Genomic DNA, 88,963 nt, shown 5'->3' on the forward strand with positions numbered 1-88,963 from the left:
GTCTCCTCCTGCACGGTCGACGGGCGGCGGACGGTCACGGCCGGGGCGCCCCGGCCGGCACCAGGCGGTGCCGGTGCAGCGCCTCGTAGTGCGGGAGTTGGGCGCGGTGGTAGTCGGCGAGCAGCGGGGTGTTCGCCACCGTGTGCGGGTAGCTGCGCTCGGAGCGGACGAAGCCGGTGCTCCGTTCCGCGTCCACGTGCCAGCGCTGCGCCCTGCCCCAGCTGTCGTGCGCACCGGCCCGCCAGCTGAGGTCCTGCGGGCGGTGGTCGAGTCCGGCGCGCTCGCAGTAGGCCCGGACGGTGCCCTCCGGGTCGTCCAGCAGCGCGTCCGAGTCGACCACGGCGGGGACGGACCCGGTCTCCGCGGCGACCGCGTCGAAGAGTTCGCGCAGCCGGCCGAAGCCGATCTCCGGCTCGGTGAGCGCGGGGTTGAGCGCGTAGTGCGAGGCGATCACCTCGTCCGGGCGGCGGATGATGAACGTGTGCCGCACCTCGGTGAGGAACCGGGAGTCCGCCAGGACGCCAGGGTAGTGGAAGTCGGTGGTGTCCTTGAAGAACACCAGGCGTTCGCGGGAGAGCCGCAGGATCGCGGCGATCAGCTCGGCCTCGCTGTGCACGGCCGTGCCGTCGACCTCCGTGCTGCCGAAGTCCGTAAGGTGCGAGAACGGTTCGTGCAGGGTGACCACGCCGGGGCGCTGCATCATCATCCGCAGGAATGCGGTCGACCGGGAGCGGGGTGCGCTCCACAGTGCGATCGCCCCGGTGGTGGTCGGCGGTTCCTCCGCACTCATGGCGCATTCCTTTCCCGGGTGGTTCGGTGCGGCGAGGCTAGCAACGCCCGGGGCCGGCCCGGAACCCCGGAATTGCTGTGGGTGCCACGCCGTTTCGGCCTGTCAGCGCCATGCTTACGACCGCGACCTGCGGAGCCTGTTCCCGCGCGGCGGCGGGCGGTGGAATTCCGTTGACCCGCGGCCGTGGAATTGAACGATTCGGGTACGCCCGCGGAGCGGACCGAAGCATTCCGTTGACCGGGAAATCACTGCCGGGGCGGAGGCCGAACTCCGGTGATTCCGGCTAGCTTTCGATGCAGCAGTGCGGCCGAGTCCACGTGATGAGGGAATGTGACCGACACATCCACACCCCCCGGCACATCAACACCGCAGGCCAGTGAACCGCGCTACCGCGTGGTGGAGCTGGCCGCCCACCGCAACAACCGGGCCGCCACCCGGGTGCACACCACCGGGGCGGGCGGTTTCAACGTCTGGCGCAACTCCTTCCCCGCCGAGCACCTGCCCCCGGGCGGGTCCGAGGTGGAGGTCGGCGGAGTGCCGTTCAGCTTCCCGCCGGTCGGCGAGGGCGACGACAACGTGCGCTGCGACGGCCAGTTCGTCGAGGTGCCGGCCGGCCGCTACGACTGGATCCACCTGCTCGCCGCCGCCGAGCGCCGCACCGAGGACACCGTCGAACTGCACTACGCCGACGGCTCGGTGGACAGCGAGTGGCTGCGCGTCTCGGACTTCTGGTCGGCGCCCGCCTGGTTCGGCGAACTGCCCGCCCTCCGGACGCCCGTCATGCACTACCCGTACCACGTGCAGCCCGGGCTCAGCGCCCACCTGTGGGCGCAGCGCGTCCCGGTGCCGCGGCGCACCGCGCTGGCCGGCCTGCGGCTGCCGCGGAACATCGCGGTGCACCTCTTCGCCGCGACCGTGCAGGAACCGCCGCCCGGCACCGCCGGGTTGCCCGCCACCCACCGGGAGGAGGACGGCCGTGACCACTGACCACCCGCCCCGGGTGCACCACATCACCGGTGCCCCGCCCGAGTTCTGGTACCGCGACCTGGCCAGCTGCCTGCAGGCGACCTTCGGCTCGGTGCTGCTGCGGGCCGGCCACGACCCGCTCGAAGTGCTCGGCACCGCCTGGCAGTTCCTGTACCGCCCGGGCGAGGTCCGCTCCGAGGAGTTCTACTTCCCGAGCCGGTACGAGGGCGACCTCGGCCGCGGCATCGCCCCGCACCACCCGCTGACCTCCGCCTGGCGGACCCCGGACGACCCGGCGGACCCGCTGGCCGGCCTGCGCGCCGCGCTGGACGCCGACCGGCTGGTCATCGCCGCCGTCGACAACCACCACCTGCCGTTCCGGCCCGCCTACCACGACGTCCACGCGGCCCACCTGGTCACGGTGTTCGGCCTGGACGAGCACCGCGGGCTGGTGCACGTCGCCGACGCCACCCCGCCCGCCTTCCGCGGCGCCGTCCCGCTGGACGCCTTCCTGGCGGCCTGGGACTCGGCCAACCCCTCCGACGTGCAGGACGCCTTCTTCAGCGACTCCCGGATCGGCCGGCGCTGGCTGGACGTCCGGGTCGGCGGCCCGTACCCGGAGACGACGCCCGCCCGGCTCGCCGCGGTGCTGCGCGCCGACGCCGAGCTGTTCACCACCGGCAAGGCCGACGGGCCGGACGGCGCCGCGGGCCTCGCCGGCCTCGCCAGGTTCACCGAGGAGCTCGTCGACCGGTCCCGGGCCGGCGACCCGGCGGCGATCCGCGACCTCTACCCGTTCGGCTGGGGCATGCAGGCGCAGGCCTCGCTGCACGGCGAACTGCTCCGCCGCCTCGGCGCCGCCTGGCGGCTGCCCGTCCTGGCCGGGGCGGGCCGCGCCGTGGAGGGCGTCGCGCACGCCTGGACGGGCGTGCGGATGACCGGCGCGCACGGCCGGGACGACCCGGCGGCCGCCACCGGCGGCCTCGCCCGGCACGCCGCCGTGCTGCGCCGCCGCTACGCCGAGGCCGTGGAGGCCGTCCACGAGGCGCTCGACGCGCTGCCGGGCCCCGCCTGAGCGACCCCGCCCGGATGCCGCGTGCCGAGCATCCCGTGCCGAGCATCCCGTTCCGAACACCCCGTTCCGAGCACCACTTTTCGAGCACCGCTTTTCGAGTGCCGCACCCCCACCGCGATCCCCGAGGAGTCCCGCATGAACAGGCTCGCCGTGCTCGGCGGCCCCCCGGCCGTACCGCGCGAGCAGCGCGACGTCGAATGGCCGGTCATCGACGACGAGGACCGCAAGGCCGTGCTGGCCGCCCTGGACGGCGGCCGGCTGGTCTCCAACGCCGACGGCGAGACCCCGGTCAGCGCCCTGGAACGGCGGTGGAGCGAGCGGTTCGGCTTCGCCCACACCATCGCCGTCTCCAACGGCACCGCGGCGCTGTCGCTGGCGCTCTCCGCGCTCGGCGTCGGGCCCGGCGACGAGGTGATCGTGCCGGCGCTGAGCTTCATCGCGACGGGCCTCGCGCCCGTCCACCAGATGGCCGTGCCGGTCTTCGCCGACGTCGACCCGGTGACCTTCAACCTCGACCCGGACGACGTGGAGCGCCGGATCACCCCGCGCACCCGGGCGATCCTGCCCGTCCACCTGCACGGCGCCCCCGCCGACCTGGACCGGCTCGGCGACATCGCCCGCCGGCACGGCCTCGCCCTGGTCGAGGACGCCGCGCAGGCCCCCGGCGCCCTGCACCGCGGCCGGCCGGTCGGCGGGATCGGCGAGTTCGGCGCGTTCAGCCTTCAGGTCACCAAGAACATCCCCACCTGCGGCGAGGGCGGACTGCTGGTCACCGCCGACGACGCGCTCGCCGAAACCGCCCGCAAGGGAAGGCAGTTCGGCGAGGTCATCGAGCCCGGCCGGGACCGCGACTACATCTCCTACCGGCTCGGCTGGAACCACAAGATCAACGGACTGCAGGCCGCCTTCGCCTCCTCCCAGCTCGCCCGCTTCGACGGCTACGAGCAGGCCCGGCAGGAGAACGTCACCCGCTTCCTCGCCCGGCTCGACGGCCTGCCCGGCCTCACCGTGCCGACCGCGCTGCCCGGCACCGTGCACGTCTGGCACATCCTCAGGTTCCGCTTCGACCCCGCCGCGGCCGGCCTCGACGGCATCGCCCCGGGCCGCTTCCGCACCGTGCTGCGCCGGCTGCTGCGCGCCGAGGGCGTCCCCGTCTCGCAGTACCAACTCGTCCCGCTGCCCGAGCAGATGGTCTTCCGCGACCGCGAGGGCTTCGGCAAGGGCTACCCGTGGACGGTGCTCGGCGGCGACGCCCCCGAGCCCGGCGACCACCCCGTCACCCGGGCCGTCATCGAGGACTCGCTGACCATCCAGAAGCGCCACCTCAACCCCGCCTCCGGCCCGCTGCTCCAGCACTACGCGGACGCCTTCGAGAAGGTGTGGGCCAACCTCGACACGGTGGCCCGGCTCGCGGCGGCAGCCCGATGACCGCGCCCGCCGCCGCCCCCGTACTGCGCCGCAGCGCGGAGGAGTTGGCCGACACCGCCCGCCGGGTCCGGGAGCACGTCGTCGACATGTGCGCCGGCCCCGAGGGCGGCCACCTCGGCGGCGCCTTCTCCAGCGCTGAGATCCTCACCGCGCTGTACTTCGCGGTGCTGAACACCGACCCGGCCGACCCCGCCGACCCGGACCGCGACCGGTTCGTGCTCAGCAAGGGCCACGCCGCCGTCGGCCTCTACGCGGTGCTCGCCGAACGGGGCTACCTGCCCACCGCCGAACTCGCCGACTACGGACGCCCCGGCACCCGCCTGATGGGCCACCCCGTCCGGGCCGTTCCCGGGGTCGAGATGCCCACCGGCTCGCTCGGCCACGGCCTCGCCCTGGCCTGCGGATTCGCCCTCGGTCAGCGCCTCGACGGGCGGGCCGCCCGCAGCTTCGTGCTGATGGGCGACGGCGAACTCCAGGAGGGCTCGGTCTGGGAGTCGGCGATCGCCGCCGCCTCGCTGCGGCTGGACAACCTGGTCGCCGTGATCGACCGCAACGGCCTCCAGCTCACCGGCCCCACCGACGGCAAGGCCCCGATGGCGCAGCTCGCCGAGCGGTGGCGCAGCTTCGGCTGGGCCGTCCGCGAGACCGACGGCCACGACCCGGCCGCCCTGGTCGAGCACCTGGGCTCCGCCCCCTGGGAGCCCGGCCGCCCCAGCCTGCTGATCTGTCACACCGTCAAGGGGCGTGGCGTGCCCTTCCTGGAGGGCCGGCCCGCCGCCCACTACGTCACCTTCTCCGCCCGCAACCACGCCCGCGCCCGCGCCGCGCTGCGCGCCGCCGCACGAGCTGCCGCCACCGCCGGGGAAGACACCGTCACCGCAGGGAGGCCGGCATGAGCTGGTCCGCGCTCGCCACCGCCCCGCCCCAGCAGGCCCCGTCCCAGCAGGCCCCGCCACCGGAGGCCCCGTCCCTGCAGGCCCCGTCCGCCGGGCCGACGCCGCCGGAGGCGACCCGGACCGCGTACCGGGACCGCCTGCTGGCCCTGCTGCCCACCGACCCCCGGCTGATCTGCCTCGACACCGACACCGGCCTGTTCGGCCCCGACCAGGTGGCCGCCGCCGGACGGCAGTACCTGGACCTCGGCATCGCCGAGCACAACCTGATGGGCATTGCCGCCGGCCTCGCCGCGAGCGGGCGGACGCCCTTCGTCAACACCATGGCCGCCTTCGCCGCCACCCGGGCGCTGGAGGCCGTGAAGATCGACATCGCCTACCCGGGCCTGCCGGTGCGCATCATGGCCACCCACGGCGGCCTCGCCGCCGGCCACCTCGGACCCACCCACCAGGCCCTGGAGGACCTCGCGGTGATGCGGGCACTGCCCGGCATGACCGTGGTGGTGCCCGCCGACGCCGCGCAGGCCGCCGCCTTCGTCGACCGCAGCCTCGACCTGCCCGGCCCGCTGTACGTCCGGCTCGGCCGCAAGGCCACCCCCGCCCTGCCGGCCGGCACCCCGCCGCCCGTCCTCGGCCGCGCCCAGACGCTGCGCCGCGGCCGGGACGCGGTGCTCGCCGCCTGCGGCCCGTACCCGGTGCAGGCCTGCCTGGCCGCTGCCGCCGAACTCGCCGCCGAGGGCGTCGAGTGCACCGTGCTCAACGTGCACACGCTGCGCCCCTTCGACACCGCCGCGCTGGTCGAGGCCGCCGACCACGGCGGGCTGGTGGTCACCGTGGAGGAGCACTGGCGCAGCGGCGGCCTCGGCGGCGCGGTCGCCGAGGCGCTGGCCGAGGTCGCGCCCGCACGGGTGCTGCGGATCGGCATGCCCGACACCTTCACCGACACCGTCGGCGGCCACGAGCACCTGCTCGCCCACTACGGCATCACCCCCGCCCGGGTCGCCGACACCGTCCGCGGCGCGCTGGGCCTCGGCCCGGCCCCGACCGTCGACTGACGCACCGTCAGACCCGTCAGCCCAGACCTGCTCACGAGAGGAAGCCCGATGCCCGCGACCGATGTCCTCGCCTGTCCCAGCTGTGAGGCCGACGTGGCCTTCGCAGCCCCGCCGGTGCTCGCCGAGATCACCGAATGCGCCGAGTGCCGCACCGAGTTGGAGGTCGTCGCCACCGACCCGGTGCTGCTCGCCCTCGCGCCCGAGGTCGAGGAGGACTGGGGCGAGTGAGCGGGGCCTCCCCGAGGCCCCGGCTCGCCCTGCTGGCCTCCAGGATCGGCTTCGAGGAGAAGCGGATCCTGGAGGCCCTGGCCCGGCACGGCCTCAGCTGCACCCACCTGGACACCCGCTCCCTGCACCGGGAGCCGGACGCCGCCCCCGCGCCGTGGGACGCCGTCCTCAACCGGGAGATCTCCGCCACCCGGGCGCTCTACGCCGCACTCGCCCTCGAAGCCGCCGGGACGAAGGTGCTCAACAGTGCCGCCGCGACCGAGACCTGCGGCGACAAGTGGCGCACCTCGGTGGCGCTGCGCCGGGCCGGCGTGCCCACCCCGCGGACCGCCCTCGCCCTCACCCCGGAGGCCGCCGAGGCCGCCGCCGAGGAGCTGGGCTACCCGGTCGTCCTCAAGCCGCTCACCGGCTCCTGGGGCAGGCGGGTCGCCCTGCTGCGCGACCGGGACACCGCCCGCAGCCTGTTCGAGTACTGCGAGGCGATGCCCTCGCCGGCCGGCCGGCTGGTCTACCTGCAGGCGTACGTCGACAAGCCGGACCGCGACATCCGGGTCGCCGTGATCGGCGGCCGCGCGGTCGCCGCGATCTACCGCCGCTCCGCGGACTGGCGCACCAACGTCGCCCGCGGCGCCACCACCGAACCCTGCCCGCTCACCGACGACCTCGCCAAACTCGCCGTCGCCGCCGCGGACGGCGTCGGCGCCGGCATTGCCGGGGTCGACCTGGTCGAGGACGCCCGAGGAGGCCTGTACGTGATCGAGGTCAACCACCGCGTGGAGTTCGCCGGCCTGCAGGCCGCCGCGGGCGAGCGCGTCGACATCGGCGCCGCGATCGCCGGACACCTGATCGAGGAGGCCGCCCGATGACCCGGGTCGCCGTGCTCGGCGCCGCCGGCTACATCGGCGGCGAACTGCTGCGGCTGCTGGTCGGCCACCCGGAGGTGGAGGTCGCCGCCGCGGTCTCCTCCCGTTTCCCCGGCCGCCGCGTCGACACCGTCCACCCCAACCTGCGCGCCGTCACCGACCTGGTCTTCACCGACCCGGAGGAGGCCGCCCGGCACACGTACGACGCCGTGCTGCTCGCCACCCCGCACCGCAAGACCGCCGAACTCGTCCGGGACTGGTCCGGCCGGGCGAAGACGGTGATCGACCTGTCCGGCGACTTCCGGCTGCGCGACGCCGAGGTCTTCGAGCGGTACTACGGGGCCGAGCACCCGGTGCCCGAACTGCTCGGCAGCTTCACCCCCGGCATCCCCGAGCTGTACCGCGAGGAACTGCGCACCGCGGACCGGATCAGCGTCCCCGGCTGCATGGCCGCCGCCGGGCTGCTGGCGATCGCCCCGCTCGCCGCGCGCGGCCTGCTCACCGGCCGGGTCGAGCTCGACGCCCGGACGGGCTCCAGCGGCTCCGGGGTGACCGCCGGCGAGGCCAACCTGCACGCCGAACGCAGCGGAGCGATGCGGGTGTTCGCCCCCGTCGGCCACCGGCACGAGGCGGAGATCGCCCAACTCACCGGCCTGGAGGTGCGGATGACGGCCACCGGGGTGGAAGCGGTGCGCGGCGTCCAGGTGGTCGCCCGGGTCGAGGCCGCCGAGGGCGTCGACGACCTGGCGATCCGCCGCGCCTACCGGGAGGCCTACCGCGACGAGCCCTTCGTCCGGATCGTCGCCCAGCGCCGCGGCACCTACCGCTACCCGGAGCCCAAGATCCTGCTCGGCTCCAACTTCTGCGACGTCGGCCACGTGTACGACGAGAAGAGCGGGCGGCTGGTGCTGATCGCGGCCCTGGACAACCTGGTCAAGGGCGGCGCCGGCAACGCCGTGCAGTGCCTCAACATCCGCACCGGTCGCCCGGAGGGCCTCGGCCTCTCCTTCCCCGGCCTGCACCCGATCTGACGCCCAGTCATCAAGCGAGCGAAAGGACGCCGATGGCACCCCTCACCGTCGTCAAGTGCGGCGGCAACCGCGAGGTCGACGCCGCGGGCATCTGCGCGGACGTCGCCGCCCTCGTCCGGGCCGGGCGACGGGTCGTGCTCGTGCACGGCGGCTCCGCCGAGATCGACCGGCTCGGCGACCGCCTCGGCGTCCCGCACCGCCGCCTCACCGCCCCCGACGGCGTCTCCGCCCGGCACACCGACACCGCCACCCTGGAGGTCGTCACGCTCGCCCTGGCCGGCGCCGTCAAACCCCGGCTGGTCGCCGGACTGCAGGACCACGGCGTCCCCGCGGTCGGCCTCACCGGCCTGGACGGCGGACTGCTGCGGGCCCGCCGCAAGCGCGCCCACCGGGCCGTGGTCGACGGCCGCACCGTGCTCGTCCGCGACGACCACAGCGGCCGGATCACCGAGGTGCGCACCGGCGTCCTCACCGCCCTGCTCGACGCCGGGTTCGTCCCCGTCGTCTCCCCGCCGGCCGCCGCCGAGGACGGCCGTCCGGTGAACGTCGACGCCGACCGTGCCGCCGCCGCCGTCGCCGGGGCGCTCGGTGCCGACCGGCTGCTGCTGCTCACCGGCGCCCCCGGGGTGCTCGCCGACCCTGGCGACCCGGACTCCCTGCTGGACCGCTGCGAGGTGCCCGCCGAGGGCGCCCCGGGGGAGTTCGCCCGCGGCGGGATGGCGCTCAAACTGGTCGCCGCCCGCGAGGCACTGCTCGCCGGCGTCCGACGGGTCACCGTCGCCGACGGCCGCACCCCCGGCGCGCTCGCCCGCGCCCTGGACGGCGCCGGCACCGAGATCGCACTCACCGCCCACGCGACCCCGGCAGGTGGCGCATGACCCCCGTCGAGGCCGACGCCGCCGTCGAACTGCTGGAGTCCGCGCTCGCCGTCCCCTCGCCCTCCGGCGAGGAGCACCCGCTCGCCCTCCACCTCGCCGCCCGGATGCGCGCGGCCGGGCTCACCGCGAGCATCGACGCCGCCGGGAACGTCATCGGCGAGACCGAGCCGCGGCCCGGCCCGACCGTGATGCTGGTCGGCCACCTCGACACCGTCCCCGGTGAGCTGCCGGTCCGCCGCACCGGCGGGGTGATCACCGGACGCGGCGCCGTCGACGCCAAGGGGCCGCTCGCCGCGATGATCAGCGCCGTCGCCGCGGAGGCCGACTTCCCCGGCCGGCTGGTCGTCGCCGGGGTGGTCGAGGAGGAGACCCCGCGCTCGCGCGGCGCCGTCCACCTCGGCCGCACCCGCCCCGCCCCCGACGCGCTGATCGTCGGCGAACCGGGCGGCTGGCAGGGCGTCGTCCTCGGCTACAAGGGCAAGCTCGACCTGCGCTACCGGGTCACCCGTGCCGCCACCCACCCCAGCAACCCCGAACCCAAGGCCACCGAGGTCGCCGCCGCCTTCTGGCAGCACCTGCTGGACCTGCTCGGCCCCGGCGCCGGCCACGCCTCCTTCGGCACCCCCGGCGCCACCCTGGTCGCCATGCACGGCGACGCCGCCGCCGCGGAACTCGAGATCGGCGTCCGCACCCCCGTCGGCTTCGACATCCCGGCCTTCACCGCCGCCCTGCGCGAACGCGCCGACGGCGGCACCCTCGACGTCCTCAACGCCGTCGGCGCCGTGCTCTCCCCGCGCACCGACCCGGTCGTCCGCGCCCTCACCGCCGGCGTCCGCGCGGCCGGCGGCACCCCCAGGCCCACCCGCAAGACCGGCACCTCCGACATGAACACCCTCGCCGAGGTCTGGGACGTCCCGATGGCCACCTACGGCCCCGGCGACAGCGCCCTCGACCACTCCGACGACGAGCACATCGCCGTCGACGACTACCTGCGCGGCATCGCCGTCCTGCGCACCGCGCTGCGCCACCTCGCGGCCCTGCCGCCGCGGACGGCCGAACCCGCCACCGGGCCCGCAGCGGCCGACACCCGCCCCGACCGACCCGACACCCGCCCCGCCGCCCCCGCGGCCCGCCAGCCGGAAGGCGTCCTGCGATGAGTGAGCTGATCAACCGCCTCGCCAAGCTCCCGGGCGAGCGGCGCGCCGCCTTCCTCGCCCAACTGCGCGGCGCCGGGGCCCGGCCCGAGGCCGAGCTGCGCCCCCGCGAGGACCGCGAGCGCCCGGTGCCGCTCTCCTTCGCCCAGGCCCCGCTCTGGTTCCTCGACCGGCTCGCCCCCGGCCTCGCCACCTACAACGTCACCACCGCCTACCGCCTCGACGGGCCGCTCGACACCGACGCCCTCGCCCGCGCCCTGGCCGGAGTGGTCGACCGCCACGAGGCGCTGCGGACCCGCGTCCGCGAGACGCCCGACGGGCCCGTCCAGGAGATCGCCGGGCACCAGTTCGTCGACCTGGCGCCGCTGCCCGCCGAGGGCACCTCCCCGGACGAACGCGAGGCCCGGGCCGAGCGGTTCGCCGAGGAGTTCGCCCGCCGCCCCTTCGACCTGGAGACCGGACCGCTCTGGCGCGCCGCCCTCCTCCGGTTGGAGCCCGAACGCCACCTGCTCGTCCTCGCCGTGCACCACATCGTCTGCGACGGCTGGTCGCTCGGCGTCGTCGCCCGCGAACTCGCCGCCGGCTACGCGGGCGAGGCCGTCGCACCCCCGCCCGTCCAGTACGCCGACCACACCCTCTGGCAGCGCGCCCGCCTCACCGGCCCCGAACTCGCCCGCCTCACCGGCTTCTGGCGCGAACGGCTCGCCGGACTGCCCACCGTCGACCTGCCCGCCGACCGCCCGCGCCCGCCCGAGGTCCGCTACGAGGGCGCCCACCGCAGCCGGCTGCTGCCCGCCGAACTCGCCCCCCGGGTGCGCGAACTCGCCCGCAGCGAGGGCACCACCCCGTACACCGTGCTGCTCACCGCCTTCCTGCTGCTGCTCCAGCGCTACAGCGGCCAGCACGACCTGGTGGTCGGCTCGCCCACCGCCAACCGGGACCGGGTCGAGATCGAGGAACTGGTCGGCTTCTTCGTCAACACCCTGCCGATCCGCGTCGACCTCGACGGCGAGCCCACCGGCCGCGAGGCCCTCGCCCGGGTGAGCGCCGCCGTCCGGGACTCCTTCGCCCACGGGGAGCTGCCCTTCGAGCAGATCGTGGACGCCGCCCGGCCGCCCCGCGACCCCTCCCGCTCGCCGCTCGTCCAGCTCGCCTTCACCTACCAGAACGCCGACCGGCCGCTGCAGCTGACCGGCCTGACGGTCGACCAGTACGCCGTCGACCCCGGCACCTCGCGCTTCGACATGAGCTGGAACGCCACCGAACGCGCCGACGGCCTCGACCTCTACGTCGAGTACGCCACCGCCCTGTTCGACCCGGCGACCGTCGACCGGATGACCGCCCACTACGGCACCCTGCTCGACGCCCTGCTCACCGACCCCGGCGCCGAGGCCGGCCGGCTGCCGCTGCTCTCCGCCGAGGAGCACGCCGAACTCACCGGCGGCACCTTCGACGGCGCCCGCCCGCCCGTCCCCGCCGGCACCCTCGCCACCGCCTTCGCCGAGCAGGCCGCCCGCACTCCGGAGGCCGTCGCCCTCACCGTCTCCGGCCGCGACACCAGCTACGCCGAACTCGACTACGCTGCAGATGATTTGGCCGAAGTCCTGCGGGCCGCCGGGGCTCGGCCGGGCGAACGCGTCGCGCTGCTGCTGCCCCGCGGCGAGGAGCTCCTCACCGCCGTCCTCGCCGTGCTGCGCACCGGCGCCGCCTACGTGCCGCTGGACGCCGCCAACCCGCCCGCCCGGATCGCCGCCGTCCTCGCCGACGCCACCCCCGTCGCCGTCCTCGCCGCCGACGCGACGGAACACGGTCTGCCGACCGGCTCCCCGGCCCGCCGGATCGTCCACCGCGACGGCCGCTGGCACCCCGAGGGCGGCGCCCTGGTCGCCCTGCCGGAATCCGGCGGCGAGGCCGACCCCGACAGCACCGCGTACGTCATCTACACCTCCGGCACCACCGGCACCCCCAAGGGCGTGCCCATCACCCACCGCAGCGCCGTCGCCTTCGCCGACTCCGTCCGCCGGCTCTTCGAGCTCACCCCGGACGACCGGGTGCTCGGCTTCGCCTCCGCCGCCTTCGACGTCTCCGTCTTCGAGACGTTCGCCGCCTTGCTCACCGGCGCCCGGCTCTGCCTCGCCACCGACGAGGAACGCCTCGACCCCGCCCGGCTGCAAGATCTGATCGAGCGTCAAGCTGTCACCGTGGTCGACCTGCCGCCCAGTGTGATGGCGCTGCTGGAGCCCGAGCGGCTGCCCGCCCTGCGGATCGTCTTCGTTGGCGGCGAGGCCTTCTCGGGCGAGCTCGTCAACCGCTGGAACCCCGGCCGCCGCTTCTTCAACGGCTACGGCCCCACCGAGTGCACCGTCACCATGATCGTCCAGGAGTGCGCCGGCCACTGGACGGCGAGCCCGCCGATCGGCCTGCCGATGGACAACCACGTCGCCCACGTCCTCGACCGCCACCTCCGGCCCGTCCCGTACGGCGTGCCCGGCGAACTCGTCATCGGCGGCGCCGGATTGACCCCCGGCTACCTCAACGCCCCCGACCTCACCGCGCAGAAGATCGTCGCCGACCCGTTCGGCACCGCCCCCGGCGGCCGCCTCTACCGCACCGGCGACCTCGTCCGCCGCGAACCCGGCGGCGCCATCACCTTCCTCGGCCGGATCGACCAGCAGGTCAAACTCCGCGGCCTGCGCATCGAACTCGGCGAGGTCGAAGCCGCGCTGGCCGCCGTCCCCGGCATCGGGCAGGCCGCCGCCGCCGTACGGACGGACCCGCTCGGCGAACGCCACCTGGTCGCCTACACCGCCCCCGCCGACGGCGCCGAACCCGCCGACCCGGCCGCCCTGCGCGCCGCCCTCGCCGAACGCCTCCCCGGCTGGATGCTCCCCGCCCACTACGTCGCCCTGCCCGCCCTGCCGCTCACCACCAGCGGCAAGGTCGACCGGCGCGCCCTGCCCGAACCCGACCCCGCCGCCCGGCCGCGCGGCGGACCGGCCACCGCACCCCGCACCGAGACCGAACGCATCCTCGCCGAGGAGGTGTTCGCCGAAGTCCTCGGCACCGACGGGATCTCCGTGCACGACGGCTTCTTCGACCTCGGCGGCACCAGCCTGCGCAGCACCCGGCTGCTCGCCCGGATCCGCGAACGCTTCGGCGTCGAGGTGCCGCTCGCCGAGTTCTTCCGCGGCCCCACCGTCGAACACCTCGCCGCCCTCGTCGACCGGGCCCGCGCCACCGCACTCGACGACGACGCCCTGATCGGCCTGATCGAGCGGATGTCCGAGGACGAGGCCGCCCGGCTGCTCGCCGGCGGCGGCTCCGCCTCCTGACCCCTTCCGCCAGTCGTCCGATCCCCCCGGAGGAGCACCAGATGGACCACCCGACGGGCCGCCCGCCCACCGCCGACGGGCTCGACGCCTTCCGCCGCGACGTCCGCGAGCGGCTCGCCGGCCCCGCCGTGCGGGCCGCCCTCGACGCCTGGCGCGCCGCCCCGGGACCGGACGCCGACGAGCGGCCGCTCTACCGCGAACTCGGCCGCCAAGGGCTGCTCGCCCCCGACTGGCCCGTCGAGTACGGCGGTCGCGGCCTCGGCCGCGCCGAGGCCGCCGCGCTCTACGAGGAACTCGTCCGGGCCGGCATCCCCGACACCCTGCACGTCAACACCGTCCAGATCGTCGGCCTGTTCCTGCTGATGGCGGGCACCCCCGAACAGAAGGCCGCACACCTGCCCGCCATCGCCGCCGGCGAGCGCTTCGCCAGCGTGCTCTACACCGAGCCCGAGACCGGCTCCGACCTGGCCGCCCTGCGCACCGCCGCCGTCCGGGACACCGTGTCGGAGCCCGCGGACGGCTGGCGGCTGGACGGCACCAAGGTGTTCAGCCTGAAGAGCGACCGCACCCACCTCGGCCTGTGCGCCGCCCGCACCGGCCCGGCCGACGGCCGCTACCACGGCATCAGCCTCTTCCTGGTCGACCTCGCGGCGGAGGGGGTGCACCGCAGCGTGATCCCCGGCCTCGCCGACGAACGGTTCCACCGGGTCGAGCTGCGCGGCGTCCGCGTCGGCGCCGACGCGCTGGTCGGCACCGAACACCGGGGCTGGCCGCTGCTCACCCAGGCGCTTGCCGTCGAACGCACCGGCCTGGACTACGCGTTGAAGGCCGAACGCTGGTACCGGGCCGTCCTGGCGCAGGGCCTCGACCGGCCCGAGGAGATCGCCCGGTACGGCGCCGCCGTCGACGCCGCCGCCCTCTTCGCCGCCCGCCTCACCGCCGGGGTCCTCACCCCCGCGGACGGCGGAGGCCGCACCGCCGAGGTGGACGAACCGCTCTCGGCCGCCGCCAAGTACTACACCAGCGAACTCGCCCAGGAGATCGCCGGCTGGGCCGCCGCCCACGGCCTCTCGACGCCCGGCACCGACCCCGGCCTGGAGGCCGGCTACCGGGAAGCACCCGGACTCACCCTCTCGGCCGGCACCTCCGAGGTGATGCTCCAGGTCGTCGCCGGAGCCGGCGCCCTCGACCCGGGCGACGACCTCCTGCAACAGCAACTCCGGCAAGCCGTAAGGAAACTGCTCGACCGTGCGGTCACCGGGAGGCCCCGGCCCGGAGTCCACGACGCACCCGCCGAGGACGGCCCCGACTGCCCCTCCTGGCAGGCCCTCACCGAACTCGGCGCCCCGCTCTTCGAGGTGCCCGCCGAAGCGGGCGGACTCGACCTCGGCCTCGCCGCCGCCACCGTCGTCGCCGAGGAACTCGGACGGGCCGCCCTCCGCGGCCCCTACCTGGACACCGCCGCCGCCCTCGACCTGCTCGACCCGGACGCCGTCGGCCCCGCCGCGGAGGCCGCCTGCGCCGGAACGCCCCTGCCCGCGCCGACCCTCCCGCCGACCGGCCCCGCCACCGCCCGGCAGCGGATCCGGCAGGCCGCCCACCTGCTCGGCCTGGCCGCCGGCGCCACCGGCGAGGCCATCGGGCTCAGCCACCGCCGCGAACAGTTCGGCCGCCCGCTGGCCCAGTGGCAGGGCGTCGCCCTGCCGCTCGCCCGCCAGCTCGTCCGGATCGAGGCGGGCCGCCTGCTCGTCCGCCGCGCCGCCGCCCTGGCCGACTCCGGCGCCCCCGAGACCCTGCTCACGCCCTCCGCCGCCGAGGCCCTGGCCACCGCCGCGGAAACCGCCCTGGAGGCCGTCCGCACCGCCGTCCACACCGCGGGCGTCCGCGGCCTCACCGACGACACCCCCCTCCACCTCCACTACCGCCTCACCCGCACCGAAGCCGTCCGCCTCGCCACCCCGGCCACCCTCTGGCACCAAGCCGGCCTGACCCGCCTCGCGGAGCGGACCGTGTAACGGGGGCCTCGCCGGGCACCGGTCGTCCCACTCTCCCGGGGGACGCTGCGCCCCGCCGTCCGGAGCACCGGTCGGAGTGTCGAGTCCGCTGGCCCGCCGGGCGACTCGCACGGTGGGGCATGACACGCACTCAGACCGCGCTGCTCTGCGCGGCCACTCTGTTCGCCGCCACGCTGCAGTCCACGGCCGGGGTGGCCGTTGCCGCCGGTCGTGGCGGGCACGGCGGGCGCGCCTGCGTCAGCAGTCCGGAGCCGCTCCGCGGGAAGGCCCGTCAGGTCGACCGGATCGTCCGGCAGGTGAAGGACGAACTCGGCCTGAAGTCGGTCCTGTTCAAGGTTACCGAGGGCGGTAGGGAGATCGTCACCGGCGCCCGGGGGGAGTCGATGACCGGTGTCCCGGCCGAGCCCGGCATGCACTTCCGTGCGGGATCGGTCGGCATCGCCTACATGGGCACCGTACTGATGCAACTCGCCGAGGAGGGGCGGGTCGACCTCGACGAGCCCGTCTCGCGCTGGCTGCCCGACCTGCCGCACGGCGGCGAGATCACCCTGCGGATGCTCGGCAGCTCCACCTCCGGCCTGGTCGACTACGTCCGCGACCCGGGCTTCCTGGCCGCGCTCGACGCCGACCCGTTCCGCCAGTGGACGCCGGAGGAGCTGGTCGGCATCTCCCCGCGCAGCCGCTCTGGTACGAGCCGGGCACCGGCTGGAGCTACTCGCACGCCAACTTCGTCCTGCTGGGGACGGCGCTGGAGCGGATCACCGGCACCCGGCTGGACCGGCTGCTGGAGGAGCGGGTGATGGGACCGCTCGGGCTCCGGAACACCCGCAACAGCTTCACCCCGGAGATCGAGGAGCCCGTCCAGCACGCCTTCACCGCCTCGCGCGGCACCTACGAGGAGTCCACCTTCTGGAACCCCTCGTGGACGACCGCTCCCGGGGCGGTCCTCACCATGCACATCTGCGACCTGGAGCGCTCCGCCCGGGCCGTCGGCAGCGGCGAGCTGCTCTCCCGCCGGGCCTTCCTGGAGCAGCTCGACCCGGGCACGGTCGGCCTCGGCGGCGCGACCGCGACCTGCCCGGCGGACATCTGTCTGCTCAACACCGAGGCCAAGCACTTCGGCATGGGCGTCATCGTGATCGACGACTGGGTGCTGCAGAACCCCTCGTTCTCCGGCTACGCGGCCATCCAGGCCTATCTGCCGCAGCAGGACCTCTCCATCGCCGTGTCCACCACCAGGGGGCCCGGAGCGCCGGACGAGAACACCGCCCAGATCATCGCCGAGCGCATCTCCGAGCTGCTCGCGCCGGAGAACCCACTGGTCTTCGGCTGACGTGGGACCGCTCACCGGCCGGCTCCGCGACAGGAGTCGGCCGACGGCGGTTCAACCGCTCTACCGCCGGGTAACTCGGCTCTGTCGACGCCACGTTGGCATGAATCCGACACTCTCGACCCCCGGGCAGGCCCGATGATCCGGCACCTCCTCCGCACCGCACTGACGCTCGCCCTCCCGGCCGCGCTCCTCGTCGCGCCCGCGGCCTCGGCAGCGCCGGCGTCCGCCGCCGGTTCACCCGTGGGCGCGACGGCCTCCGGCCTCTCCGCCGGATGGACCGCGCCGCTCTCCACCCGGGGCCGCTACATCGTCGACGCCACTGGTGCCCGCTTCAAGCTCCGGGCCGGCAACTGGGACGGCGCCCAGGGCTCCTGGACGGGATCCGGCAGCGCCGCCGACCCGGCCAACCACCACAGCGGCCAGGACTCCCACGGCATCCCGCTCGGCCTCGACCGCGCCCAACTGCCGACCCTGATGGCGGACTTCCACCGACTCGGGCTCAACAGCATCCGGCTGCCCTTCTCCAACGAGATGATCCGCACCACCGTGCCGGTGCCCGACGACGCCGTCGCGGCCAACCCGCAACTGCGCGGCCTCACCCCGCTGCAGGTCTACGACGCCGTGGTGCGGGCGCTCACCGCGGACGGCTTCGCGGTGATCCTCAACAACCACACCAGCACCACCCGTTGGTGCTGCGGCCTGGACGGCAACGAACGCTGGAACAGCAGCCAGTCCACCGCGCAGTGGGAGGACGACTGGGTGTTCATGGCCCGGCGCTACCGCGACAACAAGCGGGTGGTCGGCGCCGACCTCTACAACGAGGTCCGTCGCGACTACCTCGACGACCCCAACTGGGGCCTCGGCGACGCCCACGACTGGTACGCCGCCGCCCAGCACGCCGGGGACCGCATCCTCACCGAGGGCAGCCCGGACCTGCTGATCGTGGTCGAGGGCATCAACTGGACGGGCATCCCCGCCGACGGCCTGCCGCACGGCCGCCCCACCCTCACCCCCGTCCGCACCCTCTCGCACACCCTGGTCGCCTCCCACAAACTGGTCTACTCGGCGCACTTCTACGGCTACACCGGCCCCAACCACAGCGGCGCCACCGGCCTCGGCGAGACCCACGACGCCCGCTACCAGGACCTGAGCCGTGACGAGCTCCACCGGGCCCTCGACCAACAGGCCCTCTACGTCGCCGCCGAGAGCGGGCAGCACTTCACCGCCCCCGTCTGGGTCAGTGAGTTCGGCATCGGCGCGGACGAGGGCGCGGCCGCACCGCGGACCTGGTTCGGGAACTTCACCGACCGCCTGGCCGCCCGCGACACCGACTTCGCCTACTGGCCGCTGGTCGGCTGGAACGACCCGGGCCGAGGCGACAGTTGGGCCCTCCTCCGGTACACCGCCACCGGCGGCCGCTCCGGCGTGCTGGACGGCGCCGACTGGCGCGCCGACGCCTGGAACCGCCTCGCCACCACCCCCGGCCTTACCGGCCAGGTGCCCGCCGCCGACTCCTGGCACATGCTGACCACCGACCACGCGGACGCCGTGCAGTCCCTGCGGGTGCGCGCCGCCGGAGACTGGGACGGCGGCGCCCGCAAGGCCGTCTGCCCCGACGGGGAGCGCCTCGCCGGCGTCGCCCACACCGGCGGCCGCGGCCTGTGCACCGACACCGCGACCGGCGGCGACCTGCGGGCCGCCACCGGTGAGGCCGTCGTCGTCCGCGACGAACGCAACGTTCCGGCGGGCGGCGACTGGGCCTCCGGCTACACCAAGTACCAGTGCGCGCAGGGCCAGTACCTGATCGGCTACAGCCTGCGCGGCTCCCGGGTCTCGGCCGTCCTCTGCGCCACGGCCCGCCGCCCGCTGGGCAGCGGCACCCGCACGGTCTGGTTCGACCGCGGCGACAACCGCCCGTCCGCCGACCCCGGCGGCGAATTCGCCCACGGCGCCTACAAGGGCCAGTGCGCCCCCACCGAGTACGCCGCCGGCCTCGCCTTCACCACCCGCATCGGCTCCTCCGGCACCCCGGACGCGCTGCTCTGCCGCCCGCTCTCCTGAGCGCCACGGGTGCGGCACGGTGGGCGCGGGCCCGGGTGGTGCGGTCGCCCAGCGTGAACACCGGGCTCGACCGCCGTCAGGTGGTCGAGCACCGGCACGCCCCCGCCGGACCGGCACCGCGGATGCCCGGCCGTCAGCTGCGGAAGCCGACGTGGACGTGGTCGTGGTGGGCGTCGTCGGTGAAGAACTGGTTGGGGGTGGTCCCGCCGGAGAGCCGGCGCGGGCCGCCGACGTTGTAGGAGCCGCTCGCCGCCGCGGCCCGCATGAAGCCGTCGACCAGGTCGTGCGGGGTCGCCGGGTCGACCACCTCGTGGCCGTCGATCCGCCAGACGTCGAAGGCCCGCCCCGGCGGATGGTCGCTCGGCCGGGAGGTGCCGAACACGTCGACGGGATGCCCCGAGCGCAGCACGGTCACCGCGTACGAGTACCGCCCGGCCAGCGTCAGCATCGAGGCGAGGACGCTCTCGTGCACGCCGCCCCCGCGGACGTCCGCGACCGCGGCCGGCGGCAACTGGATCCGCGGTTCGGCCAGCACCCGCTGCGCCGCGTCGGAGAGGGCGGCGGCGGGCGGTGCCGGCTCCGACGGGTGCAGGGCCGTGACGTTCCAGCGCGGCTGCGCCCGGACCAGCCGCACGTCGACGGTGGTGCCGCCCGAACCCTCGGTGGTCCACTGCCGGCACGGGACCATCACGCTGGCGGAGTCGGTGAGGTGCCCGCCCCACTGGGCGTTGACGACCTGCAGGACGGCCTGTGGGGCGGTGCCGAGCAGCGGTCCGGCCTGGTCGGCGAGCGAGGGGTCGAGGCCGAGCGCCCGGACCCGTTCGCGGGCGGCGGCCGGGCCCTGTCCGCCGGCGGGCCAGGCGCCGAGCGCCTCGACCAGCTGGGTCGCCCGCAGCTTCACGTCCGGATCGATCTCACCGGGGCCCGGTTGCCACGGGGCGGTGGCCGGGAGCGCCGTGGAGGAGCTCTCGGAGGGGGTCGCGGGCACGGACGGGCCGGCCGGGGAGGCGGAGCCGGTGGCCGTCCGGCTGCCGGTGCAGGCCCCCAGGACCACCCCGGCCAGGCCGAGCAGCACCGCCCGCCGGGGCAGCTGGAACGCCTGCGGCGAGGGCCGGGGGTTCTCGGCACTCACCGCTCCACCGTACGACGGCTGCGCCCGGGCGGCCCGGTCACCGGGTGCGGCGTCCCGGAACCCCGTGACCCGGCACGCACCCCGTGTGATCATGTCGGCATGGCAACCGGTCGGATCATCTTCCTCAACGGCACGTCCAGCTCCGGCAAGTCCAGCATCGCGCAGGAACTCCTGGACGTCCTGGACGACGGCGTCTTCTTCCACCTGGCGGTCGACGGCTTCAACGCCATGCGCACCAAGCGGGAACTCGGCGAGGCCGAACTCGCAGCCGCGCTGCGCCGCACCAGGGAGGGCTTCCACCGCTCGATCGCGGCCATGGCGGGTGCGGGCAACGACGTCGTCGTGGACCACGTGCTGAGCGAGGAGTGGCGGCTGCTCGACTGCCTCGCCGTGCTGCCGCCGGAGGACGTGCTGTTCGTCGGCGTCCACTGCCCGCCGGACGAACTGGCCCGCCGCGAACGGGACCGGGGCGACCGGCCGCCGGGCCTCGCGGTGCACCAGTACGGGCTGGTGCACCGGCACGGCGACTACGACCTGGAGTGCGACACCGCCGCGGCGAGCCCCCGGGCGTGCGCGGAGCGGATCAAGGAGTTCCTGCCACGGCGCCCCACGCCGACGGCGTTCAGCCGGCTCCGCGAGAGGTACCTGACGGACGGTCGGCACGCGCCCCTGAGATGACCGTCCGGGCAGGGAACGACGCGCTACACCTGGACCGGTGCCGCGGGTCGGCTTTCGCGGCCCGGGCGGTCGAGGGCGGTGGCGGTGTACCGGCCGGTGGGGAGGGGCAGGGGGCGGGCGCAGTCGGCGGCGGGCAGGCAGGCGGCCAGGGTGTCCGCGGTGAGGTGCGGGCGGTCGCCGGGTGCCTGCGGGAGGCGGTGGACGGCGTAGCGGAACGGCGGCGGGCCGCCGGGGGTGATGCGCAGGGTGCCGTCCGCCGCGGTCAGGACGGGCGCGGTCGGGGGAGTGCCGCCGGCGAGCCGTGGCAGCAGCGGGGGCAGGGCGGGGCGGTGCCAGTGGTCGGCGGTGAGGCGGGCGACGGCGCCGATCGGGTCGGTGCGGACGTTGCGGGCGCTGAACAGGATCTGGCCGCCGATCTGCGGCAGTGTCGCGTCCAGGTCGAGGTGGCGGGAGAGTTCGGCCGGGTCCTGCCAGACGGGGGCCTCGCCCGCGACGCCGGCGCGGTAGGCGGCCTGGCCGGTCCAGAGCAGGGTCTCCCGGGCGGCGGTCTGCACGGCCCACCAGCGGGCGAGGGCCGCGTAGTCGGCCTGCGGGTGGCCGAGGTGCCAGTACAGCTGCGGGGCGACGTAGTCGAGCAGTCCGTCCTGCACCCAGCCCAGCGAGTCGGCGTGGAGCCCGTCGTAGGACTGGAAGGCGGCGGTGGCCGATCCGCGCGGGTCGGTCGCGGCGTTGCGCCAGATGCCGAACGGGCTGACGCCGAAGGCCGCCTCGGGCCGCGCCGCCCGTACCAGGTCGCGCAGTTCGCGGATCAGCAGGTCGACGTTGCGCCGCCGCCAGGCCGCCCGGTCGGTGGTGGCCCCGCCGTACGCGGCGAAGGAGGCGTCGTCGGGGAAGGGCCGGCCGGCGACGGGGTAGGGGTAGAAGTAGTCGTCGAGGTGGACGCCGTCGACCTGGTAGCGGGCCACCGCGTCCAGGATCGCCTGTTCGACGAAGGCGCGGGCGGCGGGGACGCCGGGGTCGTAGTAGAGGCGCCCGCCGTAGGAGACCGCCCACTCGGGGTGGCGGCGGGCCGGGTGGGCGGCGGCGAGCCGTGCGGGGTCGTCGTGCTGGGCGATCCGGTACGGGTTGAACCAGGCGTGGAAGGCGAGGCCGCGGGCGTGTGCGGCGTCGACCAGGAAGCGCATCGGGTCCCAGCCCGGGTCCTGCCCCTGGACGCCGGTCAGCCACTGAGACCAGGGCTCGTACCGGGAGGGCCAGAAGGCGTCCGCGGTCGGCCGGACCTGCACGAACACCGCGTTGGCGCCGGCCGCCGCCGCGGAGTCGAGCAGGTCGTCGTACGCGGCGCGCAGCTGCGCCTCGGGGAGGCCTGGCGCGGGGGGCCAGTCGATGCGGTCGACCGTCGCGATCCAGACGCCGCGCAGCCGCCGCGGCGGCGGCCCGGCGGCGGCCGTGGCCGGCCGTGCCGCGGCGGTCAGGGTCAGCGCACCGAGGCCGCCCAGGAAGAGCCGGCGGGACGGACGCGGCGGCATGGCGGCTCCCGGGGGTGAGGGTGGTGCCACTCTCACCGCCCGGGGCGGGCGGTGTCGCGGCACCGCGCCGTCGGCGTCCTCCGCACGGGGGAATTGCGGGGTGAATTGTCGCCGATCCCCGTGCCACCGGCGACTTCTGACGTCCGATCGGGGAGAAGGTGGTGCCCGGCTCCACTCCTCGGGAGGCAACACCGTGCTCACTGTGCCCGTCCGGCTGCTGGCGGTGCCGCTCGCCGTCGTGCTCGCCGCGCTGCTGCCCGCGGGGGCGGCCCCCGGCAGCGGCGCGGGGACGTCCGCCGCCGCCCGGAGCCTCGGCTCCGACCTGGACGCGCTGTTCGCCGACCGGGCGCTGACCGGCGCCCAGGTGTCCGCGCTGGTCACCGACGCGGCCACCGGCGAGGTGCTGTACCGGCGGACGCCCGGCGCGCTGCTGCTGCCCGCCTCCACCCAGAAGACGGTGACCGCGGCAGCCGCCCTCGAACTGCTCGGCCCCGACCACCGCTTCACCACCGAGGTGCTCGCCGCCGGCCCGCGCACCGGCGGCCGGATCGACGGCGACCTGGTGCTGCGCGGCGGCGGCGACCCGACGCTGCTGCCGGCCGACCTCGACGCACTGGCCGCCGCGGTGGCCGCCGCCGGGGTGACGGAGGTCGGCGGCGCCCTGCTGGCCGACGCGAGCCGCTGGGACGACGTGCCGCTCGGTCCCAGCTGGTCCTGGGACGACCAGGCGGCGTACTACAGCCCGCAGATCTCCGCACTGACCCTCACCACCGACACCGACTACGACCCGGGCACCGTCCGGGTCGTGCTGACCCCCGGTGAGGCGCCCGGGCAGCCCGCCGCGGTGCGGGTCGTCCCCGCCGAGGCGCCCGTCCGGTTCACCGGCCGGGTGGCGACCGGCGCGGCCGGCAGCGCCCGCACCGCCGTGGTCGACCGCAGGCCCGGCGGCAACGAGCTGCTGCTCTCCGGCAGCGTCCCGGCGGGCGGCGGCCCGAGCGAGGAGTGGATCGCCGTGGACTCGCCGGCACTGACGGCCGCCGACGTGTTCGCCGCCGCCCTGGCCCGGCACGGGGTCGCGGTGCAGGGAGCGCCCCGCGAGGGCCGGGCGCCGGCCGGCGCGGCCGTCCTCGCCGCCCACGACTCGGCGCCGGTCTCGGCCCTGATGGCGCCCTTCCTGAAGCTCAGCAACAACGGCATCGCCGAGCACCTGGTGAAGGAGATCGGCCGGGTGCGGGCCGGCAGCGGCAGTTGGGCCTCCGGCACCGACCAGGTGAACGGCTTCCTGCACCGGGCGGGCCTGGAACCCACCGAGGCCCGGCAGGTGGACGGCTCCGGGCTGTCCCGGCACAACCTGCTGACCGCCTCCCGGCTCACCGCGCTGCTGGCGTACGCCCGCACCCGGCCCTGGTTCGCCACCTGGTACCAGGCGCTGCCGGTGGCCGGGGACGCCCGGCGCGCCGTCGGCGGCACCCTCACCAACCGGATGCGCGGCACCGCCGCCGAGGGCCGGGTGCACGCCAAGACCGGCTCGATGACGGGGGTGGACGCCCTGACGGGCTACGCCGAGCGGGCCGACGGGCGCACCCTGGCCTTCGCCGTCCTGGTCAACAACTTCGCGGGCAGCAGCCCCCGTTCGGTGATCGACGCGTTCGCCGTCCGGCTGGCCGGGGGTTCGGCCGCCACCGGCCGTACCGCCCCGCGGGCCGAGACACCGGCCGAGACACCCGCCGGGACGCCGGACCGGGACTGGGAGACCGCCTGCCTGGTGGAGGCCCGGTGCTGACGGGCCGCACCGGCCGGCTGCCCGCCGCGCTGCTCACCCTCGCCCTGCTCGCCGTCACCGGGACGGCCGCCGCGGGCTGCGTCCGCCGCTCGGACGAGGACCTCGGGCCCGTCCCGGACGTGCCCGGCGGGACGTTCACCGTCGCCCTCACCGAGCCGGACCACCTCACCCCCGGCCGTACGACCAGCAGTTACTCCCTCCAGGTGCTGGAGGGGCTGTTCGACACCCCGCTCGCCCTGGACCCTTCGGACGGCCACGCGGTGCCGCTCGCCGCCGAGTCGATCAGCACCGACGACCAGCGGGTCTGGACACTGCACTTCCGGCCCGGCGCCCGCTTCCACGACGGCGAGCCGGTCACCGCGGCCAGCTACGCCGACGCCTGGAACGCGGCCGCGTACGGGCCCAACGGCTGGGAGGCCAACGGGTACTTCAGCCAGATCGACGGCTACGCCGCCCTCAACCCGGCGGACGGCGCCGAGCCCCCGACCGACCGGCTGTCCGGCCTGGAGGTGGTCGACGACACCACCCTGAAGGTCACCCTCGGGGCACCGTTCAGCCAGTTCCCGATGCTGCTCGCCTTCCCCGCGTTCGCACCGCTGCCGAAGGCCGCCTTCGCCGACCCGGCCGGGTACGACCTGCACCCGGTCGGCAACGGCCCGTTCGCGATGGACGGCGACTGGCGGCACCAGCAGCGGATCGACCTGCGCCGCGCCGAGGGCTACACCGGGCCGCGCCCGGCCACCGCCGACGGCGTGCGCTTCCGGATCTTCACCAGCAAGGACACCGCCTTCACCGAACTGCGGGCCGGACACGTCGACTTCATGGCCAGCGTGCCGCCCGCCCGGGCCTACGAGGCGAAGCGCACCTTCGGCAAGCGGTACTCGGTGCGGCCCAGCGGCACCATGGACTACCTCGGCCTGCCGCTCTGGGACGCCCGCTACGCCAAGCCCGAGCTGCGGCAGGCCATCTCGATGGCGATCGACCGCCGGGGCATCACCCGGGCGATCTTCAACGAGGTGTTCGCGCCCGCCGACTCGCTGGTCGCCGCGATGATCCCCGGCCACCGGGCCGGAGCCTGCGGCGAGACCTGCGAGTACCGGCCGGAGCGCGCCAAGGAGCTGTTCGACCGGGCCGGCGGCTTCACCGGCACGCTGGAACTGTACTTCGCCAACTCCGACCCCACGTACGAGCAGTGGATGACCGCGGTGGCCAACGAGCTCAAGCAGAACCTCGGCATCCGCTCCATCGCCTTCCGCAAGATGTCCGGCGCCGACCTCGGCCCGATCCTCAACGGCCGCAAGGCGACCGGGCCGTACCGGCAGAACTGGGTGGTCGACTACCCGAGCGTGCAGAACTACCTCGCCGGGCTGCTCGGCCCCGACAACCGCTCCGGCTGGTCCGACCCAGCCTTCGACCGGGCGCTCGCGCTCGGCAACGCGGCGCCGGACACCGCCGAGTCCGAGCAGCACTACCACGAGGCCGAGTCGATCGCGCTCCGGGCGCTGCCGCTGATCCCGCTCTGGAACTGGCAGGACCAGACCGCCTGGAGTCCCCGGATCGGCAACGTCCTGGTCGACCCGTACGTCGCCGGCCTGCACCTGGAGAAGGTGACCGTGCGGCACTGAGCCACTGACCACCGTCGCGACCACACGAACCGGGGGCGCCCGCCGATGGGCCGATACATCGCCCGCCGCCTGCTGTACGCCGTTCCCGTACTGCTGGCGACCACCTTCCTCATCCACGCCATGGTGTTCGTGCTGCCCGGCGACCCGATCCAGGGCCTCGCCGGGGACCGGCCGGTGCCGGCCGCCGTCCTCGCCGAACTGCACCGCCGCTACCACCTCGACGACCCGCTCGTCGTCCAGTACGCCAAGTACCTGGGCGGGCTGCTGACCGGCGACCTCGGCCGGACCTTCACCGGCGAGCCGGTCGCCGACACCCTGGCCGGCCGCTGGCAGGTCACCCTGCGGCTCGGCCTCACCGCCTGGTTCCTGGAGACCGTCCTCGGCGTCGCGCTCGGCGTCTGGGCGGCGCTGCGCAAGGGCCGGTGGGCGGACAACGCGGTGCTCGCCGGCACCACCCTGGTGATCGCCGTGCCGGTGTACATCGTCGGCTACCTCGCCCAACTGCTGCTCGGCGTCAAGCTCGGCTGGTTCCCGGTGGCCGGCGCCGAGGACGGCTGGCCGACCGCCTACCTGCTGCCCGGCCTCGTCCTCGCCTCCTTCGGCGTGGCCTACGTCGCCCGGCTCACCCGGGCCTCCCTGCTGGAGAACCTGCGCGCCGACCACGTGCGCACCGCCGGCGCCAAGGGCCTGTCCCGCAGGCGGGTGGTCGTCCGGCACACCCTGCGCAACTCGCTGATCCCGGTGGTGACCTTCCTCGGCATCGAACTCGGCTCGCTGATGGCCGGCGCCGTCGTCACCGAGTACGTGTTCAACCTGCCCGGCGTCGGCCAACAGGTCTTCCAGGCCATCCAGTTGCGCGAGGGACCGACCGTGGTCGGCATCACCACCGCCCTGGTGCTGGTCTACTGCCTGGCCAACCTGGTCGTCGACGTCCTGTACGGCCTGCTCGACCCGAGGATCCGCCATGACCGGTAGCCCACAGGCCCCCGCACCGCCCCCGGCCCCCGCCCCGGCACCGCCCGCGCCCGTCCGGGACCTCGCACTGCCGTCGAAGCGGCGCCCCCGCCGCGGCGAGCCCCCCTCCGCCGGCGCCTGGCGGGACCTGCGCAGGCGGCCCCTCGTCCTCGCCTGCACCGGCGTGCTGCTGCTGATGGCGCTGATGGCCGCCTTCCCCGCGCCGTTCGTCGCGCTGCTCACCGACGACAGCGGCCGCTGCGAACTCGCCGACTCCCGGGTCGGCCCCAGCCTGCACCACCCCTTCGGCTTCGACCTGCAGGGCTGCGACTACCTCGGCCAGGTCGTCCGCGGCAGCCGCCCCTCGCTGGTCATCGGCCTCGCGGTGACCGCCGGGGCACTGCTGCTCTCGCTGCTCCTCGGCATGCTGGCCGGCTTCTTCGGCGGCTGGGTGGACACCCTGCTCTCCGGCCTCACCGACGTCTTCTTCGGCCTGCCGTTCGTCCTCGGCGCCACCGTCGTCCTGGTCGCCTTCCCCGACCACGGCCTCGGCGCGATGACCCTCGTCCTCGTCGCCCTCGGCTGGACGACCATGACCCGGGTGATGCGCGCCCAGGTCATCGGCCTCAAACAGGCCGACTACGTGCAGGCCGCCCGCTCCACCGGCGCCGGACCGCTGCGGCTGATGACCCGCCACCTGCTGCCCAACGCCGCCACCCCCGTGGTGGTGGTCGCCATGCTGAACGTCGGTAACGTCATCTCCGGCGAGGCCACGTTGGACTTCCTCGGCGTCGGTCTGCAGTACCCTGCGGTCTCCTGGGGCCTGCAACTGAACGCGGCCCAGGCGTACGTCCTCGACTTCCCGCACCTGCTCGCCTTCCCCGCGCTGTTCCTGTCGGCGACCGTGCTGAGCTTCATCCTGCTCGGCGACGCCGTCCGGGACGCGTACGACCCGAAGCTGAGATGAGGCCCGCATGCCGACCCACGACCGGCCCCGAACGGTGCCGCAGGCCCTGCGACCCGGCGACCGGGTCGCCGTCGCCGCACCCGCCGGCCCGCCCGACCCCGCCCTGCTGGAGCGCGGCACCGCCCTGCTGGCCTCCTGGGGCCTGGAGGTGACGGTGCTGCCGCACGTCCGCGACAGCCACCTCGGCCACCTCGCCGGCCGCGACGAGGACCGCGCCGCCGACCTCACCGAGGCCTGCGCCGACCCCGGCGTCCGCGCCGTCCTCTGCGCCCGCGGCGGCTACGGCACCCAGCGGATGGTCGACCTGGTCGACTGGAAGGCGATCGACGCCGCCGCCGAACCGACCCTGCTGATCGGCTCCAGCGACATCACCGCCCTGCACGAGGCCTTCGCCGTCCGGCTCGGCACCAGCACCCTGCACGCCCCGATGCCCGCCACCGGCGCCCTGGTCGACGACCCGGCCAGCGCCGACCACCTGCGCACCGTGCTCTTCCACCCCGAGCAGGTCACCGAACTGCCGCTCACCGGCGGCGCGCTCGTCCCCGGCACCGCCCGCGGCCGGCTCGCCGGCGGCAACGCCAGCCTGCTCGCCGCCTCCGTCGGCACCCCCACCGCCCTGCCGCCGGACGGCTGCCTGCTGCTGCTGGAGGAGACCGGCGAGGAGCCGTACCGGCTGGACCGCATCCTCACCCAGCTGGTCCGTGCGGGCGTGCTCGGCCGCGCCGCCGGCATCGTGCTCGGCGACTTCACCGACTGCGGTCCCGAGGAGGAGGTCCGCGCCGTCCTCGCCGACCGGCTCGGCGGCCTCGGCATCCCCGTCGCGGCCGGCCTGCCCGCCGGACACGGCCCGCTCCAGCTCACCGTCCCGCTCGGAACCGCCGCCGAACTCGGCGACGGCGTGCTCACCCTGCTCGAACCCCCGCTCGCCCCGCGCCCCGCCCCGGGCCGGCCGGCCGCCGAGGAGACCGCGTGCGCGTCCTGATCTCCGCCGACATGGAGGGCGCCACCGGCACCACCTGGCCGGAGGACGTCGAACCCGGCGCGCCCGCCTGGCAGCGGATGCGCCGGCTGCTCACCGGTGACGTCAACGCCTGCATCGCCGGACTGTTCGCCGGCGGCGCCGAAGAAGTCCTGGTCAACGAGGCGCACGAGACCCAGCGGAACGTCCTGCTGGAGGAACTCGACCCGCGGGCGAAGCTGCTGATCGGCCGGCACAAACCGCTCGGCATGATGCAGGGCGTCCAGGACGCCGACGCCGTCGTCCTCCTCGGCTACCACACCGGTGCCGGGGCGAACGGCGTCCTCGCCCACACCTACCTGGGCGCCGGACTCACCGGCTTCCGGATCGACGGCACGGACGCCGACGAAGGCCGGATGAACGCCCTGACCGCCGCCGAACACGGCGTCCCCGTCATCCTCGTCACCGGCGACGACCTCACCTGCGTCGCCGCCGCAGCCTGGGCACCCGAGGCCCGCACCGCCGCCGTCAAGGAGTGCGTCAGCCGCTACGCGGCGGTCTGCCTGCCGCCGGCCGTCAGCGCCGCGCTGATCCGCGACCGGGCCGAGCTCGCCGTGCGCGACCACCGGCTGCTCGGCCGCCCCGAACCCGTCACCGGCCCGCACTGCTTCGAGATCGACTTCCACGCCACCCACCAGGCCGAGGCGGTCGCCGCGGTGCCCACCGTCGAACTCCTCGGCCCGTGCACCGTCGGCTACACCGCCCCCGGCGCCACCCGGGCCGCCCGCACCTTCAAGGTCTGCACCGTGGTCGCCCGCGCGGCCACCGAGCAGCAGTACGGATAAGGGCCTCCCCAGGGGCGCCTGGATGGTCGTTCAGGGGCGCTGGGGGTACCTCCCGGCCGAAGGCTGGGGGCGGAACTGCGCCCCTGATTCACCACCTGACTACCCGTGCCCGACGAGGGAGACCCCGTGACCGTCAGCCCGCAGGCCCTCGACACCGACGCGGCCGTCCTCTGCCACGACCTGCTGCGCCTCGACACCGTGAACCCCGGAGACGGCAGCGGGCCGGGCGAGCGGGCCGCCGCGGAGTACGTCGCCGCCCGGCTCTCCGAGGCCGGACTCGACCCGCTGCTCACCGAGTCCGCGCCGCGCCGGGCGAACGTCCTCGCCCGGGTGGCCGGCACCGACCGCACGCTGCCGCCGCTGCTCGTCCACGGCCACCTGGACACCGTGCCCTTCGCCGCCGAGGACTGGACGCACCACCCGCTCTCCGGCGAACTCGCCGACGGCTGCCTGTGGGGCCGCGGCGCGGTCGACATGAAGGGCACCCTGGCGATGACCCTGGCCCTCGTCCGGGACTGGGCCCGCACCGGGCGGCGGCCGCGCCGGGACCTGGTGCTCGCCTTCCTCGCGGACGAGGAGTCGACCGGCGAGTACGGTGCCCGCTTCGCGGCCGAGCGGCACCGGGAGTGGTTCGAGGGCTGCACCGAGGCGATCGGCGAGTCCGGCGGGTACTCGGTGCCCGCGGGTGGGACGGCGGGGGAGCGGCGGCTCTATCCGGTGGCGGTCGGCGAACGCTGCACCGCCTGGATGCGGCTGACCGCCACCGGCACCGCCGGGCACGGTTCCCGGGCCGGCGCGGACAACGCCGTCGCCACCCTGGTGCACGGGCTGTCCCGGCTCGCCGCGCACGCCTGGCCGGTCCGCCTCACCCCGCCGGTGGAGGCGCTGATCACCGAGCTGGAGGGGGTCCTCGGGACCCGGATCGACCGGGAGCGGCTGGAGGCGGAGGCGGCCCGACTCGGCCGGGCGGGCGCGCTGTTCGCCTACACCGTGCGGAACTCGGCGGTGCCCACCGTGCTGCGGGCCGGGCAGAAGGTGAACGTGGTGCCCGGCAGTGCGCACGCCCAGGTCGACGGGCGGTTCCTGCCCGGCACCCGGGACGAGTACCTGGAGACCGTCGAGCGGCTCCTCGGGCCGGGCGTGACCCGGGAGTTCATCAACCTGGAGGAGGCCGTCGCGGCCGACCACACGGGACCGGCGTTCGCCGCGATGGCCGCCGCCGTTCGCGCCGAGGACCCGGCCGGCCACCCGGTGCCGTACCTGATGTCCGGTGGCACCGACGCCAAGACCTTCAACCGCCTGGGCATCACCTGCTACGGCTTCGCACCCCTGCTGCTCGACCCGGAACTCGACTACCCGACGATGTTCCACGGCGTGGACGAACGCGTCCCCGTCGACGGACTGGCCTTCGGCGTCCGCGTCCTGGACCGCTTCCTCACCGCGTACTGAGGGGATTCAGCCGGCGGACCGTCCCTCGGCGACGGCGGCAGGCTCTCGGGCGGGGGTGGGTGCACCGCCCGCCCGCGGTGCGGCCGCGGCGCGGCGGGCCTGCGCGTCGGGCACGGTGAAGGCGAACAGGCCGGTGGCCACCGCGATCGCGGCGAGGACGAGGTAGGCCGTCCGGTACGCGGCCAGCGGCGGGTGGGCCTGCTCGGGGCCGCCGGCGCCGAGCACCAGGACGGTGGTCACCACGGCGGGGGCGAGGGCGTTGCCGGTCTGCCGGACGACGGTGTTGAGGGTGGCGGCGTAGGCGACGTCGGCCTTGGAGACGGTGCTGAAGGAGGCGATGGTGGTGGGCACGAACACCCCGCCCATCGCCAGGCCGAGCAGGAACATGTAGCCGCGGAAGGCCCACAGGCCGGTGTGCTCGTCCGCGGCGGCGAACAGCAGCAGCACCCCCGCCACGCCCAGCATCCCGGTCCCGATGATCACCCGCGGGCCGATGCGGGCGTACACCGCGCCGACCAGCTGCATGGTGAGCAGCACCCCGAAGGCCTCGGTGAAGGTGGTGCTGCCGCTGTCCAGCGCGCTGCCGCCGCGGGCCTCCTGGATGTAGAGCGGGCCGAGGAACATCGCGCCCATGATGGGCACGTAGCCGACCAGGCAGATCAGGTTGGTGTCGCGGAAGAGCCGGTCGCCGAAGAGCCGCAGCCGCAGGATCGGCTCGGCGGTGCGGAGTTCGACCGTGACCGCCGCCGCGAGCAGCACGGCGCCGGCCACCAGCGGGCCGAGTACCTGCGGGCCGGTCCAGCCCGCCTCCGGCCCGGTGCAGACCCCGTACATCAGCGCGGCGGTGCCCGCAGCGCTCAGCAGCAGGCCCGGCAGGTCGAGCCGACCGGCGGCGTGGTCGCGGTGCTCGGCGAGGAAGACGAGGCCGAAGAGCACCGCGGCCGCACCGACCGGGACGTTGACCCAGAACACCCAGCGCCAGGAGAGGCCGGTGACGAGCGCGCCGCCGAGCAGCGGGGCGATCGCCGGGGCGATCTGCTGGGGGATGATCAACAGGCGGGCGAGCCGGACCTGTTCGGCCTGGGTGAAGGTGCGGAAGAGCAGCGCCTGCGAGGTCGGCATCAGCAGGCCGGCGGCAAGGCCCTGCAGGGCCCGGGCGCCGACCAGGGCGCCGAGGCCCGGGGCGGCGCCGCAGAGTGCGGAGGCGCCGGTGAAGGCGGCGAGCGAGAGCAGCAGCATCCGGCGGCCGCCGAACCGTTCCACCAGCCAGGCCGAGGCCGGGACCATCATGGCCAGGCAGACCGGGTAGACCACGACGACCCCGGTGAGTGCGGCCGGGGTCAGCGCGAACTGCCGGGCGATGCCGGGCAGTGCGACGGTGGTGATCGCACCGTCGACGATGCAGATGAAGGTGGTCAGGACCGTCATGATGGGCACGACACGGCGCTGGCTCAGGCGGGTGCTCATAGAAGCTGAGCATACTCACTATGATGGTGCTCAGAAAGACTGGAGACGGGGACGGACACGGCATGGCACAGCGGCAGGCGGACAAGCGCGACTTCGGCAGCAGCGACGTCCTGGTGGACGAGCTCTTCGCCACCACGCAGCGGCTCCGCGCCTTCGTCGACGGCAGGCTGCGCGAGCACGGCGCCTCCGTCTCACGGCTGCGCACCCTGCGGGTACTGGCCCGCGCCGGCGGGCCGCTGCGGATGCGCGACCTCGCCGAGCTGGTCGGCAACGCCCCGCGGACCACCACCACGATCGTCGACAGCCTGGAGAAGGACGGCCTGGTCGAGCGGGTCCGGCACCCGGAGGACCGCCGCGCCTTCCTGCTCACCCTCACCGAGGAGGGCGTCCGCCGGCACCGCGAGGCCGAGGAGCTCGACCGCGCGGCCCTGGCCACCGCCACCGGCGCCCTCGCGCCCGCCGAACGCGAGCAGTTGCGGTCCCTGCTCGCCCGCATCCGCACCACCGTCGACGAGCGGACGGCCGACGCCGACGCCGGTCTCTGACGCCCGCACCCGACGCCCCGCACCCGACGCCCTGCACCCGACGCCCTGCACCCGAGCCCGCGGCAATGCGGCACCCCGTCCGGGTATCGGACGGGTGAAACCGGCCGTTCGGCCGTCAGGGTGACGTATCGTCCTGCCGAAGGTGATCCTGACCCGAAGGAGGAGATCACCTCGCGTTACGTCCTGCTGGGCCTCGGCCTCGCCTGCCCCGTCCTCGCCCTCGCCGTCTTCCTCGCCGCCGCCCGGGCCGGCACCCGCAGCGAGAGGGAGGACGACCGGGCCTGAGCCCGGACGCGCCCCGGTCACCCGGTCAGCGCGTCCACCAGGCCCCCGAGCTCCCGGTCGGTCAGCGGCCGGCAGTGGGCCAGCTCGTTGCGCGAGGTGCGCAGCGTGGACAGCCGGTTGTACTGCGCCGTCCCGAAGCGCACGTCGCGGCGGCGGACGGCCGTCCAGATGTCGCCCAGCTCCATCGAGGCGAGGTCGGCCGGGCCGCCCCGCCCGCCGTCCCGGTCGACGTAGGTGGCGGCGAGGTGCCGGGCACCTCGGGCGGCGGCCTGCGGCAGCAGCGCCACCAGCCGGGCCCGGGCGTCGTCGATGAGCGGCAGCAGCACGCGGTTCTGCGCCTGCCACACCAGCTTGTCCAGGCGGTCGCGGCCGTCGGCTCCGGCCGGCCACTCCACCGGCGAGCAGCGCACCTGCCCCTCCCGGCTGTCCGGCAGCCCGGCCTGCCAGGCCGGCCGGAGCGACGGCTCGGGGGACGGCGCGTAGGCCGCCGCGGCGTTCGCGGCCGGCGGCGGGGCCGCCCCGGCGGCCGGCCGGCACGCCGTCAGGGCGGGGACCAGGTCGTCCGTCCGCCCGTTCCAGCGTCCGGTCAGACGCGCGGCCAGCGGCAGGTCGGGGCCGCAGACCCCGACGACCGTCTCGTGCCGCACCGCCGCCAGGATGCGCTTCCCGGCGGTGTGCCGGCCGTGCGCGGACCGCCCGTCGGCCTCCGCCTCCGTCAGGGTCGCCGTGTCGAGCCGGCCCCACACCGACCACCACCAGTGGACGGTGCAGAGGCCCGGATCGAGTGCCTCCGGCGCATCGGGGGGGCCTCCGGCCGGGCGGCGACCAGCAGCCGGGGCCGCCGGGCCGGCGGGAGGCCCGCGTTCTTCACGGCGGCCTGCAGACGGCGCATCAGGCGGGAGAGCGCCACCGGGTCGTCCTCCCGCCAGGCGCGGACGATCACCACGGGGGCGCGCCGGTCCGCGCCGTCGACGAATTCCCTGACCGGGTCGCCGACGAGCCCGAGCTGTCCGGCGAGCCGTTCCGTGAGGCTCGGCGTCCCGAGCGGCGGGGCCGGCGCGGGTGCCGTCCAGCCCCCGAGGCCGTCGGCGTAGTCGAAGCCGACGTCCCCGAAGGCGTCGACGCCCGGCCAGAGCTCCTCGTCGGCCCGTTCCGCCGGCCCGTCGGCCCGCGCCGCCCGGCCGCCGCCGGGGCCCGGAACCTCGACCACGTCGTCCAGGTCGGCGAGCAGCCGGTCGAGGTACGGGTCGGCCCGGCCGCGTTCCACCTCGTGGCCGGGCAGCAGCCACAGGCAGCCCGCTCCTGTCCCGCGGATCACCACCACCGAGGTGACCGGCCGTACCTCTTCCATCGCCGCACCACAAGGTGCGCCGCGCCGGGCTCGGCACCACGCCGGTGGTCTGAGCGCACGGATGCCGGGCAGGCGTGAGCGGATCCGGCGCCCGGCGTCCGCCCCGCGCTGTGAAAGACACCCCGCGCGCGGGTTCGCTACCGCGCACGGACGGCGACGACATCATCGTCCCTGCCCCACGGTCACGGTCGATCAGGAGCCCTCCAAGGTGCCCACGACCCGGCTTGGCCGACCAGCCGCCCAAGAACCGGGTCGGGACCATCGGCCCCTGTCCACTGCACCGCTCGGCCCCCGCAGACAATGGCCCGGGCCGGTGGAATGGAAGACATGGTGGGGCCGACACCGGTCCCGTCCCTCATTGCCGACGTCAGGAGCACCATGAAGGCCGCTGTCGTCCACGACTTCACCGCACCGCTTGCCCTCGAGGAGCGTCCCGTCCCGGCGCCCGCGCCGCACCAGGTGAGAGTTCGGATCGAGACCTCAGGGTTGTGCCATACCGACATCCACGCCGCCCGCGGCGACTGGCCGGTCACACCCCACCTGCCCTTCGTCCCCGGCCACGAGGGCGTGGGCATCGTCGACGCGGCCGGTGACCAGGTCCAGGGCATCCACATCGGTCAGCGGGTCGCCATCGCCTGGCTGGCCGAAGCCTGCGGGCGCTGCGACCAGTGCGTCTCCGGCTGGGAGACGCTCTGCCTCCAGCAGCGCAACAGCGGCTACTCCGTCGACGGCGCCTACGCCGAGTACGTGCTCGCGCATGGCGACTACGTGGTCCCCGTTCCCGACGGCATCGACCCGCTGGACGCCGCCCCTCTCACTTGCGCCGGCGTCACCACCTACAAGGCACTCAAGGTCTCCGGTGCCCGCCCCGGCACCCGCGTACTCGTCTCGGGCATCGGCGGCCTCGGCCACCTCGCCCTGCAGTACGCCCGCATCTTCGGCGCCGAGACCGTCGCCGTCGATGTCACGGACGACAAGCTGGCCCTGGCCCGCGAGCTCGGCGCCGACCACGTGATCGACGCCCGCATCCAGGACGTCGCCGCTGAAGTCCACAAGCTCGGCGGCGCGGACGCCGCCATCGCCCTCGCCGTCAGCAACGACTCCTTCCACGCCGCCTACGGGGCGCTGCGCCGCGGCGGCACGCTGGTCCTGGTCGCCCTGCCCGCCGGCGGCACCTTGGAGTTGCCGGTCTTCGAGACGGTACTGAACGGCACCAAGGTGATCGGCTCCATCGTGGGCACCCGCCAGGACCTCGCCGAGGTGTTCGCGCTGCACACGCTCGGCCGTACCCGGGTGATCCGCGAGAGTCGCCGTCTGGAGGACGTCAACGCCTGTATGGCCGAGGTCCTGGACGGAAAGGTCGCCGCCCGCCTCGTGTTCGACCTGCGCGGCTGACACCCGCAGCCGCCCCATCGCCATGATGTGAACGGAAGGGAAGCGAGATGGACGAGACGACGGCACAGCGGCGGATCGTGGTGGGGGTTGACGGGTCGGCGTCCTCGCGTGCCGCCCTGCGGTGGGCGGCACGGCAGGCCGGCCTGATCGGGGCCACCGTGGAGGCCGTGATCACATGGGAGTACCCGGCCGTCTACGGGTGGGGCATGACCATGGTCGACGTGGATGTCGCCGCCTACGCAGGTAAGGCCCTCAGCGAGGCGGTCGTGCAGGAGATCGGCCCGGACAGCCCGATCCGGGTGAGTGAACGGGTGGAGGGCGGCAACGCGGCCCAGGTTCTCCTGAAGGCCGCGGCAGGCGCCGAGCTCTTGGTTCTCGGCAACCGCGGCCACGGAGGTTTCACCGGAGCCCTGCTCGGCTCGGTCAGCCAGCACTGCGTTCAGCACGCCCCGTGCCCGGTCGTCATCGTCCGCGACCCCGCCCGCTCCACCGGGGATGCCGAACTGACCGCTACCGGCTGAGCGCCCTTCAGTTCTGCGTCAGGGATTGAAAACGGCCTGGCCACTGGAGTGCGGACGGCACGGCAGGACCTTCGCCATCGGCCGCAGACGCGGTCGTTCCTGACGCCATGCTCGCCTACGCCCGCGAACCGCCGACCAGCAGAACGCAGCGCAGCAAGCGTCGACCCGAAAGTCGGGGAAGCGGTCCCGGGGCGTGTACGCCCCGGGACCGCCCCCGGCTGCCGCGCAGACACCGGCCGGATGCCCGGGGGGTTGAGCGATCCAACCGGAGCTGTGGCGCTGCCGGAACGGTCGCCGCAGGGGGATTCGGGGACACCCGTCATCTTGTTCAACGGCCGGGCCTGCTCCGGGGACACCTGCCACCGCCAGACCTCAAGCGGTGCCAGGGTATGCAGGGGCCGGTCACGCTCGGGGGTCCGCGACCGGCCCGCCTACCACCAGCGTGACCGGGCACCCCGGAGCACGTTCACCACACGCCACCGCCCGTACCGCCGGGCGGGGCACCTCATGTGCCCCGCCCGGACGGCTGGCCACGCCACCCCGGCACCAGCCGGGCAGCAGCCCGGCCTGCCGCCGGCAGTTACGGCTGGACGCGGCGGAAGGTGTTCTGCCCCACCGCCGTGGCCTTCCAGGCGTCCTCGGGCCCGGTCACCGTGGTGAACAGCCAACCGGCGACAATGCGCTCCTCGTCCGGGAAGTACTGGCCGCTCCAACTGGTCACCGACGCGGCGCTGTCGTGCTCGTCACCCCAGGCAACCGTCCATCCCGATGCGTCCGACCAGAACCACCCCGCTGCGACCGGTTGCGGCGATCCGCCCGGAGCCGCTCTGATCCTGCTGAGTCCCCGCTGGACGGGAGCCGACCGGGCTGTCCCGGCGTGGTAACCCGGGTCGGCCGCGGTCCGCGTACTGGGAGGCCGTGGTTCGCGGCAAGCTCCTCGGAGAGCGCGGTGGCAGGCCCTCTTGTCCGGGTCTCCGGGCGCCGAAATCATGGGCGGCATGGAGAACTTGGCTGGGGCCGTAGGCCGTGATCGTACGGAGGATCCTGGCGGGCGAGTCCACGGAGCAGGACGTCGAGAGGGCGCAGCAGAACTTCGAGCAGTGGATCCGGGAGGAGTGGGGCGGGAACGGCGACCGTGCGGTGGCCTCCTGCCTGAACTCGCCGGCCGAGACCGCAGGAGCCGAGTGGGACGCCCTCCCGGAGCGTGACGCGCACGCCCACATCTGGCTGTTCACCTTCCTGTGCCCCCGCTCCCCGACCCCCGGGGCCGGCCGGGTCGACCTGTACCCCCTTGACGTCGAGGCGGCCGCATACCGGGACATGGGAGCCCCTGTCCGTTTTATCTCGGCTCGCGACCGCTCGGCCGTCATTCGATCGGTGACCGCCTGAAAGGCTCAACAGACAGCCCGTGGCTTGGCTTCGGAGAATCCGTCATGAGGACAGCAATCGCTTCAAGCACTCGAGCTCGGCTAGGACTTGACGTCCCAGAGAGCTGAGGCCCCGCACCGCGTCCCTGGCCTGGTGCGGGCGTGCGGGCAGCACGTACTGGGCACCGCCGGCTTGAACGGTCATCGCAGTGAGATCATGCGTGATCACGTCGTGGAGCTCCTGGGCGATCCTGGCGCGTGTGGCGGCGCGGATCATGTTGGTGCCGGCCGCCGCGGCGCGGGCCTCCAGTTCGGCCAGCTCCGCTCGCCGGGTGCGCGCCCACCGTCCCCAGATCCAGCACAGCAGAAAGGGCAGCGAGTACAGAGTGGCGAGGAGCACCTGCTGCTCGGCGGAGAGGTAGCCGAGTTCTCCCTCGGCAGTTCCTCGCCAGACGGCCAGCGGCCCTACGGCCAGCGCACTCGCCAGCGTGGCCAGGGACACCTGCGAAGAGCCGTAGCAGGCGCCCCAGCGGGTCAGTACCAGATAGCCGGCACCGGCCAGGTCCGGCGGGAACCCGTCCAGGAGCTGTCCGACACCCAGCCCGATCGCAACCAGGACCGCAGTGTTCGGATACCTGCCACGCAGCATCATCAGACCTGCGAGCAGCGTGACCGAGGCCATGCAACCGACGTGCCGCCAGCTCACCGGACCGGGCAGCGCCGCCGTCGACCACCCGCCCAGCACGAGCAGGCACAGCGCCCAGGCCCCGTCGCCGACGGCGGGTCGGTGGAGAAACCATGTGTGGAGTCGGTGCACGCTGGCAGCGTAGGCAGCCGATGGCTGTCGCCGAGTCACCCGCAGGGGTGATCCGCCTTCCTCCTCGGGACGTACAGCTCAAGGACGCCGCCGACCGGAAGACGGGGCTGGAGAGATCAGGGGGTCCGCGTGGACGGATCCCGGGTTCCGTCAGGCCAGGTCTTCGGGGTGGATCGGTCCGGACTTTGGCGGTGGCGGTCAGCCGCCGGTGATCTGCTTCGAGACCCGCCCGGAGGCGCGAATTTCCTGCAAGTCCGGGATGTGGTTGTAGAGGGTGCCGAGGCTGGTGCCGAGGATTTTGGCAATCGAGTTTTCGAGGTTGGGGAGCATGTCGCGGGCGGCTCGGATGATCTCGGGGGTGGCGACGGTGGGCTGGCCGCCGACCCGGCCACGGGCGCGGGCGGCGTTCAGGCCCTCGCGGGTGCCAGAGGCGATCAGCTCGCGGATGAACTCGGCAAGTGGGCGCCGCTCCTCCCGCCGCTCGGGTGATGGTGCGATCCTGCCGCAGGCCGGCGACCGGGACAAGGAACCGGCGAAGTGGTGGTGTACCACCGAGGGGTGCGGCTGCGGGCGTAATGCGGGACCACACCATGCCCCGGCCGGAGTTCGGAAGGCGCGGCGTGGACTGCACGACATGGCCGACGATGCGCTCGACTGGAACTGGGGACGGCTGACAGCTGCGCTACTGGTCCTGCCTCGGCAGCAGGTCATGTCGGTGAGTACTGGCCGAGTGCATCGGCCTGCCTTACCCGCTGCCGCCGGTGGCGGCCTGCTGACTCATCAGCCACCGGGGGGCGGCTCGCCCGAGCCTGCTTCTTCAGCTTCCCGGATTTTGCAGACTGTCCCACGTGCCCGCGCACGAGCACCGCCCATTCGAACGGGACGGCCCGCCGTGGCTGATGGGTGATCACTCGTCGGTGCATCGGGTGGGTGCTGCGCGGTCCGAATCGGCGGCATGGAGGACTTCGCGAAGGAGCAGGTCGAGGTCGCTCTCGCTGGTGCGGTAGTTGCAGAGGCAGGCGCGCAGGACCGTGCGGTCGTGGACGGTGACGGTGGCGAGGTAGGCGCGTCCGGCGGTCTGGACGCGGTGGGCGACGCGGGTGTGGAGGGTGTCGGGGTTGGGTGCGGGGGTGTCGGTGAGGCGGAAGCAGGCGACCGGCCAGGGGCCGCCGGCCACAAGTTCCAGGCGGGGGCTGGCGGTGATCTTCTCGCGCAGGCGGTCGGCGAGGGTCAGGTAGTGCTGGAGCAGGACGGTGACGCCGTCGCGTCCGAGGTGGTGCAGGGTGGCCCACAGCGCAAGGGCCCGGGTGCCGGGGCGGGTGAGTTCGATGGTGGCGTGGGAGAGCCAGGGAAGGGTGTCGGGTTCGCCGGGGGCGAGGTAGGAGGCGCGGTGGGCGAAGGCGGTGTGCAGGTGCTCGGGGTCGGTGACGAGGAGTGCGCCGCAGCCGACCGGCACGCTGAGGGTTTTGTGCGGATCCACGGTCATCGAGTCCAGATCGGCGACGCCCTGGTAGAGGTGTGCCAGAGCGGGCACCATGGCGCCCAGTCCGCCCCAGGCTCCGTCGGCGTGGTGCCACATCCCGCTGCGTCGGCACAGGGCGGTGACTGGTTCGAGGGGGTCGACGGCTCCGGTGGCGGTGGTGCCCAGCGTGGTGACGGTGCAGAACGGCAGGAGCCCGGCGGCCTGGTCCGCGGTCACGGCTGCGTGCAGTGCGGCGGGGTCCAAGCGGTGCTCTGCGTCGCTTGGGATGGGCCGCAGGCGGTGGGCGGGGATGCCGATGCAGGCAGCGGCCCTGGCCACGGACATGTGGGCTTGGGCGTTGTAGTAGAGGGTCAGGCGGGCGTGGTCGCGGTCGTAGGCGGGGCCGTCTCCGGAGCCGCGTCGGGTGAGGAACCAGGTGCGGGCGGTGGCCAGGGCGAGCAGGTTGGCCATGGAGCCGCCGCTGGTCAGGACCCCTCCGGCGGCGGCGGGGAGTCCGGCCAGGTCGGCGAGGATGCGCACGGTGCCGCGTTCCAGGTCCATGAGGGCGTTCTCGCCCATGCCACAGGTCGCGTTGACTGCAGCCGCCAGAAGCTCGGCGATCAGGCCGGCGGGGGCGGGCGGGGAGTTGATCCAGGCGAAGAAAGCCGGGTGCCCGTTCCCCGTGGGGAACGGTGCGATCTCCTCGCGCACGAAGTCCAGGATCCGGCCCAGCTCGCCGCCGGCACGGTCGAGCGAGGCATCACGCAGCCGGGCGCGCCGGCGCGCGGGCATCGGACGGCTCACCGGGGCTTCCGGAAGCTGGCTCAGGTACTGGCAGACCCACTCCGCGGCCGCGATGAGCTCGTCCCGCAGCACCTTCGGATGCGCTGCCGGTGGCGCCTCGCCCAACGACAGCGGACGCTCGCCGAGACCGGTCGGGGCGTGGTGGTACGAAGTGCTGGCCATGGCGGCACGTGGAGCCTTTCGTCGGCATAAGGCCCAGGTCAGCGCACCGAGGCCGTGATCGTAACGAGCGCCACGGCCCGCCGTCACGTCCAGGTACGAAAACTCACTCCGGTGCGCCACTCATCCGGCGGTTCTCCTGCTGGTCGGACGTCTCCGAAATCGAACAGCGTGCTCCGGCGGTGCTGTCGGAATCGGTGAACATCTGCTGCCGAAACTCGTGAACAAGGCCATGCCGCCGAACTCCTCACCAATGCCGTCCGGCACACACCCGGCCCCCTCCGCCTCGACCTGGAACTGGACGGGCTGCGCCTGCGGATCGCGGTCACGGACCCCTCGACCGACCCGCCCCAGCCGCGCCCGCACCGGCCGCAGACCCCGCACGGACACGGTCTGGTCATCGTGCAGAAGCTGTCCGTCCGCTGGGGCCACCACCGTGAGGCGTCCGGCAAGACGGTCTGGGCCGAGCTCTTCGTCCCGTTGGCCGTCCACCGCTGACCGCAGCCATGGTGTCCTGCAGTCGCTCGGGGGCGGCGGACGTGGTCACGGATCGAGGGGTTCGAAGCCGAGGACCCAGCCTAGGGCGCGGGCGGCGCCGCGGGCGAAAGCCCTCTGAGACGGCGGGAGTTCGCGGTCGCGGGCGGCTTGCAGGGCGGCGCGTTCCTCGACGGCCAGGTCGAGGTCGGTCGGTTCGCTGCGGCTGGTGCGGGCACCGGTCAGCGGGGCCCGTTCGTAGGGGGCCAGGACCCAGCGCAGGACGGCGGCCTCGCCGCGGGCCTCCGTCCGGTCGCCGTGCGCGTGGGCGGCTTCCTCCGCGGCCGTGAGCACCTCGTTGCGGGTGCGCACGCCGATCCAGTCGGGAACGGTCTCGATCATCAGCACTGCCATTCGGGCACGAAACAGGCATCGGGGTGGTGCTGGCCGGTGCGGCCGGCCGGGCGCGGGTTCCAGGTTTCCCCGATCCGCGGCCCGGCACACCTGCAGCGTGCCGAGCTCGGGTCTGTACAGCCAGCGGTGTAACTCGGGTGGTGTGAGTTACCGGCGGCCGACGGAGAGTCGGCCGTCGAAGGCGATGTCGAAGGCCTGGAGTGCGGGCTTCCAGCGCATGGTCCAGCGTTTGCGGCCAGCGCCGGTGGGATCCAGGCTCATGACGGCCATGTAGACGCACTTCAACGCGGCGGCCTCGTTCGGGAAGTGTCCGCGGGCGCGGACGGCCTTGCGGATGCGCGCGTTGACCGACTCGATCGCGTTGGTCGTGCAGACGACCCGGCGAATCTCCGTGTCGAACTGCAGGAACGGCACGAACTCGGCCCAGGCGTTCTCCCACAGCCGCACGATCGCCGGATACTTCTGCCCCCACTCCTCCTGAAACTCCAGGAAGCGGTCCTCGGCGGCCTTGGCCGTCGGTGCGGTGTAGATCGGCTTGAGCGCGCGCGAGATCTTGTCCCAGTCCTGGCGGGCCGCGTATCGAAACGACGCCCGCATGAGGTGAACCACGCAGGTCTGCGTGATCGCCTGCGGCCAGACCGTGCCGATGGCGTCGGGCAGGCCCTTCAGTCCGTCGCAGACGACCATGCACACGTCCTCGACGCCCCGATTGCGGATCTCGGTGAGGACCTGGAGCCAGTACTTCGCGCCCTCGCCGCCGTCGCCGGCCCACAGCCCCAGGATGTCGCGGGTGCCGTCGACGGTGACCGCCAAAGCCACGTAGATCGGTCGGTTCGCAACCTGACCGTCGCGGACCTTCACGTGCACACAGTCGATGAAGATCACCGGGTAGACCGGGTCGAGAGGCCGGGTTCTGCCATTCGGACATCCCGTCCATGGCCTTGTCGGTGATGGTCGAGATCGTGGACTTCGACACGCTCGCGCCGTAGACCTCGGCCAGGTGGGCGGAGATATCACCGTGCGTCAGACCTCGCGCGGACAGCGACAGCACCATCTCGTCCACGCCCGTCAGTCGCCGCTGCCGCTTCATGACGATCTGCGGCTCGAAGCTGCCGCCGCGGTCGCGGGGCACGTCGATCTCGACCGGCCCGACGTCGGTCAGCACAGTCTTGGGGCGGCTTCCGTTGCGGGAGTTCCCGCTACCCGCGCCGGCCGGGTCGTGCTTCTCATATCCGAGGTGGTCGGTGATCTCGCCCTCCAGGGCGGATTCCAGCACGCGCTTGGTCAGCTGTTGCAACAGTCCGCCCTCGCCGGTCAGCTGCAGGCCCCTCTCGCGGGCCCGATCGACCAGCTGCCCGATCAACTGGTCGTCCAGCAGGTCTGCCGACAGATCGACCGGCCGGACCTCTTCAACCGCCTCGACGGAGGCAGTCACGTCGCTCATCAGGTGTTCTTCCTTGATCGGGAGTTACACCGATGACCGTACAGACCCGCCTCATCGTCCAAGCCGTCCACACCCTGCTGACCTGCGACTATTCAGGATGGAAACGGTTCGATGAAAAGCCCTAGTTGGGGAGATGTCGATGGCCTCGCCGCTTGTCCGTGAAATTTATGAACTCGTCGATTGGACTGGTCGTCACGCGGGACCTTTTGATTGGTCGCCGATCGAGCGGGGCCTGGGATTGCGCGTTCCTGAATCTTTCAAGGAAGTTGCGGAGTTCTTCGGTCCTGGCGAGTTCAGTCAGTATCTTTTTGTCGCCGGCCCGGGAGGTGGCGGCGTGAGCGATTCATTGGCGTCTCAGGTTGCAGTTTGGTCGGAGCCTAATGTGGGAGCTGACCTCCTGCGGCCATATCGGACACGCCCCGCCGAGGAGGGCTTGGTGGCATGGGGTTCGACCTGCCAAGGAGATACCCTTTTCTGGCTTCCCTGCTCTCCGGATCCAGAGCTGTGGCCGATTCTTGCGCTGGAGGAGGATTCTGCCGCATGGCATCGTTTTGACATGACTGTGTCGGAATTCATCCTCAAGGTAATCGGACCTAATGGGGGTGTGGATCCATTTTCGGTGGGAAGGGTAGTGAACCCTTCGTTTGTCCCCGCTGAAGGCTGACGCATCCCCACAGAACGTCGACGCGGTGACAGGCCTGGCACCGGACTTCTGGAGGGCAGGGGTGAGCGGTGAGTCCGGCCACCAGGCCGATTCTTCGGTCTGATGCGGGCCGGTGCCGCTGGCACGGTCTGGTGCTGCGGCTTCCGGCCCGTCTTTCAGCGGCTCAGGTGAGACGGCCGATCAGAGCTGTAGCGAGCTGCTGCAGGGCCTCGTCGTTTTCGATGTTCTCGAACCGGCCGCCGCGTCGGGCAAGGGCGAGTTCCGCGCGGAGTTGGGGCAGGGCCGGGCGGGCTGCTTCGCCCATTCGGTCGAGGCACGCGACCACATGGTTCGCGGTGGCGCCGTTCTTCGCCCAGGCCTGCAACAGGGTGTTCAGCACGGCGGGTGCCTCGGCCTCGCCCGCGATCTCCCACAGGGCGGCGGCGCAGTGGACGCGGACCCACTCGTACTCGTGGGCCAGGTGCTGGTGCAGCTGCGGTAGGGCGGCTGCGGCGGCCGGGCCGATCTCTCCGAGGACGTCGGCTGCTTCCCAGATCCGGAAGGTGATGGTGTCGTCGAGGAGTTCGAGCAGCAGCGGCATTACCTCTTCGACGTTTTTGCCTGCGGCCCACAGCGCGGCAACGGCGGCGGGCCGCGCGCTGGGGTCCGAGGCCCTGGTCAGTGGCCGGATCGCCGGCAGCGCGGGTGTCGCAGCGGGGCCGAATGCCGCGAGGGCCTCCAGCGCCGTGGAGACGATACGCCACTGCTCGTGGTCCACCGCCGCGGAGAGCGTGTCGGTGATCACGGGAAGAGCCTGCGGATCACCGATCTCGGCCAGGGCGGCGAGCAGGGCGTTCGCGCTCATCTCGACCCACTGCTGCGCGAGGTCCAGACGGCGCAGCAGCTTGCAGAGCCGGGGCACGAGCAGGTCGGCGGCCTGCGGGAGCGACCCGGCGACCTGGACGGCGCGCCATGCGTCCATGTCACCGTCCAGAGCAGTGAGCAGGCTCGGGACGGCGCGTATGTCGCCGAGGCGGGCGAGCGCCAGTACGGCCTCCTGGTGGGCTCGGCGCAGCTGCGGCTGCGGGGCGGCCCATACGTCGGGGCCGTGGGTCGCACGGTGGGCGACTACCTGCGCGGCCAGCGCCTCCCGGGCGGGTCCGGCGAGCTGGTGGCAGGCGCCGAGGACCTCCGCGGCTTCGGCTGCGACTTGAGGGTGGGCGGCGAGTTGTCCGGCGACGAGTTCGATGAGAGGGGTGTGGTTACCGCGCCATGACTGCATGAGTTGCCTGCTCATCCGCAGTGCGTCCAGTCGGGTGCCGGGGTCGGGGCTGCGCAGTTGCTCGGCGAGCAGGGCGGTGCGCTGGGGTATGCGGTGGGCCAGTGCCTCGTGGAAGGTGCGCAGCAGGTCGGTGGTGGGCGCATGGACTCGGCCGGCCCGGTCGAGCTCTGCGAAGGCGGCGGCGATCTGCGGCGGCACGTTGTCCCCGGTCGCCTGCGGTTCCTCTGTGCGAGGCGGGTCCGCCCACGCGCAGGGCGGTGTGGTGGCGGACTGCGCTTCACGGAGCAGGGCGATCGCGTGGTCGACCGAGTCATCGCCGATCCGGTCGGGGACACAGCGGGCCCGCTGGACGACGGCCGCAAGCCTGGTCGTGGGTGTGGCGGCCGGATCGGCGGCGAGGGCCTCGAACCATGCGACCGCAGCCGGTACGGCGGACGGCAGACGCAGGGCCAGGGAGGCCATCGCCGCCACGACGGCCAGGCGTTCGACGAGGCCGTGCTCGGCCGGCAGGCGATCGCGCAGCAGAGCGGTCGCCCGGTCGACGTCGTCGAGGAGCAGGGCCAGGGCCGGGATCGCGGCCCGCCGCACCCGGGTGTCGGGGTCGTCGGCGAGGCGGACGAACACATCCGCGCGGCCGCGCAGGGCCGTGGCAGCGCCTGCGTAGTCGATTTCGCCGATGTAGTTGTCCTCGCACCGTTCGACGGCGGTGGTGGCGATGCTGACGAGCAGTTCGACGATGCCGGGCCGATCGGGAGTGGCGATGTCCTGCGCCAGGTTGAACAGGAACGGCAGGGCGGCCGTCGTGCACGGATACACGTCGCCCTGGTGGTGGACCGCGCTGTAGAAGCGGCCCAGGGCACGGTCGCGTTCCTGCGCGTCGGTGGAGCGCAGTGCTGTCAGCAGGTCCGGGATCTCCTCGGCAGTGCCGTATGCGTGGTGCATCGACGCCCAGTCGACGCCGGCAAGTTCGTTGGTCATGGGCGGAACCCTGCCGGTCCGCACTGACACGAAAGGGCTGTCTGCCGGTGGCCGAGGTCCCGAATGCTCTGGCTGTTGTCCGCCAGAGCCAGGCGCGGGCACTTCAGGGCACGGTTCGTCAGGTTCTCGCTGGTGCGCCTGGCCGACGGGGTTCGCCCTGGCTGCATGGCTGGGACGCCTATGACCTGTGCCGGATCGCGCTGCTGGCGCGGGCAATGCCGGCCAGGAGAAGCGTGACCATCACGATGTGAGCTTTCCCCCGGGAGGTGGACACGGGGTTTCATGCTGCGAGGGTGATCCTACGGGCCGCCGCTGTCTGCTGTTCGAACTGGATCGGGCTGAGGTAGCCGAGCGTGGAGTGGCGGCGGCGGAGGTTGTAGAAGGAGACCCAGCGGAACACTTCCAGCCTGGCCTGATGCTGGCTGGTCCAGCGGGCCCCGTGCATCAGCTCCCGCTTCAGTGAGGCGAAGAAGCTCTCCGCCGCGGCGGTGACCCAATCCTCACAGTCGTAGACGCTGAACCAGGTGCCGGCCACCGCCCGGCACGCACTGTCGGCGCGCACGCCCACGCCGTCGCGGGCGAGGACCTTCTCACGGGTGTCGCAGGAGTTGCCCTGGGCGGCCCAGTGCGGGAACTTGTCGCGGCTGTAGCCGGCCATCGAGCCCGCGGCGGCCACCGGTAGCGCGGCGAGCTCGGTGCGGGCGAGGGCGGCGGGGACCGGCTGCGGGCCCGGCCAGGTACCGCCGGAGCGTGCCGGGCCCGGCGCCGTAGCGGGGACGGAAGCAGGGATGCTGCCCGCCGCGCCCCCACCCGGAGCGGAGACGGCGGTGCTGGTGCAGGCGGTGCCCGCCACGGCGAGGGCGGCGATCAGGGCGAGCGGGACGGCTCTGGGCGTGGTGCGGGAGGCTGCCATGGGCCACTGATACCCGCCCCGGACCCGATCATCAGCGACGCAACGCCGCGGATGTCACCGAACCCCAACCCGTCGTCGAGGTCCTTGCTGGCACGGGCCGCCACGGCGAGGCCCGCTACATCCGCCTCCGCCTGCCCGACTGAGCCACCCGCCGCGGCGCAGAGGTGCCCGGCGGCACCCTTCCGCGTCGGCGCTCCATCTTGTCCACGCCCCGACCGCTGCGCCGTGTTCGGCCCGACGGCCGCGCCCACTGCCAGTGAACGGCGTTGATGGGGTGTCGGCGCGGACACGAGTGGCTCCCGGGAGGCAATGGCATGCATCCCGGGAGCCGTTCCGATCATCTCATCACCCGTGCCGCTGCGCGGCCGATCGGTGCGGCAGGGCCCGTGCTGTCGGCGGGGTGCGGTCGTTGGTCGGGGTGTGACGGGTGCTGCGGGTGAGGGGCCGATGCTGTGGGCGTTGGCGGTGCTGGAGACGGACGGCGGCGATTTGGTGGCGGAGGTGATTGTCGAGGTGGGTGAGGACCACTACACCGCGCTCGCGGTGGATGCGTGGGAGAGCGGCTTCGTGTCGTCGGCGGCCGAGGCGCCGGTCATCACCGGTGTGGTTGAGGTCCGGGAGGGCCGTTTCGAGCGGCTGGTGCTGGTCGGCGGCCGGCAGGTGTGGGAGCCGCAGCCGGCGGTCCGGGCGACGCCGGGCTGGTTGTCCGCCGCAGCTGCGGGTGGGGCGCTGGTGACGGTGGTCCCGCCGGGCACCTGGCCCGTGGACCTCGGCGTGCTGCCGCCCGAGCACCGCGCCGAGGTCTTCGAGGACAGTCTCACCGCGGCCCGGGAAAGCGGAGAAGTCCTGCAGAGTGTCGCCGCCGTCGAACTCGCCTGACGCCCTCTGGCACCGCGGCGCCGGCCGGCGCGCAGCCCGGAACACTGGCCGGCTCGGCGCGTGCTCCGGGTCGGCCGGGGTTGGTTCCTTCGGGTAGCCCGCGGTTCGACGGAGCACCGGGGCAGGCACAGGAATCGGCATGACGACACCTGCCAGGAACCGCCGCCCTCGCCGCCGTCCGGCCGCGCCCGTGCTTGCAACCGGCACACGCGCTGTGGCGCCCCCGGCCCCGGCCCGGCCAGCCGGCGGATGCTGCAGAACTTGGTCGAGCGAGCACATCGCCCACGGCGTCACGGTTGTCCGCACCACCTGGCACGAGCCCGCCTGTAGGACCTGGGGCCGCCCCTGAACGTTCCGCGTGCCGCAGCCCACCGCCCAGAGCACCGGGCTGGGCACCGGCGTCCGAGCAACCCGGGCGGCGATGTACGGGCCGGCCGCCCCGACGCCGGGGGAGGCCTACTTGGGCGTGCACGGGGGTTGTCGGGCTCGGTCCGGCCGATGAGGGTCAGGATGTGGACGAGTCCGTTGTCCTCGATCTCCACGCGGACAGTGCGTTCGGCGTCGGTGTAGATCGGGTGTCCGTGGGGTCCGTAGCCGGCCTGCTGCTCGACCAGCACGGCGTCTTGTTCGCCGTGGGCTGCGGGCCGGCCGGGGAAGGGGAGCAGCCACCGGGACGGTGCGGGGGCCACCGGCATCGCCTCCTGATCTGCCGCCATTGTCCCGACCCCACGTCTATGCGGGGCCGAGGGACGGGGAGGCGCGCTGGTCAGGCCGTTGCCCGCCGCCCTGGCACCTGCCGGGACACGCCGACACCGACGGGCAAGCTACCCTTCGCGCCGCGCACCTGCGAGCTGGGCCGGTGCCCACCTCCACAGTCACACAGAACGGAGTGACCAGCCGGTCGTCAGCGCCTTCGGTTGAACCCGAGCTCCCACCTGCACGGGCCACGCGTCAACCAAACAGGCGGAAATGCCTCACAGGTCGTGTAGCAGCAGCGCGTACGGTGTCCGGCTCCGCCTCGGGCGCCAAGACGGGTTGTCGCAGCGGGTCGTTAGACTGCCACGGTTCGATCATCACGGAAGGGGGAGCCGTGGCTACTGGTTTCAGGGTCGAGGCCGATGAGCTCGGCCAGGTGGCGAAGGAACTGGGCGAGGCGACGGGCCGGATGGGCGGTGCGATGCACGCCCTCGAGCGGACGGTGCCGCAGGTGACGGGGGAACAGAGTCTGGACATGGCGTGTGCGATGTTCGCGGACGACTGGAAGTTCGGCCTCAAACAGCTGAACGAGACGCTGCAGGCGATCGGCCAGGGACTCGAGGCGACAGCGCGCGCCTACCGGCAGACCGACCAGGCGATCCGCGAGACGATGGCCGGCAAGGTGGCCTGATGGGCTCCCACGTGTTTGACCTCATGGTCGGTTCGCCGGATCGGGATGGTTTCGACACGCTGGGCTTCGACCCCGCGCCCGGTAACGTACCCGGGGTCCAGGAGCTGGTGCTGAACCTGCAACAGGCTGCCAAGGAACTGGAGGACGCCCGCGCCAGCGTGCAGCGTGCCTCGAACAACGGGCAGGCCTGGCAGGGCGAGGCTGCCGACGCATTCTCCGCCAGGATAGCCAAGCTGCCGGCCCAGCTGGACGTCGCCCGGGCCTCGTTCTCCTCCGCCCACCGCACGATGGCCACCTGGCAGGACCAGCTCGCCGCACTGCAGCGCAAAGCCGACGACCAGGAGGCCGAGGCGAAGGCCGCCAAGGCCCGCTGCGCCCGCGCCGAGGACAACCCCGACCTCGACCTGCTCGGCCGGTGGATCCCGGACGAGCAGATGGCGGAAGCCAGGGCCCGCTATACGGTGGCCGCCGCCGAACTGGACTCCGCCAACGCCGACTTCCACGCGATCGTCGCCCAGGCCAAGGCCCTGCGGAGCGAACACGACAAACTTGCGAAAGAAGCCGCTGCCGCCGTGGCGAAAGCCGGCGCCGACGCCCCCGACGGGCCGGGCTGGTTCGCCAACCTCGTGGACGGCATCAAAACGCTCGCCCAGGCCCACGTCCAGCTCGCGCAGGACGCGATGCAGTGGGCCAAGGACCACGCGAACGCCATCAAAGCCGTCGGCGACATGCTCAGCAACGCCAGCAGCGCCATGGGCCTGGCCTCGCTCGCCCTCGCCGGGGCCGCCGCCCTGACCGTGGAGATCCCACCGCTCGCCCTGGTCCTCGGCACCGCGTCCGCAGCCACCGGAGCCGCCTCCACGGCACTGTCTGTCGGCGCGCTGGGCGCGCACAGCGTGGCCGCAGCAGCCGGCGCGGACGTGCCCACCACCGCCTTCGGATTCGACGTCGCCGGGTCCCTGCCGGTCGTGGGCAGCCTCGGGAAGGCCGGGCAGATCGGAGCCAGGCTGGCCGGCTTCAGCAGGACCGCCGACACCGTCAGCGGCACCGGCAGCGGCCTGTCCGGCCTCGGATGGCTCGACGACGCCTCCGGGATCGGACAGTTCGTCCCCCGGGAAGGACGCCAGTGGGGCGAGCTCCTCCTGCCCGGCGGCCCACTGCTGGTCGGACTCGAAAACGCCTGGAGCGACGGATCCGACGCCGACCGGGAGCACCACGCCAAGGCAGGCGGTTGAACCCGTGGACCTCTCCGACCTGGCCCGCCGGCTGACCGGCGCACCCGAAGTCACCGTCCGCACCTACCACCGCGGGCCGGAACTCGCACAACAGATCTGGGTCGCCGGGCTGTACGGCTACCGCCTGCACCGCCACGACCCCGGCACGCTGCCCTCCCTGACCGGGCCGAGCCTGCACCTGGTCCTCGACCCGGACCCCTCGGCCCAGCAACGAGCCGCATGGATGCGTCGACCGGACCTGCGGCCCGGTGCCCCGTCCCCCGTGCCGTGGGCCGTCAACCAGGCAGGCCGGTGGCCGCTGCTGTGGACCCCCCCAGGCTGGCCGCCCGGCCACGGCCCCCTCCTGCCACCGCCCGAACAGCTGCCATACCCGCCGGTCACCCCCTGGCGCACCCGGCTCAGCCCCGGCAACCTCGTCCTCCTCGCCGCATTCACCGCACTCGTCCGGCTGCTGGCCATGCTCGGCGTGACCAAAACCGGCAGACCCGTATCCCTGGCCTGGTGGGACGCCGTCACCATCGCCATCGTCGTCGCCCTGCTGGCCGCAGCCCTCGCCGCACGCCGCATCCGCGACCGGGCCCGCCGCCTCACAACCGGCCACACACCGACAAGCCACCCGCCGACCAGCGGAGAAGGACACCGCCGTTGAGCACCGCCACCGTCGAGTTCCGCATCCCGCACGGCTTCACCGAGTTCCTGCCGGCCGAAAACAACGAGGAAGCCTACGAGGCCGTCCTCGACCGCCTGGGCGAAGCCGCGCGCACGCTGACCACCGAACAACGCCGTGACCTCACGCTGCTGTACGCCGCCGCCTCCACCGCCCTGGACACGCTCGCCCCCATCTGGTCCGGCAGCTGCGCCGGAACCGTCGACGGCCGCCTGTCCACCGCGACCCTGACCGTCGCCGAGATCGCCACCGGCGCCGGCGTACCGCCTGCCACCGCCGCTGCCGGCCTCATGCAGCTCCTGACCGACCCGCAAGCCGACGGCACGCCCCCGAAGCGCCAGGTCAGCCGGCTGACCGCCCCCGCCGGACCGGTGGTCGTTACACTCGAGCCGGGCCCGGGCCTGCTGCGCACAGACGGAGGCCATGTCCCAGTGCTGTCCGCCAAGGCCTACTTGCCCATGCCCGCCCGCGACCAGGGCGTGCTACTTGTGGAACTCGCCACACCCGACATCGATCACTGGGCCGACATCTACGCGCCTTTGTTCTCCTTCGTGGTGCAGAGCATTCGCTTCCCCGACGAGCGGTCGAACCCCGCCATCGACCAGGCTCCAGGTGATGCGGTGCCTGACCCACCGGGGGCAGCCCCGACCACCGACCCCTTCGGCACCGCACTCCACACCTGAGCACGCCGACCGGCTGGAAACGACAGCACCCGCTGCCGGCTCCGATGTTCGGCTACCGCCGAGCCATGCCAATTGCGGCCTGACCACCCGGAATTGGATGCTGCGCACCATGGGAACGAGGAGGGGTGCGTAGGTGTGCGGCCAGTGGTCGGTGTTCGGTGTGGTGAGGTCGATGATCAGGATTCCCCGTAGTGGGGCGGGCATGGGCAGGTATGCCCTGGCGGACAGCAGCGGGATCCACTCCTCCGGGGCCACCTCCTACCCGGGATCGTGGCTGAGCGTGACGACCACCGGTCCGGCCGGTGCTCGGAAAAGCTCGACGTACGTCTGCGGCGCCCAGGCGTCGGCATCCCGGGACGGGGCGAGGAGTTCCATGAGTCCGGCGGCGACCGTCTGCGGTGCGGCGTCCTCCGATGTTTCCAGCTCGCTGACGGACAGGGTGGCCGTGGAGGGCCGGTCCTCGACGGTGCCGACCCAGGTGCCAGCTCAGATGGTTCCGGCAGCGGCCATGACATGCGAGCCTTCCAGGTACCAGGTGGTGAAGGCACGACGTTGCTCAGAGGAGAGAGGTGTGCGCCGTGTCCGGCCGCCGACCGTCCTTGGACACGTCCGCCGCCATGGCATCCCCCGTGAATGAGCCGTCCTCGGTCGTGCCGCGGGCAGTGGTTGCCACACGACGGGCCGACCCTAGCGGCCCTTGCCCGGCTGCCCGGCCCGGGCCCGGAAGATGACGGCTCAGATGGTGTGGCCGCGCCCGGACAGCAGGTCGCGGAGCCGGTCGAAAAGGCCGACCGTCGGGACCAGGAGCTTGTTCACGGGTTCGGAGGGGTGGGGCCGGGTGGGCGCGAGCGTCTTCGCGTGGCGGGCCTTGCGGCCCAGTTCCTGCAGCTCGTCGAGGGTGCAGGAACGGCGCAGCCCGGGGAAGACGCGGTGTTCCTGGGCCTCGACGTGCGCTGCGGCCTCGGCCGCGAGCCGGTCGACGAGGTCGTCGAAGCCCGGGTCGTGGGCCTGGTGGTGCTCCAGCTCCCGAAGCGTCGCCTCGATCCGGCCGTCCCCCGCCGCCGCCTCGACCAGTGCCGTCCCGCCCGGCACCTTCTCGCGCACCGCGGGACGCAGGTACTCCTCCTCCGCCACGATGTGCCGCACCAAAGCGATCGTGAGGTCGTCGACACGGTGCTTGCGGCGGGCGTCCGCCGACGGGAGCGCCCGGATCTGGTCGAACAGCGCCTCCACCTCCCGGTGGTCGACAGCAAGCTCCTCCACGATGTCGAGGCCGTGCATGTCGTCCCTCCTCCCTGTCCGCATGACGGACGCGGATGCCCCTGAGCCGCACGTGGAGACGGCGGCGATGCTGAACCTCGCCCGCGCCAACCGCGGCACCCCGCAGATGCACGACCGGGAGTGGGTGCTGCGCCACGCCGCGTTGCTCGACCGCACCGCGCTGCCCGCGGTTGCCCCGGCCGGGGGTCTTCTTGGCCGCGTCCAGTCCCGTGGTCCTCCTCGGCACCCCGGCCGCAGCACGCAGCGACTGGGTGTCGATGATCACCAGGGACGGGTCCTCTAATCGGCGGGCCCGCTCACGCACATGGCAGCGCAAGAGTTCCTGAATCTGCTGGTCCAGGCCGTGCTCGCGCCACAGGGTGAAGTAGTAGAACACCGCCGACCAGGCCGGCAGATCGTGCGGCAGGTAGCGCCACTGGCAGCCGGTCCGGTTCTGGTAGAACAACGCATTCACGACCTCCCACAGGTCGCACGAGCCAGCATCGCCAGTCGCCGACCGCGCCACTCGCTCCCGCTTCCACGACGTGATCACAGGCTCGATCAGGGTCCACTGATCGTCGGTCAGGTCACTCGGATACGCACGACGTCCCATGGCCACCATGGCACCACCGGTGATCCAGCAGGCACCCTGGAAACACAGTTGACCCGACGATCGAGCGACACCAAAGCATCGAAAACAGGACTTAACGTCCTCTGAGATCACCACGGCAACGACGAGGGGCCCTGTTGCGTCACTGCAACCCGCTGACCAGGTATTTCACCCTGTCGAGACAGGATGAAAGAGGTTCAATGCCAGCGCCGTCACCTCCGCCTGCGACCGGCTGCCCCTCACGCTGGACAGCCCGCTGTCTTTAAAGGTCATCCCTCGCCCCGGCGTCTCGCTGCCGGGGCGGAGGCCTTCCCGCCCTGTAGCAACTTGAGGCAGTGGCCACCGTGGAGTGTTCGATGCCGCCGTCGAACCGCAGGCACCTGGCGGGCTCAGATCAGACCTTCCGGTAGCGGGCGTGGTCGATGTGCCAGATGTAAGAGCAGGCGATGGAATCCAAGGCTTTGGCATGCTGGGCCAGCGGGGTCGAGTGGCTGGCCGCGAGTTCGTCGAGCCCGTGCCGGGCGGTCGCGGCACGTTCCTTCCCCAGAAGGGAAGCTGCTGCCCATGCAGCGGGAACCTCACAGTTCTGTTCTCTCGTGATCAGCGGGATGAGGTTCAGCGAGTTCGGGACGTCCTTGGCGGATTCCCGCGCGTAGGAGCCGAGGTCGTTCAGCACGCCGGCGAGGTCGCAGACGGCCGACTCCGGCAGTCGTACTGCCGGGGAGTTTCGTGCCTCTTCGGGCAGTTCGTACCGCAGGACGACTTCGGCCATGGCGATGAGGGCCCGCGCGAACACAGTGTGGGGGCGCATCGTGTGGTACTCCTGCATGCTGACGTGATCGGGTTCGGCCAGCTGCTGTGCCTCCCAAAGGATGCCGAAGAGGACGTCCCTGAAAGAGCCGGTGACCCGCAGGTACTGGGCGGTCGTGGCCCGGGCTCGCAGCCTCACAAGGAGGTCATGCAGCGCTCCGTCGAAGGGACCGGCGTCGCCGGGCGGCTCACCATCGGCCAGCAGGTGGACGCATCCCCGGATCCGGCGCACCAGCTGGGCCTGGCTGCTGGCTGCTGTCGCTTCGCCGTAGGTGTCGTCGAAGGCGGTGAGCCACAGGAAGAGGTCCGCGCACAGGAACAGGCCGTCCTCCTCGGCGGTGGGGAAGGTCCGGGCCACCCCGTGCGCCACGATGTCGCAGAGGATGTGCCGCGCCTCGGGCCGGCTGAGGAGCGGGAACCGGTCCAGCCATTGCTCCAGGTGCGCCTGGATGTCTTCCGCGTGCGGGCTGGTCGGGAAGGGGCCGGGGAAGGTGCGGGAGAGGTCGGGCATGGGCAGGGCGGCGATGCGCGCCTGGTCGGTGCTGGTCATGCTGCCTTCCGCGCCGTGGCGTGTCCTCGGGTCTCGGCGATCATGTGGAGGGAGGAGGGGTGGACGGTGATGGCGGGGATGGGCCGGACGGTGGTGCCGGGTGCGTGCCGCAAGGTCCAGCGGGAGGCGATGAGGGCGATCAGGACCGTGGTCTCCGCCCAGGTGAAGCCGTCGCCGATGCACATGCGGTTTCCGGCGCCGAACGGGATGTACGCGCCCCTGCGGGGCTGCGGCCTTTCGGGAAGCCAGCGGTCCGGGTCGAACCGGAGCGGGTCGGGGTACAGCTCGGGGTCGCGGTGGAGCGCGTACGGGCTCCATACCAGGTCGGCTCCGGCGGGCAGGTGCGCGCTGCCGAGCCGCACCGGGACGGTGGCTCGGCGGGTGACGATCCAGGCGGGGTTGTGCAGGCGCAGTGTCTCGGTGACGAGTCTGCGGGTGAGAGCCAGCTGGGGAAGGTGCGCCGCGGTGAGCCGGCCGCCGGCCAGTACGATGTCCACCTCCTGGTGCAGTTGTTCCTCCAGGCGGGGGTTGTGGCCCAGTTCGTGGAAGAGCCACGCCATGGTGACCGCGGTGGTCTCGGTGCCCGCGGCCAGCAGACCGGTGATTTCGGACAGGATCTCCTCCTCGTCCAGTGGCCGGCCGTCCTCGTCGCGGGCGTCGAGGAGCAGGGAGACGAGGTCGTCGGGATGTTCAGGGTCCGCCCGGTGGGCGGCGACGATGTTGCTGACCGTCCCGCGCAGCAGCTCATTTGCGGCCCGGACCTTGCGCTTGCCGGGCAGGGGCAGCTTCTCCCAGCCGGAGACCGGCGTGACGGCGCGCCGGATGGCGGCCTGGAAGAGGGTGTCGACGCCGTTCATGACGGCTTGCGCCGGAGCGCGGTCGAGGTCGGAGGAGAGCAGCGCCGACAGGACGACGCCCTGGGTCATGAGCTGCACCTCGTGCTGCACGTCGAGTCGTGCCCCGTGTTCCCAGGTCCGGAGTGCGGTCTCCGCGGTGGTGATCATCCGGTCGATGTAGGAGTTGATGCGTTCGCGATGGAAGGCCGGCTGCATCAGGCGGCGGCGTTTCAGGTGCTGCGGTCCGCCCTCGACGACCGGCAGCGGCGATCCGCCGAACAGGCGGAGCTTCTCGAAGAGCCGGCCCTTGCCGAAGTTCGCGTGCTGGGCGGTGAGTATCTCCCAGATGAGTTCGGGTGAGTTGACGACGAACACCGGCTTCGGGCCGAACCCGATCTGCACCACGTCACCGTGGCGGCGAAGTCGTTGTATGAACTCCAGCCGGTCCCGGAGCATCGGCAGCAGGTGTCCGACGACGGGCAGGCGCCCCGGGGCATGCGGAATGGGCGTTGCGTCGGCGGTCACGGGCGGTGCTCCGTTTCGTGGTGGGTGTGCAGCAGGTGGCGGGCGGCGATGATCTCGGCCTGGATCATCGCTTCCGGTGCGTAGAGGGTCTTGTCGTGCCAGAGGGCGGGGTGCTGGTGCTCCGGTGTGTCGACTGTCTCGTGCAGGAAGGCCCCGGCCCGGTCCAGTGCGCGGGTGTGTTGCGGATGACGCTCCGGCCCGGAAACGCCGAGCAGGATCTTCACGGCGTAGGCGGTCTCCTCGGCGGTGCCGCCCCATATGCCCCAGGAGCCGTCTTCGTGCTGGGTGGCCAGCACCCATGCGGCGGCCGCCTCGACCGCTCGGTGCCGCCGGAACCCGGGGAGCGAGGCCAGTGCGGTGACACACCGCTCGGTGGCGTAGTAGGGGGAGGCGTGCCACTTGTCGGTCCAGTGGCCCTGCGGCTGCTGGTGCTCGATGAGCCAGTCGGCCACCCGGTCCATGACGGGCCGGTGCGCCCCCGTGGCGTTGGGGTCGTGGCGGAGGAGGTAGGCGTGGAGGGCCTGGAGGGAGTGGGCGTTGGCGCTGAGGGAGCCGCTGTCCTCGCCGATGTAGCAGTCGTAGTGGCGGCCGTTGTCGAAGGCGGCGAGCGGGGCGGGGTCGCGGGGCCGGTCGACCAGGGCCGCGACGAGGACGGCCATGGCGGTGTCGTCGGCGTCCACCATCAGTCCGGGTGCGCCCCGGACGCCCGCGGGGTCGTAGAGGTGGTCGGCCCACTTCCACAGGGTGGGCAGGCCGGAGGTCGCCAGGCCGGCCCGGGCCAGCGCTGCAGCGACCCAGAGCCGCTCGAACACCGTGATCGGTGCCGCCTCCGGGAGGAGGCCTCCGTAGCGGTGCGCCACCGCGGTGAGCTCGTCGGCCGCACGCTGCCGCTGCCCGGAGGGGCCTGCGGCGGCGATCCAGGCCGCGGTGGCGGCCGGGGAAGAGCCGAGCAGCCCGTCCGCTTGCGGCAGCAGCGTGTCCGGGAGGTGCCCGGCGACGCCCTCGAAGGTGTGGTGCAGTTTGAACGGGACCTTGCCGGCGGCCCGGCACTTGCGGGCGACCGCTTCGGGCGCCGCGGCGTGGTAGCCGAGTGGGACGGCGGGACGCGTGCCGCGGTGCCAGGGCCCGAGGTGCGGAAGGTCCGCGACACCGGGCTGGTCGAGGCGCTCGTTGACGGCGGCGACCAGGCCGGGGACGAGGATCTCCGCGGCTGCGGTGTCCGGCCACGGCCCGGCCGACGGCAGGCGGCCGAGCGCGGTGAGCCCCTTGGCCGCCGCTGCGGCGAGCCGGTCCGCCGTACCACCGGCCAGGGGCTCCCGCTGCAGTACAGCGAGGATGGCCTCGACGGCGCTCAGCGTCGGCAGGAGCCGGTAGGGTGCGGGCCCTTCGCCCCAGCTGCCGTCACCGGCCTGCTCACGCAGCAGGTGGTCGATGCGGGCCCGTCCGCCGGGCAGCCACGGCGCCGCCGACAGCACACGGGCCGTCTCGTACAGGGACGGGCGGACATCGCCCCAGGGGTCGGCGTCGACCGCGTCGATCAGTTCCCTCGCCGCCATGGTGCAGGGGTCGTTCACCGGCGGGGTGCCGGCAGGAGCCGTCGCCAAGGTCGTCCCGGCACCGCAGTGCTGATGCTCGTTCATGCGTGCCTCGCAGTCGCAGACCCGGCAATGTCCCGCAGCGCCGCGACGGCGGCGGCCGGGAAGGGAGCGTGATCGAGGGATGCCAGGGCTTCGTCCCGCCAGGCTTGGATCATCTCCTCCACGGCCTGCCGAGCTCCGCTGCGCTCGAGGATGCTCCGGACCACTTCGGCATCCCGCTCGGTGAGGTTCCGCCTGCCGAACCGCGCGCGCAGCGACCGCAGTTCGCTCCGTGAGGCCCGCTGGACGGCGAGGGCCATGAGGACCGTGGCCTTACCCGCGCGCAGGTCATCCAGCACCGACTTGCCCGTCTCCCGGGGATCACCGAAGACCCCGAGGAGATCGTCGCGGAGCTGAAAAGCGTCACCGAGCGGCAGCGCGAACGCACTGAGAGCCGTATGCACCTCCGGTCCGGCCCCGGCCAGAGCCGCGCCGATGTGCAGCGGCCGCTCCACGGTGTACTTGGCGGTCTTGTACCGGACCACCCGTAACGCGGTCTCGACATCCGCCGACAGGAGCCCGGTGGTCTGCAAGTCCAGGTACTGGCCGTAGACCACCTCGCTGCGCATCTCGTCCAGGAGCGGCAGGACCCGCTCGGAGCCCTGGCTCCTCAGGCTCGCCCTGTGTAGGAGCTCGTCGGACCAGATCAGCGCCAGGTCCCCGAGGAGCACCGCCGCACCGACGCCGTGCTCCTCGGCCCGGGAGGCCGGGCCGCCGGCGGAGGTGTAGGCGGCGGCCAGCGCCCGGTGGGCGGACGGCCGGCCGCGGCGGGCGTCACTGGCGTCCATCACGTCGTCGTGGATGAGAGCGAACGCTTGGAAGAGTTCGAGGCCGGCCGCCGCACGGACGGCCGGCGAGTGGTTCACCTCGCCGCCCCCGGCGTACCAGCCGCACACGCACAGCAGGGGGCGCAGGCGCTTGCCGCCTGCCAGGAATTCGCGGAGCTGGGCTATGAGGGGTGGCAGTTCAGGGCCGGGCGCGGACTGCTCCTTGCTGTCCAGGAACGTGGCCAGTGCCGCGTCAACCTCCCGCCGCACGGCCCGGAGGTCCAGTGCGGCGGGAGGGGGTACGACAGTGAGCGCGGGCTCCGCGTGTCTCTTGTGGTCAAGAACGGCCAATGCGTGTTCCTTTGGCGAGCGGATGTGGTCACGGACGCCCCTCCCCAGGCGTTTCAGCCGTCACGCCTGGCACCGATGTGGCGGAAGACACACTGCCGCCGGGCTTCGATCTGTGAGTGCTCTGCCGGGACCGGATGGTGGGTGCACATGCTGTCGACGCCGCTACACGGTCAGGCGGTCCCTGGCCGGTTCTGCCAGTCCGGACGTCTGCTGTCGGGACTGGCTTTCGTGCCGGCGTGGGTGAGCTGAGTGAAGCGGGGTGAACCGGGCCGGCAATGCCGTCAGGCTCCGGTAGATGGGACCGCCCCCGTAGACCAGGTCCGCCGCGGACACCGCGAGTTTGATGTCGGGCAGGTAGGAGGTGAGCCGTTCGATCGCCGCGGTGGCGACGAGGACGGCGGTGGAACGCGCCGGGCAGGCGTGCGGGCCTGCGGCGAAGGCCAGATGGGCCTTGTTGCCGGAGCGGTGGCCCTCGTTCGGCGGGTTGCTGTGCGGGCAGGAGTTGGCGGCCGCGTAGGACACCATCACCGGTGAACCGGCCGGAATGACGGTGCCGTAGAACTCGACCTCGTGCCGGGGGAAGTGAAGACTGTAGTTCGCCAGCGGGGAGTCGTTCCACAGCGCTTCGTCGATCGCGTGCTGGATCGGCAGACTCCCGGTGGTGAGGCTGCCGAAGTAGCGGTCGTCCGAGAGCATGCGCGCGAGCGTGCTCGCGATCAGGTTGGTCAGCGGCTCGTTGCCCGCACCGAGAACGATGATGACCTGCTGCAGGACGTCCTCCGGACTCAGCCCGTTCGGGTGGTCGATGAACCACGACGTCAGGTCGTGTCCGCGCTGCTGGGCCTTGGCGGCGTACAGGCTGGTGAGGTACTCGTTCAGCGACTGCGCACCCGCGGCCATCTGCTCGGGATCGGAGCTCACCATCCCGCTCAGCGCCTGCATGAGGCGAGAAGCGTATTCGTCGGGCATGCCGAACAGTGCGTTGAAAACCATCAGCGGAAGCTGCTGCGCGTACTGGGCGACCAGGTCCACCTCACCGTCCATCGCGAACTGCTGGAGCAGCATGTCGGCATACCGGAAGGTCAGGTTGCGCACATCGTGCGGGTCCAGAAGACGGAAGCTGTCCGTGATGACATTACGCAGGTGGGCGTGCTGGGCACCGTCGGCGAAGAACAGGCTGGGCCGCCACTGCACGTGCGGCATGACAGGACTGTCCGCCGGCACCCGGTCCATCCACGAGCGGGTGTCCTTCGACCACGTGTTCGTATCGTGGAGGAGGTCGAGCGCGGCCCGGTAGTCGGTGACCAGGTGGACGACGACACCGGGGGAGATCTCCGCAAGGCCGACCGGCCCCTGCAGGCGCAGCAGGTCGTAGCTGCGCCTCGGGTCCGCGTCGTGTTCTGGCCCGTGGATGCGCACCGGGGTGGCGGGAGGAGTGGCGGTCACGACGATTCGTCTCCGGCTCGGGATATCAGGTGGGCGGTCAGGGCGATGAGCGCGTCCAGGGTGGAGTTCTTGTCCCGTGCGTCGCAGGTCACCAGCGGGGTGCGCTCGTCCAGGTCGAGCTTGGAGCGCAGGGTGTCGAGGGTGTAGTCGGGTGAGGTCGGGAATGTGTTCACGGCGACCGCGTAGTCCAGGCCGCGTTCCTCGATGAGGTCCATGACCTCGAACGACTGGTCCAGGCGGCGGGTGTCGGCCAGGACGAGGGCGCCGATGGCGCCGTCGGCAATGTCCTTCCACAGGGGCAGGAAGCGGCGCTGTCCGGGGGTGCCGTACAGGTACAGGACCACCTTGGCCTGCGGCACGGTCAGCCGGCCGAAGTCGATGGCGACCGTGGTGGTCGTCTTGCCGCGCAGACCGTCCAGGGTCAGGTCGTCCGCCGAGGCGGCAGCGTCGGTCATCACCTCGTCGGTGTGCAGTGTCGGGATCTCGGACAGGGTCCTGATCGCGGTGGTCTTCCCGATGCCGAGAGGGCCTGCCACGAGGATTTTCAGCCTCTGGTGGTCCTCCTCCGGCAGATAGACCGGACGCGGGCTAGTGCTGCCTGAGCGCGCGGAGTCCACTCAGCACCTCTTCCAGGAGTTCTTTCGACGGACGATCGGCGCCCGCGTCGGGGAGCAGGGCGGTGGGGGCCGGCACGCGAACCTGCAGGTGCCCGCCGTCGAGGAGTTGAGAGATCAGGACCTTGCACACACTGGTCTGCAGACGGAGGTAGGCGGCCGTTTCGCTGACGGTCAGAGCGCCTCCCGTCAGCAGCGAGATGATCCGCTGGTGCACCGGAGTGTGGTGAGGGGCGGGCGGAAGACCCGTGGCGACCACGGCCATGAGCGAATGCATGGTGTTGCGGGTCGGGGTGCCGATGCCCCGGGTGGCCAGGTAGCTGGGGATCATCCGCCGACCCTGCGACGAGCGGCTCATGACGCCTCCCGTGTGCGGGCCGGAACGGACATGAGTTGCTCGCCGAGCTTCTTGGCCTGCCGGGCCATGATGTGCGCGACCGTACCCATGGGCATGTCGAGGCCTCCTGCCACGGCGATGAAGGTGTTGGTGCGGGCACCGGCCGGCATGATCATGTACGTGCCGTGGGTGTTCTGCACGGTGATGGTCGTGATGGGAGTCCCGTCCGAGGCGTCCAGCGCCGCGTTGGCCGCGGCACGGGCCGCGCCGTGAAGGGCGGCCGTCATGGCGGAGATGCCCTCCGCGGCCTCCCGCAGGAGCCCTTCCGTCGCGCCGATGACCATGCCGTCACTGGACAGGATCAGGGCGTGCTTGACCTCGTTGCTGACTTCGGTGATGGGATTCAGGACCCACGACGGATCCTCGATCATCGGGCGCGAGGTGGAGAGGGTCACTGATCTTCCTTCGAATCGTTGGGGGCCAGACCCGCGGCGAGTCCCGCCTGGAACTGGCTCCAGGTGTCACGGGCCACCTCCGGGTTCAGCTCTCGGGGCGCGACCTCTGGAGCATCGCTGCGAGCGGGCTCCGTGCGGGCGCGCCGACGGCGCTGGGGCAGGTCGCTGCCGTCGTCCGGCGTGTCCTTCGGCGCAGCCGGAGTGGGCCACTGCGGCGCAGCAGGGGGTGCGGCAGGCAGGGGAGCCATCGCCGAGATCGGTTCCTTTGTCTCGTCGATCGTCGTCAACAGGTGCGGGGGAATGGTGAGCACCGCACGGACCCCGTTATAGGGGGAAACCTGGTCGATCGAGACCTGGAAGCCGTGGTCGGCGACGAGCCGGCCGATGGCTGCGAGCCCCAGAGCGGGCGGATCGCCGAGCTCGGTCAGGAGCGTGTCCTGCTGCTCCTCGACCGAGAGCAGGCGGACACCGCGACGGACGGCCTCCGCGCTCATGCCGGTGCCCGCGTCGTCGATGATGATGCAGACGCTGCCATTGCCGGTCTGGATCAGGCCGGCCTCCACCGCAAGGTCGTCCCGGGAGTGCTCCAGGGCATTGGCCATGAGCTCGGTAAGAGCCACCGCGATGGGCTCCGCCGCGCGACCGACGACCGCAAGGTTCGAATCGAGCAGCCGCGAACTGATCTTGATGCGCTCGTAGCCGTGGAGCCGGGACGAGGCGCCGCTGACGATCTCCACGGCGTAGGTGTCCGGGCGCACGTGCCCGGGCCACGCGCCACAGACGATCGCGGCCTTCTGCACCAGACGGATCGCCTGCTCGTTGAGGTGGTCGACCTTGAACAGACTCTCGAGCAGACGCGGGTCGTCGAAATCGCTCTGCAGGCCCTCGACCTGCGTCTGCAGCCGGTACGACAACGCTTGGATGTCCTGGCACGCCCCACGCAGCGCCGCACGGGCGGAGGCATCGATCCGTCGACGCTCCTTGGCCACCGTGTCCGAGTAGTGGCCGAGCACGGCCTCATGCAGCGAGGCGTACACGGTCCCGGACAGCGCCTCGTGCTTCAGACCCGGGACCGGGTGGTGCGCACTGACCAGATGCAGCGCCAGGCCAGGGAGACGGCTGGCGACCAGATGCTGAAGCTCGTCACCGAGCTGCTGGATATGGTCCTGGAGCGCCTGCTCCCGCTGCTGGGAAGCGTTCAATGCCTCGGACTGCACGGTGCTTCGTGCGACCAGGGCGCGACGCGAGCGTGCCAGCAGTGCCGTGGCTACAGCGCCAGCTGCGGTCGTGGCGCCAAGCACCACTGCGGCAGTCTCGGGTATCGAGGTCAACGGTCGGGTCCTAGGGCTCGAGCCGGCTCCGGAGGCCAGACATGGCGGAACCGCCCGTTCGTGGTGAACGAGCGCCGACCCGTGGAGTCCCGGCGGATTGCGAACGGAAAATCTGATCAATGGAGCAGCGCCGGGCATGGCCGGACGTTGCCATTATGTGGCATGCACTCGACAAATGTGTCACTTCGACCAACGGGCGCGGGCCTCTGCGCTCAGCTCATCGCCGAGCCGTCGCTCCACAACACGATGGCGCCCCCCACGGGACGTCCGATGCCCCGGCATTCGATGACCTGGCAGTCGTGAGCATCATCCTGAACTCCGCGGGTCTTCCATCGGGGCCGCGGAGCGACAACCGGCTTGTATCGCTCCGTATCTGACCGGTCATTAGATCATATTGGCAACGAGGCCCACCATGTATGTCCAGCCCGTGACGACATGTCCGAGCCGCCAAGAAGCCCACCGTCGCAAGCAAGATGGGTACGGGCGGCACCAGCCGGGCGCTCGCAGTGGGTCCGCAAAGTGGGGCGGCGCCCGGGCACTGGCGCACCTGGCCGGTGACGGCTCAGCCCAGCTGGTCGGGCGGATCCAGCTTCTCCAGCAGTATGCCGAGGTTGCGCATGGCGTCGGTGTCGCCGGCCTCGGCGGCTTGCTCGTACCAGTGGCGGGCACCATCCGCGTCGGGCGGATCCAGTAGCTCTGCCAGCAGTACGCCCAGGCTGTACATGGCGTCGGTGTTGCCGGGCCTTCGGGCCCCGAGGAGTTCGACCGGCGGTTCCCCGGGTTCCGCAGCGAGACCCACGGCGTCACGATCGACCCGGCCACCGGCGACTACCTGATCGAGTGTGTCCGCGAGCCGTGACCGGCCGCGGTGGCTCACACGCCGTCCGGTCGCGCGGACCGGACGGCCGGGCAGACGGCCGGGCCGTCCCGCCTCCGGATGGCGTCGGCGCTCAGCGCTGCCCGGACGGGCTGCCGATCCGCAGCAGGTTGCCGCTGCGGTCGACCAGCGCGAACTCCCGCATCCGGTGGCCGGTGTCGGCGGGTGGCATCAGCCGGCTACCGGTGGCCCGGTCGGTGGGCACGCCGAGCCGCGCCCAGTCCCCGTGCAGCGCGTCCGCGTTCCGGACCTGCAGGTAGCAGCTGCCGGCCGTGGTCAACGGGTCCACCGCGGGGTCGTACCGGAAGTGCAGTTCGACCGTGCCCCGGACGACGATCAGGTAACTGTCCTCCCCGTCCCAGCGCCCGCGCGGCTCGAAGCCCAGGCGGGAGTAGAACTCCGAGGTCTCGTCGAGGTCCCGGCTCGGCAGGACCGGTACCGCGTACTCGACGCGTTTCCCGTACTCGTCCACGGCGCCACCGTAGGGCATCCCCCTGACACCGGGCCCGTGCCGGGCGCGCGTCCGGGGCGCGGCCCGCCGCCGCGAGTGTGACGGCGGGCCGTGCGGCGTGTGGGCGTTGTTAGGACCGGGGACGCTCGTGCGATGCAGAGGGACATCACCGTACGGGTCGACGGGGTCGCGCGTCGGCTGACCGTCGACACGCGCACGACGCTGCTGGACGCCCTACGCGAGCGGCTCGGGGTGACCAGCCCCAAGAAGGGGTGCGACCACGGGCAGTGCGGCGCGTGCACGGTGCTGTCCGGCGCCCGGCGCGTGCTCAGCTGCCTGACGCTCGCGGTCTCCCAGGACGGCGCCGAGGTCGTCACCGCCGCAGGGCTCGCCGCCGGGGCGGCCACCGGCTACGGACCACCGGGCGCCGACGGCGGCCTGCACCCGGTGCAGCGGGCCTTCGTCGACTGCGACGCACTCCAGTGCGGCTTCTGCACCCCGGGGCAGGTCGTCTCGGCGGTCGGGGCGCTCGACGAGTTCGCCAGGGGCTGGCCGAGCGCGGTGACCGAGGGCCCGGGGGCGCCACGGCTGGACCGGACCGAGGTGGCCGAGCGGATGAGCGGCAACCTGTGCCGCTGCGGGGCCTACGTCAACATCGTGGCCGCCGTCCGGCAGGCCGCCGGGGCCTCTCCGGCCGCGCGGGCGGGCGCCTCCCGGCCGGGCGACCTCCGGGCGACCGGCACGGAGGTGGAGGGGTGAAGCCGTTCGACTACCTCAGCCCCGTCGACGCCGCGGCCGCCGTGCGCAGCGTGGCCGGGAATCCGGGCGCGGTGTTCCTCGGCGGCGGGACGAACCTCGTGGACCACCTCAAGCTGGGCGTCGTGGCGCCCGAGCTGGTGGTCGGCCTCGCCGGTGTCCTGCCCGCCGAGGTCGAGGAGCTCGGCGGCGGCGGTCTGCGGATCGGCGCGGGGGTCAGCAACAGCGAGCTCGCCGCGGACCGGCGGGTGCGCGAGCGCTTCCCGGTGCTGTCGCAGGCACTGCTGTCGGGGGCGTCGGGGCAGCTGCGCAACATGGCCACCGTCGGCGGCAACCCGCTGCAGCGGACGCGCTGCGCCTACTTCCAGGACGTCACCACCCCCTGCAACAAGCGGGAGCCCGGCTCCGGCTGTTCCGCGATCGGCGGGTGGACCCGGCACCACGCGGTCCTCGGCGCCTCCGAGCACTGCATCGCGGTCCACCCGTCCGACATGGCGGTGGCCATGGCGGCGCTCGACGCGCGGGTGCGGGTGCTCGGTCCGGCCGGGGAGCGCACCGTCCCTTTCGTGGGGCTGCACCGGCTGCCCGGCGACGCACCCGAGCGCGACACCGTCCTGGAGCACGGTGAGCTGATCACCGCGATCGACCTGCCGGCCGCGCCGATCGCCCGCCGCTCGGCCTACCGCAAGGTGCGCGACCGCGCGTCCTACGCCTTCGCGCTGGTCAGCGTCGCCGCGGCGCTCGACGTCGAGGACGGCGTGATCGTGGACGCGCGGGTCGCGTTCGGCGGCGTCGCGCACGCACCGTGGCGCGCGTACCGGGCCGAGGAGGCGCTGCGGGGCGCGCCGGCCTCGGAGCGGAGCTACCGGGACGCCGCGGACGCGGAACTGGCCGGTGCCCGGCCGGCCGAGGGGCTGGACGGCGGCAACGCGTTCAAGATCCCGTTGTTGCGCCGAACCCTCGACGCCACCCTGCGCGGCCTGGCAGGAGAGGAGTCCCGATGACGTTCCCGAGCGAGCCGGACGCCGTCGGCCGCGATCTGCCCCGCCGGGACGGGGCGGTCAAGGCGCTGGGTACCGCCGGCTACGCCGGTGACGCCCCGTTGGCGGACGCCGCGTACCTGCACGCCGTCCAGGCCACGATCGCGCGAGGTCGCGTCACCGCGCTCGACACCACCGCCGCCGAGGCACTCGACGGTGTGGTCGCGGTGCTCACCCCCGCGACCGCCGAACGCCTGGCCTCCACCGAGGACCGCGAGCTGGCGGTCCTGCAGGACGAGGAGGTCGCCTTCCGGGGCCAGGTCGTCGCCCTGGTCGTCGCCGACAGCTCCGAGGTGGCGCGGCACGCGGCCGCTCTCGTCCGGGTCGGCTACGCACGGCAGGCGCACGACGTCGAACTGCGGGCCGACCGCGACGACCTGTACACGCCCGAGAAGGTGAACCCGGACTTCCCCGCCGACACCTCCGAGGGCGACGTCGACGCCGCGCTGGCGGCCGCGGCGGTGACCGTCGACGAGACGTACACCACCGCGATGTACCACAACAACCCGATGGAGCCGCACACCACGGCGGCCCTGTGGGACCCGGCGGGTGACGGATTCCTCACCCTGTGGGACTCCACCCAGGGCGTCCACCCGACGCGTGCCGTCCTGGCGCCGCTGTTCGGTCTGGACGAGGCGAGGGTGCGGGTCGTCTGCCCGTACGTGGGCGGCGGGTTCGGGTCCAAGGGGCAGCCGCACGTCAATGTGGTGCTCGCCGCGATGGCGGCGCGCGCGGTGCCCGGCCGGCCGGTGCGGATCGCGCTGACCCGGCAGCAGATGTTCGCCCTCGCCGGCTACCGCACGCCGACCGTCCAGCGGTGCCGCCTCGGTGCCGACCGGGACGGCAGGCTCACCGCGCTTGCGGTCGACGTCGTCGAACAGACCTCGCGCATCAAGGAGTTCGCCGAGCAGACCGGGGTGCCCGCGCGGATGATGTACGCCTCGGCGAACCGGCGGACCACGCACCGGCTCGCCGCGCTCGACGTCCCGGTGCCCTCCTGGATGCGCGCACCGGGCGAGTGCCCCGGCATGTTCGGCCCGGAGGTGGCGATGGACGAGCTGGCCGAGCGCCTGGGACTGGACCCGGTCGAGCTGCGGATCCGCAACGAGCCCGCCGTCGAACCCGGCTCCGGCAAGCCCTTCTCCAGCCGCGACCTCGTCGGCTGCCTGCGGGAGGGCGCGGCGCGCTTCGATTGGTCGCGGCGCGATCCGCGGCCCGGGGTGCGCCGCCGCGGCGACTGGCTGGTCGGCACGGGCGTCGCGGCCTCCACCTACCCGGTCAGCCGCATGACGAAGTCGACGGCGACGATCCGGCGGGAGGATGGACGATACGTCGCCGAGATCGGGGCGGCCGACCTCGGCACCGGCACGTGGACCACCCTGGCGCAGATCGCGGCGGACGCGCTCGGCGTGCCGGTGGACCGCGTGGAGGTGCGGATCGGCGACACCGACCACCCGGTGGCGTCGGTGGCCGGGGGCTCCTCGGGCATGACGACCTGGGGCTCGGCCGTCGTCGAGGCCGCACGCGCCTTCCGCGAGGAGCACGGGGCCGAGCCGCCGGACGGGGCCGAGGCCTCCGGCGCCGTCGGTCCGGCCGACGACCGCTACGCGATGCACGCCTTCGGGGCGCAGTTCGCCGAGGCGCGCGTCCACATCGACACGGGCGAGGTGCGGGTGGCGCGCCTGCTGGGCGTGTTCGCCGCGGGCCGGATCATCAACCCGCGCACGGCGCGGTCCCAGTTCGTCGGCGGGATGACGATGGGGCTGTCGATGGCCCTGCACGAGCAGAGCGTGCTCGACCCCCGCACCGGCCACGTCGTCAACCACGACTTCGCCGACTACCACATCGCGGCCAACGCCGACGTCGACGGGATCGAGGCGCACTGGCTGCCCGAGCACGACCCCCACGTCAATGCCGTGGGGTCCAAGGGCATCGGGGAGATCGGCATCGTCGGCACGGCCGCCGCGGTGTCGAACGCGGTGTGGCACGCCTGCGGGGTGCGCGTGCGGAACCTCCCGATCACGCTGGACAAGGTCCTGCACGCTCTGGAGCAGCGGCCCGGGCCGTGAGGAGCGCGGGGCGGACCGGGTGACCGTCAGGCCGAGCGGTCCGTCCGCCGCGCCTGCTCGTGACCGGAGGCGACTACGCCGGAAAGTCCTGACCTATCGCCCGCAGGACGTCGGCGAGCCACACCAGGTGGTACCCCAGAGCACGATCCTGCCGCTGCGCCCGCCGCCCGGACCGGCGCGGGCGGCCGGGCTGTCGGTGAGGTTCCTCCGGCATCGGTCAGCATGCCCGGCCGATAGTTGTGCCTGCTGCCGGGGACCAGCCTCGGCAGCAGGCCGTTCTTGTCGGCGTCGGCAAGAACGGCCTGCATCATCGGCACGATGGCGCACGGGTTGACGAGTCGATGGTCAGTGGCGTTGCGAACCACCCCTACCGGAGCTCAGTTCGCGATGCCGCAGTACTGCTGCTGCTTGCCGATCGCCCGGTACATGCAGTCGGCGTTTTCCAGCAGGAGCAGCACCGCCTCTCGATTGCGGCCGGTCTCCCGGTCGATGATCGAGCCGGGCGGGTAGAAGCCGCCGCCGCTGCTGGAGGTCGGGTACATCTCGAAGGTGTACGCGAAGATCCGGTGCGCGCCCCACAGCCAGTCGTCGATCGACCCGTCGGTGATGTACAGGTCGCTGGACTGCTCGGGGGTGTAGCCGTTGGTGGCGGCCATGGTGCGGCCGAAAGTGGCGAAGGTCTTCGCCTCGTCGGCCGTCATGCCGCTCGCGGTGTCCGCGCTGGTCCAGCCGAACGGCCACAGCACCAGCTCGCTGTAGGTGTGGAAGTCGATGGCCGCGGTGATCTGCTGCTTGCCGCTGACCACCCGGGTGCGGACGAAGTCGGCGACCACCTTGGTCTCCGTTGCGGATTCGGGCGCGCTGCCCCGGTAGGTCTCGCTGGAGGTGGAACCGGAGGAGCCTCCGCAGCAGCCCCACTTGTAGTTCCAGTTCCGGTTGAGGTCGGTGCCGATGTACCTGCTGCCGGTATTAGGTTGTCGGTCCTTGCGCCAGCTGCGGTAGTTACCGGTCGCGATGTCGTACTCGCCACCGTCCGGGTTGAGGTCCGGGACGATCCAGATCTCCCGACTGTTGACGATGTTCGCGATTCGCGAGTCGCTCGCGTACTTGTCGCTGAACTCGTGCAGCAGGTAGAGCGCCATTTCGACGGTGAGGTGCTCGCGGGCGTGCTGGTGGAAGGTGAGCAGTACCTCGGGCTCGCTTTCGTCGGTGGCGACGTTGTCACTCACCTTCACCGCGACGATGTCTCGGCCCTCGTATGACGTACCGATCACCTGCTTGCTCATGATCGATGGGTGGGCGGCGACCAACGCGTTGATGTCGGCGGTGGCCTCGGCGTAGTTGTGGTAGGCGGAGTCTTTGCTCGGGAAGTCGTTGAGCGTGGTACTGAGCTGCGGGGCTTCCTGCTCAGGGCCGGGCAGAGCGATGGGCTTCCAGCCGAGCGCCCTGAGCCGCAACAGTTCGGCTGCGTTGGCGCTGACCACCACGGAGCGGGCGTCCACCTCGTCGATGGAGGCGCCGGTGGCGGCGATCACGGTCCGCTCGGCGACGGTGCTCGGGCCGTCGACCGCGTACTGCCTGAGAGTCTCGTCGACGGTGACGTTGGGCGCACCGGACCGGGCGGATGCGGAAGTCGTGGTGAGGGGCGTGGCGAGGGCGAGCGAGAGCAGGGCGGCGACGGCGAGGGCCGGCCGGCTGCGTCGGGGCAGTCGCATGACTGTCCTCCTGTGGGGGTCCGCAGGAACGGAGGGAGGAACGAGGCGCGCCCAGCCGATGGTGACTTAATGTCATGAATCAGTCAATACGTCCGGCATTGGTGAACGCTATTGCCATGACTGGCACTTGACGGAAAACGGGTCAACTGGAGGCTGGGACAGCGCCTCGGTCGCCACCCGTGGGACCGCACCGTGACCCTGCGAAGCGACGGCGCGAGGGTTATTCACGCTGGTGGGACCGAGTCGCGTTGATCATGCAGGACAGCATCGCTCGCTAAGGGCTTGCAGATCATCAACACGTTGTTTTGATCTTGTTGGTGAGGTCGGGGTTGAGGGTGGTGACCCTGGCTTGGAGGGTTGTCAGAGCGGCGGGTGGGGTGGTGGCGGGCGGGATGACGATGCCGTGCGCGTCGAGCAGTTTCCTGGTCTTCAGGAGGGTGCGGTGCATGGCGGTTCGGCTGCTGTCGAAGAGGGCGGCGAGGGGTTGGGCGGTGGCTGCGCGGTTGTCACCGACGGTCCAAAGGTCGGGGACGCCGTCGGCGTTGATGTCGGCGGCCTGGAGCGCCAGGTCCTTCCACAGGGCGAGCTGTCCGGTGCCCTTGTTCCACAGGTACATCGCGGTGCGGGCCCGTTGGCGGAGGGCAGCTGGCAGGTCGTGATGGTCCAGGCATCCCGGTCGAGGGTGCCGTCGGGGGTGGCGACGGTGAGCTGGATGGGGAACTGGAAGACGCCGACGGTGCCGCTGGCCGGGTAGAGGTTCAGGTAGTAGCCACTGGCGGGGTTGCCGGAGATGCCGAGGACGCCGGCGTAGGGGGCGCCGCTGCCGGACGCGGTGCCGGCCGGGGCCAGGCGCAGGGGGTTGCGGTCAGCAGGTCCTGCCGCCGTCTGCAACGCAGTTCGCAGTTCGCAGTTCGCGCCCGGCCGGCACGCCGGCACACGGTTCAGCCGCCGCCCCCAATCACAGTTGCCACGCCCATGACGTGCGGTGGGGGGTTTCAAGACATTCTCTCCTGGCTCACCGGCGAACTGCTGTGCCCTGGCCGGAGCCAGGGCACAGCATCTGCCGACATCGCTGTCAGGGTGTGGTGACCGGACGTCAGCCCGGAGCGGGCGGCCGGGAGACGATCAGGTCACGGGCCCGAAAGCGGCGCTCGTCGTGCTGGTGCCGCCCGGGGTGGTGACCGTGACGTCGTAGCTTGCGGCGGTGACGAGGCCGGCGGGTGCGGTGACCTGAACCTCCGTGTCGCTGAGGCCCGTGATGTCGGTGGCGTGGAACACGGCGGCGGTGACCGTGTCCGTGAAGATGACGTCGCTGACGTCAACGAGGTTGGTGCCGCTGACGGTGACGCCCGTCTGGCCGGCGGATCCTTCGGTGGGAGACATCCCGGTGACCGTCGGGAGGTTGTAGTAGGTGAACTGGGAGGCGGCGCCGCCGGGGACGCTGGTGCCGCCGGGGCTGGTGACGGTGACGTCCACCGACTGCGTGGTGGTGGTGAAGCCCGTCGTGTTGGTGGGAGGGGTCGCGTTCAGCAGGGTGTCCCCTGTCTTGCTGTTGATCGTGCCGGTGCCGGCGACGCCGAAGGTGACTGCGGTCGCGGTCGCGAAGCCGGTGCCGGTGAGGTTGACGGCTGCCGGAGTGAGCGGACCGGTGTTCGCGACCACGGCAGAGCACGTCGGGGCGGCGATGTAGAAGAATGGCTTGCTGTTGCTGGTGGAGGTTCCCACGGTCACGCTGACGTTGGTCTGGCCGGCGCACCCGCTCGGGACCGTGGTGGTGACGGTGGTGGTGGCACCGGTGGCGGCGACCGTCTTGGAACCGAAGTTCACCGTCACGGCAGAGGTGCCGAAACCGCTGCCGTTGATGGTCAGGGAGTCGCCGGCCTTGCCCTGGGTGGCGCTGAGGGAAGTGATGGTTGCCATGATGTGTCTCCTTCTCTGGGGTACTGCTCGAATGAGTGGGAATGGGAGGAGGACGTGACGCTGGGCAGCCTGGTAGGGCGATGGCCGTCAGGGAGGGAACCGCGTGGTCCCGGAGCTGCCGCGTGGGACGCGGGGCTGGTGGGGACGGGGCTGCCGGGGGCGCTGGCTCTGTGAAGAGGCGACGGCGGAGGTGTCCGGGCAGGGGACGCCCGGCTCACATGGCGTTCCCTGGCCGTTGTCGAGCCGCCATATCCACCGGCCTGGGCAAAGACACGGCACCAGCTGGGGGGCTTCGTTTACCACCACGGGGCACCCATGGCGACGCCAAAGACTGAGACCCACGGCCTCAGCTGGCTGTCCGTTCTGCAGGGGGCGGGCATCCCACCTGACAGGGTGTGATCACATTACGCCACCCGGAGGATACTTTCCGCAATATAGTTGACGGGTAATCACCCATTTGGCGGCATCGGCGCGACGGCTGCACTTCTCGGATCGCCAGAAGCATCAGTGGCGTCCGGCGGGCGTGGACGAGCTACGGGGGTCCTGTCGCGGGTCCGTACGGGGTCGGACGCGCCGTCTCCGTGCACCTGCCGAGGTCCGTGGCGCGAGCGTGTACAGGTGCACGATCTCGACCGCCGCCGACAAGGCCACGGAGGGATGTCGGAGTGGCGGAACCGCCCCCTGGCCCGGCCGCCTGCGGGGTGAGATGGTCGTGTTGATCCGGTGAGCGCCACCGGCGGGGGCGGGACCTGCCACGCTTGTTCGTGCGGGGCGGGGTGGGCTCGAACAGGGCGGCGTTGCGGGGCGTCCGAGCGGTGAACGTGACCGTCCCGGGCAGGTCGGAGACCCTGCCAGAGTGGCAGGCGAGGTCGCCGATGACGTGAATGGTGCGGCCGGGGCGTGGACCATGTCCGGGGCCAGGTCGGTGCGGGAGGCGGCGCCCTTGCCACGCCACGGCCGGGCGGCCACCGGCGGCGCGATCGGCCTGGTCGGGGAGGGCGGGCGGACCACGATCGCACAGACGGCGCAGGTGTTCCCGAACCCGAACTAGTCTTTGCCTCGGCGGGATCCGTCGTGGGCCCGCACCACGCCGAGGACCTTCTGCCCCGGCCCGGTGGAGCAGGGTGTCGCCGACGGCCAGGATCGGCGCGCCGGCCGGGAGCAGGGCCTCGATGACCGCGCAGGCCGGCCCAGCGGCAACTCCTCCCACGAGGCGGCTGGACCAGCGCCGCTGATGGTTCTTCACGTCCAGCCCGGCGGTCCACCGGCCACGATGAACTCACCGGACGGAAGACCGTCGCCGATCCCTTTCATGATCACGATTTACCGCAACCTCGATCGGTTGCAGGACTCCGCCGTTCGGGTGACGTATTGTCACCGCGGTTGCCAGTGTCGTAGTGCGAATGGGTTACTGTACGCATCCGAACGGGTGGGCCGCCCAACCCTCCGTGGGGGAGTGGCAGTTGGCCTGCCGCCGGCCTCAGCGGCGGCGTTCCAGGCCGGTGCCGCTATGGGCACCCCCGCGGAGGGCAGGATCCATCGGCCGGTGCTGCCGCGGCGGCCCCGGCTGATGCGGCGGAGTCACACTTCGTCGAAACCAGCGGGTCCCGTGTCCTTTCGGCCGATTGCGTGCCACCGTGGCGAACGGGGTTCGGCTGCCGTCCTGACCGCTCCCGAGTGCCCGCAAGTGCAGCACCCAGCACCTTGCGGGCTGGCGTGCTCCTTCCCCTCGCCGTTCGGATCGTCCGCCCGATCGGGAAGACGGTTCGCGTTTCTCGGCGCCGGGAGTCCCTTCTCAGGCCCGGCCACCCGCGGCCACGTCGACGGGTCGGGATTCCGGGTGACCTCAAGCCGTCGGCTCCAGGACTCGGAAAGAAGATCCGCAACAGCGCCGTACGGTCGCTGATGTGCATCGGTGACGTACCGCTCGTAGAGGAGAGATCGCCCCACGCCCACGCACATCAGCCGTCCTGGAGGCACGTCATGCCTATCAGCCCAAACCAAGGATCCACGGGTGGAGGGACCACGGTGACGATCACCGGGACGAGCCTGTCCGGCGCCACGGCCGTGAGGTTTGGCAGCAAGCCAGCCACCATCACAGCCAACACCGCCACGTCGGTCACGTGCGTCTCGCCCTCGGGCGCCGGTAGGGTGGACGTCACCGTGACCACCGCGGGCGGGACCAGCAGCCCGCTGTCGTTCTTCTACGTCGGCGCGCCGTTCAAGGCCTTCCTGAGCGCTACGTCGGGTCCCATGACAGGCGGCAACACCATCACCATCGGCGGTACCGGGCTGTCCACCGCGACGGCCGTCACGTTCGGCGCCAACAGCGTGACGCCGACCGTGATCTCCGACAGCCATCTCGACGTCACCGTGCCGGCCGCGGTCGCGGTCGGGGTGGTGAGCGTCAGCGTCACCACGGCGGGCGGCACTAACAACGGCTTCCTTTACACGTACGTCGGGGTCCCGGTCATCACGAGTCTCACTCCCGACCAGGGGACGGCGTTCGGGGGGGCCGACGTCGCGATCGCCGGTAGTAACCTCACCTACGCCGATGAGGTCCGCTTCGGCGGTACTCCAGTGTCCTTCGCCGCGGCCTCCGACAACCTGGTCCTCGCCACCGCGCCGCCGGGAACACCCGGCACGATCACCGTCACCGTCCACAGCCCGGGGGGAGACAGCAACGGCCTCGCCTACCAGCAGTACCAGCCGTGAACCACGCCCCGCCCGGCGACCGCGCCCGACTCGCTCGAATTCATCGGCCCGGAGAGAAGACCGTGACGCCGTCGTGTTCGCCTTGTCCGTTGTTCTGGAGCACGCCAGCCACAGCATCCGCCACGGTGTGCAACCGCGCCGGCCACACCCGCTCCTGCTCCCACTGCAGCGCCTGATCCCACCACCGGCACACCACCGCGTACGCACCGCCCCGAACACCTCCCCAGGCCCAACCCCCAACCGCGCAGCCCGCCGCCCCACCCTCGCCCACCGCCGCACCACCCTCGCCCACCGCCGCTGCGCCGCCGCCGCTTCGGGAAGCCCGCGCAGATCCAGGTGTTCCAGCGGCTGGTCGGCGTCCGCATCCAACGCCCACCGCCAGTGCCGCACACACACCCACTCCCAGCGGGGCGCGTACCGCACCACCCGCGCCGCTGCCCCGGTCCGTCGCGCCGCGCACAGCCGGCAAGCGTGCGCCACGGCCGCCGGGGCTTGATCAGCTCGGTCTTGAACAGCCCGATCGTGGACTCCATGAGGGCGTTGTCGTAGGCGTCGCCGACCGACCCGATGGAGGCTGCGATGCCGGCGGCGTCGAGGTGCTCGGCCAGGCGGAAAGACGTGTACTGACTGCCCGCGTCGCTGTGATGTATCAACTCGCCCCGCCTGGGCGGACATCCGTCGCGGTCGCGCTGCCACAAGGCCATCTCCAGGGCGTCCAGGACGAGCCTTGTCCGCTTCGTGGTCGCGGCGGACCAGCCGACGATGCGGCGCGAGAAGGTGTCCACGACGAACGCGACGTAGACGACGCCGGCGAATGCTGCCACATGCGTGAAGTCCGCAACCCAGCACCGGTTTGGCGCCGGCGCGACGAAGTCGCGGTCGACCAGGTCCGGGGCCCGTTCGGCGGACGGGTCGGGAACTGTGGTGACCACGCGCCTGCCGCGGACGGCTCCGGTGATGCCCAGGTCCCGCATCAGCCGCTCGACGGTGCAGCGGGCCACCGCGTGGCCGCGGCGGTTCAACTCGCGCCAGATCTTGCGGGCGCCGTAGACCCGGAAGTTGTCCTCGTACGTTGTCGTGATCAGATCCTTCAGTTCCGCATCGCGGACCGAACGGGCGCACTCGACAAGGTTGTTGAAGGCGTAGTAGGTGGAGGGGGCGATGCTGCAGCCGTGCTCGGAGAGCACGCGGCAGATCGGCTCGACACCGCCGAGGCGGCCCCGGTGCCCGTCGATGAACGCTACGAGCGCAGATGTGGCCGGTCGAGCTCGGCCGCGAAGAAACTCGCCGCGGCCTTGAGGATCTCGTTCGCCCGCTTCAGCTCGGCGATCTCCTTCTTCATCGCATTGATCTGCGCGGACTCCTCCGTCGTCGTCCCCGGGCGCTGCCCGGAATCGATCTGATCCCGCCGGACCCAGTCGACGACTTCTACCAGGGCCTCGTCCCCGCGGTGGTGCCGTACTTCGCGCTCGACCGGGGCTACGACTACGTGGCGGTCGGCGGGCTCGCGATGGCGGCCACCGTCGGCAGCGCCGTGCCGCAGCCCTTCGTCGGACTGGCCGTGGACCGCTGGCGGCTCGGCGGGACGGCCGCCCTCGGCGTGGCCCTGGCCGGGGTCGGCCTCGGTGCGGCGGGGCTGGTGTCCTCGTACGCCGCGGTCTGGCTGCTGGTGCTGCTGTCCGGGCTCGGGGTGGCGATGTTCCACCGGCGGCCGGGCGGTCCGCGCGGGAGGCGGCGGGCGGCAGCACGACGGCGATGAGCGTGTTCGCGGCGGGCGGCAGCGTCGGCTTCTTCCTCGCCCCGGTGCTGGCCACGCCGGTGCTGGCGGCCTGGGGCGTGCGGTCCACGGTGCTGTTCGTGCCGCCCGCGCTGATCACCGGCTGGGTGCTGCTGCGCCACCGGCAGCGACAGCGGGAGCGGGAGCGGGCCGTCGCGACGGCCGCGGCCGCACCGGCGGGGCCGGACCGGTGGTCGCCGTTCCTGGTGCTGACCGGGGTCGAGGTGGCGCGGTCGGTGGTGTTCTTCGGGGTCGGCACCTTCCTGGGGCTGCACTGGCTGCGCGACCTGCGCGCCTCGCACGCGCTTGCCGGTGCGGCACTGGCCGGCTTCCTCGGCGGCGGTGTCGCCGGGACGCTGCTCGGCGGCCGGCTCGCGGACCGGACCGGCGCGGTGGCCGCGGCGCGGCTGGGCACCGCGCTCACGGTGCCCGCACTGGCGGGTCTCTGCCTGGCGCCGGGCGGCCTGCTGCCGCTGGTGTTCGCGGTGCTGACCGGGGCGGCGCTCAACGTGCCGTTCGCGGTGATGGTGAAGCTGGGCCAGGACTACCTGCCCGGCCGCCCCGGCATCGCGGCCGGGGTGACGCTGGGGCTCGGCGTCAGCGCCGGCGGGCTGTGCGGGCCGTTGCTGGGGCTGCTGGCCCGGGCGCACGGGCCGCAGGGCGTGTTGGCGGCGCTGTGTGCGGTGCCGCTGCTCGGTCTGCTACTGGCGTACGCGCTGGTGGAGCCGGGCGCGCCCGGCCGGGCCGGGCGCTTCGGCGGGCGGTTCAGGCCACGTGGCAGAGCTTGACCACGGAGACCCGGTGCAGGTCCACCGCGAGCGGGGTGTGGCGGCGGTGCCGGCGGGCGTCCTCGGACTCCGCCCGGGCGAGTGCCTGCTCCAGTGCGTGGTCGGCCTCGGAGGCGTCGACGATGAAGAGGTGGACACCGGTGTCGGGCGTGCCGTCCGGCCCGGTGTCACCGGACTGGTGCGGAATCTCCACCCGCCAGCGGAACAGGTGCGGCGATGCCGCTCGGGACCTCTTGGTCATCGGACGTGCTTCCTCTCCCGTGCGGACGTGACGGGCGTTGGAGCTCCGTGGCGTTCGGACCTGTGCGATCCGTATCACCGTATGAGGGTGAAATATGTCCGTCAAGAGGACGAGATATGGAGTAAATATTCCGTCCGGCGGATGAATTAGTTCGGGAGCCAGTACGGTGCATGTATGAGCGACCTCCACGAGTCGGCCGCCCTCTCCGCCCGGCGGCTGCGCACCCGCACCGCCCTGCTCGCCGTGCTCGCCGAGTACGGCGCGCTCAGCCGCTCCGACCTGGGGCGGCTCACCGGCCTGTCGCGGTCCGCGGTCAGCAGCGCGGTCGCCGACCTGCGCGCCGAGGGCGCCGTCACCGAGCAGCCCGCCCCCACCGGCCCGGTCACCGGACGCGGCCGCCCGGCCGCCGTGGTCGCGCTCAGCCGCGACACCGGGCTCGTCCTCGGCCTCGACCTCGGCCACGCCCACATCACCGCCGCCGTCGGCACCGGCGAGGGTACCGTGCTCGGCGAGGCCACCGCGCTGCTCGACATCGACGACCACCCGCAGCGCGCCCTGGACACCGCCGCCGACCTCGCCGTCGAGGCGATGCGCCAGGCCGGCTGCGGACCGGAGGCCGTCGGCGCGGCCGCGGCCGGCATCCCCGCCGCCATGGACCTGCGCACCCGGGCCGTCCGCGCGCCCACCATCCTCGCCAAGTGGATCGGCCTCGACCCGGCCGCCGAGCTCGCCCGCCGCCTCCGGATGCCCGTCGCGGTCGCCAACGACGCCGAGATGGGTGCCCGCGGCGAGCGCGCACTCGGCGCCGGCCGCGGTCTCAACGACCTCATCTACGTCAAGGCCTCGCACGGCGTCGGCAGCGGCCTCGTGCTCGGCGGCCAGTTCTACCGCGGCGCGACCGGCCTGGCCGGCGAGATCGGCCACATCCAGCTGCCCGGCGCCACCAGCTGGTGCCGCTGCGGCAACCGCGGCTGCCTGGAGACGGTCGTCTCCGTTGCGGAGGTCCGGCGCCGGCTCACCCACGTACTGGCCAGCGCCGACCGCGGGAACGTGCCCGAGGAGATCCCGCCGCTCGACGAGCTCGGCGGCCGTCCCGCCGCCGCCCGCGTGATCACCGACGCCGGCCGGACCCTCGGCCGCGTCCTCGCCGACCTGGTCAACTGCCTCAACCCCGCCGCGATCATCATCGGCGGGGAGCTCGGCCAGGCCGGTACGCCCCTGGTGACGGGCGTCCGCGAGTCCGTCGACCGCTACGCCCAGCCCGCGGTCGCCGACGCGGTCGAGATCACCGCCGGCACCCTCGGGGTCCGCGCCGAGCTCCACGGCGCCCTGGTCACGGCCGCCGAGAGCCGCCGCACCGTCGCCTGACGGCCGCGGGCCGCCCTGTCGCCGGGGCGGCCCGCGGACGGACGGGCGCAGGGGGCGCCGAGGAGAGTCGGCGCCCCCTGCGCCGGGCGGGCCCGCCCGGTCCCGACGGTGGCCGGGGGTGGGACCGGGCGGGAGTCGTGGTGGTGCGGCAGGGTCAGGGGCAGGTCTTCCAGGCCAGGTGGTAGACGGTGTTGATGTCGCCGTCGGTGGAGTCCATCGTCATGAAACTGGTGGTCTTGGCGGTGTCGGACGTCCCGGCGCTGAGCCGCAGCTCGGTGTTGATGTTGAAGTTGCGGAGCTCGCCGCAGGGCGCGAAGACCAGGGCGGCCACGTCCACCGAGTCGGTGGCCTGCCAGCTGTCGTCCAGCGGGCCCTTGAACTGGTGGTTGCTGGAGGTGGTCTGCGGCGAGCCCTGGAAGTAGTAGTTGGCCTTCTGCGTGCCGACGGCGCCGCGCTCCAGGTGGGCGAAGCCGCGGTAGTCGGCGGAGGCGATGGCGTAGGTGAAGCCCTGCGGCACGTGCACGTTCAGGTTGAGCTGGCAGTTCTTGCGGAAGTCGGTCGGCTTGGAGCCGACGCCCACCTGCGCCAGGTAATCGCTGTAGGTCACGGTGAAGGCCGTGTTGTCGGGGGAGACCGCGACGGCGGCCGTGCCGGCCGGACACCCGGAGCCGTTGACGGTGGCCACGTTGATCACGATCTTGTCCGGCGGCGGAGGGGTGGTCCACGGGCCGGTGGGCGCCGCGGCCGAGGCCGCGGGGGCGGCGACCAGTGAGGCGGCGGTGGCGCCGACGGCGACGAGCATGCGAACGATCAAGGCGTTTCCTTCCGATCGTGCACGGCCGCCGGGCGGGACTCCGCCCCGGCGGTCTGTCGCGTACATGTCACCATGACATCCGCCCCGCGTACAGAGGGGCGGCGACGCTCCGTCAGGAATCCCTGACGGAGCGTGGACGAACGGCGGGCCGCCCCCGCCGGCCGCGACCCCGCGCCGCAATCCCCGCACCCGCCGGAACCGCGGGCCGGATCCGTCCGACTACCTGCACCGGGCCGGCAGCCGCCGCCCCGCAGCACGGACCATCCGGAGACCACCATGCGCGCTCGCGCCCTGTGCGGCCTGGCCGCCGCCCTCGCCCTGCTCACCTCGGCCTGCGCGAGCGGCGGCGGCACCCCCGCCGCGGGCACCGGCTCCGCCGCACCGTCCGCGGCCACCGGCGGATTCCCCGTCCGGGCGGCCGACTGCGCCGGCGCGGAGACCGTCTTCGACGCGCCGCCCCGGAGGATCGTCACCAGCAACGCCGCCGCCCTGGAGATGCTGCTCCGGCTCGGCGCCGGGGACCGGGTGATCGGCACCGGGTTCCCGCCCGGCACCGGCACGATGCCCGCCGACCTGGCCGAGCGCGCCGCCGCCGTCCCCGTCCTCGGACGCGCCGTCATCGCCAAGGAGAAGCTGCTCGGCTCCGGCGCCGACCTGTACGTCGACACCTTCGCCTCGATGGGCGCCATGGGCGGGGCGACGGGCGCCGCCCCCACCGAGCAGGAGTTCGCCGCGGCCGGCATCAAGCACGTCCAGCTGCGCTCCACCGCCTGCGCCGACCGGCTCACCGGCCCGCAGCAGGACCTCTCCGAGGTGGCCGCCGACATCCGCCGGCTCGGCGCGATCACCGGCACCACGGCCCGCGCCGAGGAACTGGTGGCCGGGATGGATCGCACCGTCGGCGCCGTGCGCACCGCGCTCGCCGCCGTCCCCGCCGACCGCCGCCCCTCCTACTTCTTCTTCGACGCCGACGCCGGCACCAAGCAGCCGATGGCCGCCTGCGGCCGCCAGGTCGCCAACGCGGTGATCACCCTCGCCGGCGCCCGCAACGTCTTCGCCGACTGCAAGGGCACCTTCAAGCCCGTCTCCTGGGAGGACGTCGTCGCCGCCGACCCCGACTGGATCCAGCTCGGCGTCCGCAACCGCGGCAGCGAGGCCGAGACCCGCAAGGCCTACGAACAGGCCGAGGCCTTCCTCCGCGACTTCCCCGCGACCCGGGAGCTGAAGGCCGTCCGCGCGGGCCACTTCGTCCGGATCGGCTCCGAGGTGACCACCATCGCGGGCGTCCGCAACGCCGACACGGTGCTCGCCGTCGCCCGCGCCGTCCACCCCGGACTCACCGTGGAAGGCCGCTAGATGGCCGCCACCGCAGCACCGGACGCGGCCCCGGCCGTCCGAAGGTCCGCGACCCCGCGCACCGGCGCGGTGGCGGGCGCCCTCGCGCTCGCCCTGGCGGTCGCCCTCACCCTCGCCGTCTCGCTCGGCGCGGTGGACGTGCCGCCCGCCGAAGTGTGGGGCATCGTCACCCGCCACCTCACCGGCCGCCCGGCGGAGCCCGGCACCCGCGACCTGATCGTCTGGCAACTGCGCGCCCCCCGCGCCCTGCTGGCGGCCGTCGTCGGCGCCGGACTCGGCCTCGTCGGCACCGCCGTCCAGGCCCTCGTCCGCAACCCGCTCGCCGACCCCTACCTGCTCGGCATCTCCTCCGGCGCCACCCTCGGCGCCGTCGCCGTCACCGTGCTCGGCACCGCGGCCGGCGCCGGCCTCGGACTCGGCCTCTCCGGCGCGGCCTTCGCCGGCGCGCTCACCGCCTTCGCCCTGGTCTGGACGATCGCCCGGCGCGGCGGCGGCTTCGCCCCGCTGCGGCTGGTGCTCGCCGGCATCGGCATCGGCCAGTTCCTCGCCGGGTTCACCAGCTTCCTCGTCCTGCAGGCCGGCGACGAACAGCGCACCCGCGGCGTGCTGTTCTGGCTGATGGGCAGCCTCGGCGGCACCACCTGGAGCCAACTCGCGCTGCCCTGCGCGGCGGTCGCCCTCGGCGCCGTCCACCTGCAGGCCCGCGCCAGGGCGCTGAACGCGCTGGCCGTCGGAGACGAGACCGCCACCGGCCTCGGCGTCGACGTCGCCCGGCTGCGCCGCGAACTCTTCACCGCCACCAGCCTGCTGACCGGCGTGATGGTCGCCGTCTCCGGTGCCATCGGCTTCGTCGGCCTGCTCGTGCCGCACGTCTGCCGGCTGCTCGTCGGCGGCGACCACCGGCGGCTGCTGCCGCTCGCCGCCCTCACCGGCGCCGTGCTGCTCACCGCCGTCGACACCCTCGCCCGGACGGCCCTCGCCACCCAGGAGGTCCCGATCGGCGTGGTCACCGCGCTGCTCGGCGCGCCCGTCCTGCTGTACCTGCTCGACCGACGACCGGAGCACCGATGAGGATCGACATCGAGGACCTGACCGTCCGGCTGGCCGGCCGCGACGTGCTCACCGGCGCCCGGCTGTTCGCCGCCGAGGGCGAGACCGTCGGCCTGGTCGGGCCCAACGGCAGCGGCAAGTCCACCCTGCTGCGCACCGTCTACCGCCACCTGCGGCCGCACGCGGGCCGGGTCCTGCTCGCCGGTCGCGACCTGCGCTCGCTCGGCGCCGCCGAGGCCGCCCGGCGGATCGCCGCCCTGCCGCAGGAACGCGGCGCGGAGGCCGACTTCACCGTCCGCGAGATGGTCGCGCTGGGCCGCACCCCCTACCAGCGGGCCTTCGCCGGCGAGTCCGCCGCCGACCGCGAGCTGGTCGCCGAGGCCCTCGCCGAGGTCGGCCTGCAGGGCCACGAACACCGCGGCTTCGCCTCGCTCTCCGGCGGTGAACGCCAACGCGCGCTGCTGGCCCGGGCCTTCGCCCAGCAGCCGGAGGTCCTGGTGCTGGACGAGCCGACCAACCACCTCGACGTGCAGCACCAGATCGACCTGCTGGCCCTGCTCCGGGCCCGCCGCCGCACCACCCTGATCTCGCTGCACGACCTCAACGCCGCCGCCTCGCTCTGCGACCGCCTGCACGTGCTGCACCACGGGGCCGTGGTGGCCTCCGGCCCGCCGCGCGAGGTGCTCACGGCCGAGCTGCTCGCCGAGGTCTTCGGCGTCCGCGCCGCGGTGGTCGACCACCCGCTCACCGGCGATCCGCTGATCGCCTTCGACCACCGGGCCCGGGCCGGCCGCCGAACGCCCCGGCCGCAACCCCTCAGCCCTCGAACCACACCACCAGCCTGACGTTCGCCGCGCCGTGCACCCCGGCCAGCGCACCCATGACCTGCCACACCGGGGCCCACGGGCCGTCCGGGGGCACGGCGTCGCGGCGCACCATGCGGACGGTGCGCAGCAGCCGCCCGTCCTGGATCCAGGCGGCACCCTCCGGCCGGCCCCCGGTGTCGCGGAAGGACTTGCCGGTGCGCACCCAGCCGCGGGTCGGCACGAGCGAGTACTCCTCGACCCGCTCGTCCACGGCCTCGGCCGGCTCGTCCCAGTCCACCGCGGCCAACTCCGCCCAGGAGACCCAGGACGCGCCGTGGGCGTCCCGGCCCCACACCTCGTACGCCCGCCGGACCTCGGCCGTCACGTCGCCGGGCAGGCCCCGTCCGTCGGCGAGCGGGCGGAACCCGGCATGGTTGCGCACGCCGAACAGACAGCCGAAGGCGTCGTAACTCCGGCCGCCGTACAGCAGATCGAGGTCCACCGCCGGCTCCCAGCGGATGTCGTCGTTCTCGTCGAGCACTCCGTGGGTGGCCCGGCACTCCACGAAGCCGTGGATGTCGGCTCCCATGCGGGTGGATTCTCCGGGCCCGGTGGGCGTGCCGCCAGGCGTTTTCCCCCGGCACGGCCGCCCGCGCGGCCCGGGACGGTGTTCGACACCCGCACACCGGGCCGGGAGCGGGCGGGGGCGGGCGGCGGCCGCGGCCCGGGACCGTGACCCGTCCGGGCGTCCGGCGGTTGGACCCGGTATGACGATCTCCCCACTGCCCTGGCTGCCGCTCCCGGCCACCTTCGACCAGGTCGCCCGGGTGGTGGGGCGGGGCTTCGAACAGGGCGCGCGGGCCGCCGCCGGCGAGGACCTCGCGGCCATGCACCGCGCCGCCGCGGCCGGTGCCCGGGCCGCCGCCTGGGTGCGGCGGCTCGCCGGGCGGCAGGCCGCCGCCGCGCACGGCCGGGCGCTGGAGCAGACCGCCCGGGCGCTCGCCCGGGCCAGCAGCCAGGACGTCGTCCGCGGCGAGGGCCGGCTCGACGAGCAGGAGTACTGCACCCTCGCCGGCACCGCGGTCCTCGGCGCCGGGAACGCGGACGGCCCGCCCGACCTGCACCCGGGGGAGCGGACCGCGCTGCTCGCCGCCTGCGCGCTCACGGTCGCGATGCCCGCCACCGCACCCGACCGCCGCTCCGCGGAACTCCCCCTGCTCGCCGACGAGCTGGCCGGGACCGTCGCCACGGGCGAACGGGCCGGCGCGGCCCGGGCCGCCCGCCGGGCCGCCGCGGACGGCGGCCGGCTCGCACTCGGCGCGGACGACCACGACCCCCGGGCCCGGCGGGCCCACCGGGGCCTCACCGAGCGGGCCTTCTACGTCTTCGAGCTGGACCTCGCGCACCAGGGCGGCCACGACGAGGACGCCCGCCGCCGGGCGCTCACCACCGCCCTGGCACCGGTCGGCCGCGGCGCCGCGGCGGCCGCCCTGCTGCGGGTCGCCGACGACCCGGCCCTCGGCCTGGACGGCGACCAGCGCCACCACCTCACCCGTCTCGCCGCCGACCTCGACCCCCGCACCACCCGCGACCTGACCGGCCGCACCCGCACCTGAAGGACCCGTACCTGGAGGACCCGTGCCTGGAGGACAGCCCCTCAGCCGGTGGCCTCGACGTGGCTCGGCCGGCCGTGGCGCAGCACCGTGCGGCCGAGCCGCTCCGCCTCCGCACGGTGCATCAACTCCCTTCTCCCATCCGGGTGGTGCACCACGCAGGAGTGCCACGGGGTGGTCCACGGGTCGGCCGCGTCGAGCAGCCGCAGGCCGAACTTCTCGGCGCCGGCCCGCTGCGGATGGATCGAGAGCCGGACGGCGCGCGGATGGTGCTCCTCGATCAGGGCGCCCCAGGCACGGCTGCGCCGGACGACCTCGTACGCGCGGCGCCGGCACTCCCGCTGCAGGGCGGAGCGGGTGCCGGTGAAGCCGACGGTGTCGTCGAGCAGGAAGCGGGTGATGCCGCGGTACAGCGCCAGGGTGTCCGGATCGCTGCGCACCTCGGCCCGCAGCTCCTCCAGCGCCGGGGCGTACCGGTCGTCGACCAGGGCGCGCTTGGCGTCGTACGGCAGGTCGCCGAGGACGTCGCGCAGGTCGAAGAGGGAGAGCCGGCGCAGCCCCTCGCGGCGGACGGTGGCGGCGAGTTCGTCGGCGTACTCGTCGATGTGCGCGTCCGGCACCCCGACGAGGTCGCCGAAGACGTGGCCGTCCGAGCAGATCACCAGGCGGGCGCCCGGCGGGTGGACCCGGGCGACCTGGGCGCAGAGCCCGTCCAGGAAGGCGAGGGAGAGCCGTTCGCCCTCGTCGGGCAGGTGGCCGAGCACCTTCGCCGGGCTGGGCGACTTGCAGGGGAAGCCCGGCAGGGTGAGGACGACCGGCTCCCCGGCGGCCACGAAGCCGGCGATCCGCCGCAGCTGGGCCGGGAAGGCGGCGGCGGGCAGGTCGGGGGCGCCGTCGCAGGAGCGCCGGTGCGGGAGCAGCAGCTCCAGGACGGCGGTGCTGGTGCGCTCGACCGCGGTCGGGAGCGGGGGACGGGGCTGTCCGGGGCGCGGCGGTGCGGTGAGGGTGCCGACGGGCGGCATGCGGGACTCCGGGGTGTGGTCGGGGTGTGGTCGGGTCGCGGCGGGTGGTCCGGTCGTCGTGCGGCCGGGATCAGAGCCGGCGGTCGTACGCCACCGGGAGGCGGTCGACGCCGCGGGCGAGGACGGCGGGGATCCACTCGACGGCGTCGAGGTCGCCGGCCGGGCGCAGGCCCGGCAGCCGGGCGAGCAGGGTGCCGAGGGCGATCTGCAGCTCGGCCCGGGCGAGCGCGGCGCCGGGGCAGAAGTGCGCGCCGTGGCCGAAGGCCAGGTGGGCGTTGGGTGTGCGGCCGAGGTCGAGCGTGTCGGCGTCCGGGAACTGCGCGCCGTCGCGTCCGGCGGCCGCCAGCGAGACGATCACCGAGTCGCCGGCCGGGACGCGGGTGCCGTGCAGGTCGCTGTCCTCGGCGAAGAAGCGCCAGGTGGTGAGCTCGAACGCGCCGTCGTGACGCAGCAGTTCCTCGACGGCCCGGGGCACCAGCGCGGGTTCGGCCCGCAGCCGGTCCAGTTGGCCGGGGTGGTGGAAGAGCGTCATCAGCATGGTGGAGATCTGGTTGGTGACCGGTTCCTGGCCGGCGACGAGGAGTTGGAAGACCATCGAGTCCAGCTCCTCGCGGGTCAGCGCGCCGTCGTCGTGCGCGGCGACCAGCCGGGCCAGCAGGTCCCCGTCGGCGGGCGCGGTCCGCTTCGCCGAGACCACCTCGGCGATGTACCCCTGGAGCGCCCGCAACCGGGCCTCGTACGCGGGCCTGGCCGGGTCCTCGGGGCCGACCGGCTGGACGACCTTGCCCCAGTCCCGGTCGAAGCGGGCCGCCAGCTCGTCGGGCAGCCCGATCACCTCGGCGAGCACCAGGAACGGGAAGCGGGCGGCGAACCCGGCGACCAGGTCGGCGCCGCCGGTGGCCGGCAGTGCGTCCACCAGCCGGTCGGCGAACTGCTGGAACCGCGGCCGGAGTCCGGCCACCCGGCGGGGCGCGAAGGCGTCGCCGAGCAGGGCGCGCATCGCGGTGTGCCGGGGGGCGTCCTGGTGCAGCAGGTGGACCTGCAGCTGCGAGTGCTGCGGCTCGGGCATGATTGAGGCACGCCGGCGCCAGGCCGCGTTGCCGAGGGCGTGGTCCTTGCCCAGCCGGGGATCGGTGAGGGCGTCCCGGGCGGCCGCGTAGCCGGTGACCAGCCAGGCGGCGACACCGCTCGGGAAGCGGACCCGGTGCACCGGCCCGGCCTCCCGCAGCCGGCGGTAGAGCGGGTACGGGTCGCGCTTGTACGCCCGGCCGGACAGCGGCACCGGGTCGGGCGACGGTACCGGCTCGGGCAGCGGCAGAGGCTCGGGCAGCGGCAGAGGTTCGGACGGGGCGTCACCGGCGAACGGGCAGACGGGCTCGGGTACGGGCATGGCGGAACTCCTCCGGAGGTGGCGGACGGTCAGGACGTGGATCGCCCGGGGACGGCGAGCAGGACGACCGCCGCCCCGGCGCAGGCCGCGGCCGCGGCCAGCCCGGTGCGCGGGCTCCCGGCAGCGGCGCCGGCGGTGGCCAGGGCCGGGCCGAGGGCGAAGCCGAGGCTGCGGGCGAGTTGGACGGTGGAGCCGGCGGCACCCATCCGCCCGGGCGGGGCGGCGGCGAGTGCCAGGGCCTGCACCGGCCCGCCGTACAGCCCCATGCCGCAGCCGGCGAGGGCGAGCCGCCAGGCGGTGTCCTGCAAGGTGCCGTCGGCGCCGAGCAGGAGCAGCAGTCCGGCGGTGGTGACGGCCGCGCCGGTGCGGGCCGTCCGCCGGGCGCCGAGGCGGTCGGCGATCCGCCCGCCGGCCCGGCCGGCCAGCGCCATCGCGAGCGGGAAGCAGAGCAGGGTCAGGCCGGTGGCGGTGGCACCGGCGGCGGTGTCCCGCTGGAGGCGCAGCGCGGTGAGGTACTGCACGGCGGCGACAGCGGCCGCCAGGGCCGCCACCGCGCCGTGCACCGGGGCCAGCAGCGCGGCCGTCGTCCGTCCGGCCGGGCGGCGCAGCCACACGGCCGCGGGGACGACCGCCGCGGCGGCCAGTGGCAGCAGCGTCCACCGGCCGGGGGCGAGGGTGAGGGCGAGCAGCACCGCCGCGACCGCGCCGCCGACCAGCGCCGCGTCGGCGAGCGCCGTCCGGTCCGGCGGGTGCAGCGGGCCGTCCCAGGGCGGGCCCTGCGGCGCGGTGCGCCGCACCGTCCACAGCGCGGCGAGGCAGACCGGCACGGCCAGCGGCAGGACGGCCCGCCAGCCCGCCGCGTCCAGCAGCGGGCCGCCGAGCGCCGGCCCGGTGACCGCGCCGAGCGGGCCGAGGGTGGCCGGCACGCTCAACGCCCGGGCCCGCAGCGCGGGTCGGACGGCCCGCGCCGCGAGCACCGGCATCAGGACGAACACCAGCGCGCCGAACACTCCCTGGACGGCCCGTGCGGCGATCAGCCAGCCCGCCGCCGGAGCGAGCGCGGACGCGGCGCCGCCCAGCGCGTACCCGCCCGCGGCCAGCTGCACGGCGGCCCGCAGCCCGACCCCGTCCAGCCACCGGCCGGCCGGCAGCAGCAGGGCCACCAGCGGGAGCTGGTAGCCGAGCGCGGCCCACTGGGCGGTGCTCTGGGCGACCCCCAGGCCGTCCGCGACGGAGGGCAGCGCCAGGTTGACGGCGTTCATGTCCAGCAGGGCGGTGAACGACAGCAGCCCGGCGACGGCGACCAAGCCCCAGCGGTCCTGCTGCGGCGGCGCCGGGTCGGCCGTCCGGGTCATCTCGGGTCCTTCCGCGGTGGGGGGGGGGGGGGGGGGGGGCGGGGGGGGCCCCCCCCCCCGCGGGCGGGGCCCCGGGGGGGGGGGGGCGCCCGAGGGGGAGGAGGCCCGGGGGCCCGC

At 73.4% G+C, this 88,963-nt stretch carries 82 protein-coding genes and 5 pseudogenes (1 of these 87 only partly in view); 48 read left to right on the top strand and 39 right to left on the bottom strand.

The window, feature by feature from the left end:
- Both AB0O09_RS03015 and AB0O09_RS03020 read right to left on the bottom strand, forming a co-directional pair.
- Nucleotides 1-38: the start of an alpha/beta fold hydrolase gene (locus tag AB0O09_RS03015; protein ID WP_363539598.1), read on the bottom strand. It extends 943 nt beyond the left edge of the window; 38 of the gene's 981 nt are visible here — the first part of the coding sequence; it begins with the start codon at nt 36-38; its stop codon lies off the left edge, out of view.
- Nucleotides 35-790: a sulfotransferase family protein gene (locus tag AB0O09_RS03020; protein ID WP_363539600.1), complete on the bottom strand. Its 756-nt coding sequence runs from the start codon at nt 788-790 to the stop codon at nt 35-37. Before AB0O09_RS03020 ends, AB0O09_RS03015 begins: the two co-directional genes overlap by 4 nt.
- A gap of 393 nt (nt 791-1,183) precedes the next feature.
- Here AB0O09_RS03020 and AB0O09_RS03025 point away from each other — a divergent pair, with 393 nt between their 5' ends.
- The 15 genes and pseudogenes from AB0O09_RS03025 to AB0O09_RS03095 all read left to right on the top strand — a co-directional run bounded on the left by AB0O09_RS03025 (nt 1,184) and on the right by AB0O09_RS03095 (nt 19,102).
- Nucleotides 1,184-1,777 (top strand): hypothetical protein, encoded by a 594-nt coding sequence (locus AB0O09_RS03025; protein WP_363539602.1) that lies wholly within the window; start codon nt 1,184-1,186, stop codon nt 1,775-1,777.
- Complete coding sequence (locus tag AB0O09_RS03030; protein ID WP_363539604.1) at nt 1,767-2,831, top strand: BtrH N-terminal domain-containing protein; 1,065 nt, start codon at nt 1,767-1,769, stop codon at nt 2,829-2,831. The genes AB0O09_RS03025 and AB0O09_RS03030 overlap by 11 nt, the downstream gene beginning before the upstream one ends.
- A 135-nt stretch (nt 2,832-2,966) precedes the next feature.
- Nucleotides 2,967-4,259 (top strand): DegT/DnrJ/EryC1/StrS family aminotransferase, encoded by a 1,293-nt coding sequence (locus tag AB0O09_RS03035; RefSeq protein WP_363539606.1) that lies wholly within the window; start codon nt 2,967-2,969, stop codon nt 4,257-4,259.
- Complete coding sequence (locus AB0O09_RS03040; RefSeq protein WP_363539608.1) at nt 4,256-5,155, top strand: transketolase; 900 nt, start codon at nt 4,256-4,258, stop codon at nt 5,153-5,155. The genes AB0O09_RS03035 and AB0O09_RS03040 overlap by 4 nt, the downstream gene beginning before the upstream one ends.
- On the top strand, nt 5,152-6,207 hold the full coding sequence (locus tag AB0O09_RS03045) for a transketolase C-terminal domain-containing protein (protein ID WP_363539610.1): 1,056 nt from the start codon (nt 5,152-5,154) through the stop codon (nt 6,205-6,207). The genes AB0O09_RS03040 and AB0O09_RS03045 overlap by 4 nt, the downstream gene beginning before the upstream one ends.
- 48 nt (nt 6,208-6,255) lie before the next feature.
- Entirely contained in the window at nt 6,256-6,435 is a 180-nt protein-coding gene (locus AB0O09_RS03050; protein WP_344623940.1) for a lysine biosynthesis protein LysW, read from the top strand.
- Nucleotides 6,432-7,301: a lysine biosynthesis protein LysX gene (gene lysX, locus AB0O09_RS03055; protein WP_363539612.1), complete on the top strand. Its 870-nt coding sequence runs from the start codon at nt 6,432-6,434 to the stop codon at nt 7,299-7,301. The genes AB0O09_RS03050 and lysX overlap by 4 nt, the downstream gene beginning before the upstream one ends.
- Nucleotides 7,298-8,329 carry an N-acetyl-gamma-glutamyl-phosphate reductase gene (gene argC / locus AB0O09_RS03060; protein ID WP_363539614.1) on the top strand — a complete coding sequence of 344 codons (1,032 nt, stop codon included), beginning with the start codon at nt 7,298-7,300 and terminating at the stop codon, nt 8,327-8,329. The genes lysX and argC overlap by 4 nt, the downstream gene beginning before the upstream one ends.
- 32 nt (nt 8,330-8,361) lie before the next feature.
- Nucleotides 8,362-9,207 (top strand): [LysW]-aminoadipate kinase, encoded by an 846-nt coding sequence (locus AB0O09_RS03065; RefSeq protein WP_363539616.1) that lies wholly within the window; start codon nt 8,362-8,364, stop codon nt 9,205-9,207.
- Entirely contained in the window at nt 9,204-10,364 is a 1,161-nt protein-coding gene (locus AB0O09_RS03070) for a M20/M25/M40 family metallo-hydrolase (RefSeq protein WP_363539618.1), read from the top strand. The genes AB0O09_RS03065 and AB0O09_RS03070 overlap by 4 nt, the downstream gene beginning before the upstream one ends.
- Complete coding sequence (locus AB0O09_RS03075) at nt 10,361-13,693, top strand: amino acid adenylation domain-containing protein (RefSeq protein WP_363539620.1); 3,333 nt, start codon at nt 10,361-10,363, stop codon at nt 13,691-13,693. Before AB0O09_RS03070 ends, AB0O09_RS03075 begins: the two co-directional genes overlap by 4 nt.
- Nucleotides 13,694-13,734: 41 nt before the next feature.
- Nucleotides 13,735-15,708 (top strand): acyl-CoA dehydrogenase family protein, encoded by a 1,974-nt coding sequence (locus AB0O09_RS03080; protein ID WP_363539622.1) that lies wholly within the window; start codon nt 13,735-13,737, stop codon nt 15,706-15,708.
- Between the two features lie 119 nt (nt 15,709-15,827).
- Nucleotides 15,828-16,268: pseudogene (locus AB0O09_RS03085) on the top strand (serine hydrolase domain-containing protein); the annotation flags it as partial.
- Nucleotides 16,269-16,348: 80 nt separating this feature from the next.
- Nucleotides 16,349-17,041 (top strand): serine hydrolase domain-containing protein, encoded by a 693-nt coding sequence (locus tag AB0O09_RS03090; protein WP_363539624.1) that lies wholly within the window; start codon nt 16,349-16,351, stop codon nt 17,039-17,041.
- A gap of 135 nt (nt 17,042-17,176) precedes the next feature.
- Nucleotides 17,177-19,102, top strand: a complete 1,926-nt coding sequence (locus AB0O09_RS03095) for a cellulase family glycosylhydrolase (RefSeq protein ID WP_363539626.1) — start codon at nt 17,177-17,179, stop codon at nt 19,100-19,102.
- Between the two features lie 133 nt (nt 19,103-19,235).
- On the opposite strand, the gene AB0O09_RS03100 is transcribed toward AB0O09_RS03095, so the two are convergent.
- Complete coding sequence (locus tag AB0O09_RS03100) at nt 19,236-20,234, bottom strand: hypothetical protein (RefSeq protein ID WP_363539628.1); 999 nt, start codon at nt 20,232-20,234, stop codon at nt 19,236-19,238.
- Nucleotides 20,235-20,333: 99 nt separating this feature from the next.
- Between AB0O09_RS03100 and AB0O09_RS03105 the strand changes: the two genes are divergently transcribed.
- The gene (locus AB0O09_RS03105) at nt 20,334-20,912 is read left to right on the top strand and encodes an AAA family ATPase (RefSeq protein ID WP_363539630.1); all 579 of its coding nucleotides are present in this window, start codon (nt 20,334-20,336) and stop codon (nt 20,910-20,912) included.
- Nucleotides 20,913-20,935: 23 nt separating this feature from the next.
- Here AB0O09_RS03105 and AB0O09_RS03110 read toward each other — a convergent pair whose 3' ends face one another.
- Entirely contained in the window at nt 20,936-22,441 is a 1,506-nt protein-coding gene (locus tag AB0O09_RS03110) for a family 10 glycosylhydrolase (protein WP_363539632.1), read from the bottom strand.
- Between the two features lie 193 nt (nt 22,442-22,634).
- On the opposite strand from AB0O09_RS03110, the gene dacB reads away from it, so the two are divergent.
- From dacB to AB0O09_RS03145, 7 genes are all read left to right on the top strand, one after another.
- Nucleotides 22,635-24,224 carry a D-alanyl-D-alanine carboxypeptidase/D-alanyl-D-alanine-endopeptidase gene (gene dacB, locus AB0O09_RS03115; protein WP_363539634.1) on the top strand — a complete coding sequence of 530 codons (1,590 nt, stop codon included), beginning with the start codon at nt 22,635-22,637 and terminating at the stop codon, nt 24,222-24,224.
- Nucleotides 24,218-25,849 (top strand): ABC transporter substrate-binding protein, encoded by a 1,632-nt coding sequence (locus AB0O09_RS03120; RefSeq protein ID WP_363539636.1) that lies wholly within the window; start codon nt 24,218-24,220, stop codon nt 25,847-25,849. The genes dacB and AB0O09_RS03120 overlap by 7 nt, the downstream gene beginning before the upstream one ends.
- Before the next feature lie 45 nt (nt 25,850-25,894).
- Complete coding sequence (locus AB0O09_RS03125; protein ID WP_344623922.1) at nt 25,895-26,824, top strand: ABC transporter permease; 930 nt, start codon at nt 25,895-25,897, stop codon at nt 26,822-26,824.
- On the top strand, nt 26,814-27,770 hold the full coding sequence (locus AB0O09_RS03130; protein WP_363539638.1) for an ABC transporter permease: 957 nt from the start codon (nt 26,814-26,816) through the stop codon (nt 27,768-27,770). Before AB0O09_RS03125 ends, AB0O09_RS03130 begins: the two co-directional genes overlap by 11 nt.
- Before the next feature lie 7 nt (nt 27,771-27,777).
- The gene (locus AB0O09_RS03135) at nt 27,778-28,752 is read left to right on the top strand and encodes an LD-carboxypeptidase (RefSeq protein WP_363539640.1); all 975 of its coding nucleotides are present in this window, start codon (nt 27,778-27,780) and stop codon (nt 28,750-28,752) included.
- On the top strand, nt 28,740-29,573 hold the full coding sequence (locus tag AB0O09_RS03140) for a M55 family metallopeptidase (protein WP_363539642.1): 834 nt from the start codon (nt 28,740-28,742) through the stop codon (nt 29,571-29,573). Before AB0O09_RS03135 ends, AB0O09_RS03140 begins: the two co-directional genes overlap by 13 nt.
- Before the next feature lie 126 nt (nt 29,574-29,699).
- Nucleotides 29,700-31,022 (top strand): M20/M25/M40 family metallo-hydrolase, encoded by a 1,323-nt coding sequence (locus AB0O09_RS03145; protein WP_363539644.1) that lies wholly within the window; start codon nt 29,700-29,702, stop codon nt 31,020-31,022.
- 6 nt (nt 31,023-31,028) lie between these two features.
- Here the strand turns inward: AB0O09_RS03145 and AB0O09_RS03150 are convergent, their stop codons facing one another.
- Complete coding sequence (locus AB0O09_RS03150) at nt 31,029-32,489, bottom strand: DHA2 family efflux MFS transporter permease subunit (RefSeq protein WP_363539646.1); 1,461 nt, start codon at nt 32,487-32,489, stop codon at nt 31,029-31,031.
- A gap of 62 nt (nt 32,490-32,551) precedes the next feature.
- On the opposite strand from AB0O09_RS03150, the gene AB0O09_RS03155 reads away from it, so the two are divergent.
- Both AB0O09_RS03155 and AB0O09_RS03160 read left to right on the top strand, forming a co-directional pair.
- Nucleotides 32,552-33,034 (top strand): MarR family transcriptional regulator, encoded by a 483-nt coding sequence (locus AB0O09_RS03155; protein WP_363539648.1) that lies wholly within the window; start codon nt 32,552-32,554, stop codon nt 33,032-33,034.
- A 120-nt stretch (nt 33,035-33,154) separates the two neighbouring features.
- Nucleotides 33,155-33,319, top strand: coding sequence for a hypothetical protein (locus AB0O09_RS03160; RefSeq protein WP_344623913.1), 165 nt, complete (start codon nt 33,155-33,157; stop codon nt 33,317-33,319).
- Nucleotides 33,320-33,336: 17 nt separating this feature from the next.
- On the opposite strand, the gene AB0O09_RS03165 is transcribed toward AB0O09_RS03160, so the two are convergent.
- A complete protein-coding gene (locus tag AB0O09_RS03165; RefSeq protein ID WP_363539650.1) occupies nt 33,337-34,065 on the bottom strand; it encodes a hypothetical protein in 729 nt (242 codons plus the stop codon).
- Nucleotides 34,035-34,670 (bottom strand): hypothetical protein, encoded by a 636-nt coding sequence (locus AB0O09_RS03170; protein WP_363539652.1) that lies wholly within the window; start codon nt 34,668-34,670, stop codon nt 34,035-34,037. Before AB0O09_RS03170 ends, AB0O09_RS03165 begins: the two co-directional genes overlap by 31 nt.
- Before the next feature lie 378 nt (nt 34,671-35,048).
- On the opposite strand from AB0O09_RS03170, the gene adhP reads away from it, so the two are divergent.
- Together adhP and AB0O09_RS03180 are read left to right on the top strand one after the other, a co-directional pair.
- Nucleotides 35,049-36,065: an alcohol dehydrogenase AdhP gene (gene adhP / locus AB0O09_RS03175; protein ID WP_363539654.1), complete on the top strand. Its 1,017-nt coding sequence runs from the start codon at nt 35,049-35,051 to the stop codon at nt 36,063-36,065.
- A 47-nt stretch (nt 36,066-36,112) separates the two neighbouring features.
- Nucleotides 36,113-36,586, top strand: a complete 474-nt coding sequence (locus AB0O09_RS03180) for a universal stress protein (protein WP_363539656.1) — start codon at nt 36,113-36,115, stop codon at nt 36,584-36,586.
- A 580-nt stretch (nt 36,587-37,166) separates the two neighbouring features.
- Here the strand turns inward: AB0O09_RS03180 and AB0O09_RS03185 are convergent.
- Complete coding sequence (locus AB0O09_RS03185; protein ID WP_363539658.1) at nt 37,167-37,586, bottom strand: avidin/streptavidin family protein; 420 nt, start codon at nt 37,584-37,586, stop codon at nt 37,167-37,169.
- 26 nt (nt 37,587-37,612) lie between these two features.
- Here AB0O09_RS03185 and AB0O09_RS03190 point away from each other — a divergent pair, with 26 nt between their 5' ends.
- Nucleotides 37,613-37,975 (top strand): hypothetical protein, encoded by a 363-nt coding sequence (locus AB0O09_RS03190; RefSeq protein WP_363539660.1) that lies wholly within the window; start codon nt 37,613-37,615, stop codon nt 37,973-37,975.
- 42 nt (nt 37,976-38,017) lie between these two features.
- On the opposite strand, the gene AB0O09_RS03195 is transcribed toward AB0O09_RS03190, so the two are convergent.
- The 3 genes from AB0O09_RS03195 to AB0O09_RS03205 all read right to left on the bottom strand — a co-directional run bounded on the left by AB0O09_RS03195 (nt 38,018) and on the right by AB0O09_RS03205 (nt 41,198).
- Nucleotides 38,018-38,770, bottom strand: coding sequence for a histidine kinase dimerization/phosphoacceptor domain-containing protein (locus AB0O09_RS03195; RefSeq protein ID WP_363539662.1), 753 nt, complete (start codon nt 38,768-38,770; stop codon nt 38,018-38,020).
- 198 nt (nt 38,771-38,968) lie between these two features.
- Complete coding sequence (locus tag AB0O09_RS03200; RefSeq protein WP_363539664.1) at nt 38,969-39,322, bottom strand: hypothetical protein; 354 nt, start codon at nt 39,320-39,322, stop codon at nt 38,969-38,971.
- Nucleotides 39,323-39,677: 355 nt separating this feature from the next.
- Nucleotides 39,678-41,198, bottom strand: a complete 1,521-nt coding sequence (locus AB0O09_RS03205; protein ID WP_363539666.1) for a pyridoxal-dependent decarboxylase — start codon at nt 41,196-41,198, stop codon at nt 39,678-39,680.
- Between the two features lie 243 nt (nt 41,199-41,441).
- Between AB0O09_RS03205 and AB0O09_RS03210 the strand changes: the two are divergent.
- Nucleotides 41,442-41,693, top strand: a pseudogene (locus AB0O09_RS03210) (ATP-binding protein); the annotation flags it as partial.
- Between the two features lie 45 nt (nt 41,694-41,738).
- On the opposite strand, the gene AB0O09_RS03215 reads toward AB0O09_RS03210, so the two are convergent.
- Complete coding sequence (locus tag AB0O09_RS03215; RefSeq protein WP_363539668.1) at nt 41,739-42,083, bottom strand: hypothetical protein; 345 nt, start codon at nt 42,081-42,083, stop codon at nt 41,739-41,741.
- Nucleotides 42,084-42,230: 147 nt separating this feature from the next.
- A pseudogene (locus AB0O09_RS03220) lies at nt 42,231-43,527 on the bottom strand (IS256 family transposase).
- Nucleotides 43,528-43,660: 133 nt separating this feature from the next.
- Between AB0O09_RS03220 and AB0O09_RS03225 the strand changes: the two are divergent.
- The gene (locus AB0O09_RS03225; protein ID WP_363539670.1) at nt 43,661-44,191 is read left to right on the top strand and encodes a hypothetical protein; all 531 of its coding nucleotides are present in this window, start codon (nt 43,661-43,663) and stop codon (nt 44,189-44,191) included.
- Between the two features lie 163 nt (nt 44,192-44,354).
- Here the strand turns inward: AB0O09_RS03225 and AB0O09_RS03230 are convergent, their stop codons facing one another.
- On the bottom strand, nt 44,355-46,430 hold the full coding sequence (locus tag AB0O09_RS03230; RefSeq protein ID WP_363539672.1) for a HEAT repeat domain-containing protein: 2,076 nt from the start codon (nt 46,428-46,430) through the stop codon (nt 44,355-44,357).
- 280 nt (nt 46,431-46,710) lie between these two features.
- Entirely contained in the window at nt 46,711-47,343 is a 633-nt protein-coding gene (locus AB0O09_RS03235) for an IS3 family transposase (RefSeq protein ID WP_363539674.1), read from the bottom strand.
- A gap of 459 nt (nt 47,344-47,802) precedes the next feature.
- Here AB0O09_RS03235 and AB0O09_RS03240 point away from each other — a divergent pair, with 459 nt between their 5' ends.
- On the top strand, nt 47,803-48,222 hold the full coding sequence (locus AB0O09_RS03240) for a hypothetical protein (RefSeq protein ID WP_363539676.1): 420 nt from the start codon (nt 47,803-47,805) through the stop codon (nt 48,220-48,222).
- Nucleotides 48,223-48,512: 290 nt separating this feature from the next.
- Here AB0O09_RS03240 and AB0O09_RS03245 read toward each other — a convergent pair whose 3' ends face one another.
- On the bottom strand, nt 48,513-48,938 hold the full coding sequence (locus AB0O09_RS03245; protein ID WP_363539678.1) for a DUF6296 family protein: 426 nt from the start codon (nt 48,936-48,938) through the stop codon (nt 48,513-48,515).
- Between the two features lie 374 nt (nt 48,939-49,312).
- Between AB0O09_RS03245 and AB0O09_RS03250 the strand changes: the two genes are divergently transcribed.
- The 4 genes from AB0O09_RS03250 to AB0O09_RS03265 are packed head-to-tail and all read left to right on the top strand — an operon-like array spanning nt 49,313 to nt 52,194.
- On the top strand, nt 49,313-49,609 hold the full coding sequence (locus AB0O09_RS03250; RefSeq protein WP_363539680.1) for a WXG100 family type VII secretion target: 297 nt from the start codon (nt 49,313-49,315) through the stop codon (nt 49,607-49,609).
- Nucleotides 49,609-50,844, top strand: coding sequence for a hypothetical protein (locus tag AB0O09_RS03255; protein WP_363539682.1), 1,236 nt, complete (start codon nt 49,609-49,611; stop codon nt 50,842-50,844). The genes AB0O09_RS03250 and AB0O09_RS03255 overlap by 1 nt, the downstream gene beginning before the upstream one ends.
- A 4-nt stretch (nt 50,845-50,848) precedes the next feature.
- Nucleotides 50,849-51,493 carry a hypothetical protein gene (locus AB0O09_RS03260; protein WP_363539684.1) on the top strand — a complete coding sequence of 215 codons (645 nt, stop codon included), beginning with the start codon at nt 50,849-50,851 and terminating at the stop codon, nt 51,491-51,493.
- On the top strand, nt 51,490-52,194 hold the full coding sequence (locus AB0O09_RS03265) for a hypothetical protein (protein WP_363539686.1): 705 nt from the start codon (nt 51,490-51,492) through the stop codon (nt 52,192-52,194). Before AB0O09_RS03260 ends, AB0O09_RS03265 begins: the two co-directional genes overlap by 4 nt.
- Nucleotides 52,195-52,929: 735 nt before the next feature.
- On the opposite strand, the gene AB0O09_RS03270 is transcribed toward AB0O09_RS03265, so the two are convergent.
- Complete coding sequence (locus AB0O09_RS03270; RefSeq protein WP_363539688.1) at nt 52,930-53,475, bottom strand: hemerythrin domain-containing protein; 546 nt, start codon at nt 53,473-53,475, stop codon at nt 52,930-52,932.
- A gap of 22 nt (nt 53,476-53,497) precedes the next feature.
- On the opposite strand from AB0O09_RS03270, the gene AB0O09_RS03275 reads away from it, so the two are divergent.
- The gene (locus AB0O09_RS03275) at nt 53,498-53,758 is read left to right on the top strand and encodes a hypothetical protein (protein ID WP_363539690.1); all 261 of its coding nucleotides are present in this window, start codon (nt 53,498-53,500) and stop codon (nt 53,756-53,758) included.
- Here AB0O09_RS03275 and AB0O09_RS03280 read toward each other — a convergent pair.
- The 12 genes and pseudogenes from AB0O09_RS03280 to AB0O09_RS03335 all read right to left on the bottom strand — a co-directional run.
- Nucleotides 53,651-54,067: pseudogene (locus tag AB0O09_RS03280) on the bottom strand (transposase); the annotation flags it as partial. The gene AB0O09_RS03275 and the pseudogene AB0O09_RS03280 overlap by 108 nt on opposite strands.
- A 391-nt stretch (nt 54,068-54,458) precedes the next feature.
- Nucleotides 54,459-55,424, bottom strand: coding sequence for a hypothetical protein (locus AB0O09_RS03285; RefSeq protein ID WP_363539692.1), 966 nt, complete (start codon nt 55,422-55,424; stop codon nt 54,459-54,461).
- Nucleotides 55,421-56,785: a cytochrome P450 gene (locus AB0O09_RS03290; RefSeq protein ID WP_363539694.1), complete on the bottom strand. Its 1,365-nt coding sequence runs from the start codon at nt 56,783-56,785 to the stop codon at nt 55,421-55,423. The genes AB0O09_RS03285 and AB0O09_RS03290 overlap by 4 nt, the downstream gene beginning before the upstream one ends.
- Nucleotides 56,782-58,425: a prenyltransferase/squalene oxidase repeat-containing protein gene (locus AB0O09_RS03295; RefSeq protein WP_363539696.1), complete on the bottom strand. Its 1,644-nt coding sequence runs from the start codon at nt 58,423-58,425 to the stop codon at nt 56,782-56,784. The genes AB0O09_RS03290 and AB0O09_RS03295 overlap by 4 nt, the downstream gene beginning before the upstream one ends.
- Nucleotides 58,422-59,540 (bottom strand): polyprenyl synthetase family protein, encoded by a 1,119-nt coding sequence (locus tag AB0O09_RS03300; RefSeq protein WP_363539698.1) that lies wholly within the window; start codon nt 59,538-59,540, stop codon nt 58,422-58,424. The genes AB0O09_RS03295 and AB0O09_RS03300 overlap by 4 nt, the downstream gene beginning before the upstream one ends.
- Nucleotides 59,541-59,702: 162 nt before the next feature.
- Entirely contained in the window at nt 59,703-60,986 is a 1,284-nt protein-coding gene (locus AB0O09_RS03305; protein ID WP_363539700.1) for a cytochrome P450, read from the bottom strand.
- Nucleotides 60,983-61,534: an ATP/GTP-binding protein gene (locus AB0O09_RS03310; RefSeq protein WP_363539763.1), complete on the bottom strand. Its 552-nt coding sequence runs from the start codon at nt 61,532-61,534 to the stop codon at nt 60,983-60,985. The genes AB0O09_RS03305 and AB0O09_RS03310 overlap by 4 nt, the downstream gene beginning before the upstream one ends.
- Before the next feature lie 40 nt (nt 61,535-61,574).
- On the bottom strand, nt 61,575-61,931 hold the full coding sequence (locus AB0O09_RS03315) for a DUF742 domain-containing protein (protein WP_363539702.1): 357 nt from the start codon (nt 61,929-61,931) through the stop codon (nt 61,575-61,577).
- A gap of 23 nt (nt 61,932-61,954) precedes the next feature.
- Nucleotides 61,955-62,392: a roadblock/LC7 domain-containing protein gene (locus AB0O09_RS03320; protein ID WP_363539704.1), complete on the bottom strand. Its 438-nt coding sequence runs from the start codon at nt 62,390-62,392 to the stop codon at nt 61,955-61,957.
- The gene (locus AB0O09_RS03325) at nt 62,389-63,696 is read right to left on the bottom strand and encodes an ATP-binding protein (protein ID WP_363539706.1); all 1,308 of its coding nucleotides are present in this window, start codon (nt 63,694-63,696) and stop codon (nt 62,389-62,391) included. Before AB0O09_RS03325 ends, AB0O09_RS03320 begins: the two co-directional genes overlap by 4 nt.
- A gap of 589 nt (nt 63,697-64,285) precedes the next feature.
- Nucleotides 64,286-64,522, bottom strand: a complete 237-nt coding sequence (locus AB0O09_RS03330; RefSeq protein ID WP_363539708.1) for a hypothetical protein — start codon at nt 64,520-64,522, stop codon at nt 64,286-64,288.
- Nucleotides 64,523-64,673: 151 nt separating this feature from the next.
- On the bottom strand, nt 64,674-65,072 hold the full coding sequence (locus AB0O09_RS03335) for a VOC family protein (protein ID WP_363539710.1): 399 nt from the start codon (nt 65,070-65,072) through the stop codon (nt 64,674-64,676).
- A 132-nt stretch (nt 65,073-65,204) separates the two neighbouring features.
- On the opposite strand from AB0O09_RS03335, the gene AB0O09_RS03340 reads away from it, so the two are divergent.
- From AB0O09_RS03340 to AB0O09_RS03350, 3 genes are read left to right on the top strand one after another with little or no spacing between them, the layout of a single operon-like run.
- Nucleotides 65,205-65,810 carry a 2Fe-2S iron-sulfur cluster-binding protein gene (locus AB0O09_RS03340; protein WP_363539712.1) on the top strand — a complete coding sequence of 202 codons (606 nt, stop codon included), beginning with the start codon at nt 65,205-65,207 and terminating at the stop codon, nt 65,808-65,810.
- Complete coding sequence (locus AB0O09_RS03345; protein WP_363539714.1) at nt 65,807-66,811, top strand: xanthine dehydrogenase family protein subunit M; 1,005 nt, start codon at nt 65,807-65,809, stop codon at nt 66,809-66,811. The genes AB0O09_RS03340 and AB0O09_RS03345 overlap by 4 nt, the downstream gene beginning before the upstream one ends.
- Nucleotides 66,808-68,916 carry a xanthine dehydrogenase family protein molybdopterin-binding subunit gene (locus tag AB0O09_RS03350; RefSeq protein ID WP_363539716.1) on the top strand — a complete coding sequence of 703 codons (2,109 nt, stop codon included), beginning with the start codon at nt 66,808-66,810 and terminating at the stop codon, nt 68,914-68,916. The genes AB0O09_RS03345 and AB0O09_RS03350 overlap by 4 nt, the downstream gene beginning before the upstream one ends.
- Nucleotides 68,917-69,293: 377 nt before the next feature.
- Here AB0O09_RS03350 and AB0O09_RS03355 read toward each other — a convergent pair whose 3' ends face one another.
- From AB0O09_RS03355 to AB0O09_RS03365, 3 genes and pseudogenes are all read right to left on the bottom strand, one after another.
- Nucleotides 69,294-70,631 (bottom strand): M14 family metallopeptidase, encoded by a 1,338-nt coding sequence (locus AB0O09_RS03355; protein ID WP_363539718.1) that lies wholly within the window; start codon nt 70,629-70,631, stop codon nt 69,294-69,296.
- Nucleotides 70,632-70,923: 292 nt separating this feature from the next.
- A pseudogene (locus tag AB0O09_RS03360) lies at nt 70,924-71,133 on the bottom strand (ISAzo13 family transposase); the annotation flags it as partial.
- 623 nt (nt 71,134-71,756) lie between these two features.
- Nucleotides 71,757-72,551, bottom strand: a complete 795-nt coding sequence (locus tag AB0O09_RS03365) for an IPT/TIG domain-containing protein (RefSeq protein ID WP_363539720.1) — start codon at nt 72,549-72,551, stop codon at nt 71,757-71,759.
- Between the two features lie 856 nt (nt 72,552-73,407).
- Here AB0O09_RS03365 and AB0O09_RS03370 point away from each other — a divergent pair.
- Both AB0O09_RS03370 and AB0O09_RS03375 read left to right on the top strand, forming a co-directional pair.
- Nucleotides 73,408-73,602 carry a hypothetical protein gene (locus AB0O09_RS03370; RefSeq protein ID WP_363539722.1) on the top strand — a complete coding sequence of 65 codons (195 nt, stop codon included), beginning with the start codon at nt 73,408-73,410 and terminating at the stop codon, nt 73,600-73,602.
- 932 nt (nt 73,603-74,534) lie between these two features.
- Nucleotides 74,535-75,266 carry an IPT/TIG domain-containing protein gene (locus AB0O09_RS03375; protein WP_363539724.1) on the top strand — a complete coding sequence of 244 codons (732 nt, stop codon included), beginning with the start codon at nt 74,535-74,537 and terminating at the stop codon, nt 75,264-75,266.
- On the opposite strand, the gene AB0O09_RS03380 is transcribed toward AB0O09_RS03375, so the two are convergent.
- A complete protein-coding gene (locus tag AB0O09_RS03380; protein ID WP_363539765.1) occupies nt 75,245-76,501 on the bottom strand; it encodes an IS3 family transposase in 1,257 nt (418 codons plus the stop codon). The genes AB0O09_RS03375 and AB0O09_RS03380 overlap by 22 nt on opposite strands.
- A gap of 215 nt (nt 76,502-76,716) precedes the next feature.
- On the opposite strand from AB0O09_RS03380, the gene AB0O09_RS03385 reads away from it, so the two are divergent.
- Nucleotides 76,717-77,025 carry a hypothetical protein gene (locus AB0O09_RS03385; protein ID WP_363539771.1) on the top strand — a complete coding sequence of 103 codons (309 nt, stop codon included), beginning with the start codon at nt 76,717-76,719 and terminating at the stop codon, nt 77,023-77,025.
- Nucleotides 77,022-77,831, top strand: coding sequence for an MFS transporter (locus AB0O09_RS03390; protein ID WP_363539726.1), 810 nt, complete (start codon nt 77,022-77,024; stop codon nt 77,829-77,831). Before AB0O09_RS03385 ends, AB0O09_RS03390 begins: the two co-directional genes overlap by 4 nt.
- On the opposite strand, the gene AB0O09_RS03395 is transcribed toward AB0O09_RS03390, so the two are convergent.
- Nucleotides 77,809-78,072 carry a hypothetical protein gene (locus AB0O09_RS03395; RefSeq protein ID WP_344623908.1) on the bottom strand — a complete coding sequence of 88 codons (264 nt, stop codon included), beginning with the start codon at nt 78,070-78,072 and terminating at the stop codon, nt 77,809-77,811. The two genes, AB0O09_RS03390 and AB0O09_RS03395, sit on opposite strands and share 23 nt — an antisense overlap.
- A gap of 174 nt (nt 78,073-78,246) precedes the next feature.
- Here AB0O09_RS03395 and AB0O09_RS03400 point away from each other — a divergent pair, with 174 nt between their 5' ends.
- Nucleotides 78,247-79,440, top strand: coding sequence for an ROK family transcriptional regulator (locus tag AB0O09_RS03400; RefSeq protein ID WP_363539728.1), 1,194 nt, complete (start codon nt 78,247-78,249; stop codon nt 79,438-79,440).
- 154 nt (nt 79,441-79,594) lie between these two features.
- Here AB0O09_RS03400 and AB0O09_RS03405 read toward each other — a convergent pair whose 3' ends face one another.
- Entirely contained in the window at nt 79,595-80,251 is a 657-nt protein-coding gene (locus AB0O09_RS03405; RefSeq protein ID WP_363539767.1) for a DUF4360 domain-containing protein, read from the bottom strand.
- A gap of 279 nt (nt 80,252-80,530) precedes the next feature.
- Between AB0O09_RS03405 and AB0O09_RS03410 the strand changes: the two genes are divergently transcribed.
- The 3 genes from AB0O09_RS03410 to AB0O09_RS03420 are packed head-to-tail and all read left to right on the top strand — an operon-like array spanning nt 80,531 to nt 83,505.
- Nucleotides 80,531-81,610, top strand: a complete 1,080-nt coding sequence (locus AB0O09_RS03410; protein WP_363539730.1) for an ABC transporter substrate-binding protein — start codon at nt 80,531-80,533, stop codon at nt 81,608-81,610.
- The gene (locus tag AB0O09_RS03415) at nt 81,611-82,681 is read left to right on the top strand and encodes an iron ABC transporter permease (protein ID WP_363539732.1); all 1,071 of its coding nucleotides are present in this window, start codon (nt 81,611-81,613) and stop codon (nt 82,679-82,681) included.
- The gene (locus AB0O09_RS03420) at nt 82,678-83,505 is read left to right on the top strand and encodes an ABC transporter ATP-binding protein (protein ID WP_363539734.1); all 828 of its coding nucleotides are present in this window, start codon (nt 82,678-82,680) and stop codon (nt 83,503-83,505) included. The genes AB0O09_RS03415 and AB0O09_RS03420 overlap by 4 nt, the downstream gene beginning before the upstream one ends.
- Here the strand turns inward: AB0O09_RS03420 and AB0O09_RS03425 are convergent.
- Nucleotides 83,477-84,055 (bottom strand): hypothetical protein, encoded by a 579-nt coding sequence (locus tag AB0O09_RS03425; RefSeq protein ID WP_363539736.1) that lies wholly within the window; start codon nt 84,053-84,055, stop codon nt 83,477-83,479. The genes AB0O09_RS03420 and AB0O09_RS03425 overlap by 29 nt on opposite strands.
- A 178-nt stretch (nt 84,056-84,233) precedes the next feature.
- Here AB0O09_RS03425 and AB0O09_RS03430 point away from each other — a divergent pair, with 178 nt between their 5' ends.
- Nucleotides 84,234-85,082 (top strand): hypothetical protein, encoded by an 849-nt coding sequence (locus tag AB0O09_RS03430; RefSeq protein ID WP_363539738.1) that lies wholly within the window; start codon nt 84,234-84,236, stop codon nt 85,080-85,082.
- 41 nt (nt 85,083-85,123) lie between these two features.
- Here the strand turns inward: AB0O09_RS03430 and AB0O09_RS03435 are convergent, their stop codons facing one another.
- From AB0O09_RS03435 to AB0O09_RS03445, 3 genes are all read right to left on the bottom strand, one after another.
- On the bottom strand, nt 85,124-86,101 hold the full coding sequence (locus AB0O09_RS03435; RefSeq protein ID WP_363539740.1) for an isocyanide synthase family protein: 978 nt from the start codon (nt 86,099-86,101) through the stop codon (nt 85,124-85,126).
- Between the two features lie 70 nt (nt 86,102-86,171).
- Nucleotides 86,172-87,491 carry a cytochrome P450 gene (locus AB0O09_RS03440; protein WP_363539742.1) on the bottom strand — a complete coding sequence of 440 codons (1,320 nt, stop codon included), beginning with the start codon at nt 87,489-87,491 and terminating at the stop codon, nt 86,172-86,174.
- Nucleotides 87,492-87,520: 29 nt separating this feature from the next.
- Complete coding sequence (locus AB0O09_RS03445; protein ID WP_363539744.1) at nt 87,521-88,846, bottom strand: MFS transporter; 1,326 nt, start codon at nt 88,844-88,846, stop codon at nt 87,521-87,523.
- Nucleotides 88,847-88,963: the final 117 nt, after the last annotated feature.

It is taken from the genome of Kitasatospora sp. NPDC093679, assembly GCF_040683455.1.
Lineage (GTDB): Bacteria > Actinomycetota > Actinomycetes > Streptomycetales > Streptomycetaceae > Kitasatospora > Kitasatospora arboriphila.

Coding starts and splice junctions, on each gene's coding strand:
- AB0O09_RS03375 (WP_363539724.1), top strand. CDS start 74,535: ATGCCTATCAGCCCAAACCAAGGATCCACGGGTGGAGGGACCACGGTG.
- AB0O09_RS03270 (WP_363539688.1), bottom strand. CDS start 53,475: ATGCACGGCCTCGACATCGTGGAGGAGCTTGCTGTCGACCACCGGGAG.
- AB0O09_RS03205 (WP_363539666.1), bottom strand. CDS start 41,198: ATGGCCAGCACTTCGTACCACCACGCCCCGACCGGTCTCGGCGAGCGT.
- AB0O09_RS03245 (WP_363539678.1), bottom strand. CDS start 48,938: ATGGCGGCAGATCAGGAGGCGATGCCGGTGGCCCCCGCACCGTCCCGG.
- AB0O09_RS03075 (WP_363539620.1), top strand. CDS start 10,361: ATGAGTGAGCTGATCAACCGCCTCGCCAAGCTCCCGGGCGAGCGGCGC.
- AB0O09_RS03080 (WP_363539622.1), top strand. CDS start 13,735: ATGGACCACCCGACGGGCCGCCCGCCCACCGCCGACGGGCTCGACGCC.
- AB0O09_RS03185 (WP_363539658.1), bottom strand. CDS start 37,586: ATGCCGCCCATGATTTCGGCGCCCGGAGACCCGGACAAGAGGGCCTGC.
- AB0O09_RS03390 (WP_363539726.1), top strand. CDS start 77,022: ATGAGCGTGTTCGCGGCGGGCGGCAGCGTCGGCTTCTTCCTCGCCCCG.
- adhP (WP_363539654.1), top strand. CDS start 35,049: ATGAAGGCCGCTGTCGTCCACGACTTCACCGCACCGCTTGCCCTCGAG.
- AB0O09_RS03230 (WP_363539672.1), bottom strand. CDS start 46,430: ATGACCAACGAACTTGCCGGCGTCGACTGGGCGTCGATGCACCACGCA.
- AB0O09_RS03415 (WP_363539732.1), top strand. CDS start 81,611: ATGGCCGCCACCGCAGCACCGGACGCGGCCCCGGCCGTCCGAAGGTCC.
- AB0O09_RS03315 (WP_363539702.1), bottom strand. CDS start 61,931: ATGATCCCCAGCTACCTGGCCACCCGGGGCATCGGCACCCCGACCCGC.
- AB0O09_RS03125 (WP_344623922.1), top strand. CDS start 25,895: ATGGGCCGATACATCGCCCGCCGCCTGCTGTACGCCGTTCCCGTACTG.
- AB0O09_RS03420 (WP_363539734.1), top strand. CDS start 82,678: ATGAGGATCGACATCGAGGACCTGACCGTCCGGCTGGCCGGCCGCGAC.
- AB0O09_RS03130 (WP_363539638.1), top strand. CDS start 26,814: ATGACCGGTAGCCCACAGGCCCCCGCACCGCCCCCGGCCCCCGCCCCG.
- AB0O09_RS03150 (WP_363539646.1), bottom strand. CDS start 32,489: ATGAGCACCCGCCTGAGCCAGCGCCGTGTCGTGCCCATCATGACGGTC.
- AB0O09_RS03275 (WP_363539690.1), top strand. CDS start 53,498: ATGACGGACGCGGATGCCCCTGAGCCGCACGTGGAGACGGCGGCGATG.
- AB0O09_RS03215 (WP_363539668.1), bottom strand. CDS start 42,083: ATGGCAGTGCTGATGATCGAGACCGTTCCCGACTGGATCGGCGTGCGC.
- AB0O09_RS03430 (WP_363539738.1), top strand. CDS start 84,234: ATGACGATCTCCCCACTGCCCTGGCTGCCGCTCCCGGCCACCTTCGAC.
- AB0O09_RS03065 (WP_363539616.1), top strand. CDS start 8,362: ATGGCACCCCTCACCGTCGTCAAGTGCGGCGGCAACCGCGAGGTCGAC.
- argC (WP_363539614.1), top strand. CDS start 7,298: ATGACCCGGGTCGCCGTGCTCGGCGCCGCCGGCTACATCGGCGGCGAA.
- AB0O09_RS03365 (WP_363539720.1), bottom strand. CDS start 72,551: ATGGCAACCATCACTTCCCTCAGCGCCACCCAGGGCAAGGCCGGCGAC.
- AB0O09_RS03045 (WP_363539610.1), top strand. CDS start 5,152: ATGAGCTGGTCCGCGCTCGCCACCGCCCCGCCCCAGCAGGCCCCGTCC.
- AB0O09_RS03110 (WP_363539632.1), bottom strand. CDS start 22,441: ATGCCGCCGCGTCCGTCCCGCCGGCTCTTCCTGGGCGGCCTCGGTGCG.
- AB0O09_RS03395 (WP_344623908.1), bottom strand. CDS start 78,072: ATGACCAAGAGGTCCCGAGCGGCATCGCCGCACCTGTTCCGCTGGCGG.
- AB0O09_RS03445 (WP_363539744.1), bottom strand. CDS start 88,846: ATGACCCGGACGGCCGACCCGGCGCCGCCGCAGCAGGACCGCTGGGGC.
- AB0O09_RS03095 (WP_363539626.1), top strand. CDS start 17,177: ATGATCCGGCACCTCCTCCGCACCGCACTGACGCTCGCCCTCCCGGCC.
- AB0O09_RS03295 (WP_363539696.1), bottom strand. CDS start 58,425: ATGAACGAGCATCAGCACTGCGGTGCCGGGACGACCTTGGCGACGGCT.
- AB0O09_RS03070 (WP_363539618.1), top strand. CDS start 9,204: ATGACCCCCGTCGAGGCCGACGCCGCCGTCGAACTGCTGGAGTCCGCG.
- AB0O09_RS03180 (WP_363539656.1), top strand. CDS start 36,113: ATGGACGAGACGACGGCACAGCGGCGGATCGTGGTGGGGGTTGACGGG.
- AB0O09_RS03040 (WP_363539608.1), top strand. CDS start 4,256: ATGACCGCGCCCGCCGCCGCCCCCGTACTGCGCCGCAGCGCGGAGGAG.
- AB0O09_RS03410 (WP_363539730.1), top strand. CDS start 80,531: ATGCGCGCTCGCGCCCTGTGCGGCCTGGCCGCCGCCCTCGCCCTGCTC.
- AB0O09_RS03355 (WP_363539718.1), bottom strand. CDS start 70,631: ATGCGACTGCCCCGACGCAGCCGGCCGGCCCTCGCCGTCGCCGCCCTG.
- AB0O09_RS03340 (WP_363539712.1), top strand. CDS start 65,205: ATGCAGAGGGACATCACCGTACGGGTCGACGGGGTCGCGCGTCGGCTG.
- AB0O09_RS03035 (WP_363539606.1), top strand. CDS start 2,967: ATGAACAGGCTCGCCGTGCTCGGCGGCCCCCCGGCCGTACCGCGCGAG.
- AB0O09_RS03255 (WP_363539682.1), top strand. CDS start 49,609: ATGGGCTCCCACGTGTTTGACCTCATGGTCGGTTCGCCGGATCGGGAT.
- AB0O09_RS03350 (WP_363539716.1), top strand. CDS start 66,808: ATGACGTTCCCGAGCGAGCCGGACGCCGTCGGCCGCGATCTGCCCCGC.
- AB0O09_RS03285 (WP_363539692.1), bottom strand. CDS start 55,424: ATGACCAGCACCGACCAGGCGCGCATCGCCGCCCTGCCCATGCCCGAC.
- AB0O09_RS03170 (WP_363539652.1), bottom strand. CDS start 34,670: ATGGAAGAGGTACGGCCGGTCACCTCGGTGGTGGTGATCCGCGGGACA.
- AB0O09_RS03020 (WP_363539600.1), bottom strand. CDS start 790: ATGAGTGCGGAGGAACCGCCGACCACCACCGGGGCGATCGCACTGTGG.
- AB0O09_RS03135 (WP_363539640.1), top strand. CDS start 27,778: ATGCCGACCCACGACCGGCCCCGAACGGTGCCGCAGGCCCTGCGACCC.
- AB0O09_RS03425 (WP_363539736.1), bottom strand. CDS start 84,055: ATGGGAGCCGACATCCACGGCTTCGTGGAGTGCCGGGCCACCCACGGA.
- AB0O09_RS03225 (WP_363539670.1), top strand. CDS start 43,661: ATGTCGATGGCCTCGCCGCTTGTCCGTGAAATTTATGAACTCGTCGAT.
- AB0O09_RS03435 (WP_363539740.1), bottom strand. CDS start 86,101: ATGCCGCCCGTCGGCACCCTCACCGCACCGCCGCGCCCCGGACAGCCC.
- AB0O09_RS03050 (WP_344623940.1), top strand. CDS start 6,256: ATGCCCGCGACCGATGTCCTCGCCTGTCCCAGCTGTGAGGCCGACGTG.
- AB0O09_RS03235 (WP_363539674.1), bottom strand. CDS start 47,343: ATGGCAGCCTCCCGCACCACGCCCAGAGCCGTCCCGCTCGCCCTGATC.
- AB0O09_RS03105 (WP_363539630.1), top strand. CDS start 20,334: ATGGCAACCGGTCGGATCATCTTCCTCAACGGCACGTCCAGCTCCGGC.
- AB0O09_RS03400 (WP_363539728.1), top strand. CDS start 78,247: ATGAGCGACCTCCACGAGTCGGCCGCCCTCTCCGCCCGGCGGCTGCGC.
- AB0O09_RS03155 (WP_363539648.1), top strand. CDS start 32,552: ATGGCACAGCGGCAGGCGGACAAGCGCGACTTCGGCAGCAGCGACGTC.
- AB0O09_RS03440 (WP_363539742.1), bottom strand. CDS start 87,491: ATGCCCGTACCCGAGCCCGTCTGCCCGTTCGCCGGTGACGCCCCGTCC.